93 protein-coding genes (2 of these 93 cut by a window edge) are annotated in these 115343 nt (G+C 51.7%); 68 read left to right on the plus strand and 25 right to left on the minus strand.

Annotation, left to right across the window (positions count from 1 at the left end; translation table 11 throughout):
* From DL346_RS00345 to DL346_RS00370, 6 genes are all read left to right on the plus strand, one after another.
* Nucleotides 1-210 carry the 3' end of a sensor histidine kinase gene (locus DL346_RS00345; protein WP_112879991.1) on the plus strand. 1533 nt of this gene lie to the left of the window's left edge, so only the last 210 of its 1743 coding nucleotides appear in the window; its start codon lies off the left edge, out of view; it ends in the stop codon at nucleotides 208-210.
* A gap of 1 nt (nucleotide 211) precedes the next feature.
* A complete protein-coding gene (locus DL346_RS00350) occupies nucleotides 212-1525 on the plus strand; it encodes a response regulator transcription factor (protein ID WP_112879992.1) in 1314 nt (437 codons plus the stop codon).
* A gap of 108 nt (nucleotides 1526-1633) precedes the next feature.
* Entirely contained in the window at nucleotides 1634-3403 is a 1770-nt protein-coding gene (locus tag DL346_RS00355) for an extracellular solute-binding protein (protein WP_112879993.1), read from the plus strand.
* Nucleotides 3404-3501: 98 nt separating this feature from the next.
* The gene (locus tag DL346_RS00360) at nucleotides 3502-4356 is read left to right on the plus strand and encodes an ABC transporter permease (protein ID WP_420849529.1); all 855 of its coding nucleotides are present in this window, start codon (nucleotides 3502-3504) and stop codon (nucleotides 4354-4356) included.
* A gap of 17 nt (nucleotides 4357-4373) precedes the next feature.
* Nucleotides 4374-5264, plus strand: coding sequence for a carbohydrate ABC transporter permease (locus DL346_RS00365; RefSeq protein WP_112879995.1), 891 nt, complete (start codon nucleotides 4374-4376; stop codon nucleotides 5262-5264).
* A 33-nt stretch (nucleotides 5265-5297) separates the two neighbouring features.
* Complete coding sequence (locus DL346_RS00370; protein ID WP_112881705.1) at nucleotides 5298-6563, plus strand: Gfo/Idh/MocA family protein; 1266 nt, start codon at nucleotides 5298-5300, stop codon at nucleotides 6561-6563.
* Between the two features lie 49 nt (nucleotides 6564-6612).
* On the opposite strand, the gene DL346_RS00375 is transcribed toward DL346_RS00370, so the two are convergent.
* Nucleotides 6613-7494: an AraC family transcriptional regulator gene (locus DL346_RS00375; protein ID WP_112879996.1), complete on the minus strand. Its 882-nt coding sequence runs from the start codon at nucleotides 7492-7494 to the stop codon at nucleotides 6613-6615.
* A 125-nt stretch (nucleotides 7495-7619) separates the two neighbouring features.
* On the opposite strand from DL346_RS00375, the gene DL346_RS00380 reads away from it, so the two are divergent.
* Both DL346_RS00380 and DL346_RS00385 read left to right on the plus strand, forming a co-directional pair.
* The gene (locus DL346_RS00380; RefSeq protein WP_206098455.1) at nucleotides 7620-8702 is read left to right on the plus strand and encodes a fatty acid desaturase; all 1083 of its coding nucleotides are present in this window, start codon (nucleotides 7620-7622) and stop codon (nucleotides 8700-8702) included.
* A gap of 30 nt (nucleotides 8703-8732) precedes the next feature.
* Nucleotides 8733-9056: a MocE family 2Fe-2S type ferredoxin gene (locus DL346_RS00385; RefSeq protein ID WP_112879998.1), complete on the plus strand. Its 324-nt coding sequence runs from the start codon at nucleotides 8733-8735 to the stop codon at nucleotides 9054-9056.
* 131 nt (nucleotides 9057-9187) lie between these two features.
* Here the strand turns inward: DL346_RS00385 and DL346_RS00390 are convergent, their stop codons facing one another.
* Entirely contained in the window at nucleotides 9188-10087 is a 900-nt protein-coding gene (locus DL346_RS00390) for a carbohydrate ABC transporter permease (protein WP_112879999.1), read from the minus strand.
* Between the two features lie 22 nt (nucleotides 10088-10109).
* The gene (locus DL346_RS00395; protein WP_112880000.1) at nucleotides 10110-11102 is read right to left on the minus strand and encodes an ABC transporter permease; all 993 of its coding nucleotides are present in this window, start codon (nucleotides 11100-11102) and stop codon (nucleotides 10110-10112) included.
* Between the two features lie 257 nt (nucleotides 11103-11359).
* Here DL346_RS00395 and DL346_RS00400 point away from each other — a divergent pair, with 257 nt between their 5' ends.
* From DL346_RS00400 to DL346_RS00475, 16 genes are all read left to right on the plus strand, one after another.
* Nucleotides 11360-13612 (plus strand): helix-turn-helix domain-containing protein, encoded by a 2253-nt coding sequence (locus DL346_RS00400; protein ID WP_112880001.1) that lies wholly within the window; start codon nucleotides 11360-11362, stop codon nucleotides 13610-13612.
* A 227-nt stretch (nucleotides 13613-13839) separates the two neighbouring features.
* A complete protein-coding gene (locus tag DL346_RS00405; protein ID WP_165822314.1) occupies nucleotides 13840-15483 on the plus strand; it encodes an ABC transporter substrate-binding protein in 1644 nt (547 codons plus the stop codon).
* 116 nt (nucleotides 15484-15599) lie between these two features.
* Nucleotides 15600-16898: a Gfo/Idh/MocA family protein gene (locus DL346_RS00410; protein ID WP_112880003.1), complete on the plus strand. Its 1299-nt coding sequence runs from the start codon at nucleotides 15600-15602 to the stop codon at nucleotides 16896-16898.
* Between the two features lie 63 nt (nucleotides 16899-16961).
* Nucleotides 16962-18638: a right-handed parallel beta-helix repeat-containing protein gene (locus tag DL346_RS00415; protein WP_112880004.1), complete on the plus strand. Its 1677-nt coding sequence runs from the start codon at nucleotides 16962-16964 to the stop codon at nucleotides 18636-18638.
* A 26-nt stretch (nucleotides 18639-18664) separates the two neighbouring features.
* Complete coding sequence (locus DL346_RS00420) at nucleotides 18665-20938, plus strand: glycosyl hydrolase family 95 catalytic domain-containing protein (RefSeq protein WP_112880005.1); 2274 nt, start codon at nucleotides 18665-18667, stop codon at nucleotides 20936-20938.
* 660 nt (nucleotides 20939-21598) lie between these two features.
* A complete protein-coding gene (locus DL346_RS00425) occupies nucleotides 21599-26509 on the plus strand; it encodes an immunoglobulin-like domain-containing protein (protein ID WP_165822315.1) in 4911 nt (1636 codons plus the stop codon).
* Between the two features lie 291 nt (nucleotides 26510-26800).
* Entirely contained in the window at nucleotides 26801-28576 is a 1776-nt protein-coding gene (locus DL346_RS00430) for a glycoside hydrolase family 35 protein (protein WP_112880007.1), read from the plus strand.
* A 25-nt stretch (nucleotides 28577-28601) separates the two neighbouring features.
* A complete protein-coding gene (locus DL346_RS00435) occupies nucleotides 28602-30710 on the plus strand; it encodes an alpha-galactosidase (RefSeq protein ID WP_112880008.1) in 2109 nt (702 codons plus the stop codon).
* Between the two features lie 18 nt (nucleotides 30711-30728).
* Nucleotides 30729-30851 carry an SDR family oxidoreductase gene (locus tag DL346_RS29690; RefSeq protein ID WP_276311531.1) on the plus strand — a complete coding sequence of 41 codons (123 nt, stop codon included), beginning with the start codon at nucleotides 30729-30731 and terminating at the stop codon, nucleotides 30849-30851.
* A 39-nt stretch (nucleotides 30852-30890) separates the two neighbouring features.
* Complete coding sequence (locus DL346_RS00445) at nucleotides 30891-31988, plus strand: mandelate racemase/muconate lactonizing enzyme family protein (protein ID WP_112880009.1); 1098 nt, start codon at nucleotides 30891-30893, stop codon at nucleotides 31986-31988.
* Nucleotides 31989-32170: 182 nt separating this feature from the next.
* The gene (locus DL346_RS00450) at nucleotides 32171-33268 is read left to right on the plus strand and encodes a GerAB/ArcD/ProY family transporter (protein WP_112880010.1); all 1098 of its coding nucleotides are present in this window, start codon (nucleotides 32171-32173) and stop codon (nucleotides 33266-33268) included.
* A 26-nt stretch (nucleotides 33269-33294) separates the two neighbouring features.
* Nucleotides 33295-34929 (plus strand): spore germination protein, encoded by a 1635-nt coding sequence (locus DL346_RS00455; RefSeq protein WP_112880011.1) that lies wholly within the window; start codon nucleotides 33295-33297, stop codon nucleotides 34927-34929.
* A gap of 12 nt (nucleotides 34930-34941) precedes the next feature.
* Nucleotides 34942-36168, plus strand: a complete 1227-nt coding sequence (locus DL346_RS00460; RefSeq protein WP_112880012.1) for a Ger(x)C family spore germination protein — start codon at nucleotides 34942-34944, stop codon at nucleotides 36166-36168.
* A 169-nt stretch (nucleotides 36169-36337) separates the two neighbouring features.
* Nucleotides 36338-37567: a carboxylate--amine ligase gene (locus DL346_RS00465; RefSeq protein WP_112880013.1), complete on the plus strand. Its 1230-nt coding sequence runs from the start codon at nucleotides 36338-36340 to the stop codon at nucleotides 37565-37567.
* A 164-nt stretch (nucleotides 37568-37731) separates the two neighbouring features.
* On the plus strand, nucleotides 37732-39312 hold the full coding sequence (locus tag DL346_RS00470; protein WP_240632980.1) for an AMP-binding protein: 1581 nt from the start codon (nucleotides 37732-37734) through the stop codon (nucleotides 39310-39312).
* A 353-nt stretch (nucleotides 39313-39665) separates the two neighbouring features.
* Nucleotides 39666-41534 carry a CotH kinase family protein gene (locus tag DL346_RS00475; RefSeq protein WP_112880014.1) on the plus strand — a complete coding sequence of 623 codons (1869 nt, stop codon included), beginning with the start codon at nucleotides 39666-39668 and terminating at the stop codon, nucleotides 41532-41534.
* A 178-nt stretch (nucleotides 41535-41712) separates the two neighbouring features.
* On the opposite strand, the gene DL346_RS00480 is transcribed toward DL346_RS00475, so the two are convergent.
* Complete coding sequence (locus tag DL346_RS00480) at nucleotides 41713-42324, minus strand: TetR/AcrR family transcriptional regulator (protein ID WP_165822316.1); 612 nt, start codon at nucleotides 42322-42324, stop codon at nucleotides 41713-41715.
* A gap of 129 nt (nucleotides 42325-42453) precedes the next feature.
* On the opposite strand from DL346_RS00480, the gene DL346_RS00485 reads away from it, so the two are divergent.
* Complete coding sequence (locus tag DL346_RS00485; protein WP_112880016.1) at nucleotides 42454-43791, plus strand: GH1 family beta-glucosidase; 1338 nt, start codon at nucleotides 42454-42456, stop codon at nucleotides 43789-43791.
* Nucleotides 43792-43852: 61 nt separating this feature from the next.
* On the opposite strand, the gene DL346_RS00490 is transcribed toward DL346_RS00485, so the two are convergent.
* Entirely contained in the window at nucleotides 43853-45244 is a 1392-nt protein-coding gene (locus DL346_RS00490) for an MFS transporter (protein WP_112880017.1), read from the minus strand.
* A gap of 223 nt (nucleotides 45245-45467) precedes the next feature.
* Here DL346_RS00490 and DL346_RS00495 point away from each other — a divergent pair, with 223 nt between their 5' ends.
* Complete coding sequence (locus DL346_RS00495; protein WP_112880018.1) at nucleotides 45468-46916, plus strand: hypothetical protein; 1449 nt, start codon at nucleotides 45468-45470, stop codon at nucleotides 46914-46916.
* Nucleotides 46917-46981: 65 nt separating this feature from the next.
* Here the strand turns inward: DL346_RS00495 and DL346_RS00500 are convergent, their stop codons facing one another.
* The 4 genes from DL346_RS00500 to DL346_RS00515 all read right to left on the minus strand — a co-directional run bounded on the left by DL346_RS00500 (nucleotide 46982) and on the right by DL346_RS00515 (nucleotide 51820).
* Nucleotides 46982-48088 carry a Ger(x)C family spore germination protein gene (locus DL346_RS00500; RefSeq protein WP_165822317.1) on the minus strand — a complete coding sequence of 369 codons (1107 nt, stop codon included), beginning with the start codon at nucleotides 48086-48088 and terminating at the stop codon, nucleotides 46982-46984.
* The gene (locus DL346_RS00505) at nucleotides 48085-49194 is read right to left on the minus strand and encodes a GerAB/ArcD/ProY family transporter (RefSeq protein ID WP_112880020.1); all 1110 of its coding nucleotides are present in this window, start codon (nucleotides 49192-49194) and stop codon (nucleotides 48085-48087) included. Before DL346_RS00505 ends, DL346_RS00500 begins: the two co-directional genes overlap by 4 nt.
* Entirely contained in the window at nucleotides 49191-50522 is a 1332-nt protein-coding gene (locus DL346_RS00510) for a spore germination protein (RefSeq protein ID WP_112880021.1), read from the minus strand. The genes DL346_RS00505 and DL346_RS00510 overlap by 4 nt, the downstream gene beginning before the upstream one ends.
* 146 nt (nucleotides 50523-50668) lie before the next feature.
* Nucleotides 50669-51820: a Gfo/Idh/MocA family protein gene (locus tag DL346_RS00515; protein ID WP_112880022.1), complete on the minus strand. Its 1152-nt coding sequence runs from the start codon at nucleotides 51818-51820 to the stop codon at nucleotides 50669-50671.
* A gap of 160 nt (nucleotides 51821-51980) precedes the next feature.
* On the opposite strand from DL346_RS00515, the gene DL346_RS00520 reads away from it, so the two are divergent.
* Entirely contained in the window at nucleotides 51981-52880 is a 900-nt protein-coding gene (locus DL346_RS00520) for a helix-turn-helix domain-containing protein (protein ID WP_112880023.1), read from the plus strand.
* A gap of 55 nt (nucleotides 52881-52935) precedes the next feature.
* Here DL346_RS00520 and DL346_RS00525 read toward each other — a convergent pair whose 3' ends face one another.
* Nucleotides 52936-55281 carry an MMPL family transporter gene (locus DL346_RS00525; protein ID WP_112880024.1) on the minus strand — a complete coding sequence of 782 codons (2346 nt, stop codon included), beginning with the start codon at nucleotides 55279-55281 and terminating at the stop codon, nucleotides 52936-52938.
* A gap of 28 nt (nucleotides 55282-55309) precedes the next feature.
* Nucleotides 55310-55933, minus strand: coding sequence for a TetR/AcrR family transcriptional regulator (locus tag DL346_RS00530; protein WP_112880025.1), 624 nt, complete (start codon nucleotides 55931-55933; stop codon nucleotides 55310-55312).
* A gap of 267 nt (nucleotides 55934-56200) precedes the next feature.
* Between DL346_RS00530 and DL346_RS00535 the strand changes: the two genes are divergently transcribed.
* The 5 genes from DL346_RS00535 (at nucleotide 56201) to DL346_RS00560 (ending at nucleotide 63865) form a co-directional block, all read left to right on the plus strand.
* Complete coding sequence (locus DL346_RS00535; RefSeq protein ID WP_112880026.1) at nucleotides 56201-58378, plus strand: malate synthase G; 2178 nt, start codon at nucleotides 56201-56203, stop codon at nucleotides 58376-58378.
* On the plus strand, nucleotides 58297-59586 hold the full coding sequence (locus DL346_RS00540; RefSeq protein WP_240632981.1) for an NAD(P)-binding domain-containing protein: 1290 nt from the start codon (nucleotides 58297-58299) through the stop codon (nucleotides 59584-59586). The genes DL346_RS00535 and DL346_RS00540 overlap by 82 nt, the downstream gene beginning before the upstream one ends.
* A 128-nt stretch (nucleotides 59587-59714) precedes the next feature.
* The gene (locus DL346_RS00545; protein ID WP_112880028.1) at nucleotides 59715-61325 is read left to right on the plus strand and encodes a spore germination protein; all 1611 of its coding nucleotides are present in this window, start codon (nucleotides 59715-59717) and stop codon (nucleotides 61323-61325) included.
* An 11-nt stretch (nucleotides 61326-61336) separates the two neighbouring features.
* On the plus strand, nucleotides 61337-62524 hold the full coding sequence (locus DL346_RS00550; protein WP_112881707.1) for a Ger(x)C family spore germination protein: 1188 nt from the start codon (nucleotides 61337-61339) through the stop codon (nucleotides 62522-62524).
* Between the two features lie 246 nt (nucleotides 62525-62770).
* The gene (locus DL346_RS00560; RefSeq protein WP_112880030.1) at nucleotides 62771-63865 is read left to right on the plus strand and encodes a GerAB/ArcD/ProY family transporter; all 1095 of its coding nucleotides are present in this window, start codon (nucleotides 62771-62773) and stop codon (nucleotides 63863-63865) included.
* Between the two features lie 28 nt (nucleotides 63866-63893).
* Here the strand turns inward: DL346_RS00560 and DL346_RS00565 are convergent, their stop codons facing one another.
* Complete coding sequence (locus tag DL346_RS00565) at nucleotides 63894-64751, minus strand: AraC family transcriptional regulator (RefSeq protein WP_112880031.1); 858 nt, start codon at nucleotides 64749-64751, stop codon at nucleotides 63894-63896.
* A gap of 153 nt (nucleotides 64752-64904) precedes the next feature.
* Here DL346_RS00565 and DL346_RS00570 point away from each other — a divergent pair, with 153 nt between their 5' ends.
* The 3 genes from DL346_RS00570 to DL346_RS00580 are packed head-to-tail and all read left to right on the plus strand — an operon-like array spanning nucleotide 64905 to nucleotide 68383.
* The gene (locus tag DL346_RS00570) at nucleotides 64905-66404 is read left to right on the plus strand and encodes a tagaturonate reductase (RefSeq protein ID WP_112880032.1); all 1500 of its coding nucleotides are present in this window, start codon (nucleotides 64905-64907) and stop codon (nucleotides 66402-66404) included.
* Between the two features lie 9 nt (nucleotides 66405-66413).
* Nucleotides 66414-67364 carry an aldo/keto reductase gene (locus DL346_RS00575; RefSeq protein ID WP_112880033.1) on the plus strand — a complete coding sequence of 317 codons (951 nt, stop codon included), beginning with the start codon at nucleotides 66414-66416 and terminating at the stop codon, nucleotides 67362-67364.
* Nucleotides 67364-68383, plus strand: a complete 1020-nt coding sequence (locus DL346_RS00580) for a zinc-binding alcohol dehydrogenase family protein (RefSeq protein ID WP_112880034.1) — start codon at nucleotides 67364-67366, stop codon at nucleotides 68381-68383. Before DL346_RS00575 ends, DL346_RS00580 begins: the two co-directional genes overlap by 1 nt.
* A gap of 38 nt (nucleotides 68384-68421) precedes the next feature.
* On the opposite strand, the gene DL346_RS28880 is transcribed toward DL346_RS00580, so the two are convergent.
* From DL346_RS28880 to DL346_RS00585, 3 genes are all read right to left on the minus strand, one after another.
* A complete protein-coding gene (locus tag DL346_RS28880) occupies nucleotides 68422-68586 on the minus strand; it encodes a hypothetical protein (RefSeq protein ID WP_165822318.1) in 165 nt (54 codons plus the stop codon).
* A gap of 183 nt (nucleotides 68587-68769) precedes the next feature.
* Complete coding sequence (locus DL346_RS28885; RefSeq protein ID WP_165822319.1) at nucleotides 68770-68916, minus strand: hypothetical protein; 147 nt, start codon at nucleotides 68914-68916, stop codon at nucleotides 68770-68772.
* A gap of 88 nt (nucleotides 68917-69004) precedes the next feature.
* Nucleotides 69005-69700 carry a class I SAM-dependent methyltransferase gene (locus DL346_RS00585; RefSeq protein WP_112880035.1) on the minus strand — a complete coding sequence of 232 codons (696 nt, stop codon included), beginning with the start codon at nucleotides 69698-69700 and terminating at the stop codon, nucleotides 69005-69007.
* A 257-nt stretch (nucleotides 69701-69957) separates the two neighbouring features.
* On the opposite strand from DL346_RS00585, the gene DL346_RS00590 reads away from it, so the two are divergent.
* The 10 genes from DL346_RS00590 to yunB all read left to right on the plus strand — a co-directional run bounded on the left by DL346_RS00590 (nucleotide 69958) and on the right by yunB (nucleotide 82203).
* The gene (locus DL346_RS00590; RefSeq protein WP_112880036.1) at nucleotides 69958-70266 is read left to right on the plus strand and encodes an ArsR/SmtB family transcription factor; all 309 of its coding nucleotides are present in this window, start codon (nucleotides 69958-69960) and stop codon (nucleotides 70264-70266) included.
* A gap of 11 nt (nucleotides 70267-70277) precedes the next feature.
* Complete coding sequence (locus DL346_RS00595; protein WP_112880037.1) at nucleotides 70278-71333, plus strand: cation diffusion facilitator family transporter; 1056 nt, start codon at nucleotides 70278-70280, stop codon at nucleotides 71331-71333.
* Nucleotides 71334-71359: 26 nt separating this feature from the next.
* A complete protein-coding gene (locus tag DL346_RS00600) occupies nucleotides 71360-72253 on the plus strand; it encodes a DMT family transporter (RefSeq protein WP_112880038.1) in 894 nt (297 codons plus the stop codon).
* 528 nt (nucleotides 72254-72781) lie between these two features.
* Complete coding sequence (locus DL346_RS00605) at nucleotides 72782-74554, plus strand: peptide-binding protein (protein WP_112880039.1); 1773 nt, start codon at nucleotides 72782-72784, stop codon at nucleotides 74552-74554.
* 85 nt (nucleotides 74555-74639) lie between these two features.
* The gene (locus DL346_RS00610) at nucleotides 74640-75611 is read left to right on the plus strand and encodes an ABC transporter permease (RefSeq protein ID WP_112880040.1); all 972 of its coding nucleotides are present in this window, start codon (nucleotides 74640-74642) and stop codon (nucleotides 75609-75611) included.
* Nucleotides 75608-76570 carry an ABC transporter permease gene (locus DL346_RS00615; RefSeq protein ID WP_112880041.1) on the plus strand — a complete coding sequence of 321 codons (963 nt, stop codon included), beginning with the start codon at nucleotides 75608-75610 and terminating at the stop codon, nucleotides 76568-76570. Before DL346_RS00610 ends, DL346_RS00615 begins: the two co-directional genes overlap by 4 nt.
* A complete protein-coding gene (locus DL346_RS00620) occupies nucleotides 76537-77607 on the plus strand; it encodes an ABC transporter ATP-binding protein (RefSeq protein ID WP_112880042.1) in 1071 nt (356 codons plus the stop codon). The genes DL346_RS00615 and DL346_RS00620 overlap by 34 nt, the downstream gene beginning before the upstream one ends.
* Nucleotides 77604-78596 carry an ABC transporter ATP-binding protein gene (locus DL346_RS00625; RefSeq protein ID WP_112880043.1) on the plus strand — a complete coding sequence of 331 codons (993 nt, stop codon included), beginning with the start codon at nucleotides 77604-77606 and terminating at the stop codon, nucleotides 78594-78596. The genes DL346_RS00620 and DL346_RS00625 overlap by 4 nt, the downstream gene beginning before the upstream one ends.
* Nucleotides 78597-78890: 294 nt before the next feature.
* On the plus strand, nucleotides 78891-81194 hold the full coding sequence (locus tag DL346_RS00630) for an ATP-dependent helicase (protein ID WP_112880044.1): 2304 nt from the start codon (nucleotides 78891-78893) through the stop codon (nucleotides 81192-81194).
* A gap of 130 nt (nucleotides 81195-81324) precedes the next feature.
* The gene (gene yunB, locus DL346_RS00635; protein ID WP_112880045.1) at nucleotides 81325-82203 is read left to right on the plus strand and encodes a sporulation protein YunB; all 879 of its coding nucleotides are present in this window, start codon (nucleotides 81325-81327) and stop codon (nucleotides 82201-82203) included.
* A 46-nt stretch (nucleotides 82204-82249) separates the two neighbouring features.
* On the opposite strand, the gene DL346_RS00640 is transcribed toward yunB, so the two are convergent.
* A complete protein-coding gene (locus DL346_RS00640) occupies nucleotides 82250-83239 on the minus strand; it encodes a M23 family metallopeptidase (protein ID WP_420849493.1) in 990 nt (329 codons plus the stop codon).
* Nucleotides 83240-83439: 200 nt separating this feature from the next.
* Here DL346_RS00640 and lipA point away from each other — a divergent pair, with 200 nt between their 5' ends.
* Together lipA and DL346_RS29240 are read left to right on the plus strand one after the other, a co-directional pair.
* Complete coding sequence (gene lipA, locus DL346_RS00645; RefSeq protein WP_112880047.1) at nucleotides 83440-84336, plus strand: lipoyl synthase; 897 nt, start codon at nucleotides 83440-83442, stop codon at nucleotides 84334-84336.
* Between the two features lie 19 nt (nucleotides 84337-84355).
* On the plus strand, nucleotides 84356-85222 hold the full coding sequence (locus tag DL346_RS29240) for a YutD family protein (protein ID WP_112880049.1): 867 nt from the start codon (nucleotides 84356-84358) through the stop codon (nucleotides 85220-85222).
* Nucleotides 85223-85275: 53 nt separating this feature from the next.
* Here the strand turns inward: DL346_RS29240 and DL346_RS00655 are convergent, their stop codons facing one another.
* From DL346_RS00655 to ylbJ, 3 genes are all read right to left on the minus strand, one after another.
* Nucleotides 85276-87015, minus strand: coding sequence for an ABC transporter ATP-binding protein (locus DL346_RS00655; protein ID WP_112880051.1), 1740 nt, complete (start codon nucleotides 87013-87015; stop codon nucleotides 85276-85278).
* 1 nt (nucleotide 87016) lies between these two features.
* A complete protein-coding gene (locus DL346_RS00660; protein ID WP_112880053.1) occupies nucleotides 87017-87814 on the minus strand; it encodes an NAD kinase in 798 nt (265 codons plus the stop codon).
* 65 nt (nucleotides 87815-87879) lie between these two features.
* Nucleotides 87880-88971: a sporulation integral membrane protein YlbJ gene (gene ylbJ, locus DL346_RS00665; protein ID WP_112880055.1), complete on the minus strand. Its 1092-nt coding sequence runs from the start codon at nucleotides 88969-88971 to the stop codon at nucleotides 87880-87882.
* Nucleotides 88972-89438: 467 nt separating this feature from the next.
* On the opposite strand from ylbJ, the gene DL346_RS00670 reads away from it, so the two are divergent.
* Both DL346_RS00670 and DL346_RS00675 read left to right on the plus strand, forming a co-directional pair.
* Nucleotides 89439-89816, plus strand: coding sequence for a globin domain-containing protein (locus DL346_RS00670; protein ID WP_112881709.1), 378 nt, complete (start codon nucleotides 89439-89441; stop codon nucleotides 89814-89816).
* A gap of 22 nt (nucleotides 89817-89838) precedes the next feature.
* Nucleotides 89839-90531, plus strand: coding sequence for a DUF2225 domain-containing protein (locus tag DL346_RS00675; RefSeq protein ID WP_112880056.1), 693 nt, complete (start codon nucleotides 89839-89841; stop codon nucleotides 90529-90531).
* A 52-nt stretch (nucleotides 90532-90583) separates the two neighbouring features.
* On the opposite strand, the gene DL346_RS00680 is transcribed toward DL346_RS00675, so the two are convergent.
* Together DL346_RS00680 and DL346_RS00685 are read right to left on the minus strand one after the other, a co-directional pair.
* Nucleotides 90584-90820 carry a hypothetical protein gene (locus DL346_RS00680; RefSeq protein WP_112880058.1) on the minus strand — a complete coding sequence of 79 codons (237 nt, stop codon included), beginning with the start codon at nucleotides 90818-90820 and terminating at the stop codon, nucleotides 90584-90586.
* Nucleotides 90817-90990: a YycC family protein gene (locus DL346_RS00685; protein ID WP_112880060.1), complete on the minus strand. Its 174-nt coding sequence runs from the start codon at nucleotides 90988-90990 to the stop codon at nucleotides 90817-90819. Before DL346_RS00685 ends, DL346_RS00680 begins: the two co-directional genes overlap by 4 nt.
* A gap of 105 nt (nucleotides 90991-91095) precedes the next feature.
* Here DL346_RS00685 and DL346_RS00690 point away from each other — a divergent pair, with 105 nt between their 5' ends.
* Nucleotides 91096-92895: a M3 family oligoendopeptidase gene (locus tag DL346_RS00690; RefSeq protein ID WP_112880062.1), complete on the plus strand. Its 1800-nt coding sequence runs from the start codon at nucleotides 91096-91098 to the stop codon at nucleotides 92893-92895.
* Nucleotides 92896-93018: 123 nt separating this feature from the next.
* Nucleotides 93019-93495 carry a nucleoside-diphosphate kinase gene (gene ndk / locus DL346_RS00695; RefSeq protein WP_112880064.1) on the plus strand — a complete coding sequence of 159 codons (477 nt, stop codon included), beginning with the start codon at nucleotides 93019-93021 and terminating at the stop codon, nucleotides 93493-93495.
* A gap of 81 nt (nucleotides 93496-93576) precedes the next feature.
* Here the strand turns inward: ndk and DL346_RS00700 are convergent, their stop codons facing one another.
* Entirely contained in the window at nucleotides 93577-94215 is a 639-nt protein-coding gene (locus DL346_RS00700) for a nitroreductase family protein (protein WP_112880066.1), read from the minus strand.
* 298 nt (nucleotides 94216-94513) lie between these two features.
* Here DL346_RS00700 and DL346_RS00705 point away from each other — a divergent pair, with 298 nt between their 5' ends.
* Genes DL346_RS00705 through DL346_RS00750 form a run of 10 tightly spaced genes read left to right on the plus strand, consistent with a single transcriptional unit; the run spans nucleotide 94514 to nucleotide 104915 of the window.
* Complete coding sequence (locus tag DL346_RS00705) at nucleotides 94514-95695, plus strand: AAA family ATPase (protein WP_112880068.1); 1182 nt, start codon at nucleotides 94514-94516, stop codon at nucleotides 95693-95695.
* Nucleotides 95643-96884 carry a TadA family conjugal transfer-associated ATPase gene (locus DL346_RS00710; RefSeq protein WP_112880070.1) on the plus strand — a complete coding sequence of 414 codons (1242 nt, stop codon included), beginning with the start codon at nucleotides 95643-95645 and terminating at the stop codon, nucleotides 96882-96884. The genes DL346_RS00705 and DL346_RS00710 overlap by 53 nt, the downstream gene beginning before the upstream one ends.
* Nucleotides 96881-97702 carry a type II secretion system F family protein gene (locus DL346_RS00715; RefSeq protein WP_112880072.1) on the plus strand — a complete coding sequence of 274 codons (822 nt, stop codon included), beginning with the start codon at nucleotides 96881-96883 and terminating at the stop codon, nucleotides 97700-97702. Before DL346_RS00710 ends, DL346_RS00715 begins: the two co-directional genes overlap by 4 nt.
* A gap of 22 nt (nucleotides 97703-97724) precedes the next feature.
* On the plus strand, nucleotides 97725-98582 hold the full coding sequence (locus DL346_RS00720) for a type II secretion system F family protein (protein ID WP_133257459.1): 858 nt from the start codon (nucleotides 97725-97727) through the stop codon (nucleotides 98580-98582).
* A 27-nt stretch (nucleotides 98583-98609) separates the two neighbouring features.
* Nucleotides 98610-98795, plus strand: a complete 186-nt coding sequence (locus DL346_RS00725; RefSeq protein ID WP_112880076.1) for a Flp1 family type IVb pilin — start codon at nucleotides 98610-98612, stop codon at nucleotides 98793-98795.
* On the plus strand, nucleotides 98767-99489 hold the full coding sequence (locus tag DL346_RS00730) for a pilus assembly protein (RefSeq protein WP_133257460.1): 723 nt from the start codon (nucleotides 98767-98769) through the stop codon (nucleotides 99487-99489). Before DL346_RS00725 ends, DL346_RS00730 begins: the two co-directional genes overlap by 29 nt.
* A 4-nt stretch (nucleotides 99490-99493) precedes the next feature.
* On the plus strand, nucleotides 99494-101680 hold the full coding sequence (locus DL346_RS00735; protein ID WP_112880080.1) for a hypothetical protein: 2187 nt from the start codon (nucleotides 99494-99496) through the stop codon (nucleotides 101678-101680).
* Complete coding sequence (locus DL346_RS00740) at nucleotides 101643-102635, plus strand: TadE/TadG family type IV pilus assembly protein (protein ID WP_112880082.1); 993 nt, start codon at nucleotides 101643-101645, stop codon at nucleotides 102633-102635. The genes DL346_RS00735 and DL346_RS00740 overlap by 38 nt, the downstream gene beginning before the upstream one ends.
* A gap of 23 nt (nucleotides 102636-102658) precedes the next feature.
* Entirely contained in the window at nucleotides 102659-103192 is a 534-nt protein-coding gene (locus DL346_RS00745) for an A24 family peptidase (RefSeq protein WP_165822320.1), read from the plus strand.
* A gap of 25 nt (nucleotides 103193-103217) precedes the next feature.
* A complete protein-coding gene (locus DL346_RS00750; RefSeq protein ID WP_112880086.1) occupies nucleotides 103218-104915 on the plus strand; it encodes a DUF6382 domain-containing protein in 1698 nt (565 codons plus the stop codon).
* Nucleotides 104916-104960: 45 nt separating this feature from the next.
* Here the strand turns inward: DL346_RS00750 and DL346_RS00755 are convergent, their stop codons facing one another.
* Both DL346_RS00755 and DL346_RS00760 read right to left on the minus strand, forming a co-directional pair.
* Complete coding sequence (locus tag DL346_RS00755; protein WP_112880088.1) at nucleotides 104961-105863, minus strand: TIGR01777 family oxidoreductase; 903 nt, start codon at nucleotides 105861-105863, stop codon at nucleotides 104961-104963.
* A gap of 71 nt (nucleotides 105864-105934) precedes the next feature.
* Nucleotides 105935-106366 carry a DUF2621 family protein gene (locus DL346_RS00760; protein ID WP_112880090.1) on the minus strand — a complete coding sequence of 144 codons (432 nt, stop codon included), beginning with the start codon at nucleotides 106364-106366 and terminating at the stop codon, nucleotides 105935-105937.
* Between the two features lie 240 nt (nucleotides 106367-106606).
* Between DL346_RS00760 and DL346_RS00765 the strand changes: the two genes are divergently transcribed.
* The 4 genes from DL346_RS00765 to ppnP all read left to right on the plus strand — a co-directional run bounded on the left by DL346_RS00765 (nucleotide 106607) and on the right by ppnP (nucleotide 111447).
* Entirely contained in the window at nucleotides 106607-107734 is a 1128-nt protein-coding gene (locus tag DL346_RS00765) for a deoxyribonuclease IV (protein WP_112880092.1), read from the plus strand.
* A gap of 66 nt (nucleotides 107735-107800) precedes the next feature.
* Nucleotides 107801-108700, plus strand: coding sequence for a formyltetrahydrofolate deformylase (gene purU / locus DL346_RS00770; protein ID WP_112880094.1), 900 nt, complete (start codon nucleotides 107801-107803; stop codon nucleotides 108698-108700).
* A 293-nt stretch (nucleotides 108701-108993) separates the two neighbouring features.
* Entirely contained in the window at nucleotides 108994-111009 is a 2016-nt protein-coding gene (gene tkt, locus DL346_RS00775; RefSeq protein WP_112880096.1) for a transketolase, read from the plus strand.
* Between the two features lie 120 nt (nucleotides 111010-111129).
* Nucleotides 111130-111447 carry a pyrimidine/purine nucleoside phosphorylase gene (ppnP, locus tag DL346_RS00780; RefSeq protein WP_112880098.1) on the plus strand — a complete coding sequence of 106 codons (318 nt, stop codon included), beginning with the start codon at nucleotides 111130-111132 and terminating at the stop codon, nucleotides 111445-111447.
* 100 nt (nucleotides 111448-111547) lie between these two features.
* On the opposite strand, the gene DL346_RS00785 is transcribed toward ppnP, so the two are convergent.
* Nucleotides 111548-112471: an NAD(P)-dependent oxidoreductase gene (locus tag DL346_RS00785; protein WP_112880100.1), complete on the minus strand. Its 924-nt coding sequence runs from the start codon at nucleotides 112469-112471 to the stop codon at nucleotides 111548-111550.
* Nucleotides 112472-112627: 156 nt separating this feature from the next.
* Here DL346_RS00785 and DL346_RS00790 point away from each other — a divergent pair, with 156 nt between their 5' ends.
* The 3 genes from DL346_RS00790 to cysT form a co-directional block, all read left to right on the plus strand.
* Nucleotides 112628-113977 carry a glucose-6-phosphate isomerase gene (locus DL346_RS00790; RefSeq protein ID WP_112880102.1) on the plus strand — a complete coding sequence of 450 codons (1350 nt, stop codon included), beginning with the start codon at nucleotides 112628-112630 and terminating at the stop codon, nucleotides 113975-113977.
* Between the two features lie 11 nt (nucleotides 113978-113988).
* Nucleotides 113989-114621 (plus strand): YigZ family protein, encoded by a 633-nt coding sequence (locus DL346_RS00795; protein WP_112880104.1) that lies wholly within the window; start codon nucleotides 113989-113991, stop codon nucleotides 114619-114621.
* Between the two features lie 208 nt (nucleotides 114622-114829).
* Nucleotides 114830-115343, plus strand: partial view of a sulfate ABC transporter permease subunit CysT gene (gene cysT, locus DL346_RS00800; protein ID WP_112880106.1) — the 5' portion only. The gene runs 302 nt beyond the window's last position; 514 of the gene's 816 nt are visible here — the first part of the coding sequence; its start codon is at nucleotides 114830-114832; its stop codon lies off the right edge, out of view.

Consider the following 115343-nt stretch of genomic DNA (forward strand, 5'->3'; position numbering starts at 1 on the left):
GGCAATCTATTGACGGATGAGAGGCTTGACCAATTGCGAACGAAGCTAGGGAACCAATACGTGGAACGAATGGAGCAGACCGGCATTATCAACGTAGGCAACAGGCTCCAATTGAAATATGGACCGAGCAGCGGGTTGTTTGTCTCTCGAAGCAAATATGGCGGTTTGAAGGTAGATATCAAAATCGATTATAAGCAAAAGGGGGCTTAACATGTATCGACTACTTATCGTAGATGACGAGCCTGTCATTGTAAACGGACTGGTACACCTATTTCAAGAGAATGCTGATTTCGAGCTTGATATCGTCAAGGCTTACTCCGCCAATGAAGCACTCGAGATCGCCAAAACCTCGAAGCTCGATATTATGGTTAGCGATATCCGCATGCCCCAGAAGAGCGGGCTGCAGCTAGTAGATGAGATGGTTTATTACTGGCCTTCGTGCCGTATTATCTTTTTGACCGGTTACAGCGAATTCGAGTACGTGTACGAAGCGATTCAGAAAAACGTCGAGAACTATATTCTCAAAACAGAAGGCATGGAGCCAATCTTCAGGGCCGTAAAGACGGCGTTACAGAAGCTGGATGCAGAGAAGAAGGCAAGCGTGCTGGTAGAAAAAGCACAGATCCAGCTCCAATACACGGAATCGTTGCTTAAAAAAGAGATGTTGGAGGGTTTGCTAAGGGGCGAGACGATCGCGTCACTCCGAACCAATCCGCAATATGCGGATATTGAGCTTGGTGTTTCCACTGCGCGCCCGGCTGTGCTGTTAGTCGGACAGCTTGATCCGAGAGAAGAGCTCGCTTCTTCTCAGAAGTGGAAGACGCTGCAAAGCATTCAGCAGTTTGTATGTCATCAACTGCCGGCTTCGATACACAAAGAGCAAATGGTTTACGACGCAAGCGCGCTGGTTTGGCTGCTTCAACCGGACAGCGAGCTTGCTTCCCGGTTTATGCTTGAAACAGATGAAGTGGACATGCGCAGCTTTGCATCCTATGTGAAAGGTGTCTTAGAGTCGATACAGAACGAATGCGAAGACCGTACCGGCAAATCGGTTTCGTTTGCCGTTGCGGGCAATTTGCATAATTGGGCGTGTGTACATGAACATGTCGAACAGGCCTGCGTTCTCATTCGAAGAAGCTTTTCCCTAGGTAAAGTCATGGTTATTCTCGATTTGGACAAGCCTGCTGAGATGATCTCTTCCCAGGAGAAGGTGATTGATCAAATCCATCACTATATTCAAAAGCATTTATCGGGCAACCTCTCGCTAACAGCGATTGCCGACGAGGTTCACTTTAATCCATCCTACTTATCAAGATACTACAAACAGACAACGGGTCGTAATCTGCTGGACTATATCCAATCTTCCAAGCTTAGCGCCGCGATTGCGATGATGTCCGATCCGCAATTAAAGTTGAATGAGATCGCAGTAAAACTCGGATTTGACTCTCATTCTTATTTCACGACGTTCTTTAAGAGAATGACAGGCTCATCGCCGCAAGATTACCGCAATACATTGCGTAAATAAAGTTAAAGTGTTGTAAAGGATTCAAAATTGTTGGTGTCCGTCAACCCCTATACAATTAAAGACGTAGGCAAGACAACACACATTACCTAGAGGGGGTTACCGGTTAATATGAAACAGAAGCAGCGATTAAAGCTAATTGTAACGGCAGGCTTGGCTTTCTCGATGTTGACCGCGTGTGCAGACAAAGGCGAGAACAATGCCAATTCAGAAGCGGCAAAGAATGCCGAACCATCAACTTCTAATTCTGAGACATCGTCCACGAACACAAATGCCGCTAGCAATACAACCAGTGAACCCGCAGCACAAGACCCGATGGGCAAGTATGCCGAGCCAGTAACGGTGACAGAGGTCATTGGATACAATCCGCCGGAAGATCCGCGTACACCGCAAGGACTTACGCCGGATAAGAACGCCTACCTCAAAGACCTGAAAGACATGCTGAATATTGAAGTGAAATACAAGTATATGGTTCCTGGAAATCAAGCGGAGCAAAAGTTTGCCCTTGCTATGGCTTCGGGCGATTTGCCGGATATAATGGATGTCGACCAACGAACATTCGAGAAGCTTCGCAAACAAGGCGTACTGGCTGATTTGACGGAAGCTTACAATCAATATGCGTCTCCTACGCTCAAGAAATATATGGAGTCCGATGGCGGATTCGCCATGAAAGCATTCAGCTCGGACGGTAAACAGTATGGCATTCCTTCATTTGAGGACCCATTCTTGTCAACGCAGCTGTTGTGGATTCGGAAGGATTGGCTTGATAGCTTAAACCTGCAGCCTCCAAAAACGATGGATGATTTGGAGAAAGTAGCAGAAGCTTTCGTGAAGAACGATCCGGATAAGAACGGCGCTAACGATACCTATGGTTTGGCTCTGCAGAAGAACCTTTTCTACTGGGGATTTGATACGAGAGGCTTGTTTAATGGCTTCGGTGCCTATCCTTCTGTCGGCGACGGTCAATCTGCTTGGATCAAAGGTGCTGACGGCACATTGGCGCCTGGCCTGATTCAACCGGAAGTGAAGACTGCGCTAAGCAAAATGCAAGAGTGGTACAAGAAAGGCATTATCGATAAAGAGTTTGCGCTTAAAGACGAGAACAAGGTTTCGGAAGACATCGTCGCCAGCAAAGTCGGGATCTCGTACGGCGAATGGTGGTATCCGAACTGGCCGCTTAACCTGAATGTGGACAAAGATCCGAAAGCGAATTGGATTCCGCTGCAAATTCCATCGCTTACGGGCCCGGGCAAATCGCTTGTGCCGAAATTGCGCGGTACGCGAATTACGGTCGTCAATAAATCGGCGAAAAATCCGGAAGCCGCGATTAAGATGATCAATTTCTACTTTGAGATGGGCAAGAAGCAATATATCGATAAGAACCAAGCTGCAAATGGCTACGTGTATAACTGGTTCGTTCCGAGAATTTACAACCCAAGTCAGATTGATACGATTTATACCGAAGTGAATAAAGCGTTGGATGCGAAGCAGACGGACATTTCGCTTGACGACGACAACTACAAAGTAGTTGCCGACGTGTTCAAGGCGACGAATGACTTCTTAAATAAGAACACGGCGAATGCTTCCAACGGCGTGAACTGGGGGCAATATTTCAGCCGCGCCGCAAAAGACGGAGGCTGGGGCCTCACTCGTCAGCTGAAAGAGCAGCAGCAATTCGTCAGCAACGAGTTCTATGGTGTACCAACCAAGACCCAAGTAGAAAAGGGCGGGCAATTGGATAAATTGATGGCTGAGTCATTCACGAAGATCGTCATGGGCGGTTCGATCGACGACTTCGATAAGTTCGTCGCCAGCTGGAAGTCGCTTGGCGGCGAGCAGATTACGAAGGAAGTCAATGATTGGTATCAATCGGTAAAATAATGCTCAAGGCGAGGGGAGGAAGCATACTCCTCTCGCTTTTTTAATAAGGGAGGTTGCCTGACTTGAGATCATTTCGCAAAGAGTCTCCGCTGCATCTTATGCTATTGCCCGGCGTGATTTTCACGATCATCTATGCTTACGGCCCAATGGCAGGCATCGTTATGGCTTTTCAACAGTTCGAACCCTTGTCCGGTTTCTGGAAGTCGGATTGGGTCGGGGTAGATAATTTCGATTACGTCTTTCATATGCCCGATTTCAAACAAGTGCTGTGGAATACCGTCATCATCTCGCTATTCAAAATCATTCTCTTCCTGCTTGTTCCGCTTATTCTAGCACTATTGGTGAATGAGCTGACGAAGCGATGGTTTGTACGCATCATTCAATCAAGTATCTTTCTGCCTTTCTTTCTGTCCTGGACGGTGCTCGGCGGTGTCATTATTGAGCTGTTTTCCTTGCATGGGCCGGTTAACGCCTTGTTAACTCAGATGGGGTTGGAACCCATTATGTTTATGTTAAACAACGATTGGTTCAGGGGGATCATCATCGGCTCGGATGTTTGGAAAGGAATGGGCTATAACATGATCATTCTGCTAGCTGCCATAACAGGCATTAATATGAGCCTTTATGAAGCGGCGGAAGTGGATGGGGGAGGCAAATGGAAGCAAATGCTTCATATTACGTTGCCTGGCATCGCCCCGATATTAATTCTTCTTGGCGTATTGAGCTTGGGGAATATTTTGAACGCCGGCTTTGAACAGATCTTTCTTATGTACAATCCGACCGTCTATCAAGGATCCGATATTATCGACACGTTCGTCTACAGGCTTGGAATGTTCAGTCAGCAATTCGGGCCGGCGGCAGCAGTCGGCGTGTTTAAATCGGTCATTTCGCTCGGCTTGGTTTCGATTTCTTACTATGCTGCTTACAAGTATAACAATTACAGAATATTCTAGGTGCTGGAGGATGTGCTGTGGTCTATAAACAATCGATAAGCAGAAAGTTATTTGCCTTGGCCAATGTTCTGTTTCTTTCTTGTATTACACTACTGGGCATAATTCCATTCTTGCACTTACTCTCCGTATCGCTAAGCACGAATGTTGCGGCTTCGGCAGGCGAAGTTAAACTCTGGCCTGTAGGATTCTCGCTGGATGCCTATGAGTATTTAGGAGAGAAAGTGGAGTTTTTCCGATCGCTTTGGGTATCCATAGAGCGGGTAGTGCTCGGTACGGCCGTGAATATGAGCCTTGTTTTTCTTACCGCGTATCCGCTATCCAAATCAAATGACCAATTCAAATGGCGTACCCCGTACGTTTGGTTTTTTGCGATTACGATGTTTTTTGGCGGAGGACTTATCCCTACGTATATGGTGGTTAAGGAGACGGGGTTGCTGGATTCGATTTGGGCCCTCATATTGCCAGGCGCATTGAACGTATGGAACATGATCTTAATGCTCAACTTCTTTAGAACGATTCCAAAAGAGATGGAAGAGGCTGCTACAATTGATGGCGCGGGTCACTGGAAGACGCTTTGGCAAATCTATTTGCCGGTTTCACTGCCTTCCATTGCGACTATCGGGTTATTTACCGTCGTTGGACATTGGAACTCTTGGTTCGATGGCATTCTATACATGAATTCTCCGGATAACTATCCGCTACAAACGTATCTATCGACGCTCATTATGTCTTTGAACTCTCAGATGACGTCTATTTCCGTTGAGCAACTGGAAGCATTGGAGAATTTGAGCGAGAAAACGCTTCGAACCGCTCAAATCTTCATGGGCGCACTGCCGATTATGATCGTCTATCCGTTTGTTCAGAAGTATTTTATTAAAGGCATGACGGTAGGAAGCGTGAAAGAGTGAAATCGAGACAGAGTCCGAAAAGGGGATCAAATGATGAGAATAGTGACGGTTGCATTGATTGGAGCCGGATTACGCGGAGTTAACTATTTGAACTATGCGCTGCACCATCCTCACGAGCTTGAAGTCGTCGCTGTAGCGGAGCCGAATCGCGAGCGCCGGGACCATTTTAAGGCACTGCACAATCTGCCGGATGAAATGTGCTTTCATGACTGGGATGAGCTGTTTGAAAAGCCGCAGCTTGCGGACGCGGTTCTCATATGTACGCAGGATAAACTGCATTTCGAGCCTGTCGGGAAAGCATTGAAGGCCGGCTATCATGTGCTTCTTGAGAAGCCGATGTCGCCTGATGCCAAGGAGTGCGTGGCGATGGGAGAGATGGCGAAGGAATACAATCGAATTTTCTCGATTTGCCATGTGCTTCGCTATACGAATTTCTTCTCTACAATTAAAGATTTACTCGCACGCAAGGCAATTGGCGACCTTATGTCCATTCAACTCAATGAAAATGTCGGCTATTGGCATCATGCGCATAGTTTCGTTAGAGGCAATTGGAGCAGAAAAAGTGAATCCAGCCCGATGATTCTGTCCAAATCTTCGCATGACATGGATATTCTCTATTGGCTCGCCGGTGCGTCATGCACCCGTGTAGCTTCGTTCGGATCATTGTCGCATTTTACCTCATCCCAAGCGCCGGAAGGCGCGCCGCATCGCTGCCTTGACGGTTGTCCTGTTGCCGATGAATGCTTGTATTACGCTCCTAAGCAATATTTGACTGAGGATACGGGATGGCCGACAGCGGCAATAAGCAATGATAGCAGCTATGAATCCCGGCTTAAGGCGCTCGAAGAGGGGCCTTACGGAAGATGCGTCTATCGCTGCGATAATGATGTTGTCGATCACCAGATCGTCAATCTGGAATTTGACAATGGCGTAACTGCCGGATTCTCGATGAATGCGTTCACTCGGGATATTAGCCGGACGATTAAATTGATGGGAACGACAGGCGAAATTCGTGGCACGATGGAGAAGAATGAGATCGAGATTCTTCATTTCGGCAGCGGAAAGGTAGAGCGGATTTCATTCGAGACTGCTGGGGGGCACGCTGGTCACGGCGGAGGAGACATGGGTCTTATGAAAGATTTCGTAAAGCTGGTTAGAGACGGCGGCATTAACGAAGGTCTTACGACCGCATCGCATTCGGTTGAAAGCCACTTGATGGCATTCGCTGCCGAGAAGGCGCGCGAGGAGCAAAGCGTCATTGATATGAAGGAGTTTGCTGCAAGTCTTGTAGTTAGATGAAGAAGGAAATGGAGGCCAAAGCGGCCTCCATTTTTATTTGAGCCGGAATCTACTTGCTATCCCGGACATGCTTCCGCCATTCGCTGGGAGAACTGCCTGTCAGCTTCTTAAACACGGTCGTAAAATGCTGGCTCGTTTTGAAACCAAGCTCCATGGCGATGTCTGTAATCAACCTGTCGGTCCTTAATAAGGCGCAGGCATGCTCCATTCGGATGCGCTCCATGTAAGCGACAGGGGCTTGTCCATAGAGCTCGTAGAACAATTTATAGAAATGAGAGACGCTCACTCCTACGGAGAGAGCCATTTGTTCGATCGAAAATCTCGCTTCGGGATTGCGCGCGAACTCCTCGATAACGGTTGCAATAGACTGCTTGAGATCCGGATCGACCGGTTTGGCTGCAGGCTGCTGCAGCATCCCGAGCAAGATGTCCAATACCTGGTGGCGGGCGAACAGCTCTTTATTTGGCATATCGTTCTCTAAGGTCGATTTCAGACGCGCAAATTGCTCCGAGGCGCGCGGGCCCGCGCGAAAAATTCGCGGCAGCTGCTCTAATCGGTCGGCAATGAAGGCTAACTCATCACGATCCAAACGAAGCCAATCGCTCTCGCCGGATGGATCCTTTAGGACAAACCACCAGATTCGGCAGGGCTCCAAATGATCGAATCGCGCCCGATGGAGCTCACCTGGCCTCGTGTAAAACCATTGCCCTGCGTTGACTGGGTAATACTCGCCGTCGATCTCCCAAGTAATGATTCCGTTCACCACGTAAACGAACTCATAACCTTGATCATGGCTATGAAAGGTGATCGGGTACGCTTCCGCTAGCTTCTGGCATCCAAGCTGCAGAAGCTCGGGAATACCATTTATTTCGCCATTTCGGTCATCGAGTCGATACACCCACCGCATTGAAGCTGAGCCGAATTTGCCCACTGACCGTTCCACCTTCACTTGTTTCTGTTGTTCCTATGTTTCTGATTTTATTTGATGAAATCCGGGAAGTCAAAGAGCTCCGATTCTCTTACACTTAGGTCATCACATTAATTGGAGTGATTATCGTGAGCGAGCCGCGCAAAAGAGATTACAGTATTTTAGGTCCGGAGCGGGAGAGAGCGATTCAGAGAGGACTCGTGTCCGCCGAGTGGTATCAATGTCCGATTCCGAGAAAGCGTCTGAAGGAATTGATGGTTCGAAGGGACGCTCCCGCGCTTCGGGATACGTTACTTTGGATCGTGATCCAGATCGCAGCGGGCTATGTCGCTTATTTGTCCTGGGGGACATGGTGGAGCATTCCGGCCTTTGCCCTCTATGGGGTGATTTATTGCACGGCGGCCGTATCCAAATGGCATGAATTCAGTCACGGTACCCCGTTCCGAACGGCTTGGCTGAATGAGGCGATGTACCAGATCTGTTCCTTTCTTACGTTGGAGCAGGCAACGAACTTTCGCTGGACGCATACCCGCCACCATACGGATACCATAATCGTTGGTAGCGACCCTGAAATTTTTGAGCCTCGTCCTCCGAAATGGCGCCGGCTGCTTCATTGGGTCATTCGTGACAATGTGTTGATTCCAACCGTTATGAGATTGGTTACCCATTCTTTCGGTTACCTTAGCGCCGTCGAACGAGAACTTATCCCAAAGAGCCAGCACAACAAATTGTTTTGGGAAGCGCGCATTTTCCTAATCGGCTACGGCGGGCTGATTGCCGCTTGCTTCTCTGTGCATAACATTCTGCCGCTTATGTTCGTTGGGTTTCCTACTATTTACGGCTTTTTCCTGAACGCTTTCTTGATTGCCACGCAGCATATGGGATTATACGAGGATAAGCTCGATCACAGAATTTGCGCGCGGACGTTTTATACCAATCCGATTCTGAGATTCTTCTACACGAACATGAACTATCATATGGAGCACCATATGTATCCTCTTGTACCGTATTACAATCTGCCAGCACTGCACGAAGAGATCAAGCATGATTGTCCGGCAGCGGCGTCGAGCTTTCCGAGCGCCGTTCGTGAAACGATCTCTGCCCTCAAACGGACGAAAAAAGATCCATCGTACGTCGTGCTGCGTTATCGCGAATTTGCTGAAAGAATGGAAAGAATCCGGCAAGGCGGAGAGGAACCGCGTGTCGTATAGCACAACAACTAATCGAGGAGAGTTGAATTCATGAGTCTAACTACCAATTGGATTGAAGTTTGCGATAAAGAGGACATAGACGAAGAAGATGTGATCCGATTCGATCATGGAAATCGGACGTTCGCTGTATATCGTTCGGCGGACAGCGACTATTACGCGACGGACGGATACTGTACCCACGAGAAATTTCATTTGGCAAATGGCTTGGTGATGGGCAATATTATTGAATGCCCTAAGCATAACGGCCGGTTTGATTATACAAGCGGCGCTGCGAAGCGGGCTCCGGTGTGCGTTGATCTTAAAACCTATCCCGTAAAGGTCGAGAATGATAAAATCTTTATCCAGATCGACTAGTTAAAATCTTACAACAACAACGTCCCTGGTTCGCGTAGAACCAGGGACGTTTCTGCATTTATAGACCACAAGGAATGACTCATACCGCAATAGGCATTATACATGAGCAGGCGTGAATTCCTATAATTAGATTACGCTTTCACAGCGCCAAGCGTAAGTCCCTTCACGAAATACTTCTGCAGCAGCGGATACAGCAGAATGATCGGCCCGATGGAAAGAATACAGGTCGCCATTCGCGCGCTTTCCCCTGGAAGCACACCCAGCGCGCTCTCCAATGTTTTCGATGCTGCCGCATTGCTTTGCAAGTAATCAAGGTTGGACATAAGAGCCTGAAGCAAATATTGAAGATTGTACAGCTTGCTATTCTCGATGAACAACGCGCACGTAAACCAATCGTTCCAGTAACCGACGGACGAGAATAATCCAATCGTCGCCAGCACCGGAGTAGACACCGGGAGCACGATCCGGAAGAACGTCCGGAACTCGCCCGAGCCGTCGATTCTAGCCGATTCGATAATGGAGCTAGGCACTTCTTTGAAGAAGTTGCGCATGATGAGTATGTTCACCGGCGAGACGAGCAGTGCAAGAATCAAGATCAGCAGCGTATCCTTCAAATGAAGATAGCGAGTAACCAAGATATAATAAGGAGCCAAGCCGCCATTGAACAAGATCGTAAAAAAGATGATGAACGAGATTTGGCCGCGATATTTGAGCTCGGTCCTTGATAGCGCATAGCCCATCAACGAAGTCACTAGCAAGGAAGTGAATGCACCGGCAACCGTTACGAAAATCGTGACCTTATAGGCATTCAGAATGGTCGATGTACCCGAAATGATATATTCATAGCCGTAGGTGCTGAATACTTTCGGGATGAGATGATAGCCCTCCGCCATAAGCGAGCTTTCGTCCGTTAACGAGATCGACAGGACAAGCAGAACCGGAATGATGCACAAGAGACAGTAAACGATGAAAACAAGGTTAACGACCAGCTTCGGCAATGTATGCTTAAGCGCGAATCCTCTATTTTGCACTTCAATCACTCCCAGGTATGAGCTAAAATAACGAGCTTTCGGAATCGTACTTCTTGACGAGGTAGTTCGTCGCGAGGACGATGACCAGCCCTACGACGGCTTGATAGAAACCGACCGCTGATGACATGCCGATATCGCTCACGCCTCTCAACGCCCGGAAGACATACGTATCGATAACGTCGGTCGTCGAGAATAAGATGCCCGATTCCCGCGGCAGCGTGTAAAATGCGCTCCAGTCGCCAAGTCCGCCGTTGAAGATTTTGCCGAGAGAGAGAAGAGAGAGAATGATAACGACCGGAATCAATAGCGGGATCGTAATGAATCTTGCCTTTTGCAGCTTGCTGGCGCCATCGATTTCAGCCGCTTCGTAATAGTCGGAGGAAATGCCGGTTATCGCCGCGACGTAAATCACAGACGTGTAGCCCACATTCTTCAATAGATAAGCGGCAGGCATAATAATCCGCCAATAGGAAGGCTCGCCATACCAATCGATCGCTTCATATCCGAACAGCTCTCTAATTTGGTTCAATAATCCTTGATCCGGGTTGAGCAAGGCGTAAACGATATAATCGCCGACAATCCAGGAAAGGAAGAAGGGAAGCAGCATAAGACTTTTGTAGATGCCCGACCGGTATCGGCCTCCGGTTTCCTGCAGCAGGACGGCGAACAGGATCGATACCGAAGTCACAAGGACGATGATGAGCACGTTATTGAAGATCGTATTGAAGGTAACCCGCCATAGCGCATCGGATTTGAAGAAAAACTCAAAGTTCTTGAAGCCATTCCATTCGCTGCCCCATACGCCTGCGACTGGATTGTAGTCCTTGAACGCGATGACTACTCCGAACATCGGCAAGTAATTGAAGATAATCAAGAAGACCAGCCCGGGCAAAACCATGACATAGAACGCCCAATGCTTCGTGATCTCCCTGAGGAAGGTCAGCGGGGATAGGACACTTGCTTTCTTGCGTTCACCTTTCACGGTCGTTGCGACCGTTTGCGATTGGGAACTCATTTTACCACTCCTTCATGCAATTCTATATGCGTTGCTTGATATCAATGTATCAGCAGCGGGGAGAGGAACAAACCGAAAAAAGCGTATTTTCCTACAACAATCCGTGTATGAAGCACATTAAAAAATGAACTTTTCTTTAATATCGTGTGTTTCCAAACGATTCGGTCGGAAATGGAAATTCGTGCTACAGGAAACCAAGCCCGCTTGTCGAACAAGCAAGCATAGAAAAAGGCAGCTATAAAGGGGCGGAACCGAGTATGGCATTACAAAGCAAGACGAATCTAAAAAGTCTGTATACGAAACTGCTTCTTACCTTTACGTTAACCGTCACGGTGTTAATCTTCGGATTGTCAGCTCTACTGTTCCGAAACTATACGTCGGCCTCCATTGATAGCGTTAATCGTACGAACACATCTTTACTGCATCAGATTAGCTACAGCGCCAATTATATGGATAATGTTGCGCAGAAATTTATTACCGCGGCAATGGCGGAACCAAGCGTCGCGAACCTGTTCTTTAATCCGGAGGATGATATGGCGCCGCTGGGCAATGCGTTCCGGTTTCTTAACCTGCTTGTTACGACCAATGATTACGTCTATTCGGCGTATACAGTCAGCCTGCCTTTAGATCGGATTGTCTCTACGGAGAACGGCGCATTCTATTCCGCTCATGATTTCTATGATCCTGAAGCCGTAAATCTCGTGAAGCAGTGGACGGACTCTACGGCCTCGGTTCCGATTACCCGAACAATTCCAAATGCTAGTTCAGGTGGAGTAAACGTCTATACCTACATCATGCCTTATCAGACGCGTTTGGGCGAGCATCTTCAGACAGCGCTCGTTGTGAATATCAAAGCAAGCGTGCTTCGCGCGCTGATTACGTCCTTGAATACGAAGGAGGCCAATTATTACAGCGATATATTCGTTATTGATGATAACGGTGTTGTGGTTAATCACGCTTCAGAAGGGATGTTCAAGCACAGTATCAAGCAAGAGAGTTATGCGCGTACTGCCCTCGAATCAAAACAAACATCCGGCAGCTTCAAGACGAGCATCGAGGGGAAGCCTTTCAACGTTACGTTCGTATCCTCGGACGAATTGAAGTGGAAGTTTATCAGCTTGACTGCTTATGACACCTTCATGTCGCCTGTGGAGGCTATTAAGTCGTCAACATTGCTCATCAGCGCCATCGTGCTCTTACTTGGTTTGCTCTTCTCTCTGCTGATGTCCAAATCACTGTACTCCCCAGTCAGAACGTTGATTGATTCTGTTCGAATGAAAAACGATGAGTTAGTTCGAAAGCAGCGGGATCAGCGTGATACGTTGAAAGGGGACTGGCTCAAGCAAGTCATTCTCGGGAATAAAGCGTTCGGAGAACAAGAGCTTGAGACTCAGAAATCGGAGCTGGGCGTTCGCGCGAGCCTGGCCGGAACGGTTCGGATGGTGTTGTTCCGGATTGATGGGTATAGATCGTTCGTGGAGAATTATAGCAAGAGAGACCGCAGACTGCTGAAATTCGCAATCGCCAATATAATAGAGGATCTTGCGTCTGCCCGTCATGGCGACGTGATCGATATGGATCATGATAAGCTCGTTCTACTTCTGGATTCGGACGGTTCGGATGAAGAGGAAGCGATGCTCAAGGAGCTTTCTCGGCACGTGCAAAGCTCAATAAAAGAGTATTTGCGCCTCTCGGTCTCCGCTGCGATTGGAGATCCTGTTGTTTCTGCGCATTTCCTGGGAGAGGCTTATTCGGACATGCTGGCGCTCTCGCTGTACCGGTTGCTTGCCGGGAAAGGAAGTGTGCTTACGTCTGAATATCTGTCTACGATTGAGCCGAATCAGCCAACGTTTCCGGAAAACAAGGCCAAGCTGCTGCTTGATTCGCTTAAGCTTGGACATCTCGAGAAGGCCAATGGGTATTACGCCGAGATTATGGAAGGTCTCGCCCGGGCGAGATATGAGACGGTTCTATCATCGGTTATGCATTTAATGTTTATGATTCGAAGCGCTTTCCCTAGCGTCGCAGATAGCGAACAATCGCGTGTACCCGATTTGCTTCAAACGTTCTTCGTTAACATTGAGAGCATCGAGTCGCTCGAAGAGATTCACCGGAATTTCGAAGAAATATTTCAAGGGATCGTCGCTTCTTTAGATACCAATAAACAGAACAAGCGTCACATGATCGTTACACGGGTCAAGCATATCATTGCCGAGCAATATCGTGATCCCAACTTGAACCTCAGTGTGCTTGCCGAAGATTTCCAGATGTCGCACGTCTATTTGGGGCGGATCTTCAAGGAATCAACGGGTCAATCCGTCGTGGAACACATTACGGCCGTTCGCATGGAGCATGTGAAGCGGCTGCTGGATGAGACAAGCATGACGACCAAGGAGATCGTAGAGCAGTGCGGCTGGGAAGACTCGAATTATTTTTATATTTTGTTTAAGAAGCATTTCGGAATGCCGCTGTCCCAGTACCGGCTAACGCGCAAAAGCACGGATAAATAGCACGATTTCTATTAAATCTGCTTTTTTTAAAGCGCCTCAATCGCAATAAATTGATGGATGTTATTCATTTTTCGGTGGGCAAGAGACGGGCGGACCTTTATCTTGAAATTGAGCTCGGCAATGCGAGGGGCACATCAATTCGGGGGAGAGGAAGATGGCCGATCTGCGAAAACACGAAAGAAGGATCTGCGTCAATTATCCACTACATGAAACGGGAGGCGAAGTACATGTCTAAACAGAAGCAACTTATTGCTTCATCAGTTGCGCTCATGCTTATGGGATCGCTTGTACTCTCAGGCTGCGGCAGTAACAATCAATCTTCTAATGATTCGGCAGCAAATACGTCTAATCAGGCATCATCTAATTCGACCAATAAAAATGCAAACGCATCGGCAACGAACGCATCGGCCAACAACACGGCAGCATCAAATGCAGCTGCAGAAGATCCGGTCGAACTCACGATGTATATTGCGAACTCCCCGATTAAAGACATGGATCGCATTATGGAAGCGGCTAACAAAATCATTAAAGAAAAAATCAATGCGACGCTTAAGCTTGTCGTAACGGACTGGAGCTCGTATCCGCAAAAGCTTAATCTGATGATCTCCTCCGGTGAGCCGTTCGACATTGCCTTTACCGCTAGCTGGGGCGATCTGAACTATTTCCAAAGCGCATCTAAGGGCGCATTCGCTGACATGACCGATCTGCTCGATCAATATGCGCCTACGACGAAATCGCGCGTGCCTGATTCCGTATGGAATGGCGTGAAAGTCAACGGCAAAATCTACGGCGCGGTCAACTATCAAGTATGGGGGATGGCGGGAGCCAGAGGCATTCAGCTTAGAAAAGACCTCGTTGATAAATACAACTTCGACTGGAAATCGGTTAAGAGCTGGGATGACCTGACACCTTTCTTCGCTGAAGTCAAGAAGGGCGATAAAACCGTCATTCCGATGGAAGCGGGACAATTGTTCTCGGGGCAGCCTGTGTATTACAACATGGATGCGGTAGGCGATACCACCGTTCCAGGCTGGGTCATTTACGGCGACAACGATATAAAAGTATTCAATCAGTATGAAACGCCTGAATTCAAAGCGTATCTGAAGACGATGCGCGAATGGTATAAGAACGGTTATGTCCGGAAGGACGCGGCGACGCTGAAGGATACCACTCCGGATCGTAAAGCAGGCAAGCTTGCAGCCATCTATTCCCAGCCTTATCCGGATGATATTGACTTGCCGGAAGCCGCAGGTACTGGCATGATGTCCTTGTCGGATCCTGCTGCGAAAGTTTACTCGTATAATAAACGATTCACTCCGGCGTTCATTTCTTCGAATACGCCTTCGGCAGCAGTCCTTGCCATTAGTGCGAATTCGCAGCATAAGGAAAAAGCGATGCAAATGATCGAATTGATGAATACGGATGACGAGCTGTTCCATCTGATCGCGTTCGGTCAGCCGGACGTTGATTACAAGAAGGTCGGCGACAGACAATTCGAGTTAATTCCAGACAAGTACAACTTCAACTACTCCGAGTGGGAAATTGGTCAATCTTATAACAGAATGCTTTGGGACAAGAGTACAGATTTGAACGTCAATGACAAAAGACTCAGCGCCATTTATGAAGCGGACAAAACGGCAATGGTGTCTCCGGTAATGGGCTTCGTCTTCGATACGGACCCCGTTAAAACTCAAATCGCAAATGTAAACTCGGTCACAGCCGAATTGTTGAAGGGACTAGAAGTAGGCGCGATCGATCCGGATAAATACCTGGATACGTTCCTGAAGAAGCTCAAAGACGCAGGAGCCGACGATATCATCGCCGAGAAGCAGAAGCAAATCGACGCATGGAAAGCGGCAAACGGTAAGTAAGCCTAGCACTAATGAAGGACGGATGCATGCATCCGTCCTTTCATTTTCTATTTGACATATTCGCTTGGACATCCATAATCAAATGGAAATAAACACTTAAAGGAGAGACATAAAGCATGCGTACAATTACTGCTGCGCTTATCGGCGCCGGTCAAAGAGGGGCTGGCGCATACGCGCCCTATGCGATGAATTATCCCGACGAGATTCGTTTCGTGGCTGTTGCGGAGGGCGATCCAGAGCGGAGAGAACGGTTCGCGCAAAGCTACGGCATTTCAGACTTGAACACCTTTGATGAATGGGAGGAATTTTTGGCGAGACCCAAAATGGCGGATGCCGTCCTTATATGCACGCAGGATAAAATGCACTTTGAGCCAACCATTAAGGCGCTGAAGAAAGGCTATCACGTCCTGTTGGAGAAGCCGATGTCCCCGGATCCTCTCGAATGCTTCATCATGGGCGAATACGCGGAGAAATACGAGCGGGTGCTGTCGATTTGCCATGTCCTGCGTTATACGGACTTTTTCGCTACGATCAAGCAGCTTGTCTCGGACGGCAGAATCGGCAAGCTCGTCTCGATCCAGCATACGGAGAACGTCGAGCACCGGCACCAAGCCCACAGCTTCGTCCGCGGCAATTGGAGCAAAGCCGAAGTTTCGAGCCCGATGATTCTGGCCAAAAGCTGCCACGATATGGACATTCTCCAGTGGATTGTCGATGAGGAATGCGTGAATGTGTCCTCTTTCGGTTCACTTACCCATTTTCGCAAGGAGAGCGCTCCTGAAGGTGCCCCGACTCGCTGTTTGGACGGGTGCCCTGTTCAAGATTCGTGCCCGTACTACGCGCCGCGCATGTATATCGAACGAGATGACTGGGTAGGAGCGGTGCTGCGGTCGGTCGTCAGCAACGACACGAGCGACGAAGGCGTGATGAGCGCTTTAAAGGATGGTCCTTACGGCCGATGCGTCTATCACTGCGATAACGACGTGGTCGATCATCAGGTCGTGAATTTGGAGTTCGCCAGCGGCGTGACCGTGGCGTTCACGATGAGCGCCTTCACGTTCGAAGGAGGACGTTCGGTCAAGCTCATGGGTACGCAAGGTCAGATTAGGGCGGATATGGAGAAGAATGTGATTGAAGTGACTAGCTTCGTCACCAGGGAAACGGAGGCGATCCATTTGGATACGGATGCGGCTGGGCATGGCGGAGGAGATACGAATATTATGCGGGATTTTGTCCGTCTCGTTAGAAGCGAAGGCCAAGAGAATGGACTTACCGGCGCGAAAGCTTCGGTGCAGAGCCATTTGATCGCGTTTGCCGCGGAGAAATCCAGGCTGGAGAAGCGGGTCGTGTCCATACCGGAATACGTTGAGGAATTGGAAGCAGAAGCGCATGAAGTGTCAATTAGGCAAGGTTAGAAGCTAATACGAATCCCCCTTATTGCTATGTATTACCAATAGTACTATTCGAGGTGAAAGAGGATGGAGAAGATCTTTCATATTGCGGATTTCGGGGCAAAGCCCGATCTCGGCGAAGATGCCGTGCCGGCTTTTCTACGGGTAATAGAGGCTGCAGGCACGCAAGATTGTCCGGTAAAGATATCACTTACGAAAGGCAGATACGATTTCTATCCCGAGCATGCGGCGAAAGTGCCTTATTATGTCTCCAATACGGCTAGCGAAACCGAGAACCCGGATGTGACCAAGACGGTCGGCATTTGGTTCAAAGGGATAAAGAACGTTACGCTTGACGGTAACGGTTCGCTATTTGTTTTCCACGGAAAAATGACGCCGCTTGTCATCGATAGTTGCGAACATATCGAGATTCGGAATCTATCTATCGATTTCGAGCGCGCGACCATGTCGGAGTTGGAGGTCGAGGCAGCAGGCCCGCACCACCTGGATGTTCGTGTTAAACGCGACTCGTGGTATGCGTTCGATAATAGCGAGCTGTTCTGGGTTGGGGAGGGCTGGCGTTACCAAGGAGGACCGGCAGGGCAATATGATCCGGCGAACAATACGATCAGGAGGATCCCGCATCCCGTCATGGAGGCGGTGAAAATAGAAGAGCTGGAGCCGAATCGCTTGCGCTTGCATTATGCCACGGATGTGCCGGAGACCAAGGTCGGCAACATCTTTCAGTTGCGCGATGGCATCCGCGATCAAGTCGGCGCTTTCGTAGTTCATAGCCGGGACGTGACCTGGTCAAAGGTCGGCATGCATTTCATGCACGGTCTTGGCATCGTGTGCCAGTTCAGCGAGAATGTTTCATTCGACGAAATGAGCATGAAGCCTCGCGTGGATTCCGGCCGGACATGCGCAGGGTTTGCGGATTTGATTCATGTATCGGGCTGCCGCGGGCTCATCCGAGTCGAGAACAGCGACTTCGAAGGGGCCCATGATGATGCCATCAACGTGCATGGTACCCATTTGAGAATCGTGGATAGACCTTCACCGTATCAAATCGTCGTCCGGTTTATGCATGGGCAAAGCTATGGATTTGAACCCTTTTTTGCCGGAGATGAGATCGAGTTTATTCGAGCGCGTTCACTAACGGCCTATTCGAGCAATACCGTTCAAGCTGTCCAGCGGCTCGATGCTAGAGATTGGCTGCTCACATTGGATAATCCGTCTCCTGATTCGGCCGAGGAACACGATGTTGTGGAGAATGTTACATGGACGCCGCAGGTTACCATCCGCAACAATCGTTTTGCCCGTATTCCGACGCGCGGAATATTGGTTACGACCAGGCGGAAAGTTCTCATCGAAAACAACCGGTTTGAACGTACCGGCATGAGCGCGATTCTGATTGCCGATGATGCCGAGAGCTGGTTCGAATCCGGCCTGGTCCGGGATGTCACGATTAGAAACAATCGGTTTGTCGCATGCGGCGACGCGGATCATCCCGTTATTCTTGTCGCTCCCGAGAATCGAGAGGTACGGGCCGAACAGCCCGTGCATTTAAATATCCGAATTGAAGAGAACGTATTCGAACAGACGGATGCGGATATTTTGCATGCAAAGAGCACGTCGGGCTTGTATGTGCTGAATAACGAGATTGCAGGAGCCGCTTCAAGCGGGAAGCCAATTCGTCCAGAAGACGCCGTTAGTCTGCTGGCCTGCAGTGATGTGGTGATCAGCGGCAATCGGCTGGTCTGAAATATAGATACAAAGGAGTGCTCATAATGACGGGACGTACTTGCAAAATGCCTTCGGAAAAGCACGATCTTCACTTTCAAGAGCCAGTTCGGCGCTGGGATGAAGCGCTGCCTCTGGGGAATGGATTAATCGGCTGTTTAGTATGGGGAGATGGGCTTCAGCTGCGACTGAGCTTGGATCGGGGCGATTTGTGGGACAAACGCGTAGCTCCCGAGACGCTGGACAGCGGGTTTACCTATGCGAACATGGTTAAGCTTGCCCGGAACGGAGAGCAGGATGAGCTAGCGCGCAGGTTCGATCATTTCTATTCGAAATGCCCTTATCCTACGAAATTGCCCGCAGGTCGATTGGAACTGAGAGGAAGCGCTGCGGCGAAACAAATGGAAAGCCGGTTGAGCGTAAGGCATGCGGAAGCGGAAGTCAACTGGCTTGCGGAAGGCCGTTCGTATAGGATGACAACGTTTCTTCATGCGGAAACGAAACTGGGTTACATCAGGTTGGAAGGGGAGCATGTCCACGCGCTTGAATTGACCCTTGTCCCTCCTGACTATGCGGGCATAGCAGCTGAAAGAGAAGACAAGTTATCTAATTTTAATATTTCCTTGACATCGCTGGGTTACCCTTGCGCAGACCTAGGCAGTGAAGGAGAAACGAGATGGTTTTATCAGCGAACGAATCACGGCTTGGAATATGCCGTTATAGTTGCGGCTTCCGGCAAGTCTGATCATGTTATGGAGTTCGTGTATACAGTGGCGGCGAATCTGGACGGCGTCAGTTGGTTTGAGGACGCAAGGCTTAAGGTTAGAGCGGCCGCCGAAGCCGGTTATGAAGAAGCATTGCCGTCACATCGCGCCTGGTGGGAAAGCTTCTGGAGCCAGAGCGAGCTAACGCTGCCGGAATTCCAATTCGAGAAACAGTGGTACCTGACCAACTATCTGTTTGCTTCATGCTCGCGCAAAGGCGCTCCGCCTATGCCGCTGCAAGGAGTATGGACAGCGGACGAAGGGAACCTGCCTCCTTGGAAAGGCGATTATCATAACGATCTGAACACGCAATTAAGCTATTGGCATTACATGAAGGCCAACCATCTGCAAGAAGGGGAAAGCTTTATTGATTTTCTATGGGGCTTGCTCCCGCAGGCACGTGCATTTGCGGCTAGATTCTATGAAACATCAGGCATTAATTTACCTTCCGTGATGACCATAGACGGCAACCCGTTAGGCGGCTGGCCCATGTATAGCTTAAGCCCGACGAATCAAATTTGGTTATGTCAGGCGTTCGACCATTACTGGCTATACACAGGGGATCGCGAGTTTCTCGAAACCCGCGCGTATGTGTATTTCAAAGAGACCGCGGAATGTTTGCTGGGGCTGCTGCATCCTGGAGAGGACGGGAAGCTATGCCTTCCTGTATCCAGTTCTCCGGAAATTCATGACAGCAGCTTACAATCATGGCTTACGCCGAACAGCAACTATGATTTGTCTTTAATCCGGTATTTGTTTACTCGATTAGAACAGATGGCAGAGTTGTTGGAAGAAACAGTTGATAGACAGAGATGGACTGGGGTTATCGACCAGCTTCCCGATCTGGCAGTCAACGAAACGGGCCTCATGATAAGTCCTGACGAGTCTTTGACGGTAAGCCATCGACATCATTCCCATGCGATGGCGATCTATCCGCTTCGATTGCTAGATTATCGCCGATCCGATGCGGACAAGCAAATTATTGATAGGACGGTATACCATCTGGAAACGCTCGGGAAGGGATTCTGGGTCGGCTATTCGTTTCCGTGGACCGCTTCCATCTATATTCAACAAGGAAATGGAGAAGCCGCACGCTATCACCTTCTACAGTTTTGGAACTACCTATGCTCGCCGAACGGTTTTCACTTAAACGGCGATTACAAGCACACCGGACTGACGCAAGCGCGTTACCGGCCATTTACGCTCGAAGGCAATATGGCTGCGGCAGATGCGCTGCAGGAGATGCTGCTTCAGACAAACGGCGGCGTAATCCGGACGTTTCCTGCCATTCCGGCAGATTGGCTGAAGAGCGCGGTTGAATTTAGGCGGTTCCGCGGCGAGATGGGCGTACTCGTATCTGCCAAGATAACGGGCGGACATTTGGAGTATGTGGAGCTTTATGCGGAAAGAGGGGGCAGTTTCCTTGTAGAAAACCGGTTCCAAGCAGACGAGGTTCTACTAGACATTGATGGCTCTGTAACCGCCTTACAATGTTTGAATGAATCGGAATTCCCCGTAGAGCTGAAGAAAGGCGAAACTTGCAGGATAATTAGATAAATCGAAGGCACTCCACTTCTGCGAAAAGCAGTTTTTATATAAAAAGTATAGTTTTTCATGTGCTGCGATTGCAGATTTTCTAAGAAATTAATACTTTTTTCTGTATTCGTAAATTTTGAGGGGGGTTATTGTCAATATTGCAATTTCAATGAAAAATTGACCGTCGAGGGGGAGGGTTGAGGTTATTTAAAGAAATTGAACTAGTGCTAAGAGGGCTTCTCTATTTTCAATCAAGAAAGCGTCTACTCGATGAAGAAGCTTGCTTGAAGTTGCTAGGTGATCGATTTATGCGAGCATAGCAAAAGAAAAAGGAGTTAATAACAAATGCAGATGAAATGGAGTTTCAAAAAAGGACTAATCTATTCTCTCATCCTCTCACTGACACTAGGAACCGTTAATTTAGTATCAAATGTACCGCATGCGGATGCGCAGCAAGTATCAGGAAATGCGCCGTTTATTAATAGTTGGCTGGTATCCGGGCCCTATGAAACGCCTATTGCAGATGAAATGTATGGTACTGTTGTTCCGGAGAACCCAAGCATAGCGTCGAAAGCAGCAATTACCGCTTCATCAGCATCGTTCGCAACGAATCCACCTTCGTTTATTGCTGATGGCACGACTCGAAACCAATGGGTAACTGAGAATGATCCGGCACCATGGGTGAATTTTAAATGGGAAGCTCCAGTTAAAGTCAGTGCAGTTACGATCGCGCAGTGGGGGGACGGCAGGCACGTTAATAATTACTACGATCTCACATTTAAGTTTAGCGATGGATCAACAACAGAACCGATCAGAGTGAACAGCGCCTCCAGCGACCCGGCGAAACCGACGGTTTACACGCCGGACATCCCTTTGAACAATGTGGCGGAGATGAAGATCGAAGTAGATAAGGGCCGCTCGCCCTATCCAAGCATTACGGGTATCAGTGAAGTAGGCGTATATGAGTATTCCATTACGGACCCTGTTGAACGACCGATCGACGGAAACTGGGCAAGAGCAGCGACCGCCTCTTCCAGCTCTACATGGAAAACCGGCGCCGTAGATTTTCCGACGGGAACGGATTCCTCGTCAGTCCTTCCGAAGTTTGCAATTGATGGCGATAAAAGTACGGAATGGGTCTCTCAATTGATGAATACGGGCGGCGCGCCGTCGACTTGGCCGAAATGGGATCCCGCGCCGACTTTATTTTTGAGCTGGAAACAACCAATTAAAGTAAAGCAAATTGAAGTGTTTGACCGCCACAATACGTCCTGGCCAGCGGGTACCTCCGATGTTCAGCAGGTCAATTATACGTTAAAGGATTCAACAGGGAACGTATTAAAGACAGGAACAATCACGAATATTGATCCATTCGGACAAAACCCTGGCGTCGCCGTTCTCGATCAGCCAGTTAGCGGCGTGACTAAAGTAGAACTGTTAATCGTTTACGATGGACAGAAAAACAATAAAAACGTCGGTCTAGGTTTTACCGAAGTCAATGTTTTTGACGGCGATGGCGTTCTCCCTCCTCCACTGCCGCCAGAGCCTGCAGCGCATATTACGCCAAAGGCAGGGGAAGCCTTTGCCGGCGGTAAGAGCTGGGAATACTTTGATGACCGTCTCTGGAACAGAAACTACGATGATTACCAGGATTTATACGGCTATTATGCGGTAAAGAAAGGTATTGATACGCGAAATAAGTTTGTCTACGCGCACACATACGTTTATAGCCCAACTGCACAGAGTGTTCAGTTCAGATTCGGTTCCAGCGGCAAGCATCGTTTATTCGTCAATGATATCGCGGTAACGAAGCCGTCGACGCCGTCTGAAGTGCAGAAGGATATGACAATCGCAACCGTTAATTTGAAAGCAGGCTGGAATAAGGTCCTCTTGCAAATGAAGCATACCTATACAGAGGATCTGAATACGAACGGAGTTCCGATTGCGCAAGATGCGGATGTCTATTATTTCGGATTCTATGGACGCGTAACGGATAGCAATGGCAATAAAGTCGGCAATCTGACGTATTCCGCTACAGGCGACAACCCGTCTTTGTCCATCGATACGCAAGCACTTCGAGTAAACGACGCTGTTGCGGATGGCAAAAAGGGCAGAGGATTGCCGGTAAATGAACTGCCGGTAGGTTATACAGAATGGCCATATGTCTGGAATCAATCCAATTATTCGGCAAAGCATGCTCTAGCTGCCTCTCCATTTCGCTTCCTTGCCAGCGGCGGAAATCCAGACTATGCGTGGAGCCTGGAAAGCGGTGCGCTTCCGGCCGGCTTAACGTTGAATACCGACGGTACAATCGGCGGTTTTGTAGAAGCTTCGCCGGGCACGTATTCGTTTACGGTTAAAGTCACGGATGCTTCGAATGCATCGGTAACGAAGGCTTTTGCGATTGAAGTCAAAGAGCGTCCCAACAAGTGGTTCGAAGAAGGAAGAGTATCGGCGCTCAGCCATTGTATTCCAATCTATAACTGGTTTGTCGACCCGAATTATTCCGCTGACCTATGGGCGCAGCGCGCTAAGGCGGAAGGACACTCGATGGTTTCCATAGAGTCGTTGCAGCAGAACTATTACTGGCCGTCAAAGTTCGCGGATCCTCTGCATATGCGAAATCTGTACTTGCCGAAGGATGCAAATGGAAAGGTCGTGGACGGCCTTAAGCCGTTTGAGGAAGCCGTTAAACGATACGGCATGAAATTCGGTCTTTATTACGCGACCGAAGGCGGCGGCTTGCAGCACTTTTCCACGGACGTCTTCGTGCAGAACGTCGAGGATCTCATTTTGCGGTATGATCCGGCTTACCTGTATTTTGATGGTCCTCAGGCGATGCCGAATGCCAATTATGACGTCATGTACAGTAATGTCCGCAATTACAGCGACGAGATTATTATCAATTCAAATGCTTGGACGGTCGAATATGGCGATCCTGATCTTAGAACGAACGAAGCCAGTCATATTTTCGCAGGCGGCGGCGGTTCTAATTTGACCAAGCGCACGATTGCAGAGCCATGGAAGTCCGTTCATACAAAGAATAATTTCACGCCTTATTACTCAAGACGCGACGATTACCGGCTTGTAGCCAAGGAAATGATCATGAACGCGGGCAGAGGAATGGTAGACAACAATGACCAAATGCCGTTGATGAGCCGCGGTCCGAACTGGGACAGCCCAACGGATATTGCCACCAGGTACCCGAAATCGGTGCAGGAGTTCATCGATGTCCGGGAGGGGCTCGCAGCCTGGTTTGCTCCGCCAGGGAAACCGGAAAGGCATGAATCGACAACGGGGACGATGCCTTATTTCTTAAGCGGCTACGGATATACGGATGACGGGAAAGGCAATATCTCCAAATTCGAAAGCGGCAAGGGGCCAACTTGGGGCTACGCAATGTCCAGGGACAATAATATCTATTTGCATCTAATCGTCGGACCTGACGGCAAACAAGGGTTCAGCGGAAATTCCCTTACGATCGGCCCAGTCACTGATCAGGTGACGAGCGTTTCGTGGCTCAATGAGGATCAACCGTTAAGCTTTACGCAAGACGGCACGAGCGTGACCATTGATTTAACCGATGTAGAACGCGACCAAGTCGATACAATTGTGAAGCTCGTTACGGATAATTCGCAGCGGAAATACAAGCTCACTAATTTGAATGCAACAGGCAAACAATTGACGCCAAGCTCGCTGCAGGTGAATGCCGAAGGATTTATGACTTATCCAGCGTTGAAAGTTCGATTCCCGCAAGGAGCGGTCAGCTACAGCAGCGATAACCCAAGTGTTGCTTCCATAGATTCGAATGGTGTCGCTCAAGCGGTAACCGATGGAACCGCGGCGATTACAATTAGCGGAACCTATGAAGGCGTTACAAAGTCAAATGTACTGAATGTCAAAGTTTCAGGCGGCAAAATCTATGTAAAAGATACGCTGATAGGCGCTTCGCTGTGGATTGAAGACCGGGAGACGTACGGTCAATTTTCAAGCTATGGCAAATTAAATTATAAAATCGAAGGCCGTTCGTTAAAAGGCGGAGCGATTGGTCTGGATGCGGCGGATGTTACGATGAAAGCCGGCATCGTCAATCTGAGCGCAGGCACGCAATATCAGCCTGTTGTCATTAATGAAAGCGATATCTTTACATTCGCAAACGGAAAGGCGATTCCGAAGCATGTCGCTCAACAGACGCGCGCTGCGGTTTGGGCAGAGGTCACACTGGACGGCCAGACCTTCACGACAAACAAGGTGTTTATTGATTTGAATCCATACAAAAATGTAGCCAAAACGGCCGTTTTGACCGCAAGCGGAAGTCAAGGCGCATTTACGCCGGAGAAGGTCATTGACGACAAGGTAATCAATGGTACTCAGTTTGACAACTCTAAATGGTCAGTACCTGGCAGCGGACTATCCTGGCTTGCATTTGAATTAAAGAGTCCTACGGAAATTAAGAACGTGGAAATTAACTATAACTCTTTAAACCAAAATTATTACAATACTCCGAAAACGATTCAAATTCAGACCAGCCAAGACGGGACAAGCTGGCAAACCGTCAGCACAGTTACCCCGCCGACAGCTTCGACAGGCGCGTACTTTGGATTCTCTGATAGTTATCCGGTACAAGCCGTTACGAAGTATGTGAGACTCAATTTCCCGAATGGAGGAAACTCCGCTAACCTTGATTTGCTAGAGGTGGCCATCAATGGCGTGGAGAATGATACGATACCTCCAGCGGACGCGACCTTTAGTGCGGATGTGACCGTACCGACGAACACCGACGTCAATGTCACGATTCAGTATCCGGATGATGCTGAGACGAGGGAATTTAAAGTAGGTGAAGAAGGCGTGTGGATACCGTATACCGCTCCAGTCGTTATGACGGCGAATGATACGGTCTATGCCAGAAGCACGGATGAAGCGGGCAATACATCGAACATTACGAGCTATGAAGTCAGCAACATCGATAAGATCGCCCCTGAAATCAGCGTAACTGTCACTCCATCTGGCTCTAATTCTATAACTGTTTACTTGGGCTCGACTTACACAGACGCTGGGGCGACAGCTACTGACAATCTGGATGGCGATGTAACGAGCTCGATTGTAACAACCGGAACAGTTGATACATCCAAAGAGGGTACTTATTCAATCACGTACAGTGTCCAAGATCGTGCTGGAAACACAGCAATCGCTACGAGAACGGTTCAAGTAATAAACGTCTACAAGTTTAGTGGAATTTTACAACCGATAAACTTGGATGGTTCAAGTGTTTTCAAACAAGGAAGCACAGTCCCAGTGAAATTCCAACTCACGGACGCTTTAAATCAATACGTATCCAATTTAAGCGCAACATTAAAAGTCACCTACCTGTCAGCTGAAGTAGATGGAACAGATCTTGAAGATGTGATTTCGACTGACGCTTCGACAGGGACGCTTTTCCGTTATGATAGTACAGCCAATCAATATATCTTTAATCTGAGCACCAAAAATCTGCAAGCTGGGAAATATCAAGTTGAAGTTGTATTGCCTTCAACCTATACGCTTGTTTCAACAACGCCTCTTGAAATTACATTTAGTTTGAGATCCAAATAGGATGATTGCGTAATACGGTTAAGCCATTCATCAGATGACTTCTGAATTCATCAGGAGTCATCTTTTTTATGTCCCGCGGCTCCAAAGGACGGCCCGTGAACTTGGCTAATTTCATTCCTTTGTCGTGAGTTTAGTTAGATTTTTAATGAAATGTTTAGAAATTGTAGACGGCGTTGGCCGCGTTTCGAGGAAAAGGACTTAATTTGTGGTTTGCCCAATTCGGTGAACTTGATACGATGACATCGTTGGTAGAGCCGGCTTAAAAGAGTACAAATCAAAGGAGAACAAATAATGCCTACGTTTACGGTTGAAGGGAATCAATTTGTCTATAACGGGGAAAACGTCCGGATTATATCGGGGGCTATGCATTATTTCCGCATTGTGCCGGAGTATTGGCGCGACCGATTAATGAAGCTGCGGGCTTGCGGGTTTAACACAGTGGAAACGTACGTACCGTGGAATTTGCACGAGCCGAAGGAAGGACAGTTCAACTTCAACGGCATTGCCGACATCGAACAATTCATCCGATTAGCCGGGGAGATCGGCTTATTCGTCATCGTACGGCCGAGCCCCTATATATGCGCGGAGTGGGAGTTCGGCGGCTTGCCTCCCTGGCTGCTTAAAGAAGAAAATATGCGTTTACGATGCTTTTATCAGCCGTATTTGGATAAGATCGATGCTTATTACGATGCGCTGCTGCCACGATTGCTGCCGCTTCAATGCACGAACGGCGGACCGATTATCGCGATGCAAATCGAGAATGAATATGGCAGCTACGGCAACGACAAGCGATATTTGACCTATTTGAAAGAAGCGTTGCTGAAACGCGGCGTAGACGTCCTTTTATTTACATCGGATGGTTATTCGGACAGCAATTTGCAAGGGGGCACGCTGCTTCCGGACGTATTGGCTACGGTCAATTTCGGATCTCGGCCGGAAGAGGCATTCGGCAAGCTTCAGGAATACCAGCCGGACAAACCTCTTGTCTGCATGGAATATTGGAACGGCTGGTTTGACCATTGGGGAAAGGCTCATCATACGAGATCGGCAGAAGACGCGGCGGAAGTTTTGGAACAGATGCTGAAGCTGGGCGCATCGGTCAATTTCTATATGTTCCATGGGGGTACGAATTTCGGGTTCTATAACGGTGCCAATTATTTGGGCAAATATGAGTCGACCGTAACCAGCTACGATTATGACGTCTTATTAAACGAAAGCGGCGATATTACGGACAAATATATCGCGGTACGCAATGTTTTGGCCCGGTATACCGAGATTCCCAAGCTGGAACTACCGCCATCTACGCCGAAGAAACACTACGGTGAAGTGCGGTTGACTGAGCAGACCCGATTGTTTGATTCGCTAGCCCGATTAACCGAGCCGGTGGAGTCCGTGTACACGCAAACAATGGAGGAGCTCGGGCAAGATTACGGCTTTATTTTATACTCCACCCGCGTAACCGGACCCTTGTCGCAAACGAAATTAGCGATACAAGATGTGAGAGACCGCGCGCTGATCTTCCTTGACGGCGTGTATCAAGGCGTAATTGAACGCAATACGCACGATATCAGACCGAACGTGCAGGACAATGATATCGTGCTGGGTATTCCTCCTACAGGCGCGACGCTCAATATCCTGGTGGAAAATCAAGGCCGAATCAATTACGGTTACGGCTTGAAAGACCCTAAGGGCATTACGGAAGGCGTTCGTCTTGGCCTGCAGTTTCTATACGACTGGACGATTCATCCGCTTCCGCTAAACCAGTTGAACGGGCTTGAATTCCGCACGATCCGGCAGGATGAGGCGCCGTTCACGCCTACGTTCTACAAAGGAAAGTTTCACGTTGAAGAAGTTGGCGACACGTTTCTGAAATTAACGGGCTGGACGAAAGGCGTTGCCTACATCAATGGTTTCAACTTGGGACGTTATTGGGAACAAGGCCCGCAGCAAACGTTGTATGTCCCTGCTCCTCTCCTTCGTAGAGGGGACAATGAATTGATCCTCTTTGAACTGCATGACACGAAAGAGGCGATCGTTACGCTGCAGGATTACGCGGAGTTAGGTTAGCGATCGGTTAAGGGGGAGAGAGACAATGATTCGTTTTGACGAACAGAGAAGCATTTGGGTCATGGAAACCAATACTGCCGCTTATGCGATAGGGCTATGTGAGACAGGGACGGTCAACCATGTCTATTTCGGTGAGAAGCTTCCCTTCCTTTCCGATTACCCTTGCGCAGAGATTGAAGCGAAATATCCATATACATTAGGAAGTGAATTGAGCGCCGAGGAATTTATGGGGTGGTCGAAGGCGAAATATACGGAACCATGCTTAAAAGCAACCTTTGCCGATCAGGTGCGGGATGCCGTGCTCGAATATCGTTCATGGAGTGTGACGGCAGATACGTTGACAATTGTGCTCAAGGATCAACACTATCCTTTATCGGTGCAATTATCTTATAAGCTCTATGAGGATCTCGACATCATCGAGCGGACTGCGGTGATCGTGAATGAAGCCGAATATAGCATAACGTTAGAAGCGGTTCTCTCCGGCTCGACGTTCGTACCAAAAAACCGGAATTACCGACTCGGTTACTTGACCGGGAAGTGGGTCGGCGAAACGCAATTCGATCAGATGATGCTGCCAACTACGAAAGTCGTGTTGGAAAGCAGAAGGGGAACGACGAGTCACTTTGCCAACCCCTTCTATACGCTGGATCCGGACGGACTGGCGACAGAGATGTCAGGTGAAGTGTATTTCGGCGCACTGGCGTTTAGCGGCAATTGGAAAATAACGCTGGAAAGGGATCACTTTGGACTTTTAAAAGTAAGTGCGGGCGTGAACGATTTTGACTTCTGCTGGGATTTGAAACCGCAAAGCAGCTTCGTAACACCTAGCTTCTATATTGGGTATTCCAATGCCGGATTCGGTGAAGCGAGCCGTAAATTGCATCAACTTCAGCTTGAACACTTATTGCCGGCTCCTGCAAGAAGCGAGCTGAGAAAGGTGCTTTATAATTCATGGGATGCAACGTATTTCGATTTTAACGAGGAACTGCAGTCTAAGCTTGCGAAAGAGGCCGCTTCTATCGGCGTGGAGCTGTTCGTTATCGACGATGGATGGTTCGGCAAGCGTATGAATGATAAAGCAGGATTAGGCGATTGGTATGTGAACTCCGACAAGTTTCCTCGGGGACTCAATAGCTTGATCGAAAAGGTGAATGCGCTCGGAATGGATTTCGGCTTGTGGGTCGAACCGGAGATGGTAAACCCGGACAGCGATTTGTATCGCGCGCATCCCGAGTGGGTGTATCACTTTCCAACGCGGCAGCGGACGGAAATCCGCAATCAACTCGTCTTGAATTTGGCGAGGGAAGATGTCCGCCACTATATTTATAGTTTTATGGATGAACTATTAAGCAAGCATCCGATCACGTTCATCAAGTGGGACATGAATCGGAATTTCAGCGAACCGGGATATCCTGAGGCTCCTGTCTCCGAACAGCGCGAAATCTGGGTAAGGCATGCTTTAGGCGTATACGAAATCGTGAAAAGATTAAAGGAGCGCCATCCTGATGTACTCTTCCAATCGTGTTCCGGCGGCGGAGGAAGAGTCGACCTTGGCATCATTCAGTACTTTGATCAAGTGTGGACCAGCGATAATACGGATGCCTATGACAGACTTCGCATTCAGGAAGGCTTCTCTTTCGCATATTGCGCAAAAATCATGGAGGCTTGGGTATCAGACGAAGTCCATCCATTGAATCAAAGAAAGCTTTCTTTGAAATATAGGTTCCATAGCGCAATGATGGGCAATTTGGGGATTGGCGTCAATTTAACGAAATGGTCCGATTCGGAGCGGGCCGAAGCGCGAGAATTGATTGAGCTATATAAGCGCATTCGTCCGACGGTTCAGCACGGCGATCAATACAGGCTTTTATCGCCAAGGGACAATGAGGTGTCTGCAACGATGTACGTAAATCGTTCGAAGAACGAAGCGGTCGTTTTCGCTTTTTTGCGCTCAAACTCTTATGGGAATACATTGCCTAAGCTGCGCCTAGCCGGACTTGAAGATCATGCGCTGTATTCAGTCGAAGGCGAGATGCAGGCTGTAAGCGGCAAGGCTTTAAAACAAATCGGGATTAAGCTGAACCTGGTCGGCGATTATGACAGCACCGTGATTCGTATTTGTAAGGTTGGTTAGGAGGCCTTTCCAAGCAAGATCGAGGGATCGGCCAGCCCGGAAGAGATCGCGCAGGCGGCGCTCTTCTTGGCCGGCCAACCATCCGGTTTCATCACGGGCGTCGCGCTTCCCGTTGACGGAGGAGCATCGCTAGGTTACTAATCGATTTCACTATTAACTAACGACTGGGAGAGGGAGCAATTGAAAATTACGAAAGTCGAAAGCTTTGTCCTGCACGTGCCGATTACGCCGCCTATTACAGATGCTATTAATGTCGCTACTCACTGGGGCTTGGCCGGTGTGCGCATTTATACCGATGAAGGCTTCGTAGGTTATGGCTACACGGGAACTTGCGCGCATGGCGACGATATGATCGTTGATACGATTGAGAAGTACTATGCGCCGCTCCTTATCGGCAAAGATCCGTTTATGGTGAAGGAGCTCTGGGATGAGATGCGTTTTGGCAAAATGCATTGGATCGGCCGGGCCGGAGTCACTCACATGGCACTTGCGGCGGTGGACATTGCGCTCTGGGACATCATGGCGAAGGCGGCGAGTAAGCCGCTGTGGCAGCTGCTTGGCGGAGCGAAGTCCAAGCCGATTAAGGCTTATAATACGAATGGAGGCTGGCTGAACTGGTCGAAGGAACGACTGCTGAAGGACGTAACGGAGATCGTGGAGTCCGGGTTTACTGGCGTGAAAATCAAAGTTGGTAAGCCCGACCCTCGCGAAGACTACGACCGCTGCAAGGCGGTGCGGAAGGCGATCGGCGACGACGTGATTTTCATGATCGACGTAAATCAGCAATGGAATATCAACACCGCGATGACCTGGGGCAAGAAGCTGGAGGAATTCGATCTGTTCTGGCTGGAAGAGCCGCTCAATCCGGACGATATCATGGGTCATAAAAAGCTGGCGGACGAGTTGAACGTGCCAATCGCGCTGGGAGAGCATGTTTACAACAAATACGCATTCCGTGATTACATCCACCAAGGCGCAGTGGAATATTGCCAGGTTGACGTTACGCGTGTGGCAGGCATCACGGAATGGCTTCAAGTTGCGGGACTGGCCGCCGCCTATGACGTGCCGATTTGCCCGCATGTCGGCGATATGGGCCAAATCCATCAGCATCTCGTCGCTTCCACGCAGAACGCGATCATGTTGGAGTATATCCCTTGGATCCGGCATATTTTTGTGGAGCCAGCAACTGTCAAGAACGGACATTACGTATTACCGGAGATGCCGGGGGCCTCGACGGAGATTATTCCGGATCTGTTTGCGGAATATCGGGTGAGATAGTACAGGAAAAATAGAAGTGCAAGATAATCCCTTCTTCGTAGATGCGAAGAAGGGATTTTTTATTAGTCGTAACAACAGGAAAGCAAGTCGATGACGACTAACCAACGGTTGAGATAACACATAAAGTACGTGCGAAAGAGTCATATTAAAACGGTGCTACTTATTTCCATCCGAGGTGAACAATGGAGAGAATCAGTCAATCTCAGCTTGCGGCGCTTATCATTATGTTTCAGATCGGCAGTACGCCCTTGTTCCTGCTTGGCAAGGATGCCGGAGCGGATGCGTGGATTGCGGTACTCATCGCCATGGCGGCCGGGTTATTGCTGCTCTTGCTGACATTGTGCATTCACCGTCTTGAGCCCGGCAAGGAACTCATGGAGATTATGAATACTTATTTCGGTAAGTACATCGGCTATGTGTTCGGTATAGCGTATTTCATCTATTTCTCCTACCAATCGGTCAGGAACCTGCGGGAATTCGGCGATCTGACGAATTTGTATTTGCTGCCTAGAACTCCGCTGCCGGTATTGATCGGTTGCCTGCTGCTCGTTGCAGGCTACGCGGTGTGGCATGGCATCGAAGTGTTCGGCAGGATTACGCAAATCCTCTTGCCCGGTATATGTGCGATGTATGGTGCATTCTTAATCGCTATCTATGCAACGGGATTATTCGACCTGCACCGGATCGAGCCTTTTCTCGACCACGGAGTCATGAAGGTGATCGATGCCGCATTGCCCGAGGTGTTGTTATTCCCATTCGGGGAAATGGTGTTGTTCTTGATGTTCTGGAAGTTCGCCGACCGCAAGAAGCATACCTTCCGAACTACGGCCTTAAGTTATGCAGGCACCGGATGTTTCATCATTTTGACCAATCTATTTATTGCCGCCAGCTTAGGTCCGATCGCGCAGATAAGCGTTGCTCCCTTCATTCAGCTTGTGAGCCAGATTCAGTTCGCTTCTTTCGTCGAACGACTGGATCCGTTCGTGGCCGCCTTGCTGTTCACGGGCGTCTTCATCAAATTGACGGCGTACTTTTTTGGCGCGGCATTCATCGGCAGACATCTGGTCAAAGCGGATCAGCGTTACATTGTCGTTAGTGTCGGAGTCATTCTGCTCGTTGGCTCGCTTTGGTTCCGCAGCTTCATGCAGCACATTTGGATCGGCTTCGAGTATAACTTGAAATACCATTTTCCGGTTTTTCAAATTTATTTGCCGGCTCTGATACTGATCGTCATGCTCCTCAGAAGCCAATTACGTGCGAACGGGAGTAGGCGATCTTAACGATTCGCAAGGGTGTGGATGCAAAGATGAGACAATTCTGGGTTAGAAAGAAGAAATCGAATAAAGCCAGGAATGGATCGAACAAACAGTCCGTTACCTCAGCGAGCTCGGCAGGGATGAATCAGCCGATCTCTGCACACTTGCCGACCAACGTGGAGTGGCTGTATAACGAGCTCGGCGCGAGCTCCGATATCGTAACGCGCAAGATCTTCGACGCGGCATTCGGCATGGAAGGAGTACTAATCTACATCGATCATCTGGTCGACCAACAGACGGTCAATCAGATGATCGTGCAGCCAATTATCGGAATGGCGGCTCAGAATCCGGACGTAAGATCGCCGCTGGACGGGATGGAGCTGTTGAAGAATAAGGCCCTATCCGTAGGACGAATAGAAGAAGTCCGAACACTGGGCGAAGCGCTCGATCAACTTCTGGGGGGCCACACGCTGATTTTGCTGCAAGGATGTCAGGCAGCGATATCAGCCGATTCGGCCGGAGGCGAGAAGCGTCCCGTGGAAGAGCCGTCCTCTCAGACCGTCACTCGCGGACCCAAGGATGGCTTCACGGAAAATATTCATACGAACCTGTCATTGATTCGCCGCCGAATCAAATCCCCGCAATTACGAATTAACAGTCGGCAGATCGGCACACAAACAAAGACGCAGGTCTCCGTCGTGTATATGAAAGGCATCGCGAAAGACGGCGTCGTGAAAGAAGTGATGGCTCGGCTGGATCGCATCGATACAGACAGCATTATGGATAGCGGTTATATTGAGGAATATATTCAAGACGCTGCCTTTACGCCGTTTCCGACGATTCAGAGTTCGGAGCGTCCGGATGCAGTTTCAGCGGGTGTGCTCGAAGGGCAGGTCGCGATTATCGTGGATGGATCCCCGTTCGTACTGGTCGCGCCGGTTACCTTCACCCGGTTCTTTCAGTCGAGCGAAGATTATTATCAGCATTACGATATCTCAACCTTCCTAAGATTCATCCGTTTTGGCGGGTTTCTCGTCTCGATCCTGCTTCCCTCGCTGTACATTGCCATCTCGACATTCCATCAGGAGATGCTGCCTACGCCTCTCGTGATCAGCTTGGCTTCGCAGCGCGAAGGCGTGCCGTTCCCGGCGCTTATCGAAGCTTTCATGATGGAAATTACGTTCGAGGTGCTCCGGGAAGCCGGCGTCCGGATGCCTCGGGCCATCGGTCCTGCCATCTCGATTGTCGGTGCGCTTGTACTGGGGCAGGCGGCAGTCCAAGCGGGCATCGTATCGGCTGCAATGGTCATTGTCGTATCATTCACGGCGATTTCGAACTTCGTCATCCCGTATAACAATATGGGGAATGCCTCAAGAATTATTCGATTCGTAATGATGCTCTTGGGCGGTACGCTCGGGTTATTCGGCATCATGGCGGGCGTTATGGTCATGCTCATTCATTTGGCAAGCCTGCGTTCGTTCGGAGTCGCTTATCTGGCGCCGCTTTCGCCGTTCATGCGATCGAGTTGGAAGGACGTATTTCTCCGTATGCCGAGATGGGCGATGAAGAATCGCCCAATCATGATGTCTTCGAATAATCGGACCCGGGGAGGCGAAGGACAGAAACCGAAAGCGCCGGCGATACCGGGTCACGAGCAAGATCCGTCGCCGGAACCGAAAAGCTAGGAGGAGGATGAAGTGAGCGTTCGAGCACGTCTATTATTCGTATCGCGGCTAGTCTCGTTCTTGGGCGTCGCAAGTCTTCTGCTTACGGGCTGCTGGGACAGTAGAGAACTCAATCAACTGGGCTTTACGGCCGCGACGGCGATTGATTATAAAGAAGGCCGGTGGGATTTCTCCTACCAAATAGTCGTTCCTTCGGCTATCTCTCCAATAAGCGTGAGCGGGGCATCGAAGCTGCCGGTCACCGTCTATTCGACGCAAGGAAAGACGATTCGCGAAGCCACGTGGCGAACCGCGCTCGAAAGCTCGCGGAATCCTTATTTTCCACATAACCGAGTGATCATTGTCAGTTCGGCGGCAGCGCGGCAAGGGCTTTCAACGCTCATCGACGTTTACCTTCGAAGTACGGAATCCCGAGAGACAGTAAGCGTCCTCATCACGGATGGCGACGCGCGCCAAGTCTTGAACCAGCTCATGCAGCTCCAGATTATTCCCGGCGACGGGATTGAGGAAATGATCAGCGAAGAAGCAAAAGCCTTGTCGAGTCTCCCTAATGTCAAGATGTACGATCTTGCTTTGGAATTGCTGGGGACCGCCAAAAGCGCGGTGCTGCCGGAGATTGTCGTCACCGGACCTCCCGGCGTGACGAATCCGGACGAGCTGAGCAGGACAAATCTTAGCTCTCAGATTAAATTAGGGAGATTGGCGGTACTGCATCAAGATAAACTTGTAGGTTGGGTAGCACAACAGGATGCATTAGGGGTAAGCTTCATACGCAACAAGGTGCATAGTGCAGTCTTTCCGTTCAAATGCGAAGAGAGATCGCGCGATATTGACTCCGCGTTTCGGATCACTCATACCAAAACCCGTCTCACGCCACATAAGAAGGGCGAACATTTCATCATCGAGATCGAGGTAAAAGGCAAAGGGGAACTGATGGAGACGAATTGCCCCGTTGACCTTAATGAACCAAATACCATACGCATGATGGAGGAACAGCTGGAGAAGGAGATCGTGGATAAAATTCAGAACTCCTGGGTGGCGGTCAAGAAGCTGAAGACGGATGTCGTAGGCTTCGCCGATCTCATTCATCGAAAGTATCCGAAAGAATGGAAACGGATCGGCCCCGAATGGCAGACGGAATTCCTGCAAACCGAGATTCGGCCAAAAGCCGAGATTACGATTAAGCGGGTGGGGCTAATCGGGAAGTCATTTAAGCTTCAGTCCGAGAAGGACGGTTAGATGAGACACGAGGGATTATTCTTTCGTGTCACATTTTTTTGCATTCACTGTTTTTATGCGCACCTGATGGCTATCGAATTCGGCGGCATGAAATTGATATATGCAAGTTTTTTATTATAATAGGAAGAACGGATGTTGAATCATGTAGAACAAGGAGAAAACATGAACTATGAATAGTAACGATTTTTTGCCGATCATCCTTGGAAGCGATGAGAATGCGTATGGAAACGTGAGACTCATCCACGAGGCTTACCAAATGAAACCGCTGCTGCTATGCACGCGGTTGTTAATCCCAACCATGAACAGCAAATTGTTTGATCTTGTTCAAATCGATCGGTTTGACAGTGAAGACGTATTTCCGGGCGCACTGCTTTCTATATTGGAAAAGCATTCCGCTCCGAACCGAAAGCTGGTCGTCATTCCTTGCTCGGATTACTATGCCGGCATGCTGTCGCGGCATTATGACAAATTCAAAGGGCTTATCGCGAATCATTTTATCTCCGAAGCGTTGCTGGATACGCTGGATACGAAAGATAAATTTTACAAGCTGTGCAAAAAGCATGGACTGGACTATCCGAAAACGATTGTTTCCGAGCCTCATGAACGCGAAAGCGCGCTGGACCAAATGGAATTTCAATTTCCGATCGTCGTAAAGCCGGAGAACAGCAATGCCTACGACTATTTGCATTGTCACTTCGAAGGCAAGAAGAAGGTGTTCTTCTTCAACACCAAGCAGGAATATATGACGATGGTCAAAAGCATGAACACTTCCGATTACAAAGGAAAGTTAATTATTCAGGAATTTATTCCTGGCGACGACAGCTCGATGCGCGTCATCAATTCCTTCTCGGACGACAACGGAAAAGTGAAGATGATGTGCCTTGGCCAGCCGGTGCTTGAGGAATACGCGCCGAAAACGCTTGGCAATTACGCTGCGATTATTTCTCGTTCCGATCGGGCCATTTATGAGAAGATCAAGGGATTCCTCGAGGAGATCGGTTATGTTGGTTTCTCCAATATCGACATGAAGTATGACAGCAGAACTGGAAAATATATGTTGTTCGAAATTAATCCGAGACTTGGCAGAAGCAGCTTCTTCGTTAGAGCGGCAGGGCTGAATATGATCGCCGCGCTGATCGATAACGTTGTATACGGCAAAAACACAGAGTGCGTATACAGTGACAAAACGGCCCTTTGGACGAACGTTCCGAAAATCGTTTTGCGTAAATACGTAACCGACCCGGTCTTATCCGCTGAAATCGAGCAGCTGTACAAGCAGAAAAAAGTACTCAAATCCTTGTGGTACAACAAGGACTTCAACCTGAAACGCATGCTAAGGATCTCGCGGTATCATTACGGTCACATCAACAATTACCGCAGATATTATTTTAAGAAGTGACAAAAACTATAGGTGACTAAAGCACGATACATAAACGGCTGCCGCAGGCAGCCGTTGTTCGTGTGTAAGAAATTGTTTGTATACCCAGCTTCGATTTCATGTTACATAGAATACAATAGATATAGACAGATAAAGGCTTTTCATTTTAGAGAAGGGGTTATTTCATGCCGCAAGCTTCATATTCCGATTCGGCTATCATCGAGTCCGCTTTTCTTTCCCGCATGGGAGGCAAGCGCAATGTGAATCTATACAATGAGCTCCTTGCATGCGCTGATAAGGGAAGGACTACAACCATCATTGAAGATCCGCTCGGTAAAGTGGATTACAAGAAACTGCTGATTTCGATTCAAGTTGTAAGCGCTATCCTCAAGGAGCATCTTGACGGGCAGCAACGAGTCGGCGTGCTTTTGCCTAATGTCATCGGCAACGTCGTTACCCTGTTCTCTTTATTTAAGCTTGGCGTCGCGCCTTGCATGCTTAACTTCTCCATGGGGGCCGAATCCATTTCGGACTGCTGCGCGACGGCGATGGTGAAGAAGGTGATTACCTCCAGAGCTTTTATCAAGAAGGGCGGGATGGAATCCATCGTGAAGCATTTGTCTTCCTCCGTAGAGTTCATTTACTTGGAAGACATTCAGCGCCAAGTCACGTTCATGCACAAATTAAACGGGCTGTTCCAGTATGCGCTGAAGAAGAGGGTTACCCACCAAACGAATGAAATTATTCTATTTACCTCCGGTACGGAGAGTAAACCTAAAGGCGTCGTGCTCACGCACGACAATCTGTTTGCGAATGCGAATCAACTGCTGTCCATTATTGATTTCAATAAAAAAGATCTCATCTTTAATGCATTGCCCATGTTCCACTGTTTCGGGCTCATTCTGGTTGTCCTCGGCGCAATCAATGATTTGCCGGTTTATTTGTACCCCAATCCGCTGCACTACAAAGAAATTCCCAGCGCCATACGAAGAACGAAGGCAACGATTATGGCCGGCACCTCCACCTTCTTCGAAGGCTATGGCACGATTGCCGGGGATGGCGATTTTGCATCGCTTCGCCTTGTGATTGCAGGTGCGGAGAAGCTGAAAGAAGAAGTCGCCAAGCTATGGCAGGACCGGTTCGGGATTCATATTTATGAGGGCTATGGCGTCACTGAAACGTCGCCCGTTATTTCCGTGAATACGCCGGATGTTCGCAGAACAGGCACGGTAGGGCGAATTTTGCCGGGAATGGAATACAAAATCAATCCTGTCGAAGGAATTGCGCTCGGAGGAACGCTTGCCGTGAAAGGGCCGAATGTCATGAAAGGCTATTTGATTCACGGCAAAGGGTATGTGCCATGCGATGGATGGCATGACTGCGGTGACGTCGTTACGGTAGACGATGATGGGTTTATTACGATTCTATCGAGGCTAAAGCGGTTTGCCAAGATCGCGGGAGAGATGGTCGCGTTAGGACATATCGAAAAGCTTGCAAGCGGCTGCTTTGAGCATACCGGCTTCTATGCGGTTTCCGTTCCGGACAATAAGAAGGGGGAACGCATCGTTCTATTCTCGACGAAAGAAGACGCGGACTTAATCCGGTTGAAAAAATATATTAAGCAGCACAAGATTTCATCGCTTTATATCCCGGCTCAGATTGTCTATCGCACGGAAATCCCGATTCTCGGTACCGGGAAAACGAATTATGTTCGACTTACCGAGCAAGCGAAAATGCTGGATAAGGACTTACTTTTTGATACCTGAGGCCTAGCCTGAAACGTCTGACGGACATGGATGTCCGTTAGACGTTTTTAAATCGGAAAAACCGAGTCTAACGGTCAAGAATGTCCGTTAGACTCGAAAAACATGGTTTTTTCGAACAAATACAGCTCTAACGGACATTTATGTCCGTTAAAACGGGATTTGGTCTTTTTTAGCCTCTAACGGACATCCGTGTCCGTTATAACCCATCAGACTTTCGCGACACTCAGACCGCCAATTTGGCGGTTTTTTCGTGCATTTAAGTTTCATTAAAGGTAGTGCCTCTAAGATAGTGTTGAGCCGGGGTTAGAGCCTATGAGTCTGACGACGTCATAATGAGGAGAGGTGCAGGAATAATGAAAAAAACGATACATGTGAAACTTGCCAAGCCAATAGGGATCGCGGCATTGTGCGTGGTTCTGCTGGCAGGATGCCGTTCGGGAGAAACAAATAATGCCGGCTCCGAATCCACTGGATCCGTGAAGACAGCAGCGACAGCAGCGACAGCAGCGACCGACGCGAACACAGCTAAGCTCGAGTACGTCGCGGAGATGGATAAAGAGCAAATTATGTCCTTCTCGATCGATGCGGACAAGACTGAATGGGAGAAGATGCTGAAAAACGCGGCAGCGGAGGAATACATTTCGGCTAACGTTACGATCAACGGCACTACGATCAAGAATGTAGGCATTCGTCCAAAAGGGAATTCCAGCTTGAGGCAAGTGCTGAACGACGAGAAGACAGACCGGTTCAGCTTCAAAATCAAATTCGACGAGTATGTGCAGGATCAAACCTGGAAGGGACTTGACTCCATCGTCATCAACAATATGATTTCGGACACCAGCTACATGAAGGAATATTTGAGCTATGACATCATGAGCTCGATTGGCGTCGACGCGCCGCTGTTCGCTTTTGCGGATATTAAGCTGAATGGGGAGGCATGGGGCTTTTACCTGGCTGTCGAGGATATTGACGGCGGCTATCTCGACCGAGCGAAGGAAGGGGAAGGCGAGCTATACAAGCCGAACAACGATGGCAAGAATATGGGTGGACCTATGGGCGGCGCCAAGGGCGACCTTCCGCAAGGCGGCGACATGCCTGCGCCGCCTGACAATGCGGGGCAAATGGAGATGCCGCCAGCGGACGGCGGCGCGGCAGCCGGCGGAGAGGCAGCTGGCGGGGAAGCAGCCGGCGGCAATCGCGGCGGCGGAGGTTTCGGCGGCAATCGCGGCGGGGGACGCGGCGGCATGAATGGAGCCCAGAACGGCGTTTCCTTGGTGTACACCGATGATAAGCTCAGCAGTTACTCCGCTATTTTCGACAATGCCGAAACGAAAACGACCGAAGAGGATCAGCAGCGGGTCATCACGGCTTTGAAAAATTTGAATGCCGGAACGGATTTAAGCAAATACGTGGATGTCGATGCCGTATTGAAGTATTTTGCGGCCCATACCGTAGTCGTGAACATGGATAGCTATACGTCAACTATGGGGCACAATTATTACCTTTACGAAAATAACGGCCAGATCAGCATGCTGCCTTGGGATTACAACATGGCATTTGGCGGATTCCAGGGAGGAAAGGCATCCGACATCGTGAATCTGGCGATTGACACGCCGTTGTCGGGCGTCTCGCTTGAGGATCGACCGATCCTGGGTAAGCTCCTGGAGGTTCCGGAGTATAAGGAGAAGTACCATCAATATCTGCAAGAAATCGTGGACGATTATTTTGCGGATGGGAAATTTGAACAAAAGGTGGAGAGCATCAACAAGCTCATTTCGGATTACGTGAAAAACGATCCAAGCAAGTTTAGCACCTATGAGGCGTATCAGACGGCCGTTACGGAATTGACCAAACTTGGAACGCTTAGAGCCGAAAGCATTCAAGGCCAACTCAATGGCGACATTCCTTCCACCACCGATGGACAGAAAGATACGTCAAGCAAGCTCGTTGATGCTTCATCCGTCGATTTGGCGAAGATAGGCTCGATGGGCCCTGGCGGCGGCTTTGGGAAAGGCATGCCTGGAGGTAATGGCTTCGGAGGCGAAGGCGGATTTCCGGCCGGCATGGACCGGGACACGATGGACAAAGCCTTCGACATCGTAAGCTCCGCAGAAAACGGTAAATTAACCGATGAGCAGAAAGAGCAGCTTCGCAAATTAGGACTGTCGGATGAACAAATCGATCAAATGCTCAACATGCCGCAGTTTCCGTCACAACAATAAGAACTCTTATAAGGTCAAAAACCAAAAGCCTTCCAATGTTACATTGGAAGGCTTTTTGGAATTTGATTAAATAGAGATCCCTTGACGTCTTAGATATGTGGTATTTATAATTAAATATGCCACACGTGTGGCATACTGTGCGCGTTGTACTGGCTCCTTAGCCGTTCGAGATGCCGGGTTATGGCGCTCGTATTCCATCTAAAATAATCGTGCGGAATAATTGCGCGAAATCGATGTTATCGCAATGTTCATGCTTTAAATGATTCTCTCTCAAGATCAGTCTTTGGAAGAGTGATAAGAAGCTTTGGCTTATAAAGTGGTACAACTCTTCAGCCGTCCGATCATCTCGGATTGAACCGTCCTCAATACCGTCTCGAATATACTGAAATAAGGGGTCATGATTAGGATTCAGTGCCTCAATGAAGGATTGCTCCAATTCCGGATTCGGATAATTCCCCTGAAAATATCTGTCAAACTCAGCGGTAAATTTAATTTGTTCTTTGATTTTATCTAGATTTACTTGGAAGAAGTAAGCTTTGACTTTTTCAAATCCGGTTTTCCCATTCGTGTCATCAATATCAATTGTGAGGTAGTCTTGGATTTGCTTCAAAACCATGATCTCAATTTCAAAGGCTAATTCATCTTTAGACGGGTAGTAACGATACAAGGTTCTCCTGTTTATGTTAATTGCAGATGCAACATCCTTCATTTGAACATTTGCAATCCCCTGATGAATGAACTGCTTTTCTGCCTCTTCAAGTATTCGATGTCTCGTTGTTTGCTTCCTCATAGCTCGATCACCACTCCCAAAACACGGTTCTATGATACACGGAGTATACCTTGCGTGTATAAAATTTAGCAAGTTCCCGCTATTGAAAGCTGATCGTGGGCAAACTCTCAACGAAGGGGTCATTTATTTATGTTTCCACAATTCAGCAAGAACTTCCTATTCGGAACGGCCACGGCCGCGTATCAGATTGAAGGGGGCTGGAACGAGGACGGCAAAGGGTTGTCGATATGGGATAAATTTTCCCATACGAAAGGCAAGATTCGTGACGGCAGCAACGGTGATGTAGCATGTAATACCTATCGCGATTTTCAGACGGATATTGACCTCATGAGCAGCTTGAAAATGGATGCCTACAGGTTCTCGATCAGTTGGTCTAGAGTATTGCCTGAAGGCAGAGGAAAGGTCAACCCTAAGGGGCTGGATTATTATGAGCGGTTGGTAGATGCTTTGCTTGAGAAGGGGATTCGTCCTTTTGTAACGCTTTTCCATTGGGACACGCCTTATGCCCTGTTTGAACAATACAAAGGCTTTGCCGGCAGGGAAACCGCACAGTACTTCGCGGAATTTGCCGGGCTTGCCATCCAGCGTCTCGGAGATCGGGTCAAGGACTGGATTACGCTGAACGAGCCTTGGGAGCACGCCATGATGGGACACTTCCTCGGCGAGCACGCACCTGGCATCCGAAATCCGTGGACGTATTTCAAGGTTGCGCATCACCTGCTTCTGGGACATGGCCTTGCGGTGCAGGCTATGAGAAGCGAGCGCAATGATTTGAATATCGGCGTAACGTTGAGCCAGTTTCCGATTTATCCGGCTAGCTATGAGCCGAGCGAAAAGGAGCTGGATTCGGTCGAGATGGCAGACATGTTCATCAACCGGTTTTACCTGGATGGCGTGTTTAAGGGCAAATACCCGGAGAAGCTGTTTTCGAGGCTATGGCCGATCGTGCCCAAGGTTTATCCAGGCGACATGGAAACCATCCGTCAGCCGGTCGATTTTCTGGGCGTGAATTATTACAGCCGGTTGTTCGCCTCAAGAAAATGGTATATTCCTTTCTTAAAAACATGGATCGACAGAGCTTCTGCCGATGAACGATACAATCATCCGATCCTCGGAGCGCATGGCTATCCCGATGGATTTAAAGAGCTGGCCAAGCGATATCGCGAGGAATACGGAAACCCCGCCGTTTACATCACCGAGAACGGTACAGTAGGACAAGACATCGCGGATAAAAACCGAATCGAATATCTTACCTGCTACTTGCGATCGCTGCGGGAAGCCATAGACGAAGGGTCCGATATCAGAGGTTATTTCTATTGGACGCTGATCGACAATTTCGAATGGAATTCCGGGTTGTCTTGTCCGATGGGTCTCATCCATGTCGACCACAAGACTCAGCAGCGTACCATTCGCGACAGCGGGTATTGGTTCCGGGATCTGATCGCTCATCAGGAGAGCAGAAGGTAAGACGATCGCAAAAAGGGGCTGCCCAACGAAGATATCGTTGGGCAGCCCCTTCGTTTACCTATTACTCGACTTGCCTGCTTTTCGAAAACTCCGAAAGCTCCTGCTCCTTCTTCTTGTTGATCGGGAAAAAGAGAAGCGGGATGATGCCCAGCAAGACGAATGCAAATGGCAGTGCGCCGGCTCCGATCTTGATGCCAAGAAGAGCTTGATCGGTTTGAATTTTCGTCCCCGACTGAAATCCGAAATAGCCGATGATGCCCATGAACAGCGAAGCCTGAATGCCGGATACCGGGATGGTCAGCAAGGCGTTCAAACCGTTGAACATGCCGGCCTTTCTTTGACCGGTGCGCTGTTCATCCTCGTCTATTATGGCGCCGATCATCGGGTTAAGCGCGATGCTGATGGCTTGCGCGAACACATACATGATGATATACGCAACAATAGCCTGGATGAAATTTTGGACGAAAGTCAGAAGGAGAAAACCGAAGGCGCAAGGAATCAGAGCCCAAGTCACGGAGGCTTTCATTCCGAACCGTTTAATGAACATGCCCAAGAACGGCGCGGTCGCAAACAGCGTTAGCCCCATGGACACATCCATTAGCGTAGCTTGAAAGCCCTCCAGTTTCAAAACATAATCGGACATATATAAAAAGGGCGTAAAGTAGAAGGCGCACGGTCCGACCGCGAGGATTTGCAAGAGAACGAAGGTCACGAATGCTCTTGATTTTACGGCATCCCGCACGTTAGCAAAGGCATCTCCGAAGACGCCTTTTCTTTCCTCGATTTGCAAGTTCTCTTTTACGTACATCTCTCTTGATTCTTTTAAAGGCTTTAGCGCAACGAAATACAGACCGGCATTAACCGCAAGCACCGCGCAGAATAAGAGCGTAGTCAACGACTTATCGTTGTTGCCTACCAAAAGCAAGGTGGGGATCACCGTACCCAGAAAGCCGCCGATGTTCGCGACATAGGTCGTAAACACGGATACGTCTACGCGTTCTTGATTCGTCTTGGCGGCAATGAGCTTGAAGTTGGCGTGTGCGATGGAGAAGGTGGTCATAGAGGTATCGTAAATGAACAAGAGCACAAGTAGAAATGCGAAAATAACCCATTCGTTCCAGGACGGCTGCGCAAAGATCATTGCAAAAGTAGCAAAAAGCGTTACGGGAGCGCACAATCGCATGACATACACGTATTTGCCTCTTTTTTCATTAAATTTATACCTGTCCAGCCACACGCCTATAGCCGGGTCGTTGATCGCGTTCCAAATGCCGAAGATCGCATAAATGAGGCCTACAAACTTCGGATCCAGGCCGATGATATCGGTATAATATTTCAAAAACGCATTGTGAATGAGCACGTTGCTTAGATTGCCGGGCATTGTGGGAAAAGAGAGATAAAATTTCTGCCAGCCTGTCAACTCGCGGGTTTGGGTTGTTGAGATATCGCTCATGACCTACGCTCCTATGATTATCGATTATAGGATATAGGATATCATAAAGCGCTTTCATTGATTAATGGCATTTGAGCCATATCATATAACGGAATAAATATTATACATAACCTCTCACCACTACTATAATAATCTGAAAGAGCGGATTGTAATCGCTTTCAAATGAAGCGAAGCTGCGCGGCTTTCGCAGAACATTCTGGTGAGAGGTAGGGCGAGGACAACGATGAATCACAACAGGCAACCTCAAGCTGGAAGACTTGCGAATTGGCTGCTGTCCTGGGTGCAGCCTAACGGCGCTATACTTGGATTTCATAATCGCTCGGCAGGGGGAGCCGATTCGTATCGATGGACCGATTTTACAAGCGATCACAGCACATGGGCGAGTCCGTTGCTTCCTTCCATCGCTCTGCTGCTTCTTCAAAGGCAGGATGCTAAGTTGGAACGCATGCTGCTGCAGCTTGTGCGCTTTCAGACGTCTGCCTTTCAGGAAGACGGCCAATATGCGCATATCGGATTTCAATTCGGCGAAAATGAGACATTCAGTCTCATTTACAATGCAATGGCGAATATCTCGCTTGGCTTAACCCTTGAATACGGAGATAGGTTCCTGCAGGATGAGGAAAAGGCTGCAATCCGTGAAGCGATGGAGAAGAACTTTAAAGCGATTGACCGTATTTATCCGTTTGGCACTAAAACGATCAGCAATCAGGAGTACGCGAGGGTTTGGGCGAAGCTGCTCTATGTGCGCGCCTTTGGAGGGGATGATGCCATGCTCGAGGAGCTGCGCGGGCAGCTTGACAATATGGCCTCTCATTACCTATTCAGCGGATTGCCGGATCCGGACTGTTTAGCGTCCTACCGCTGCGATCAAGACAAGTCAAGCACGGAGGCCGGCGAATCCTATGGTCTGCTGATCGGACCGCTGCTTCTAGCTTACCGGCTCTTCGGCGATGAGAACTACCTAAAGCAAGCCGGAGCGCTTTGCCGGCATGTGGCCAGAAGCAGCTGGCAGGACCGAAACGGTCGCCAGAGGATGCACCGAATATGGAATCGCTCCGGTCGCAAGTGGACCAAGATCGTCGAGCCAAGGCTGATTGCCGGGATGGGATTGACGCTTTTTTCGATACAGGAGTACATCAAGCTGAAGCCGGATTCGGAGCTTCTGGCTTACTTGGACGACTGCGACCGCACGTTTGCTTATTATCAGAATCCGCGCGGCTATTTCGGGTCCCCCATCGGCTGTTACAGCGAAGCCGGTATTGCGCCTTCTACAGCATGGCATTCGCACGTTCTCCTCTATTTCGCTGCGAAACCAACTGGGCTTCATGATAGGTTCTGGCAGGAGTTGCACGATGAATGTTTAGGTGAATCGGTATCCGTTCTGCTTGGCAACAGCTGCATATGGATGGAATGCGGACAGCACTGGACCATTACGGATTATTTTGGCTGGGATCCGTATCAGCTGGTCGGACGCAAGGACGAGGGCCGATCCAGGCGGGATATGAGCTGCGTTGGCGGGGAACGTGCGCAGCCCGGGCAATTCGGTTTCAAGAACAGGCCTATTTTTATGAAGACGAATGAGGGGATTTATTGCATGCCAGGCCATGCTGAGGAATCGGAGCTGCAATTATCCAGCATTGCCGATGTGCCTTACCGCGGCTTATGGAATTAGAATTCTTGTGAACCAGGCTTACTAAACTAAAAAACACGCCAATTATGGCGTGTTTTTGTTTTGCCTTATTCCATTATCCCGTGTGTATCGATGCTGACTTTGATGCGGGGTTCGATTTCCATTTCGGGATAGACCTCGTCCCATTTAATCGATTTCCAATAGCGGTTATGGTGCGCTTTGATGTGTAGCCCGATGCCTAATGCATCGCAATTGGCTTGCTGCAAATGCTTGATGACTTCCTTTGCTTTCTCGTTCAACATCTGCTCCAATTGCGAGCCCACCTTCTTCAGCAGCTCCTCGTCGGTGTGAACCATTTTTGAGATTTCCACTAAATCACACGTGAAGTCGGCGTTTATGACCGCCTTGACGTTACCCTTACCGGTTGTAACGGTAATGTCGCGCTTGTCTCGGGTCATAAACAGGGAAACATTCACGTTTATAGGGTCGGCAATATGCTCTGTGACGGTGAAGTATTCGGGATTGAATCTGGATAGCATGACGAAAGACATGGATGCCTTGTCGTCCAGCTCGCCGGTCATCCGCTTGTCGTGCATGAGGGCGAGTCCCGCTAGTTTAACCCGCTCGACTCCCTTTAGATGAATGATCGGAATTGTAACGTCGGTACCCGTATTCAAGAACAACGACGAAACCGAATACGGAGAGGCTTTCGGAATCAGTCCGTTCTCTTCGCCGCTCTGAAGCAAATCATAGAGGTAATCGTTGACCATCAAACTATCCGCGGGTTTTATCTTAAGCACGGTTTCTGCGGAATCATCCACGATGGCCATTTTCGCATTGATCGGACTGTGGGCCTCCCGATAGTACGATTCGATCGCGGGATAGAAGCCATTTCTTGCAAATCGTTTGTTGATCAGGATGATGCGTGCTTTGCCGAAGTCCAACTCCTGCGAGACAGCCTTTTTCATTTCCAAATAAGCCTCGTTAACCGTTCTTCCATCAGCGGCTATATCATTTACGGTGATTGAGGTTTTGCCTTGGCTTGCCGACTTTATGGTCGGGATGGTTATCGTGAATCGAATGCGGCCGTTATCGAGCAAGTCGAAGCCTTCAGCCAGCTCAATGCGTAAATCCTTCAATTCGCGTTGGTCCCAACACCCGGTCAGCCAAGGAAGGAGGAGAATCAGGAGCAAGCATTTTACTTGCGGCTTCATGTTCGAACCCCTTTCCTCCCTGACAGCCATTTGTGCAGGTTAACCATCATAAACATCATTAAAGTCATCCCGATACCTGCCGCCGGCACATAAAGAGCAATGAAGTCTTGCAGCCGAGTCAGCTGCGAGACATTCAGCTTCCATGCTCCACACGCGACTAGGACAATCGCGATCACGCTCAGCGCTGGAAGCCGGCTTTCTTTCTTGGAATTTGACAATGCTGATACCGCGGACGCGAACAGCAGCAGATAGGTGGATAATGTAGTCAACATAAACAGGATCCAGATTGTCAGTACGATGAGATCCGTTCGATCGATCAGCTTAAACGAGATCGTTTTGAACTGAAACAGCAGCGGTTCGCGGATGAAGCCGATCATTTCGGAACTGAAGATAACGGTCGTCGAGAATGCGCAGAGCATATAGACGGCGGTGACCGCAATATTGGTGATCATGGCAATGCGCAGGACGGATTTAGACGGCATTTGAAAACCGGGCGACAGTACCATAAGAATTCCGATGCCCGCAAACGACATCAAGCTACTCCAAGCCCCCATGCCGATATTGGCAAGTCCCGAAGAAAATACCGGCAGTATAAAATCTAGTTGAGCATCCTTGAGCGTATAGCAAATCAGCGCGATGAACAACGGGACGAACGCCATGGCGAACGCGGCGAAGCGGGCGAAAACGCGGATCGGTTTAGCAACGAGATAGGCGGATACGCCGACGAGCAGCAGCGCCAGCATCCAAGCGGGCGTATTCTCGTACGCCCATAAATTCGAAATGAAGACCCAGTTCACGAGGGTTTCATAGCATATGGTCAATGAATAGACGGCAATTGCCGCGTTGAATAAACCTCCCAACCACGGGCCGAATCGCCGCCGCAGCATCTGAAATACGGTAATGCTCCTGTCCTGCTCGCTAAGCTTCCAAATCATGAGCAATTGAAGGCAATTGAATAAACCGCATAATAGGCACGCAATCCAACCGTCAGGTCCGGCATTGGCATCGACCGCATGCGGAAGGGATAAGACGCCAAGGCCGAACTGCGCTTGGAACAGCAGGGAGAACAACTGAATGGGACCGATCGGCAGTTTTACGGTCTTCATCGGTTCATCTCCCTGACCGGCAGGCAGTAAGGCACGCCGAAGGGTTCTAGGGCGAGCATGTGAATCAGGATGCCGATAAACGCGAACGCAATGCCGTAGAAGCCCAGAATCGTTGCCCCAACGATAAGGATAAACTGCGCAATCGTCGTGGTTGATCGCAGTTCTATGGATGGAAGGACGAACTTCCCAATGGTTGTAAGCGCAATAATGACGATCAGGATATTGGACACGAATCCGATTTGAACGAGCGACTCGCTGATGACGATACCGCCGACAATGCCCGTCATCTGGGCGAGCGCCGAGGGCAGGCGAAGCGTGGCTTCGGCGATGAGCTGGAATATGAAAATCATCAGCATCGTTTCAAATATCGGAGGGTAGGGTACGCTCTCCAGAGAGCTCTTGATGCTGAATAGCATCTTGAATGGAAGGACTTCATAAGTGAAGCCGACAATCGCGATATAAAGACTCGGCAGTATGAGACCCAATAGCAATCCGACAACTCTAACCGACCTCATAAGAAGGGATGCCCACGTGCCTTGGATCAGGTCATCCACCGTCAGCATGAAAGTATAGATGGTAACAGGAAGAATAAGGCATATACTGCTTTGATCGCAAAGCACGCCGATTCTTCCGCGGGCCAGCAGGGCTGACGCGTAATCGACCCGTTCCGTGCCCAGGCATTGCGGAAACATGGAATATTTGTTCTCCCGCAGCAGCTTGCGAAGCAGGCCGGGATGCAATTCGTGCGTGGACGACAAAGCGGAAATACGCTTAGCGGCTTCATCCACGATGCGGCGGTCGGCGGTTCCATCGAGCCATACCAAAGCGACCGGCCGCTTCGCGTTCTTGCCCAGCTTGAAATAACGCACGCTAAGTTCGCCGGTGGACAGATGCTTGCGAATCAAATTCAAATTACTCTGCAGGTACTCAACGAACCCGTCCCGATTGCCGACTAAGGAGCGCTCATTCTCAGGCTCTGTGGGAGAGCGTCTATATTGCTTGCTGACATCGAAGCTGAAGCAGCGAGCCGCCGCTTCCTCGCAGATGAGGGCGCGTCCGCGAATCAGCGCGTCCACGGCATCCTGCACCGAGTAACAAGGATCTACTTTGGCTGCGGTGAGCAGTTCCTCAATGCTCAGCGAGACTTGACCTTCATTGTTTTCGCTCTGCAGCTGCTTAAACAGGCTGAGTTCGATTTTGGTCGCTTCGCACATCGTTTCCAAATAGATAAGCATGGCTTTGCCTTTGCCTGCATTCAGCTCGCGCGTGACTAGATCGTCGGTATGAAACAAAGCCTCTTGAATCGAAGCGATTGTAACGGTTGCCAATGCATACCACTCCTTCTCTAGGTTAGAATGACCAAATTTTAGAAAAGGATGCGTAGCTTAAATACTGCCGATAAAACATGAACAGCCCTCCTCGATTCAGAGGGGGCTGTTCGACATTCTGTATGCGCCGCGTGCTTTTTGAGCAGCTATTTGGCTGCGAAAGCGGGTTGGCTATCGAATTCAACGGCCTGGAATTGGCCGGTTAAAGCGGATTCTTTCGCCTTCAAGCACAGCAATGCGCTCCTGATACCGTCTTCGAGCGAGCAAATGGAGCTCGTGGAGCCCTTCATCAGCTCTACGAAGCTGGCAGCCAACGCTTCGTCTCCGCCGAAATGGCCATCGCCGGCTTTGAGTTCGTACGTTTCAACGCGAGGCGTGTGGTGCATATAAACCTTGACGATTCCGGTGTTGAAGTCAAATTCAACGGTTCCTTTGTAGCCCATGAATCGCGCGCCGCGAGCGCCGGCTTCGTTGCGGACGAAGAAGTTCTGCGAGTAGGATACGTGCATGCCGCTCTCGTAGCGGATTAAAGCGCTGCCGGAATCTTCATTGCCCGTGTCCTCGGCGTAGCAGCAATACTCCCAGTGAGGGACCTTCGTATTCAGCACGCTGTCGGGGCAGGTCCGCTTGATGTCGCAGTCGATGCATTTCAGGCCGGCCGGTTTGTCCCCTTTGAAAATCTGTTTCGAAATCATGGCGCAGACGCTAGTGGGCTTCATCCCGAGCACGTAATTGATGTAATCGAAATCATGCGTCGCTTTCTGGAGGAAGAGGCCGCCGGTCTCGTTCTCGTCGCGGTACCAATGCTGAAAATAAACGCCGCCGTACGGGACATTGTTCACGGCTTGCACATGCTCGACCGTACCGATTTTGCCGGAATCGATAATCTCCTTGACCAGCTGCACGATCGAGGTGACCCGCAAGGGGAACGATACGACGGTCGGACTCGGATTGGCTTCCCAGCTAGCTTTCAGTCTCATTAAGTCGGCCATGTTGGTCGATACCGGTTTCTCCAAAAATAACGGCAGACCAGTCGGAAGTACTTTGAGCGCTTGCTCCGTGTGGCTGGAACAGCGGGTGCCGATCATGACGCCGTCCAGCCGTTCCCGATCCAGCATTTCTTCAGCGCTGCCGTAGTAGCGAACGTCGTCGCGAAGTCCCAATCTCTCTCTATTCGCTTGAATCGCTTCGTTCCGGGGATCGACGATGGCGGCAATTCGGCAAGCCGGATCCTGCCTTAGCGTATCTTTTGCGATGCCTTGAATGCGCCCGCCGTATCCGATGATGCCTATTTTCATGATGAAGCCCTCCTTGAGTCGTTTATGGAAACAAGTATAAGCCGGAGCTCCGTTCGTTTTCTTTGTCAGAAAAGCCGTATTTTTTATCCAAGCAGGTGCTTGGAAGCGAACGATCTGATAAGCTATTCCTAGCAGCGTTATCGTCCCGGAGGTTGAAACTATGGAACAATCGCAAACGGTGTTGGACGCCTATCATCGTACGCGTCTGGAGCAAACGATCGTGATCGACCGGATCATCACCATGTTCTATTTCGAATTCGGCAAAGATTACGAATTTACGGGGGAGCGCCATGATTTTTGGGAGTTTCTGTATGTCGATCGAGGCGAAATCGAGGTCATGGCGGATGATACGCGCCATCTGCTGAAGCAGGGAATGATGATTTTCCATAAGCCGAACGAGTACCATCGCTTCTATGCGGTGGGCGGGAAGGCGCCGAATTTGATCGTGATGACGTTCGAATGCGGCTCTGAGGCTATTGGACGTTTTCGCGATTTGGTGCTCGCTTTGGACGATGAGGAGCGCAATTTATTGGCCGGCATCGTCAAGGAAGGGATGAACGCGTTTGAGTTTCCGTTCCAGCATCCGCTCAAGCGCCGCGAGGACGCCAAGGTCGGCAGCGAGCAGCTGATCAAATGTTATTTGGAGACCTTCTTGCTGCGGCTGCTTCGTCGGCAAACGATGAATCCCCGAGCGGTACAGCTATCTTCCGCCGCAAAGGAACGGACGAACGACGAGCTGGCCCATCACATCGCGAAGTACCTGGACGATCGTTTAGACGAGGCGGTTTCTTTGGAGGACATCAGCAGAACGTTCATGGTCGGGAAAACGAAGCTGAAAGAATTGTTCAAGCGAACGACGGGTTATTCGGTCATGGCCTACGCAGCTAACGCGAGAATGGAAAAAGCAAAGCTGATGATCCGCGAAAATACCGACAATATGACCGAAATTGCGGAAAAGCTCGGCTTCAGCAGCATCCACTATTTTTCAAAAGCGTTCAAGAAGCATGCGGGCATGACCCCGACGGAATATGCGAAAACGGTGAAAGCAAGGCTCTCCTAGGGCAGGAAAAAAGAAAGGGTACAGGCTCCATAGCGGAGCTTGTACCCTTTTTCATTTAGCCAACCTTAGCCTTCATGCTTACGTTGTCTTGCGCATTCAGCTTGGAGATCAGCTTGTCGCCTTCGACATCGAGATTCGGCAGCATGCGATCCAGCCATTTCGGCAGCCACCAAGCTCGATCCTTGAAGACCGCCATGACCGCCGGAACGAGCGTCATACGAACGATGAAGGCATCGATTAGAATGCCGGCCGCGAGCGCGAAGCCGATCTGTTTGATCATCGCATCCGGCGCGAAGATGAAGCCGGCGAAGACGGATACCATGATGACGGCTGCGGCCAAGACGACGCGGCTGGCCAGGTCGTAGCCGTGAACGACGCTCGCCGTTCCTTTATGCCCATGGACGTAAGCTTCGCGCATGGAGCTGACCAAGAAGACTTGATAGTCCATCGCCAGGCCGTACAGAATGCCGGTGACCAGAATCGGCATGAAGCTGAGCAGCGGGCCGCCGGTGTCGAAGCCAAAGAAGGCATGCAGCCAGCCCCATTGATAAACGGCCGTGGCCAGGCCGAAGGTTGCCAGTATGCTGAGAATAAAGCCGACCGTCGCTTTGATCGGGATGATCACCGAGCGGAAGACAAGCAAGAGAATGATGACCGACAGGATCACGATAATGCCGATATACAGAGGGAATGCCTCCGCGAGCTTGGACGACATATCGATGTTGATCGCGGTGAAGCCGGTAACGCCGATCGTGACGCCGGCGGCTTGAGCCAAGCTGGAATTGGGCGCGCGTAGGTCCTCAACCAGCTGTCTCGTTGCGGCATCCGTCGGTCCTGTTTTCGGAATGAGGCTGATGATGGCCATGTCGCCGGTCTGGTTGATGCCCATCGGCGTGACGAGCGAGACATTCTCGTGCTTTTGCAGTTCTTGCGCTAGCTGGTACATGATTTCCGGCGTCATTTTGCCGGAAGCGCCCTGAGGCTCGGCGACTAGAAGCAGCGGGCCGTTGAAGCCTTCGCCGAAGCCTTTGGCAATCGCGTCATAGCTTTGTCTTTGCGTCGTATCCAGGTTAGCCGAGGCGCCGGAAGGGATGGCCAATTCCATCTTCGTTACCGGAATAGCGGCCACGCCCAGAACGGCAACGACGCCGACGATTATGAGCCACCGGAATTTGACCGTACCGTTCACCCAGCGATGCGCGAGCCCATGGCGGGTTTTGTTCGCCAGGGCTCTGCTCTTATTGCGGGCTTTGGCCGTGCAGATGCGCTCGCCTACGAATCCGAGCATCGAGGGCAGCAGGGTCAGCGCCAGCAAAACGTTGACAAAGACGCTTACCGCGGCGACGATCGCCATCGTGGACAAGAACCCGATGCCGATGACGAGCATGCCGCACAAGGCGATAATGACCGTCAATCCGGCGAAAAAGACGGCGCTGCCGGCCGTGCCGACCGCCCGGCTTGCCGCTTCGCGCGCGCCTAGGTTCTGATCCAGAATCATGCGGCGTTGACGGTTGACGATGAAGAGGGAGTAGTCGATGCCGACGGCCAGTCCGACCATGATCGCCAATACCGGGGTAATGTCGTTGATATGAATGAACTTCGAGAGCGCGAATGCGCCGCCTACGCTGATGCCTACGCCGAGAAGCGCTGTCAGCAATGGAAGGCCTGCGGCGACGACGGAGCCGAGCGTGATGAACAAGACGACCGCGGCGACAACGATGCCGACGGCTTCCGTCGACCCGATCGCGGTCTTGGTCGTCAGCGACTCGCTAGGGATGACGGTAATTCCGGGATCTTGGTGCACGGCGCCGTTAACGGCCGTCATCACGGTATCCGGAACGGATTCGGGCAGCGACGTCTGCTGTACGGTAAATTGGAACTGGAACAGCGCTACGCTGCCGTCAGCGGAAATCATGACGCCGATGACCGGTACGCCATTCACGATCAACGGGCCGTAAGGAGCTTGAGCTTGGGATGCCTCCGCTCCTTGACCGGCTTCGGCGTTCGCTTCTCCTGTTTGTGCGGCCTGGTCGCCGCCAGCTGCATTCGATGCGCCGGCTTGCGCCGCCAGTTCGGCAGGATTAATGACATACTCCAATTGATACACGTCGTTCACGGCTTTCTGTATCAGCGGAATCCGCTCCTGCGTATCCAGCCGTTCTCCTTCGGGAGCCGTAAACACGATGCTGGCTTGTCCGCCGGAAGCGGCCGGGAGCTCCTTCGCCAATTGATCGAGCACCTTTTGCGATTCGGTGCCTTCGATTTTCATTTCGGAGCTGGAATGAATGCCGTTGACGCCGATCATGCCGATGACAATGCCAAGAACGATGATCCAGCTAAGAAGAAAATGCCACGGCTTGTCGTAGGCGGCTTTCCCGAGTTTGTACAAAAATGTGGACATGGAATGGTGTGCTCCTTTGTGTCTTGGTTTAGAAGCCGTTTCTTAAATAGGCGAAAATCGACTCCACATATTGCTCGAACGGAAGTGCGCTTGCGGGAGCCTCCTCCGGTTGACCCGGCAGGTAAACATTTAGGCTGCCGTCCAGTAAAGGCATGAACGCCCCATATACCGCTCCGGCGAGGAGATGGGTATACCCCACGGGATACCGCCCATGAGAAAACTCGTTCATCACTTCTTGAGCGCTCATTTGCAGCCGGTGAAAGACGCTGAGCAGGTAAGGCTCAAGCGTTGGATGCCGCTTCGATAGCAAGACGAATTTACGTAACTGCTGCATAAACTCGGCGGTAAGCTGCATTTTGAGCAGAAGGTGCATCAGTTCAAGCGGGGGCGTATCTTTCGGCAAGCCGGCAAGAAACGATTCATAGGCATCGGTATTTTTAATGGTAATCGCGCCGGCTGCCACCGCATCCTCCTTACAGGAGAAATAGTTGGCGAACGTCCGTCTGGAATAGCCGGCCCGCTGCGCGACGTCATCGACGACGAAGCCGTCCAGCCCATGTTCGAGCGCCAGCTCGAAGGCGACTTCAGCCAGAGCAGTGGCGGTGGCTTCCTTTTTCTGATCGCGCAAGGATGGTTTCGCGTCAAAGCCCAATGCGTTCTCACTCCTTTGATCGGGAAGGGTCTTGAATCTATTATTGCCCAATGTGCAAATATGCACAATGGGTAAGGTTTACGGAATTGTGACGAAAATCGTGAAGCGGTCGAAGGATGCATGACCAAAAAATTGCTTCATTTTGTAAACGATAGGCTTTCTTTGAAAATTCGGATGATTGACCTATAATGCGGCGACAATAGTACATGTTTTTTTTCCTCCAACTGCGCTACACTCTGTTATATGTCCACGAAGGAGGAGATTACCTTGAATCAATATATTAATGTACGTAATCTTCAAGTAGATCGTCATTTATTTGATTTTCTGGAATCTGAGGTTCTTCCGGGAAGCGGAGTGGCCAGCGGAGCTTTCTGGTCAGGTTTTGACCGTCTAATTCATGACTTGACGCCTAGAAACAGTGAGATCCTGCAGCGGCGGAATGAGATTCAGCGATTGTTGGATGATTGGCATCAACGCAATCGGGGCAGCTTTGACTTTGCAGAGTACAAAGCGTATCTGAGGGAAATTGGGTATCTCGAGCCCGACGTGGACGATTTTCTCGTCTGCACGAAGAACGTAGATGATGAAATCGCCTTGCAGGCAGGACCTCAGTTGGTGGTACCTGTTAATAATGCGCGATATGCGCTGAATGCGGCAAATGCGCGTTGGGGCAGCCTGTATGACGCTTTATATGGCACGGACGCGATCGATGAGAATGGCGGAGCCGAGCGGTCCTCCGCATACAACTCCGTGCGAGGCGGTAGGGTCATTGCGTTTGGGAGGCGGTTTCTGGACCAAGCGATTCCGCTAGCACAGGGTTTCCACGCCGATGCGATGAGATATGCCGTATCGGAAGGACAATTGTCGATCCATCTCCGAAATGGTGTCGCGACGGGGCTTCGAGAGTCCCGCAAACTAAAAGGATACCAAGGGACGCCAGAAAATCCGACTGCGCTGCTCTTTCGGAATCATGGACTGCATTTTGAGATCCAGTTCGACCGCAATCATCCTGTCGGCCAGTCTGATGACGCGGGAATCAAAGACATCCTGATGGAAGCGGCGCTCACGACCATTATGGATGCGGAAGATTCCGTAACCGCCGTTGACGGGGAGGATAAAGTGCTTGTCTACCGAAACTGGCTGGGATTGATGAAGGGGGACTTGAAAGCTGCCTTCTCAAAAGACGGAAGAACGGTGACCCGTTCTCTGAATCCCGACCGGGAATATGTTTCTCCTTCAGGCGAAACATTCAGCGCGCGCGGAAGATCGCTTTTGTTTATCCGCAATGTCGGACACTTGATGACCAATCCGGCGATACTCGACCGCGACGGCAGGGAAGTGTACGAGGGCATCATGGATGCGGTGATCACGGGCTTGATTGCCATGCACGATCTTCTAGGAAACGGAAAGTATGTCAATTCTGCCAAGGGCTCCGTATATATCGTCAAGCCGAAGATGCATGGCTCGAAAGAAGCCTCATTTGCTGGCGAGTTGTTCGATCGTGTGGAGGAGTTGCTTGGCTTAGAGCGGTTTACTATTAAAATCGGAGTCATGGATGAGGAGCGCCGTACGTCGCTGAATCTGAAAGCTTGCATCCATGCCGTTAAAGAGCGTGTCGTCTTTATCAACACTGGGTTTCTGGATCGGACCGGCGACGAAATCCATACGTCCATGGAAGCAGGCGCCATGGTTCGAAAACACGAGATGAGATCTTCGGTTTGGCTGCAAAGTTATGAGAAATCGAATGTAGCCGTCGGGCTTATGTGCGGATTGCAAGGTCATGCTCAGATCGGCAAGGGAATGTGGGCGATGCCGGATCAGATGAGGGAGATGCTGGAGCAGAAAATCGCCCATCCGCTAGCCGGTGCCAATACCGCTTGGGTGCCGTCTCCAACGGCAGCTGCTCTGCATGCGCTGCATTATCATGAGGTGGATGTGGCATCAGTTCAGAACCGGTTGAAGGAAACTATCGATGACCAGCGCGAGAATATACTGAATATACCAGTGGCACGCGACCATGAATGGAGCGCTGTTGAGATTGCGCAGGAATTGGACAATAACGCGCAGGGGATTCTTGGCTACGTTGTCCGTTGGGTCGAACAAGGCATCGGTTGTTCGAAAGTGCCAGACATCAATAACATTGGCCTTATGGAAGATAGGGCGACGCTCCGGATATCCAGCCAACACATCGCTAATTGGCTGCGTCACGGTATTTGTACAAAGGAACAGGTAATGGAGACGTTGAAGCGCATGGCTGCGGTTGTAGATGCGCAAAACGCCGACGATCCCGCATACCGTCCGATGGCCGCTGATTTTGACAATTCCGCCGCTTTTCAAACTGCCTGTGATCTCGTTTTCGAGGGTTGCAATCAGCCGAACGGTTATACGGAGCCTATTCTTCACCGAAGGAGATTAGAGTACAAGTATTCTATGATTCAACATTAGTCAAAGATTTTTCTGGAAAAGTCGAAGTACTCATTAACGGAGGTGCAAAGTGTTTGAAAATCGGATTTATAGGATTGGGAAATATGGGCCTGCCGATGGCAATCAATATAAAAAAGGCTGGCTTTGAAGTGTATGGGAAGAACCGGAGTGCGGGAAAAGAAGAGGAGTTCAAAGCGCAAGGCGGGAAGACGGGTCTAACGCTGTCAGAAATGGCAAGCCAGTTAGATATTATAGTCACTTGTCTGCCTATGCCGGCTGACGTGGAGGAAGTGTACACGGGAGAAGAGGGACTCTTAAACTCTGCTAAAAAGGGGCTTATCCTGATTGATTGCAGCACGGTATCGCCGGGACTGAGCCGCAACCTATATGAACAGGCGATGAAGGCCGGAGCGGAGTTTCTTGATGCCCCTGTCAGCGGTGGAACAACTGGCGCAGCTGCGGGCACGCTGAGCATTATGGTTGGCGGAAGGGAGCCAATCTTCCAAAAAGCAAAACCTGTTCTTGAGGCAATGGGCAAGCAAATCTATTTTGTCGGAGATTCCGGAAACGGAACCGTAGTCAAGCTGATCAATCAGTTGATGGTCGGCATTCATTCTCAAGCGGTTGCCGAGGCTTACGCGCTTAGCCGCAGCGCCGGATTAGACAATGAAATGCTGTTCAGTATTCTTAACAACAGCTTCGCTCAGAGCCGAATTATGGAGCGCCATTATTCTCAGTTTATTGCCAAAGATACGTTTCTCCCCGGTTTTGCGATGAAGCTGCTGGCAAAAGATATGAATCTGGCGATGGAATTGGCGGATAGCAGCTCAATAAGTCTGGATGCGGCCGCAAGCGTGCAAACATTGCTCAAACGGGCAGTGCAAAATGGATTCGGCGATCTGGATATGTCGGGCTTGTACCAATATCAACTGGATCGCGAAGGTGAAAATAAGGAGAAGCTTAAGCACTTCGCGGTCTTTCTGCCGATGCTTGACGCCGACAAGAGCGTCCAATACCGAGCAGAGCATCTTCGGTTTTTAGACGAGCGCCGTGCTGCCGGCATGCTTCACGCCAACGGCCGTTTTGCAGATGGTTCTGGCGGATTGGTCATCTACCGAACGTCATCCTATGAGGAGACTGAAAACTGGGTCAAGCAGGATCCTTACATAGTGAAGGGCGCACGGAACTATGAAATTCACGAATGGGATATCGTGCTTGCCGATAGATAAATCGGCTCTAGAAAGATCGTGCACGTGCAGTCACGATTTCTCACAAAAGCTTCTATAATCCAATTAGCCGCCATTTGGCGGCTTTTTTATTACATAAATTAGGCATAACCAGATCATTATAGAAGCAAATGGAGTTCGGAGGGAGTTTATCCCATGTCGAAAGTCGGATATTCAAATACCTGATTAAGAAGCGAAAAATAAAACAAACCGAAAATCTTAAAGAGCAGTCCTATCGTGATCATTCGGAACCACAGGAACTTTATCAGAGTTTGGAGCAAAATTCGGATAGACTTCGCGCCATTTATGCCAATTGCTCGGACGTGATTTTCCATGCTTTCACCATTGGAGAAAATAAAAAGGCCCTTCTAATGTATATTGAGGGCTTATCCGATTCCAAAGGGATTGAGGATTTCGTGCTTACCCCTATTTTAAGGGAGAGGATCGGAGAGAGCAGTGAGGATCTGCAATCCGTAAAGCATAAATTGCTCGTTCCTCAATTGAAAGATTTCAACACCTTCTTGAAATGTATCGAGTATCTATCAAATGGTTATTCCATTCTTTTGCTTGATAACGAGACGCAAGGAGTTGCAATCGGGTTAACGAGATGGGAAAAACGCACGATCGAAGAACCTTCGGCAGAATCGGGAATCAGAGGACCGCGGGAGGGCTTTACGGAGACGATTCGAACCAATACGTCCCAATTGCGTCGTATCATCAAGAGCCCGCATTTGAAGATGGAATCCATGATAATCGGCGAATACACGCAAACCAACGTCGTCATTGCCTATATTGAGGGGATTGCGGATATGGCCTTGGTGGAAAAAGTAAAGAATCGCCTTCAAAGCATTGAAATTGACGGCATTCTAGAGAGCGGGTATATCGAGGAAATGATACATGATTTCCCGTTTTCCCCTTTTCCGCAATTGCTTTCCACGGAACGGCCCGATGTAACATGCGGAAATTTGTTAGAGGGTCGATTCGCAATTTTAACGGAGGGGACTCCCTTTGTCTTAATAGCGCCTATTACCTTTGCTGCCTTGATGCAAAGTCAAGAAGATTATTATCAGGGATTTATGATCTCTTCTTTTATCCGGTGGCTGCGTTACACGTTTAGCGGGATCTCTCTTTTTCTGCCGTCTTTGTATGTTGCGATTCTTACTTTTCATCAAGAAATGCTCCCGGGTTCATTGCTCCTCAGTATGGCAAGCGCAAGAGAGGTTGTCCCTTTTCCGGCGCTGGTTGAAGCGTTGATGATGGAGATTTCCTTCGAAGCGCTTCGTGAAGCAGGCGTGCGATTGCCGAAGCAAATCGGCTCGGCCGTGAGCATTGTCGGTGCGCTTGTTATCGGACAAGCCGCAGTGCAGGCCGGTCTTATTTCAACGCCGATGGTAATCGTGGTTGCCCTGGGGGGCATCTCTTCTTTAATGATTCCTAGATATCCCGTGGGGATCTCCGTAAGGATGCTGCGCTTTCCGATGATGATACTGGCGGGAATGTTTGGACTTCTCGGTATCATGATGGGCTTCATCGGCATCGTTCTTCATCTATGCCATATACACTCCTTCGGCGTCCCGTATGTTTCCTCCTTAGCAACAACAGAAGGCCGACAATTGAGGGACGTTTTGTTTAAAGCTCCTTTATGGATGATGGATACGCGTCCAACCCTCACGGGAGGGAATAATCATATTCGTCAGGCTCCTAATCAAAAGCCCGAAGCGGGAAGGGAAGATGAGGGTTAGCATTGGAATCTATGAAGACACTGCTGAAATTTGTTCCCTTACTCCTGGCCTGTATGTTGCTTGGCGGCTGCTGGGACCGTACAGAGCTCAATGATTTGGCTTTAGTAACTGCATTAGCAATCGATAAAGCAAAAAACAATCAAGTTCGAGTAACCGCACAAATCTTCCTCCCAAAAAATCAAATGGGGAGTTCCGGTGCTGCAGGAGGAGGTGGTGGCGGAGGAGGACATCCAACCGCCACACGGTCTGAACTCGGGGAAAATACGGCTGATGCTTTGTCAAAACTTCAGCAAATCGTTCCTCGAAAATTATTTTGGGGACAATGTAAAATATTTGTAATGAGTGAAGCATTCGCAAAGAGTGGAATCCAGGAACAATTCGATTTTTTGCTTCGTCATCCCCAAACAAGAGAGCGCGCTTTTATGTTTGTGAGTAAAGGGGAGGCATCGGAATCGCTGAAGGTGTTTCCGCTTATTGAACGTTACTCGGCGGAAGCGCTGCGGGAGTTTGCCAAAAGACATGTAGGCATTCAAGTGACCATGGAACAGCTATCCATGATGTTGATCGGGGATTCTCAGGCTGCCGTCGTTCCGTTGATTAAGATCTTGCCGACGGATAAGACGCTTAAAGCCAATCAAACGATTCCTTATATTTTCGGGACCGCTGTTTTCAAGAAAGACAAGATGGTGGCGGAAATCCCGGGTAAAGTGACGCGAGGCGTTATGTGGATGAGAAATGAAATCAGAGAATACACGAGTACTTTTAAGCTAACTAACGAGAAAGGGACTGTGTCCTTAAATCCGGTTAAAGCCAGCGTAAAGCTGATTCCCTCTATAGAAGGCGATCAATGGAAGATGACCTTGAAAGTGAAGACTGAAGGCAGCATCGTTCAAAACGGTACCATGCTGAATCCGATGAAGCCGGAGGCCTTTAAGATTTTAGAAAAAGCATTTACAAATGATGTAAAGAAACGATTGCAATTGACGATTAACGTTGTGCAGAAAGAAGTCAAGGTGGACATACTGGGCTTTGCCACGGCATTCCATAGAAAATATCCCGGAAAATGGGAAGAAAAGAAAGACCAATGGGTCGAGATGTTCCCGAAAGTTGAAGTGCGTATGGATATTGATGCGCAAATATTAAGACCCGGCCTTACGAATGCTACAGGGGGAGTACCCGAAGAAGAGGTGAAGAAATAATGAAGTGGCTTTTTATAGGGATAACGCTTGTTGTAATCCTAATCTCGCGTTTGGAATGGCCGAAATTGAAACAAAAACCGAAGAAGGATAAGGCTGCGTTTGTATTTCTGCTTATGTTGGGCTGGCTATTGTTCTTATTTGATCTGCCCCATATAGCCGGTCCCTCAACTTTTTTTCGGACGATTTATAAGCCGTTCGTGGCACTGCTGAAGTAGAATAAACAAAAAAAACCAAGGGGGATTAAGGATGCTGGAAAAAGGAAAAATCTCTTCTTTTCAATTAGCGGTCGTAATGTATCCAACCGTGCTGGCGACAGGCTTTCTGGTACTGCCTTCCATTTCGGCGCAGTATGCAAAAAACGACTTCTGGATGACGGGGTTGTTTGCCCTCTTTTCCGGTTTCATATCCGTATGTTTAGCTGTTAAGCTGCACCAGCTATATCCAAAACAGAACTTAGCTGAATACAGTGAGCAAATTCTTGGTAAAACCTTAGGGAAAATTTTGGTTATATGGTTCAGTGTTCACTTTCTGAATTCAGCAGGCCTCATAACCAGGCAATATGCCGAATTTGTCAGCGGCAATTTTCTGTTCAAGACGCCCATCTTGGTCATCATATCCTCCATTGTATTGCTCGCTGCATTTGCCGTTCATGGCGGGGCGGAGATGATCGCAAGGAGCGCAATGATCTTAACCCCCATTTTTATCTTGCCAATCTGCTTTCTTGTTTTACTGATCCCCGACCTGGACATTAAAAACATTTTTCCTGTCCTAAGCCATGGCATTTCCCCTGTTATTAAAGGGTCAATCGGACCCCAGGCATGGGCAACGCAGCTATTTATCATGTCCTTTTTTTTGCCCTGTTTAAAGGATCCCCAGAAGGGGAAGAAATGGGCTTTCGTTTCGCTTGGCGCCATCGTCTTTAGTATGGTATTTATCAATTTCATCATTTTATTATTGTTAGGGCCAGATTCGGGCAACAAAACGTACCCCGTATTGACTGCATTTCGTTATATCAGCTTCGCCGACTTTTTCGAAAATCTAGAGGCCTTGCTCCTGGCGATGTGGGTTGCCGGAAATTTCATAAAAATCGCTGTCTTTTATTATGTGACTACACTATCGATCGGACTATGTTTGAACCTTACGGATTACCGGCCAATCGTATTTCCTGTTGGCTTGCTTATTATAGCGTTAAGTTTGTGGGGAATTCCGAATTTTATTACTTTAGGACAACATGCAAGAACGGTAGCGCCAATCGATATTTTGTTAAACATGCTGGTTATTCCGATCATTTTACTTGTTGTGACCGGTTTTCGCAGGGCAACCAAACAGCTTAAGCCCTGATCGCCACGTGATCAGGGCTTATTTCATTTCACTCGGCCTGCTGCCGAAACGCCGAAGGCGTCACACCGACGATCGCCTTAAACACCCGGTGAAAATGGGGCATGCTCTCGAATCCGCACGCGGCGGCGATTCCGGCGACGCTGTCGTCCGTCTCCAGCAGCAGCTCCTTCGCGCGGATAATGCGCTTGGCGGCGATAAAACCGGTGACGTTCATCCCGGTCAACTGCTTGAACACGCGGCTGAAATGCGCAGGGCTGACGGCCGCGCGGGCGCAAAGACTGCTGAGGCCGATGTATTCGGTGAAGTGGTGGTCGATGTAGAGCAGAATATCCCGCATCCATGCAGGGCCGCTGAAGGCGGACAAGCTCTTCTGCTTAAGCTCGCCGCCTTTCTCCCGGTTGACGGCAAGCAGCAGCTGCTCGGTGAGCAGTACGACGGCATGGCGATACCCGATTTTTCGCGAACGAAGCTCAGCCTCGATCTGACCCAAGCAAGACTCGATGCACGACTGCAGCTCGAATGGGCATTCCAGCTTGAAGCTGCGGCTTGCCCGGCTTTGTTCGAAGCATTGCAGGTAGGAGAACGCTTCGCCGAGCGACGGTTGTTCGACCAGGATGGGGCTAAGAAACAGCGCCGTCGAGGTGACGGGGTCGTCTTTGTCGGGGAAGGCGCGGTGAATCGTGCTTCCGGGGAGAATGAAGAGATCGCCTGCGCGCATTTCATAGATCGTCCGATCGATAAAGAACGAGCCTTTGCCGCTGTGGACATAGACAAGCTCGTACCAGTCGTGCAGGTGATCGGGCAGCTCGCGCTGAGGCGTCTTCGTATCCCGGTACGTCAGGGCGAAAGGAAATTCCGGCTGGGCATCGATGCGGACGGGTTTCATTCGGCTGCGCTCCTTGCTAGGGCTATTTTCTAAACGATATCAAAATAAAGTATAAACCCGCAAGATTTCGATCTATTATGGATCATATTTGCTGGTACAGTAAGAGTAGAAATGAATGAGCCCGTACTACATGCAAAAGGAGTTTTGCCGGCGATGACGCTACTTAACCGTGCGCTTCTGAATGAGGCGGAGCAGCAGGCATACGATACGGTCACGCAAAGTCCCGTTACGGTGCTGCAAATTGGGGAAGGCAATTTTTTGCGAGGATTTTTTGATTGGATGATTCACCGCTGCAAGGAGCAGGGCTTGTTCGAGGGAAGCATCGCGCTGACCCAGCCGAGGCCCAAGGGAAAGGCGAAAATCGAAGCGATTGCCGCGCAGGACGGGCTGTACACGCTCGTTACGCGAGGGATCGAGAACGGGGAACGCGTGTCGGTTAAGGAAACAATAGGCGTATTCTCGGCCGTATTCGATCCGTACGGCGACTGGGACCGGCTTATCGCCATCGCGGAAAGCGCTTCCTTGCGGTTCGTTGTTTCGAACACGACGGAGGCGGGGCTGGTCTACCAAGCCGAACCGTTAGTCGAAGGAGCACCGATTCTATCGTATCCGGGCAAAATCGCGTGGCTGCTCTATCGCAGATATCAGGCGCTTGGCGGCACCCCGGAGAGCGGGCTGGTCTTCCTGCCCTGCGAGCTGCTGGAGCGCAACGGGGATGAGCTGCGGCGCTGCGTGCTGCGTTATTGCGAGGACTGGTCATTGCCGGAAGCGTTTCAGCAATGGGTCATGCGGCATAACCGGTTTCTCAACTCGCTCGTGGATCGCATCGTGACGGGCTATCCGGATGAAGAGCAGGCGGAGAGCTGGTTCTCGGAATGGGGCTGCGAGGATCGGCTGTTGAACACGGCGGAGCCTTATCATCTCTGGGCGATCGAAGCCGAACCGGAGCTGGAAAAGGAATTGCCGTTCCGGCAGGCAGGCTGCAACGTGCATTTCGTACCGGATCTGCGGCCTTACCAGCAGAGGAAGGTTCGCGTGCTGAACGCCGCGCATACGCTGATGACGCCGCTCGCGCTTCTGCGCGGCTTCGATTATGTCCGCGAAGTGATGGAGCATCCGCATTTCGGCGCCTTTGTAAGGGAAGCCATCGAGCAGGAGATCATGCCGACGATTCCGTTGCCGCAGGAAGAGCTGCGGATCTACGCGAGCACGGTATTCGAACGGTTCTTGAACCCGTTCATCAATCACCGTCTGAACGATATCGCGATGAATAGCCTCAGCAAATTCAAAGTGCGGCTGCTTCCTTCCATTCTCGATTATGCGGAGCGGGGAGAGGAGGTTCCGGCACGCCTTGTCGAAGCCTTCGCAGGGCTGCTGCGCTATTACCGGGTTAACCGTACTGGCGAAGGATTCATAGGCAGCGCGTTAGGCGGCCGAAGCTACGAAGTAAGAGACGACGCGGCGTTGCTGGAGCGGATTGCCGCAGTTTGGTCCGTACCGCGTCCTATGACGGAGAGTGTATTTCAATTGCTCGGCTTGACAGAGATTTGGGGCCGCAATTTGACGGAGGCTCGCGGGCTGGCGAGCCAACTGACTGCAGCGATTCAGGCGCTGGAGGCGGAAAAGGATGTTCAATCTTCAAGGATGGGGTGATGATGCAGAATGAAATACCGGAAGCTTGGATCAACGGGACTCGATGTGTCTGTGCTTAGCTTCGGGGCTTCCGCTCTTGGCTCCGTATTCCGCGAAGTGGATGAGGCCGAATGTATTCGTACCGTTCACGAGGCGATCGATGCTGGCATCAATTACATCGACGTAGCTCCTTTTTATGGTCTGACCAAGGCTGAGACGGTGCTTGGCGAAGCGCTGCGGAAGGTATCGAGAGACCGGTTTCTGCTGTCTTCGAAAGCCGGACGCTATGGCCTCGATCAGTTTGATTTCTCCCGGGAACGCATTCTTAGCAGCGTGGACGAGAGCTTGAGCAGGCTGCATACGGACTACCTTGATATCCTGTTTCTGCACGACATCGAGTTTGTTCCCGCGTCGATTATCGTGGAAGAAGCTTTTCCTGCGCTGCTGGAGTTGAAGAAGGCGGGCAAAATCCGGTTTACGGGCATAAGCGGCCTTCCTTTGCAGATGTTCGAATCCATGCTTCCGCGGATCGAGGCGGACGCCATCATCTCATACTGCCATTATTCTTTGAACGATACGACGCTTGAACGGCTGCTGCCGTTTCTGGAGGAAAAGGGCACCGGATTGGTGAATGCCTCTCCGATCTCCATGGGCCTGCTCGGCACGCGCGGAGCGCCTTATTGGCATCCCGCCTCCAAGCAGGTGAAAGAGGTCTGCCTGGAAGCCGCAGAATTCTGCGCGAAGCAGGGGACGGATATCGCCAAGCTCGCCGTTCAGTTCTCAACGATGAACGAGCGGATTCCGACAACGCTGGTCAGTACGGCGAATCCGGCCAATATCCGCAGAAATGCCGCATGGACGGATGAAGTGATGGACAGCGAACTGCTCGTCAACGTACAAGAAATTCTGAGACCGATCCAAAACGTCACGTGGCGCAGCGGTCGACCCGAATATAACGAAGAAATTGGAGTGAGCGAGTAATGAGGGGAATCGTTTGCGCGGAAATCGGCCGATTCGAATGGACGGAGACGCTGCCTGAGCCGCAGCCGCAAGCTGGACATGCCATTGTGAGGATCGAACGCATCGGCATCTGCGGTACCGACCTCCATGCGTTTAAAGGCAACCAGCCTTTCTTCTCCTACCCCCGTATTCTCGGCCATGAGCTTGCGGGCGTAATCGAGGAAATCGGCGACAATCCGCACGGGCTGCGCGAAGGCGACCAAGTGAGCGTCATTCCTTATATGCACTGCGGTACCTGTGTCGCTTGCCGAGTAGGCAAAACCAATTGCTGCACCTCGATGAAGGTGCTCGGGGTTCATATCGACGGCGGGATGCGGGAGAGGCTTGCGGTGCCGGTCGACAAGCTGATCGGAACGAACGGCCTTACGCTCGATCAGACGGCGGTATTGGAGCCGCTGGCTATCGGAGCTCACGCGGTGCGCAGGTCGGGGCTGAAGGCTGGCGACACGGCGCTTGTCATTGGAGGCGGTCCGATCGGAGCCGGCGTCATGGCGATAGCCAAGCATGCGGGCGCGAAAGTCATCGCGATGGATGTGAACGAAGAACGGCTCGCCTTCTGCGCGAGCTGGGCGAAGGCGGACGCGGTCGTTCACGCGCTGCAAGAGCAGGTGGAATGCCGTATTGCGGAGGCGAACCGCGGAGAGCTTCCGACGGTCGTATTCGATGCCACGGGCAATGCGAAGTCGATGCACGCTTCCTTCCAATACGCGGCTCACGGCGGAACGCTCGTATTCGTCGGGTTGGTGAAAGCGGACATCGCCTTCCATGATCCGGAGTTTCATAAACGGGAATTGACGCTGATGGCCAGCCGCAACGCGACCATGGAGGATTTCGATACGGTCAGGGGAGCGTTGGCGGCAGGGGCTATCGATGTAAGCCGCTATATTACGCATCGGTCTCCTTTTGCGGAAATGATCGGCCACTTCGAAAGCTGGCTGAAGCCGGAAACGAACGTGATGAAAGCGATGGTGGAGCTATAAACGTCATGCAGCCTTTGGCCAATCGGCCGGAGGCTTTTTTACGTCGCGACATCCAGAACTTGACTCTCCAAATAATGATCGACCGCATTTAGAAGCTGGCTCAGCTGCCAGTGGCTATACTTCAAAAGAGGGGCAACGGCGTAGTAAAGGTTCTCATGCTTGTAAATTTGAAAGCCTCTGTAATTCTCATAAATCATTCTCACGTCGATCTCCCCTTGTTCGTTAGCGAATCGCATTGGATTAGCAAAATGTATGTATAAAAGTACCACGAAAATCCAAGTTGGAGTAGAGGTGTAAAATGTAAGTTTTTGTCTAGTTTTGATAAGTTTTTGTAAGTAATTGCAGCGCAAAAAAATCACAGCACGGATGCTGTGATTTTGACAATGCTATTGTGCCGTGCCGAGGCTTTGCGCGGTTCTTTCCACACGTTGTTTTTTCAGCTCGTCCAGCTCAAGCTGAACGCGGTCCTGCAGTAACGGGTTGATCCAGGTGGAGAGCGAGCCGGGGCGGGGGAGCACGTTTATGGTCAGCATTCCGATGCCGGCCGGGGGCTAACGATTTTTCGACTTGAAAAGGCCAGCTCGCCAGGATGCGGGCTGGCCGAAGTCTATTTAAAAATGCTCATTTTAAGGTAGCGAACCAGCCCCCGAAGTGATAGGTTTTGAAGAAATGCGTAATTTGATGGAAGCCAGCCTCGATTAATAATTGTTTCGTCCTTTCTTCAGATACAAAAGGCATGTTTAAATAAACCTCAAGAGCTTGATTGATCTCCTCGATATTGCCGCCTTGACTTAGAAGGCGCTGGATCATGGCTTCTGTTATCAATTGAAATTCAGGTGCTTCTCTGTCGCCGTACCGAGTTACGAGCACCAAAGGGGATCCTGGCTTAAGCCGATCAGCAATGCTTGTAAGCAATTCCAATTTCGAGCCGTCATCCTGAACATGATGCAGGACTAAGATACAGGTAGCTCCATCATAAACGGGCTCTGCAGGAAGCTGATTCGTAAATCCATGAAACAAATGCACCTTCTCCGCTATTCCGGCTTGATCCACTTTATATTTTGCCAGATTTATCATCGGATCGGACGGGTCCACTCCCGTGAATTGCCAATTCGGGTTTGCTTGGCTGAGAGAAAGCAGCTCCGCCCCTCCGCCGGCACCAACAATCAAAAGGTTTGCGTTATCCGCTACTCTTGTCCTCAGAAAGGAGCTTGCTAACGGAAAAATCTGATCATAAGTAGGGAGCGTTATTCGAATACCGGCTTCATATTTTTCCGCAAATTCAGAGTTGAAATGATCGTCAACGTGATTGCCCATTGCTTGATCCCTCCAGATAAAATGGTATGAGATGCCTCTCCAAACCGGAAAAAACAGCTATGTAGTATGCCGGTATGATGAAGCATATGCTTCTTGCTAATAAATAAGCCTTTGGCCCATCGCCAAAGGCTTTTTATATTTTATTCGACAATAATGGGCAAATTAGCTTTACATTCCGCTTAGTCATCGGCATAATCTGTATATGAACATATGCTCATATATGAAACTCATCATGCAATGCCAAAGGGGATGAATGGATGAAGACACAGGACCATGCCTTTTTAAGCGAAGAAACGATTGAAGATATTTCGCTCATGTTCAAAGCGCTTGCCGACCCGACAAGAATTCGCATTCTATACATGCTGGCTCAGGAAGAATGCTCGGTCAACCATATCGCGGAGGTGCTCGACCTGTCGCAATCGGCCGTTTCGCACCAGCTGAGCTATTTGCGGACGCTGCGGCTCGTCAAGCACCGCCGCAGCGGAACGGCAATGATTTACAGCTGCGACGACAATCACGTTATTTCACTGCTTAAGCAGGCCATCACCCATTCCGAGCACACTTAGGAGGTGACAAAATGAGCAATAAGCGCTACGATCATAACCATGACCTTCATAAGTGCGGTCACAGCCATGATCACGATCACGGCCATGGTCACGATGATGATCACGACCACAATCATAACCATGATCACGCTCACGTCCACGACCATGGGCATCACCACGGACATGGCCATGGGCATCACCACCATCATCATTTCGATCCCGAGGGCAATAAGAAAGGCTTGACGATTGCGCTGGTGATCACGTTCGGCATCATGATTCTTGAGTTTTTCGGCGGCTTGTTTACGGGCAGCCTCGCTCTTTTGTCCGATAGCGGACACATGCTCAGCGACACCAGCTCGCTCCTTCTCAGCCTGATTGCCGTATGGTTCGCAGCGAAACCGGCCTCTCCCAAGAAAACATACGGCTTCTACCGGGGCGAAATGCTGGCCGCCCTATTTAACGGAATGACCTTGTTTATTATAGCGGGCTTTATCATATGGGAAGCTTACGAACGGTTTCTCGATCCACCGCAAGTGGCAAGCGGCACTATGATGCTTATTGCCCTCATCGGGCTTTCCGCCAATCTGCTAAGCGCGTATTCCCTGATGAAGAAGGGCGACGTCAAAAACAACATCAATCTGCGCAGCGCCTACCTTCACATTCTCGGCGATGCGTTAGGCTCGGTCGGAGCGATCCTGGCCGGCTTGGTCATGCTCCTATTCGGGTGGTATATCGCCGACCCGATCATTAGCGTCGTCGTGGCGCTCCTCATTCTCCGAGGGGCATGGTCCGTCATTTCCCACGCGGTTCATGTGCTGATGGAAGGGACGCCGATTGCGGTCAATCAAGCGGAAGTGAAGAAAGCGCTGGAGGGGATTGCCGGCGTAATCGATGTGCACGACCTGCACATTTGGACCATTACGTCCGGAATGGATTCGCTCAGCTGCCATTTGAGGATAGAGGACAGCGCGGACAATCAGAAGATTTTGCAGGAAGCGATTGAACTGATCAATAGGAACTATCGGATTGAACACGCAACGATTCAAATCGAAACGTCGGCGATTCGCCATGAAGTTTTGAAGGTCTGAACTATGAATTAAAGAAGGTGCATCAGTTGGGTTATTTGCTGCTCCTGCTGGCTACGCTGGCCTGGAGCTTTGTTGGAGTGTTAGTCAAAACCGCCTCAACGATGGTCGACAGCTCGATCATCTCGTTCGCTAGATTTTTCTTCGGCGTCATCTTTCTCGGCATTTACCTGCTAATCAAGGATCGCAAGATCCGCCTAAGGACGGCGTTTCTATGGATTTGGATTGGGGCGGCCGGCAAGGCGGTCAATTATATTTTCGAGAATATCGCGCTTTCGATCGGTTTCTCCTATGGCAATATTCTCGTACAGCCGGTTCAGACCGTGGTGCTGCTGTTTACCGCAAGACTGTTGCTGAAGGAAGAAATTTCGGCGCGCGGCTGGGTGGCTTCCGCGCTTTGCGTTCTCGGCGTGCTCATCATCGGATGGAATGGCTTGCCCCTCGGCGAGCTGCTTGACGGTAACGGGTTGACGACCTTGCTGTATATGCTGGCTGGAATCGGCGCTGCGGTGCATGTGTGGAGCCAGCGCGTATTGGTGACGTCCATGGATGCAGGCAGCATGAATTTCTCGGTATTTCTCTGGAGCTCCCTGATCACCGCACTGCCGATCCCCGTCCAGTCTGAAGGCTTTACCGGCCCGATCACATTCGGTGCATGGGGCGCGCTGATCGTCCTCGGCATTATTACGGGGCTCAGCTTCCTGTCGCTCGCGGAGGCGATCAAGCGGGTACCGTTCGCGATTGTGGCGATCGTAGGCAACTGCTCGGTGTTCTTTACGATTCTGTGGTCGTACTTGTTCTTTCACGAGCCGATTACGGAGTATATCATAAGCGGAACGTTGGTCTTCGTCGCAGGCTTTCTCATCTTGAACCTCAAGCTCCCGAGCCGCGCGGCGAAGAAGGAATCGTCATTGGCAACATGAAATGCCCATAAAAAAATCCTGATCTTCATTGGAAAAGATCAGGATTTTTTATTGCTTATGTAATAATATTCCACTAACTGGATATTTATTCATCAAACTTAGTCATGAACATTGTGCCTTCTGAACCCCGAAATTCCCCCAATTTTGAATAAAGCGCTTTCATTATGAATAAGCGCTTTCATTGATAAATTCTTATTTTCCGACCAATTTAGTTTAAATAACGCCCCCGAATCGGACGATTTTCACCTGAAATTCCCCCAATATACTTGAAAAGTGAAATCGTTTACAATCATGTTGGAGTCACCTTAAGCGATTAATAGAATTCGAAATCCAGTCATCGAAAGGGGCCAAACCATAGCGAAAAAAGTCGAAACAAGTCAATTTTGTTTAAGAAATTCTAAAATTTCAGAAAAGGTTAGCAATTTAGAAAAAAATGCTTTGAGAAATAATTAATAGTTTGTTATATTTCGGACGAAGTGATTTATTTATTTACACATTAGGCTTAGATCATGGGGAGGAATGAGCAAGATGAGGAAAGTTCCGAAATGGTTTTCCAGCATTTCTGTCATCGCGCTTGTAGGGGTCATGCTTGCTGGCTGCGGCGGCAACAACGCCAATAACGCCGAAACGACGAACAACAAACCTGCCAACACGGCGACGAACGAAACAACGAACACGAACACCACGAACGACACCACGAATGATGCTGCTACCACTCCTGATCCAAACGCTCCTGTAGACGGAGGAACGCTTACGATCGGTACGTTTTCCGATATCGTCTCCGTCAACCCGATCTATATCAATGACACCTCTTCCGGTGACATCGAGAACTTGATCAATGCCAAACTTTACGATCTGGACCGCCAAGGAAATCTAATCGTCGAGCCTTGGTCGATCGCGGCCGAGCTTCCGCAAATCAGCGCGGACGGCAAAACCTACACGGTGAAAATCAAGAGCACGGCAAAATGGAACGACGGCCAGCCGCTTACGGCCGATGACGTCATCTTTACATACAACACCGTCCGAAATCCGGATGCCGGCGCACCGGGCATCAGTACCGTCGATAAGGTCGAAGCGATCAACAAAATCGACGAAACAACGATCGAATTCAAGCTGAAGCAGGTTTACGCGCCGTTCCAATACTCGCTGTACAGCTCGGTGGTTCCTTCCCACATCCTGAAGGATGTGCCGGTCAAGGATCTGAAAACGAATGCTTACGGCGTAGATCCGGCCAAAACCGTTACGAGCGGTCCTTGGAAATTCTCGGAATGGAAGCAAGGCCAGTACATTACGCTTGAGCAGAACCCGAACTACTGGGGCGAGAAGAAGCCGCATATCGGCAAAATCATCTACAAAATTTACGCCGACCAAAATACCGAAGTCCAAGCGCTGATCAAAGGCGACATTCAAATGTCCGAAGCGATTCCGGTCACGCAAATCGAAGGCGTGAAAGCTAACGATAAGCTGCAAGTCATTCTTGAACCGGGCCCGCTATACGAGTATGTGCAGTTCAACTTCAAGGACGAGAACTTCCCTGATAAATATTCACCGTTCAAAGGCCAGAAAACGCGTCAAGCGATCGCTTACGCGTTGAACCGTCAAGGCATGGTAGACAATGTACTTAAAGGCACTGGCAAATTGATGAACTCGCCATTCCTGCCAGGCTCCTGGGCAGATCCGGGCGATCAAGCCGTCAACTACCAGTATGATGCCGAGAAAGCAAAAGCGCTTCTTGCCGAAGACGGCTGGAAACCAGGCAAAGACGGCATTCTTGAGAAAGACGGACACCGCTTCTCCTTCGAGCTTCAATACAATGCGGGTAACAGCCGCCGTGAGCAAGTGGCAGCGGTCATCCAGCAGAACCTGAAAGACGTTGGCATCGAAGTAACGCCAAAAGGCATCGACTTTGCAACTTGGATCGACCAAAACATTACGCCAGGCAAGTTCCCGGCCATCCTGCTTTCCTGGTCCCTGAGTAACCCGGATCCGGATGCGGAGAGCATTTTCTCTTCCAAATACTTCCCGCCGACAGGCCAAAACGGCGGCTGGTATAAGAACGAAGCGATCGACGCGCTGTGGACAAAAGGCCAGCTGACGATCGATCAAGCAGAGCGCGCGAAAGTGTATCAAGAAATCGGCAAAGAAATTTCGATCGACCTGCCGTATGTATTCCTTTACCAATATGGCTTGCCGCAAGTCGTGGATGCCTCGAAGGTTAAATGGGCGGAAGAAGACGCGCCGGAATCTTCCCTCGGGTATGGTTACTTGTACCACGCGATCAACTGGTGGGTAACGGAGTAGCAATCGTTTGACATAATGCATGAACGATCAGGGGAAGGGCCAATAGGCCCTTCTCCTGTGTTCAGTAAAAGGGGGAGCGCTGGAATTGACCGAATATTTGATCCGACGTATACTGCAATCCGTCCTTGTGCTTTTCTTGATCTCGATCCTGACGTTTCTCATGATTCACGCCGCGCCTGGCGGACCTACGCAAATCTTTCTGGCACCCGGCCTATCGCCGGAAGCGGCCCAAATCCAAGCGCATAACCTGGGGCTCGACCGCCCTGTTCCGGTTCAATACGCCGTCTGGCTGGGCAACTTGATGCAAGGCGATCTCGGGCATACGTTCAAGAACCATATCCCGGTCGGCGACATTCTGTGGCCAACGGTGAAGAACACCATGGTATTGATGGGAGCGGCGTGGCTATTTTCGCTGTTGATCGCGGTACCGTGGGGCATTTATAACAGTACGTCTGAATACGGACTTTCCGATCAAACCGCTTCGTTCGTGTCCTATATCGGGTTTGCGATGCCGACGTTCTGGTTTGGCATTATTTTGCAGGAGTATTTCTCTTTGAAGCTGGATTGGCTGCCGTTGTCGGATATGTATACGATGGGCAAAGAAGGCAATCTCGGCGATTTGTTCATGCATCTCATTTTGCCTGTATCCGTGCTTACGCTCGGATTTCTCGCGGCCTATTCGAAGTATTCCAGGGCCAGCATGCTGGAGGTGCTGAGCCAGGATTACATCCGTACGGCGCGCGCCAAAGGCCTTAAGGAACGGCGGGTTATTTTCCGCCATGCGCTGCGCAACGCACTAATTCCGATTATTACGATACTAGGGCTGGACTTGCCGATTCTGGTTTCGGGGGCCGCGCTCACGGAGCGCGTCTTCAACTGGCCGGGCATGGGGCGGCTATTCGTCGACATGGCGGTCGCTCGTGAATACTCGGTGCTCATGTCCATCACGCTGGTCGTTTCCGTTATTGTCGTCTTAGGCAATCTGATTGCTGACATCCTGTACGCGATTGTTGACCCTAGAGTGCAGCTTGGTTCCAAAGGAGGTTCGTCAACATGAGCAGCGCCGCACTTGAGAAAACTTCCGGCACAGCGCCGAATTTGGGCATGGAGAAGCGTCCCGACGGGCCTTGGAAAACGGCCTGGAAGAAATTCCGCATCAATCCGTTTGCGGTAGCTGGACTTGTCATTCTTGCAATCTTCGTCGTTGCTGCGATTTGCGCCAAATGGATCTCGCCTCATGATCCTACGCGCATCGATATGATGTTTCCGAATTTGCCTGCGGGGTCGAAGGGCCATCCGCTCGGAACGGACGAGCTCGGCAGAGACATCTTGTCCAGACTGCTGTACAGCAGCCGGATCTCGCTGACGGTTGGCTTCGCGGTCGCAATTGTATCCGTTTTCATCGGCACGCTGGTAGGTGCTTTTGCGGGTTATTTCGGCGGCTGGGTCGATACGATCTCCATGCGGTTCGTTGACGTGATGAACTCCATTCCGACGCTGTTCCTGAACATTTTGATTCTTGCGATCTTCGGATCGAAGATGTCGTATATGATTCTCGTTCTTGCCTTTACGAGCTGGATGGGGGTAGCGCGGCTCGTGCGCGGCACCTACTTGCAGCTGCGTGAAATGCAGTATGTAGAGGCCGCGAAGGCGACCGGCGTATCCAATCTCGGCATTATTTTCCGCCATCTGCTCCGGAACGCTTCGGCACCGATCATCGTAACCGCGACACTTATGGTGGGCGGCGCTATTTTAAGTGAATCGGCGCTTTCCTATCTCGGGCTCGGCGTTCAAACGCCGGATACGAGCTGGGGGCTGATGCTCAGCAACGCGCAGGAGTTTATGCTGACCGACCCGATGCAGGCGGTTTATCCGGGTCTGTGCATCCTGATCGTCGTGCTGGCCGTCAACTTTATCGGCGATGGCATCCGCGACGGCTTGGATCCTAGGAAGACTACGATTCCGCAAAGGAGGCTGGCGGCATGGCGGAAAAAATTCTCCAAATCCGGAATCTGACGACAGGCTTCATGTCGGAGAAAGGCCTGGCCAAAGCGACGGACCGCGTTTCGATCGAGCTGGAGAAAGGGCAAACGCTTTGTATCGTCGGCGAATCCGGCAGCGGCAAGAGCGTCACCGCGATGTCCGTCATGCGGCTCATCGATTATGCGGGCGGCATCATTGCGGACGGCGAGGTGCTGTTTAACGGGCAGGATCTGGTCAAGAAGAAGCAAAGCGAGATGCTGAAGATTCGCGGCAATTTGATTACGATGATCTTCCAGGATCCGATGTCGGCGCTCAATCCGGTCTTTACGGTAGGCGACCAGATTTCCGAGGCGCTGCGCATCCATAAAGGCTTGAAGAAGCAGGAAGCATGGATGCAAAGCATCGATATGCTGCGCCGCGTCGGCATTCCGGCGCCGGAAATCCGGGTTAAGCAGTATCCGTATGAGCTGTCCGGAGGGATGTGTCAGCGTGTCGTCATTGCCATGGCGCTAGCGTGCAACCCGGAGCTATTGATCGCGGATGAGCCGACGACGGCGCTCGACGTGACGGTGCAGGCGCAAATTCTTGACCTGCTGCTTCAATTGAAGAATGAATTCCGCATGTCGATGCTTCTTATTACCCATGACATGGGCGTAGCGGCGGAGGTGGCGGACCGCATCGCGGTCATGTACGCAGGCACGGTGGTGGAAGAGGGCACGGTGCGGGAGATCTTCGAGCAGCCGCGCCATCCGTACACGATCGGGCTGCTGAAGTCCATCCCGGGCCTTGAAGGCGAACGCGGCGGCGAGCTGTACACGATCAAAGGCTCGATTCCGCCGCTTAGCCAGCTGCCAAAGGGCTGCCGCTTCCATCCGCGTTGCCCGTACGCGATGGACATTTGCCGGCATAAGGAGCCTGAGATGCATGAGTCGCCAACCGGTCATAAGGCGGCATGCTTCCTGGATGAGGCGGACGGCTCCGATCCAAGACCGGGCGCTGCGAAGAGCCAGGAAACGAAATCGGCGGCGAAAGTGACAATCAGAAGCATGTCGGAGGTGGCACAATCATGAGCAGCCAAAGCCAAGTTCAGAGCCCGTATTTGATTGAAGCCTCTAATGTGAAAAAATACTTCCCGATTAAGAGCGGGCTGCTTAGCCGGGTCGTAGGGCAAGTCAAGGCGATCGACGATGTGTCGTTCGGCATTCGGGCCGGGGAAACGTTCGGACTTGTCGGCGAGTCCGGCTGCGGCAAATCGACGCTGGCGCGCGTGCTGCTTAATTTGAAGCGGGCGACCGCAGGAGAAATCAAGTTCGAGGGCCGGAATATTGGGGAGCTGAGCGGCGGCGAGCTGCGCCGGCTTCGCGAAGAGATGCAAATTATTTTCCAGGATCCGTTCGGCTCCTTGAATCCGCGATTCCTCGTCCGCGATTTGATCGGCGAGCCGCTTAAGGTCCACCGCAAGCTGTCGGCCAAAGAAATCGACGAGCGCGTCGTTGAGCTGATGGAGTTGGTTGGACTAGACGCATCGCGCCGTAACCGCTATCCGCATGAGTTTTCCGGCGGGCAGCGGCAGCGGATCGGCATTGCCCGGGCAATAGCGCTGAATCCGAAGTTCATCGTAGCCGATGAAGCGGTGTCTGCCCTCGACGTTTCCGTACAGTCGCAGGTGCTTAACCTGATGATGAAGCTGCAGAAGGAGCTGGGCCTCACCTACTTGTTCATCGCGCACGGCCTCAACGTCGTCCGGCACATTTCCGACCGCGTCGGCGTCATGTATCTGGGCCAAATGGTCGAGGTCGGGCCGACGGAGGAGCTGTTCGCCAAGCCGCTGCATCCGTATACTTCGGTGCTGCTGTCCGCTATTCCGAAGCCGACGGCCGACCGCAAAGAGGAACGGATCATTTTGCAGGGAGACGTGCCTTCGCCGGCCAATCCGCCGTCGGGCTGCCGGTTCCATCCGCGCTGCCCGTACGCGCAGGACCGCTGCAAGACCGAGCAGCCGCTGCTTCGCGCGGCCGTGAATCAACGGCAGGTTGCCTGCCATTACCCGCTAGGTTAATCAAAGAGTCTGGACAGGCCCGTGCCTGTTCAGACTCTTTTTTTGATAAAGCCGCAGGCAAAATTAACTATTGCGGCGATAGGCGCAAACAAGCGATACTTGTTTATATAAAACGAGCGTTGAACTAAAGGACAGCCGGGAACAAAGCGCAGTGGGCGAAGTCGTTAACAACGATCCGTACGCGCAGAGGTCGCGTTCTTGAAGCTATTCTTTAGTTCAACTTAGGCAGAATTCCCTCCCGCTGACGGCGAGAGGGATTTTAATGTTTGATCGAATGGAAGGAAATGGGCGGATATGTCGGCTACATCGGATTTTTTTGCACGTAAAAAAGAAGAGCTCGGCGTTGTGCTGAACGAGGTGCAGAAGCAGGCGGTGCTTCATACGGAGGGAGCGCTGCTGCTGCTTGCCTCGCCGGGGTCGGGGAAGACGACGACGATCATCATGCGCATCGGCTACTTGATCGAGGTGAAACGGGTGCATCCTTCGCGGATTAAGGCCGTTACGTTCAGCAAAGCCTCCGCGCTGGATATGAAAGACCGGTTCAGCCGGTTTTTCCCGGAGCAGCCTACGGGCAGCGTCGATTTCTCGACGATCCACAGTCTGGCGTTCGAAGTGATGAGGGAATATTTGCGGCACAACCGCATGTCCTTTCAAATCATCGAAGGCGCCGTAGAGACAGAAGAGGGCGAGGGTGAAAGCGAAGGGGTATTCGACGTGAACAATCCCCCTCTTCATAAGAAGCTGATATTGCGGGATATCTATCGGAAGGTTCGAGGCGACAACATCACGGAAGAGCAAATGGAGGAGCTGACGACCTACATCAGCTTCATCAAGAATAAGCTTGTGCCCGAGGCGGAATGGGGCGGCGTCAAGTGCGAGATTCAAGACGCGCCTCTTATCCTGAAAGAATATGAAGCGTTCAAGCGATCGCGCGGCGACAAGCTGCTGGTTGATTATGACGATATGCTCGTCATCGCCAACCGGGCGCTGGAGCAGAGCAACGAGCTGCTATGGAAGTACCAGAACAAGTTCGATTACGTGCTCACGGACGAAAGTCAGGATACCTCGCTGGTGCAGCACGCGATTATCGAGAAGCTTGTAAGACGGCACGGCTGCCTGTGCGTCGTAGCCGACGACGATCAAAGCATCTATACTTGGCGCGCGGCCGAACCGCAATATTTGCTCGATTTCAAACAGGTGTATCCGGATGCGGCGATTTTGAAAATGGAACAGAATTACCGCTCCTCCCGGAACATCGTCAGCATCGCGAACCGGTTCATCAAGCGCAACCGCAACCGTTACGACAAAAATATGTTTACTCGCAATCCGGGCAGCAGACCGATCCAAATCAAGAACCTGGCCGATTATAAAGTTCAAGCCAAATACGTCGCGGATAAGGTAGCCTTGATCGAGAATTTGCGGGAAGCCGCCGTGCTTTACCGCAACAACTCGTCGTCGATTGCGCTGATGAATGAGTTTGACCGCAGAGGCATTCCATTCTATATGAAGGACGGCGACAACCGCTTCTTTTCCCACTGGATTTTGGAGGATATCCTCAATTTCATGCGGATGGCGTATACGGACAAGCGGCCGGATTTGCTGGAGAAGATTCATACCAAGCTGAACGGGTATATTACCAAAACGCAAATGGCTGCTCTGGCCCGCATTCAGAACAATGAGTCGGTGTTCGACAATTTGATCCGCTACGTGCCGCTGCAAGACTATCAACCGAAGCAGCTGACCGAGTGCAAGGAGACATTCGCGACGATGCGGGAGACGGCTCCCCGTTCGGCGATCCGGACGATCAGGTACAAGCTGGGCTACGAGAGAGCGCTGGAAAAAATGTGCGAGCGGCTCGGTTTCCGCAAAGAGAACCTGATCGGCATTCTGAACACGCTCGAAGATATTGCGGACGGACTCGAAACGCTTGAGGATTTCGCGAGCCGGCTGAAGTATCTCGAGGCGGTGATGAAGGCGTCCAAGCGCAACAAGAAGACGAACGCCGTCACGTTCTCCACGCTTCATAGCGCGAAAGGATTGGAGTTTGAGCGCGTCTATATGATTGATCTGATCGACGGCATCATTCCGTCCAATGACGATATGAAGAAGGTAGACGGAGAGGCATCGCCGGAGATGGAGGAAGCGGTCCGGCTATTCTATGTCGGCATGACGCGGGCGAAGGAGCTGCTAGTTCTATTGACATATGGGAATCGTGACGGAGAAGAGGTCAAGGAATCCCAGTTCTTGACGGCCGTTCGCCATCTTCAGGCTCCGATTGGAAGCGAGCGGGCACCGGTTGCAGCAGCGGCCGAAGGGGGCTCCGCCCGCACGCCGGAAGCTGCCGCGCGGCGGCATAAGAAGGCGGAGGGGACCGTTACGATTACCGAAGGAACCGCAAAGTCGTTCGTACCGCCCAACCCGAATGCGCTTAAAAGCTTTGCTGACCTGCAGCCCGGCGAGCGGCTGAAACACCGGGTTTTCGGCGGAGGGGAACTGGTTGCCTTGGACCGGGACTTCATCGAGATCCGCTTCACGACGGGCATCCGCAAGCTGTCCGCAGCCGCATGTCTTGAGATGGGGCTGCTGGAGCTGGAATAGTAACATACCAGCGGGCTATGGCAAACGGCAACGGGTACGAGAGTTGTCTTCTTTTTTGGACGGTTGGCGCATAAGCTAGCTTGGAGAGTAGGGATGCGAAAGACCGTGCCAACGAAAGGAGGCCGCCCGCATGCGCAAATGGGGACGACGGGGCTGGCGAAGCAGCGGCAGGCGGCGCCGCGCGCCCGGCAAGCGAATGAGCAGGCGGAAGCTGCTGCTCCTGCTAATGCTGCTGTTTATTTTGTTCTTCTCTCAGACCTTCATCTTTGTCGAGCGCAATCTGCAAGGCCCGCTCATGGCTGTTGCGAAGGTGCGCGTCAAGCAGGTGGCTACTCAGGCGATCAATAAAGCGATAACCGAGCAGGTCGCGGGGCAGTCCAACGCGGATAAGCTGATTGATTGGAAAACCAATGCCAGCGGCAAGGTTTCGGGGTTCATGCTAAACTATGCCGAGCATATGCGGATTACGTCGGAGACGATCGGTACCGTGCAAACGACGCTAAACAAGATGGGGGATATTCCGGAGCGGATTCCGCTCGGCCAAGCGCTTGGCAGCGCCATTATCGCCTCGTTCGGTCCCCGAATTCCGGTGAAATTCGAGCCGATCGGCGCGGTGAAGGTCGATCTCAATACGAGGCAGAAGGATGCCGGCATCAATATGATTCTCGTCGAGGTCTATATGCACATCGTGGCGGAGGTCTCGATCATTATTCCGTTCGATACCCAGCCGGAGCTTGTCGAAACGGAAATTCCGATCTCGTATCTGCTCGTTGTCGGCGACGTGCCGATGTACTATTACGATAATAAAGGCAATCCTGTCGGCGAATCGGCGCCTACCGCACCGAATATTTCGCTGCCGATGGAGCAGGGACAAAGCGGCGTTACGACGCCGACGGAGGACCAAAGCGCTGATGAGAATTCCGGCGGCGAGGATGCCGGAAGCGATGCCGGAAGCGAGGATGCGGGCAGCGAAGACGGCGAAGCCGCGCCGGAGAGTAGCGGGGAATAGAAAAAAAAGAGCGCTTATCGCGGGGATAAGCGCTCTTTGGCCTTGATTACTTCTTGCGCATCCGGCGGCGTTCGTCCCGTTCCCACTGCTTCAGCATAGGATACGGATCGAAGGACCATTCCACCAGCCCGCGGTCACGATAGATCCCGTAATGCAGATGCGGCGGGAATTTACCCGATGTTCCGGGCTTGCCATAGCCTGAGCTGCCCACCCAGCCGACAACTTGGCCGGGTTTAACGATGCTGCCGACGGCTAATGTCTTGTCATAGCCGGACAGATGCGCATAATAATGATAGTAATTATTGAGGTCGCGGATACCAAGGCGCCAGCCCCCATACGGGTTCCAGCCCTTCACCTCGATAATGCCGTAGCAGGTGCTGCGCACAGGCACGCCATGATTGGCGAAAATATCGGTCCCCTCGTGGATCCTATAGCCTCCCCAGCTGCGGCGAGTACCCCATGTTCCTCTGTAGGAATAGTTGGTCCCGATCGGGACCGGAAACGCATGCTCGAACAAATCCAGCTTTCCGAATGTTTCATAGATGCGGGCAAACTGGCGGATTCGCTGTACCGCCCTTGTGTTATGGTAATACTGCCATAGCCCGATCGAAAAATCATCCTCTTCCGTGCCGTATTGCATGAAACGATTGGCAACAGAATACAGTAAATCTGTGTCATTCGTGCGAATCGCACGCCCGTCGCCGTCACCGTCAACGCCAAGTCCTTTGAACCACCTAATCGAAGCGGGCGTCTCGTCCCCGCTGTCGGGGTTAAGTACGCCGGCCCAATCGCTATCCGTCATAAACACGCTGATATATTGCCCCAGCTGTTCACGGGTTTTGGGCCTTGCTTTTGTAATTGTCCTCTCATACTGGTCGACGGCTGCAAGACGGTACCAAGGAATGCGGGTAACGATGCTTATTTCATCGTATAGAACTCTTCTTTTGGCATAGGCATCTTGCTCCGGCGCAGTGCCTTTCGCATCCGCGTAAACCGGGGTGCACTGCAGAAGCCCTGCCACCGCCAACACTGCCACTAGGCGTTTTCCAATTGATCTCAGCTGTATCAGCCTCCACACGCAACAACTCGCAGTCCAACATGTTGATTCCGGCACAATGTCCGAAATGGGTGCAATTGGTGTGAACTGCCCTGCTGTTATGGTTTGCAAATCATTGGTTTTTATCCGAAACATGCTATAATAAGACGCAGAGATTACAGAAAGCAGGTACACCTCTCATGAAGACAAAGAATACCGAGCGGGCACCAAAGCCCGATTGGCTTCGAATAAAATTAGCGACTGGCGGCAACTATGCCGAAATTAAAGACATGATGCGCACCAAAACCTTGCATACCGTATGCGAGGAAGCGCGTTGTCCGAATATTTACGAATGCTGGGCGAACCGGACGGCAACGTTCATGATTCTCGGCGATATTTGCACGCGGGCTTGCCGCTTTTGCGCGGTGAAGACCGGCATGCCGACCGAGCTGGACTTGCAGGAGCCGGAACGCGTCGCGGAGGCCGCGGAGCAAATGGGTCTCAGGCATTGCGTCGTAACCTCGGTTGCGCGCGATGATTTGGCCGATGGAGGGGCGATGATCTTCGTTGAGACGATCAAAGCGATCCGCAAGAAGCTGCCGCTGTGCAGCGTCGAAGTGCTGATACCGGACTTTATGGGCAACTGGGACGCGCTGCAGGCGGTTATGGATGCCGAGCCGGATATTTTGAATCACAATATTGAAACCGTTGCACGGCTTTCGAATCGCGTACGCGCCAAGGCAAAATACGCGCGTTCAATGGAGCTGCTTAAGCGCGCCAAGGAAATGAAACCGAACATTCCGACGAAATCGAGCATTATGCTCGGCGTTGGCGAAGAATGGGACGAAATTTTGCAGGCGATGGACGATTTGCGCGCGGTGGATTGCAATATTTTGACGCTGGGTCAATATTTGCAGCCATCGCCGAGCCATCTTCCGATCCATCGGTACGTGCATCCGGATGAATTCAAGCAGTTGAAAGAAGAAGGCTTGAAACGCGGCTTCAGCCATGTGGAATCGGCACCGCTTGTACGCAGCTCGTATCATGCGCATGAGCAGGTAAAATCCGCAGCGGCGGCGGAGACCGCATCCCTGTGAGAAGGAGTGAGAAGCAGACTTGATCCATATCAGCGGCAAAACCTACGAGTTAATTCATGAAAATAGAAACGGCTGGAATTTCGAAGCGTTTCGCGAGCGGTTCAGCGAAGTATTGGAACGTTACGATTACGTGTTCGGTGATTGGGGATATAATCAGCTTCGGCTCAAGGGATTCTTTCGCGACAACCACCCCAAGGTGACGCGCGACACCGCATTCTCTTCGATGACGGACTATATTAACGAGTACTGTAATTTCGGCTGTGCCTACTTTGTGCTGGAACGGCAGCCTGGCGGCTCCCGGTCGGGCGAAGACGGCGAGCTTTCCGACGATCATGACGGCGAGAGCTACGAAACGGCTGACGGCGTGGAAGCTTATGTAACCGCATCCCGTGCCGTGGCTGCCGGCCAGGCTAGCGATGCGCCGGCTTCGGAGTATCAGCAGGTGAAGTTTATGCCTCGCCACGAGCGGGATCAGCGCAGAGAGCAGCAGCGCAACAACAACCGCAAAGAAGCGGCGGCGAAGGGAGCCGAGCGGGAAATAGCGCGCGAGGGCCGCAAGCCGCAAGGCAAGGACAAGGAGCACGGCAAGCCTGCGCGGCAACAGCAGCATGAGCGTCCGGAGCGCGGGGAGCGTCACGACCGCGGCGAGCGTTCGGAGCGTGGGGAGCGACAAGACCGCGGCGATCGGCATGAGCGTCCGGAGCGCGCGGAGCGTCATGATCGCGGCGAGCATCGTGGGGATCGTCCTGAACGATCCGAGCGTAACCGCAATAAACGGAATCACTTTAACCAGAAGGCTCCTGTTGCGGCAACCTCGGAGCATCCTGCACACCCGCCTCAAGGGCGCGGCGGCAAGGACCAAGGACCGAAGCACGAACCCAAATAACGAAAGCCTCCGTTACCTGCAGTGGATGCAGGTAACGGAGGCTTTTTTGTATGTTATAAATATTGAACGTTATAAAGCCGGGCATATGCACCGTCCAAGCGCATCAGCTCCTCATGCTTGCCTTGCTCGACGATTTCGCCATGCTCGATGACAACGATGAGATCGGCATGCGTTATCGTCGACAGCCGGTGGGCGACGACAAGCGTCGTCCGGTTCTGCGAAAGCTCTGCCAACGATTCTTGAATGGCATGCTCGGACTCCAAATCGAGCGCCGAGGTCGCTTCATCGAGAACGAGTATGCCGGGATCCTTCAGAAAGACGCGGGCGATGGCGATCCTCTGCTTCTGGCCTCCCGAGAGCTTGACGCCCCGCTCGCCGATTTCGGTATCGTAGCCCTTCGGCAGCGCTTGAATGAACTCGTGAGCGTTGGCACGTTTGGCGGCGGCGATCATGTGCTCTTCCGTGCTGTCCGGATTGCCGAGCATGATGTTCTCGCGGACGGAGCCGCTGAACAGGATGTTGTCCTGCAGCACCATGCCGATCTGGGATCGCAGGCTGTGCTGCGTCACGCTGCGGATCGACTGGCCGTTAATCGTGATGTCGCCCTCCTGCGTATCGTAGAAGCGCGCAAGCAGGCTGACGAGCGAGGATTTGCCGCCGCCGCTCATGCCGACAAGCGCCACGGTTTTACCTTGCGGAATCCTCAAATCGATATGCCGCAGCACCCACTCCGATTCATTCTGGTAGCGGAATGAAACATTGTGGAATCCGATATCGCCCTGTACCGAGCGCAGCTCTTTGGCATCCGGCGCATCGACGATTTCTGGCTGCTCGCCGATCAACTCCATGACGCGCTCCAGCGAGGCGGATGCTTGCGTCAGCTCGGTAGACGAGTTCACAAGCCGCCGCAGAGGGGCATAGAGACGGTCCAGATAGCCGTAGAAGGCGACGAATTCGCCCAGCGTAAGCGATTCTTGCACCACTAAATAACCGCCGCAGGCGAGGACCAGCAGCGGCGCGATTTCAGTAAGAGTATTAATAATGGATTGGGTCAGCGCATTCCATCTCGTTAAGGCTAAGGCGCGTTCCAGAAAGGTTTGATTTTTGCGTCCGAACTGCTCCTGCTCATACCGCTCCAGCGTAAAGCTCTTCACGACAGGAATGCCGTTGACATGCTCGTTCAGATAGCCTTGCATTTCGGCGATGGCCTGTGACCTGGAGCGCGAGTAGGCGCGCAGCCGCTTATACAGCTTCTTCACGGCATACCCGTAGAACGGCAGCACGGCGATGGCCACGAAGGTCAGCAGCACGTTCATATTGAACATGATGACGAGCGCAATGACAAGGGTGAACATATCCAGCCAGATGTTCATAAGCCCGGTTTCGACAAGCGACTTGGTCTGCTCCGCGTCGTTCATCATCCGGGAAATGATTTCACCTGATTTGCGGTTCTGGTAGAACCGGATGGAAAGCCGCTGCAAATGGGCGTACAGCTTGTTGCGCAAGTCAAATAACACGCTGCTCGTCGTCAGCTGCGCGAAATATTGCCGGTAATATTCGATCGGATAACGGATGATTACGAAGAGAATGAAGGCCAGCCCCACGGCTTTGAACAGCTTGTCGGTTTTGTCGGCCGAAGAGAGCGGCGCAAGCAGCACGTCATCGACGACATATTTGATAAATAACGGCAGCGTGAGCGGGATTCCGAACTTAATAAGGCCGATCGCCAGCGTAATTGCGATCAGCCATCGGTAGGGCTTGACGATTTGCAGATAGGCGCGAAAATGGTTCATCTTATTTCACGTCATAACCGAGGAACGCTTCACGCACCCGGTTCCAGAATGTAAACGGCCGATAGCGGGCGAAGCTTACCTTGCGCGAAGCTACGCTGCACCGGATGGAGCGGATATCGTTCCGAACGATCGCGATGTGATCGAACGTCAGCTGCAACCGCTGACCCTGGCGCGGAATCATGTCGCAGTGATGATGCTGCGGCAGCACGACGGAGGAACCAAGCGTGCGGTAGACGCGGTTATTGATCGAGGCAATCTCGGCGATTTGCAGCGATTCGATCGACGGATGAATCACGGCGCCGCCCAAGCTTTTGTTGTACGCGGTGCTTCCCGATGGCGTCGAAACGACGATGCCGTCGCCGCGGAACATTTCGAACATTTCATCGTTGATATTAATTTGCGCGACAAGCATGTTGTCCAAGCCTTTTAGCGTAAACTCATTCAGCGCGGTGTGCGTCATTACGCCTTCGTCCGTATCCAGCTCGACTTGGGCAAGCGGATAGCGCACGATGCGCGGTTCGCATTCCCCCATCATCCGTATGAGCTCTTCCAGCTCATCGGCTTTCCAGTCGGCAAAGAAGCCAAGGTGGCCGGTATGTATGCCAATGAATGCGAGATCGTCAATTCGGTTCACATACGTGTGAAAGGCCTTCAGCAGCGTTCCGTCGCCGCCGATCGAAATGACCATCTCAGGATTATCGTCGTTGCGGGTGAGTCCTCGTTCTGCTGCAAGCTCATGGAAGCGGGTGACAAGCTCCTTCGAGAGCTTATCCCCTCTGTCAATTACGACATAGTTCAAATCTAGGCGCCCCTTCCGCGCAGTTAATACTTGAATCATAGCGGAAAAAAGATTTGAATTCAATGTCAGGACACAGGGCCGAGCGAGCTCCAGAGCAGATAAATTAAGGCTGTAGAGATGCAGCCGTGCACGAGACGCGCAAGGATAAACGGCCTGTAACGCAGGTTCGTATGGCTGAGGAGGCTCGCTATCTGAGCATGCACGGAGAGGCCGCCCCAGGAGAGAATGAATGCGGCGATCGCCGCTTGGTGGATTAGGCCGCTGCCGCTCGCCGTACCGGCGGAGCGCGCGCCTAGCGTGACCTCGAAGATGCCGTTCACGACAGCGTCGGAGAGCGCGGACGGTACGTGAATCAAACTAAGGATGGCTCGAATGCCCTGAGCCAGCACCTCAATGCCCCCGGCCTGCCGCAGCAGCTCCATGATGACGGAGAACACGACGACGAGGCCGCCTACGACGATCATCAGCCGCAGGGCGGCTTGTATGGCATCTTGAAGGAGCACGCCGATGGTGCGTCCGTCCATGATACGAGCGGTATGCATCGCATGGATCGCCTCTGTCAGCCGGCTCCTCCGCTTGCTTTTGCCGGCGTTCTTGCCGCTGTCGCTGCCTGATGACTTCGACGGTTTCTCGTTCCGGTCATGAAACCGCATCAAGAGGCCGATAATCAGGCCGCCGCCGTAATGAGCCGCAGCCAGTACCGGCGCAAGTGCGACGTTATGGAAGAAGCCGACGGAAACGGCGCCGATGAGAAAGATCGGGTCCGATGTCGTCGTAAACGCGACGAGCCTCTCACCTTCAGACCGGGTGATCAGTTTCTGCTCCCACAGCTGGGCCGTTAACCTCGCCCCGACCGGATAGCCGGAGGCGTAGCCCATCGTGACGACGAAACCCCCGATGCCGGGGATTCGAAATAGCGGCCGCATGAAAGGGTCTAATATTTTTCCGAAAAAATGAACGATGCCAAGGCCAAGCAGCAGCTCGGAGATGACGAAGAACGGGAAGAGCGCCGGGAACAGCACCTCCCACCAGATCGATAGTCCTCGTATGGAAGCGGCAAGTGCCTCGGCAGGAAAGCTTATCATCAGCAGCACGAGCAGCACGGTTGACCAAGCCGGTATAAGTGACGGGCGAAGCAGAAAGCGGACGACGTGCATGCGAGGCCCCTCCTTGAACGAAAAATACTGCTATTACTGCTATATGTGAGGAGGAGGACAATCATCACTTGTCCGGAAGAATGCTTTTTCCAGAAAGGGCGGCAGCTTGAGGGAATTTAGCAATTTATGGTTGAGAAAACGCTTGCAAAACGATGTATGATTTTGTGTCCGCGTGTGATACAATTGAATTATGTTAATCGAACGCAAGAGGTGATGACTAATGAGTATAATTGCCGGCATCCTCGTATGCGCATTCGTCTATGTCATCCGCGAGTCCTTGTTGGCTCCCGGGGAAGAGGATTATGAAAGCTGACTAAGTCGGACTCTTATTCGCACCACTATTTACTGCCACAGATGCCCTCTTGCCGGAGGGCATTTTTTTATATGCCTACAGGAGCTTATTTCGTGTTAAAATAAGAGTAATATATTTGCTTCAAAAGGCCTAAAAAACGGAGTTGAAAATGACGATGAGTAACTATAGCACTATTTATGAGGCTGTCGGAGGGGTCGCGGGCATCAAGACGATCGTACAGGCCTTTTATCCTAAAGTTCTGAAACATCCATTGCTTGGGCCGCTCTTCCCGGCGGATATCACTCCTGTCATGGAGAAGCAGACGATGTTCCTTACGCAATTTTTCGGCGGACCGTCCCTGTATTCCGATGAGTACGGGCATCCCATGATGCGGGCAAGGCACATGCCGTTTCCGATCACGCGTGAACGTGCGGAAGCATGGCTTGGCTGCATGCGTGAAGCGCTGGCCGAATCGAACCTGCCGCAGGAGCTGCAGCAACTGATGATCGAGCGCCTCTCTGGACCCGCGTATCATTTCGTGAATCAACCATAACGATTGGGAGACGTGACGACGAATGGATCCACTTTATCAGACTTCGATTACTTGCATCTGCTGTGAGAGCACATACAAGACGTCACGTGTACGCCCAAGCTTTAAGAAACCTGCCGGAAGGGATACTGATTTCTGTTCCCAATATAAGACGGAATGCAACCCGGATTTCTACGTGGTGCGCGTGTGCCCGACTTGCGGCTTCGCTTCCACGGAGAACGGCAAAGCGGTCCTGACCGAGGCGGAGAAGCGGAAATACAAGGATGCGCTCGGCGACCGCTGGAGCTCCCGCGAATACGGCGGCGCGCGGACGAAGGAGCAGGCGCTGGAATGCTACAAGCTTGCCTTGCTCTGCGGCGGCGTTATCGCGGAGAAGGAGCGCGTCATCGCCGGCATTCTCCATCACATTGCCTGGCTGTACCGGTACGAAGGCAATAAGGAGCAGGAGCAGCGATTTCTGCGCTATGCGCTGGATGCGTATATTGCCGTATTCGAAACGGAAAGCGGCTCGCTCAACAATGCGAAGCTGATGTATCTGATCGGGGAGCTGTACCGCCGTATCGGCGAGCCGCGCACGGCCGTGCGCTGGTTCGCGCGGGTCGTCAACGACAAGCGGATCGAGGACGCTTCGATGATCCGGGCCTGCCGCGATCAGTGGCAGCTGCTTCGCGAGCAGCAGCAGGAAGACAATTTCGATGAAGAGCCTGCCGCGATGTAATGTGAAAAAAGCCGTCCGAGCCATATATTGGCTTGGACGGCTTTTTGTCGTGTTAGGCGCGGCGCAGCTTCGTATCGGTCAGCAAGTAGTCTTGGTCGGCATCCACGACCGTCACGCGGTTATGGCAGCACGGAAAGACGAGCAGGCGCTTCTTGCCTGTCCGAATATCGCTTAGCTCGCGGGGCCGAAGAGGGAGAAGGACGTTGTCTTTGCTGCAGAACGGACAGCTGGGCACGTAAACGTCTTTCATGACGATGTCATAAGGCCATGCGCGTTCGAAAGGGATCACGTGCTGGATGCTCCTTTATCTTCAGCCTCGGCAGCCGATTTCTTGGCGAGCTCCGCGATCTTCTGCAGCAAGATATGTTTGGGCATATGCATCAAATGCTCCAGCGGGACATTCAGCTCTTTGGCCAGCTTGATTGCGGTTTCGGGTGAGAGCTGCAATGGTTGGGTCATGATAATCACTCCTTCAAAGTTGGAAAATTCAGCGACTATGGCGTTATAATTCAGTTATACACCGCTGAAGGTGAATTCGCAACGCGGTGAAAGAGGAGGCTGCGAATGGAATCATCATTACCGATGTCTTGGGATTTAGAAACGATTTACGCGGGAGGCTCCGGCTCAGCCGCATTTGCCGAGGAGCTTAAAGGGCTGGAGCGGGATATTGACGAGCTTGACCGCAGTCTGGAGCAGGCTTCGGAGAGCGGCTCCGCCGCTTCCGCAAAGCAGTTGTCAGCTTGGACGGAGTCCGTTCAATCGATCCTGATGCGGCTGCGCCAATCCGATTCCTTTGTCGGCTGCTTGCAAGCGCAGCAAATGAAGGATTCCGCGGCAAACGGACTCAATGACCGGGTTAAAACATTGATGGCGAAGTTCAGCGCCGCCCTTACCAGCTTTGACGAGCAGCTGCTGCGCACAGATGACGAAAGCTGGACGAGCTGGCTGCAGTCGTCCGAGGTATCGCCGGTCGCCTTCGTGCTGAATGAGCGCCGCGAAGCGGTCAAGGAGAAGCTCCCGCCCAAGGAGGAGGCGCTTGCTGCTGAGCTGGCCATCGACGGTTACCATGGCTGGGGCGATTTCTATAACACGATCGTATCGCGCATCCGGTTCGAAATTACGGAGAGCGACGGAACGCAGAAGCAGCTTTCCGCCGGCCAAATGCATAACCGGTTAAGCAATCGGGACCGCTCCGTGCGCGAAGCCGCATTTGCGGAATGGGAACGCGAATGGTCGGAGCAGGGAGATTTGTGCGCAGATACGCTGAACCGCATTTCCGGCTTCCGGCTGAAGCTGTACGAGAAGCGCGGCTGGAAATCGGCGCTGAAGGAGCCGTTGGCCATAAACCGGATGAGCGAAGCTACATTGAACGCGATGTGGGCGGCAGTCGGCGAAGGGAAGCCAAAGCTTGTCCGCTATCTGGAGCGCAAGGCGAAGCTCCTTGGCATCGAGAAACTGGATTGGCACGATGTCAACGCTCCGCTCGGCTCCGCTGGCAAATCGGTGCCATATAGCGAGGCGGCCGCCATCATTACGGAGCAGTTCCGTGCGTTTAGCCCGGATTTGGCGGATTTTACGGAAATGGCTTTCCGCGATGCCTGGATTGAAGCGGAAGATCGTTCAGGGAAGCGTCCGGGCGGATTCTGCACCGCTTTTCCGAAAAGCGAACAGACCCGGATCTTCATGACTTACTCCGGCACCCCTTCGAATGTGTCGACCCTAGCGCATGAGCTGGGACATGCCGATCATCAGCACGTCATGAACGATTTGCCGCCATTTGCCCAGGAGTATGCGAGCAACGTGGCGGAGACGGCTTCGACCTTTGCGGAGATGATTGTATCGGATTCTACTCTGAGGGCTGCGTCTGGTCGCGAGGAGAAGCTGGCGCTGCTCGATGATAAGCTGAGCAATGCGGTCTCGTTCTTCATGGATATCCGCGCAAGGTTCTTGTTTGAACAGCGTTTCTACGAACGCCGCACGCAGGGCATGCTGACGAAGGAAGAGCTTTGCGAGCTGATGGAGGGCGCGCAGCGCGAAGCGTTTGGCGGCGCGCTCGGCGGCGTGCATCCGCATTTCTGGGCGTCGAAGCTGCATTTTTACTTAACGGATGTACCGTTCTACAATTTCCCGTACACGTTCGGCTATCTGTTCAGCTGCGGAATTTACGCGCAGGCGAACAAGGAAGGCGAGGCTTTTGCAGACCGCTATGTGGCTCTGCTGCGTGACACCGGGCTGATGACCGTTGAGGATTTGGCGCAAAAGCATCTCGGCGTACGTCTCGACGGGCCTGACTTCTGGCGCGAAGCGGTGCAGCTCGCGTTGGCGGACGTAGACGAGTTTCTGGCACTGACGGAAGAAGGCTGATGGTAGAGGGTTAAAACCTTCCATATCGTGGAATACTGCAAGTATAGAGAACGGTGCGGCCTTAGAGGTGACTGCGCCGTTTTTCTGTCAGCAGAACTGCGTTTAGGAAGGAGCGGTTGAAACATGCAAGTAGAGCAGACATTTGTAATGGTAAAACCCGACGGCGTACGGCGGGGGCTGATCGGCCCGATCATTTCGCGGTTTGAGCAAAAAGGCTTCGAGCTTGCCGCGATCTCGCTGCGCACGATCGACCGGCAGTTGGCCGAACAGCACTACGGCGAGCTTCGGGAGAAGCCATTCTTCGGCGAATTGGTCGATTATTTGACCTCAGGTCCGGTATGCGCGATGATCTGGCGAGGCCGACATGCGGTCGAGAACGCCCGTGCCATAATCGGCCGAACGAATCCCGTTGAGGCGGGGCCGGGAACAATCCGCGGCGATTACGGCATGGACATTTCAGGAAACATCGTGCACGGATCGGACTCGGACGCAAGCGCTGCCCGAGAAATCGCCTTGTTCTTTAACAGGGAAGCAGCGTCGCCGCCTGTCCACTTGTTTGGCGGAACGGTCGTGGGGCAGGATGAACGGGCGGTCCACTAGACTGTCGTTTACAAAAGAAAGCCCTCGCGCATCTCAAGCTGAGAACGGAGGGCTTTCGCTTTATTTTTTACTTGTTCCGAATTAGAACGTTTCGTTGATGACCAGCTTGCTTAGCGGCAGGCGGGATGTCGGACGGCCCGGTGCAGCAGCTTCGCCGATCGGAATCATCATAACCGGGATGTAGCGGTCAGGGATGTTTAGCGCTTCAACGAGTTTCGCTTTGTCAAAACCGCCCATCGGTACGGTGTCATAGCCTTTTGCTTTCGCTGCTAGCATCAGCTGCATCGCTGCAAGACCTGCGTTCTTGTTTGCTTCATCACGTGCAACCTGCTCGTAGGAATAAGCGCCTTCGATTTGATTGACCATGTTGTCGCGGATTTCTTGCGGAATGTGACCTGCTGCCAGCATTTCGTCATAGATTTCGCGGCCAGTGATTTGCGCTTGAAGGTCACCTAGAACGACGACGACTACGGAAGCGTCGGATACTTGTTGTTGACCGTATGCGATCGGACGGATCGCATCTTTCTGATCTTGGTTTTTAATGACGAGGAAACGCCATTGCTGCAGATTCCAAGAGGATGGCGCTATTGCCGCCAGCTCAAGAATTTCGTTCAACGTCTCATCCGGAATGACGACATCTCTCTTGAATTGGCGAACGGAATGACGCTCGCGCATCGCTTGCTCGGCGGTAAGTGCGGTAACGGTATGATTTTGGTTCATAATAGGTATCTTCCTCTCCATTTGGAATGAATGTAAATATAAGTAACTTAACTTTCATCATGTGACTAACGTAAGTATAGTATACTTACAAAAGATAAGCAACTACATTTTTTATGGATGTTGGAAAATTTCTTAGCTAAGCTGTTGACTGCCGCTTCGAAAATGTGGTAAATTATGGTCAATATCGCTAAACGCTACGGAAGCACCGTAACGCGCAGGTCAGCTGCGTTGTTATGGTGCTTTTTTTGCGTTCATTTCATCCTTTGCGGAGAAAGAAAGGAGTGTGGAATTGACTGCCATGAGCAAACGAAGCCTTATTGTCGCCGTGCAGGAGTCCGGTTATCTCGAACGGCTTGGCGAGTATATTCGCCATAGTCCGTTCGGCGAAAGCTGGCAGCTAACGGGCTTTACGAACCCGGCCGCACTACGCGGCTATATCCGCGGCGGTTACGCCGTCGATTTGCTCGTTGCACAGCCCGGCATGATGGATGAACTCGGCGAGCTGGCAGATGGCATCTTATCGGCTGTGCTGATGCAGTCAGCTGGAGTTGCGCCCTATAAGCATCAGCTGCAGCAATATCAACCGCTTCCTCAGCTGCTGCAGGAGTTCGCCGCTGTTTATTCAGAGTCGGTGCAGCCCTCCAAACAAGGGACAGAGGCTGATGATACCGCCATTGTTGCCGTATATTCGCCCTCCGGCGGCATCGGGAAGACGACGCTTGCGCTGCAGCTTGTCAGGCAAGCAGCGGCTTGCGGCTTACGCGTATTCTATTTGAACTTGGAGCAGTGGAACTCTTCGCCTCTCTGGGATAGTGACACTGACGGGAGCGAAGATTTCTCGCGGCTGCTCTATACGCTGCAGACGTCACCTGACAAGGTTCACGCTCAGCTGGTTGCCGTTCGCAAACGGCATACGTCGCTCGGCTTCGATTATATCGTGCCGAGCAGCAATGTGGAGGAGCGGCTGTCGCTTTCGGCCGATCATGCGGAGAAGCTGCTGGCTGCCATTAAGACGAGCGGTGAATACGACTTGATCGTAGCGGACTTGGACAGCCGGCTGGACCTGGTTCATATCGGCGTTTTCGGAACCAGCCGCTATGTGCTGTGGCTGCTGTCGCCTGATTCCGCCAGCTTGCGCAAGACGGAACTGGCAGCCCAATATGGCAGCCATAAGTATGGAAGCGCCTTTGAAGGGATGCTGCCGAAACTTCTTTACGTACTCGTGAAGGGGCCAGGCATGGGGATGGAAGGCGGCGGTGGTGCGGATTTTGCAGCGTCCTTCCCGATAGCTGCTTCTCTGCCTTTCGTCAAGGAGTGGGCGTTCTGCGGACAGGCTGCGGGCAGCGGCTACAGCTCCCCGAATTATCGGGGAGCCGTAGACTTGCTGCTCAGACAGCTAGCCTTATTACCGCCGGGAGGTGACGCCATTGAACGAAGCAACGGTCCAGCTGCTCAAGGAGCGAATCCGCAATCAGCTTGAACTGGGCAGCGCCTTGTCAGACGAGGAGTTCGGCAGCCGCATCGAGAGAGAGGTTTTTCGCTGGAGCAGGGATCATCCCCTTACGACTGGCGAGAAGATCCAGCTTGTCCGAAGGCTGTTTCACTCCTTTCGCGGGCTAGATCTCCTGCAGCCGCTGATGGACGACCCATCCGTTACGGAAATTATGATCAACTCGCATGAGGAGCTGTTTGTGGAAAGGGCCGGTCAGCTGACCAGACTCCCTATGGCTTTCGAAAGCAGGGAACGACTGGAGGATTTGATTCAAACGGTCGTCGCCGGGGTTAACCGCGTCGTAAACGAATCGACCCCGATTGCGGATGCCCGGCTTTTCGACGGCTCCAGGGTTCATATCGTACTGCCCCCGATCGCGCTGAAGGGTCCAACGATGACAATCCGTAAATTTCCCGAGAAGCCGATGCTTATGGAAGATCTGATCGCTTGCGGCGCGCTGACTAGTGAAGCGGCCGCGCTGCTGGGAAAGCTCGTAAAAGCCAAGTACAACATCTTTATCAGCGGCGGCACCGGATCGGGGAAGACGACCTTTCTCAATGCGCTGTCCCAGTTCATTCCCGAGGACGAGCGGATCGTCACCATTGAAGACGCGGCGGAGCTGCAGATTCGATCGGTGCCGAATTTGGTTTCGCTGGAGACGCGTAACGCCAATACCGAAGGGAAAGGCGCAATTGCAATGCGGGAGCTGATTCGGGCGTCTCTGCGGATGCGTCCGAATCGGATCGTTGTCGGTGAGGTGAGGGGCGGCGAGGCTATTGACATGCTGCAGGCGATGAACACCGGACATGATGGAAGCTTGAGCACCGGCCATAGCAACAGCGCACGGGATATGATCGCCAGGTTGGAAACAATGGCGCTTAGTGGAGCCGACTTGCCGATCGCCGTCATCAGGCAGCAAATCGGATCGGCAATCGATATTATTGTGCATTTGTCACGACTGCGCGACCGTTCCCGTCGGGTCATTGAGATCTGCGAGGTCGTCGGCGCGAATGACGGCGAGGTGCAGCTTCAACCCCTCTATCGGTTTCAAGAAGCGGGAGAGCGGGAAGGCCGTGTGCTTGGTGAGCTAAAACGGTGCGAGAACAGCAGGCTGCAGCAGATATGGAAGCTGCAGATGGCGGGCATGGCTGAAGCCACTGAAGGTGATCGCGCATGAAGAGAATCAATCTTAATCGATCCGATTGGCTGCTGTGGCTCGGATGGTCAGGTTCGGCGGCGGCTGCCGGCAGAGAGCTGCCTTGCTATTGGGAGTATCGGCTTAGCAAGCGGCAATTCGGCGCGGCTGCGGCAGTTGGATGCGTGCTTGTCTTTGCCTCGGCATTTTTATTCTACCGGTCTGTTGTTGCGGCGCTCGTGCTGTCTGCTGCAGGGGTACTCGCACCCAGGATCCAGCGGCGAACGCTGTTGGAGCAGCGGAGGCTTCGACTGGCGCTCCAATTTAAAGAAGCGCTCTATTCCATTGCCTCTTCGCTTGCCGCAGGTCGTTCGGTGGAAAATGCTTTTCTTACCGCTCACGAGGACCTTCGACTGCTCTATCCCGATCCATCGGCTGAGATTTTGGTTGAATTCGAGATCATCGCGGCGCGAATGGGCTACGGCGAATCGCTTGAGCAGGCTTTGACTGATTTCAGCAGCCGTGCTCAGATCGACGATATTTCGCAGTTTGCCGACGTCTTTACGACCTGCAAACGATCCGGCGGCGATCTTGTGGAGGTCATTAGACGGACATCTCAAACGATCGGCGAGAAGCTGGATGTGCAGCAGGAAATTGCCGTGATGGTCGCGCAGAAGCGGCTGGAATCCCGGATTATGATGGCGGTACCGTTTGTCTTCCTCGCCTTTCTCAACCTGACGGCACCGGATTACATGGCTCCTCTATACAACGGAATCGGCTATGTCCTGCTAACAGCGGCACTTATTCTGCTCGCGCTATGCTTCGCACTGATGGTAAAGATCATGAAAATTCGCATGTGAATGCTCAAGGAAGGTGCTGGGGTTGATTTTATCGGTTTGTGCGGGGACTTTGTTGACGGCCCTCTGGAGCGCTGCACTCGTACAATGCGAGATTCGAAGGAGACGAGTTCCGCAGAGCCCATCCGAGCGGTTCATCATCGTACCTTTTCGATACCTGCTTGACCGGTCGGGTCTGATGCAGCGCATGCAGCCTTATCTCGCCAGTTTGCACGGCAGGCTCTTTCTTCTGAACGGAAGGAGCTGGACCGTAGAGGATACGGCTAGATTCGTCGCTTTAACTGTAGGTACGGGATATTTAGCTGCATGTGCGGGGGCCTGGCTCAGCGTGCTAAGCGACGAGCAAGCGCTGCTGTACATTGGCCTGCTGCTGGGGTTCATCCTGCCTGCGGCCAAATGGAGGGATACCGCCGCGAAGGTCGAGCGCCGCAAGCAGGATATTTTGCTGCTGCTGCCCGAGGTGATCAGCAAGCTGATGCTGCTGCTTGGAGCTGGAGAAACGGTGCAGCGCGCATTAGTCCGCGCAAGCGAGCGGAAGGATGAAAAGGCTGCGAGTCCGCTAATGGTCGAGCTCCGCAAAGCCAATGAGGCCGTACGCAACGGCGAGTCCTTTGCGGCCGCGCTGGAAACGGTGAGCAGGCGCTGCGCAGTACAAGAGGTCTCGCTTTTCACAACGACGCTGCTGCTTAATTACCGGCGCGGCGGCGATCAGCTCGTGTTGTCGCTGAAGGAGCTTTCGTACTCCTTGTGGGAGAAACGCAAATCCGTAGCCAGAGCAAGAGGCGAAGAAGCCTCGTCAAAGCTCGTCTTTCCGCTTGTCGGCTTATTTATCGTATTAATGGCGCTTGTCGCCTCGCCCGCAATCTTAATGATGGGCGGCTAACTACAACACTTAATAGGAGCGATTGACATGAAAAATGTAAAGAAAGCTTGGCTTGCGTTTTGGAAAAATGAAGAAGGTCTTGGAACGCTGGAGGTTGTCCTTATTATCGCCGTTGTAATCATTTTGGCGCTGCTGTTCAAGGATTGGATCATTGCGCTAATGCAGAAATTGATGGGCGATGCGGATGACAAGGCGAACGAAATTTTCAACTAGTTTTCGCAGGTGGCAAGCTTGGGCGCGAAGGGAGGAAGGGGGTTTCACGCTGGAAGCCAGCACGGTCTTTCCGCTGATCTTCGTTTCTCTCCTGGGGCTATTGATGCTCGGCATGTACACCTATCAGAAAGTCGTGCTCTATACGGTTGCTTCTTTAACGGCGGAGCGAGCTGCCTTTCGCTGGGATAACAGCTATAGGGATGCTGTCAGCGGAATGGGGAAGACAGGCGAATATGACGGATTATACTGGCGTCTCGCCGATAATGGCGTATTGCAGTCATTGTTCGAGATGGGAAGCGGCAGTCAGGGCGGCATAAGTCTTACGATTAGGGAGGCTGTGGACGAGGATAACGGTCGAACGGCTCAGTCGCTGCCGCAAAAGAAATTGGGCAACCAAGCAGACAGAGTGATGCAGCCTCTCGAAGGGACGATTGAATACGATGGCGGCTTGCAGCAGCGCATCAAGATAAAGCTGCGTAAGCCGCTGTCCGTTCCCGTGCTGGATTCACTGCTCGGGCATTCGGAACCAAGGGCGCTATCAGCCGCGGTCATCGTAGATCCTGTTGAGCTGATTCGCAATGTCGATTTGGTCAGGTATTACGCAGGAAAGTTTGCCGGCCAATCCGGACGAGGCAAGGCACAAGCAAGGGAAGTCCTCCGGAAACGGCAATCACTTCATGACGGGGAGCAATAGAAGAATGAGTCGATGGCATTTCTGGAGGAGCGGCGATGGCGCTGTTTCGATCTACTTGGTCGTATCTACCGCTGCCATGCTGCTTGTTACATCGCTGCTTATCGATATTGCCAGAATTGCGGCGTTCCAGAAGCAAAGCGAGCTGGCTGCGCAATCCGGCATTCGATCCGCTTTGTCCGCATACGACGGGGAACTGTATGAGCAGTACGGTTTATTCGGGGCGGGGGGCACGGACCGCGGAGAACTGTTTGCACAAGCCGTAGAGCTGAATTGGAACCCGGACGACAAAGGATTCAGGCTGCTTCGCGGACGGACGGAGTCATCGCACGTGAACAGCTATGAAGTACTAGGCAATCATGCGGTCTTCACGAGACAGGTGCTGGAGGAAACCAAATATAAGGCGCCAATCGATTTCACGATAGAAATAGCTTCCAAATTCGTGCCGATGGCCTCGTCAATGAAGGAAGCTTCGATGTCGGTCGAGATGCTTGAACAGGTGCGTCGGCTCTATGATGAGCGGGAGAAGCGGCTGCAAGAGGTGCTGTCTCTTCAGAAGCAAATGGCTGCAGATATGAGGAATTCGATTGGGGCGCTTGTGCAATCAGCCGTCGGGATTGCCAGCGGCTATAGCATGTATGTGCAGTGGCGCATGGCGGACGCCATGCGAGGCGCCAATGAGGAGCCGCAGCATACGGCTTCCATCCAGACGTACCGAAACCATGCGTATAGTACGGCTTCCTTGCTCGCTGCGAATTGTGCAGCGGTTCTTCAAAGCCATCGTGAGAAACAGCAGAAAGCGGAAGCGCTGCTGCAAGAAGCGGAACGGCTAAATGAAGAGATGCACGCTATCATTCAGCGGTTGCGTGAAGAGGGAGCGGGAGACGGATTCGATCGGATGAACCGTCAGAGCTTGCAGGACGGAAGCTCCGGCTCGCATGGAGCCCAAGGAGACCTGTCCGCTTTCGGTGAAGCGAGAGAAGCCGCGGATAAATTAGTGCTGAAGCAAGCTTGGTTCGCTGCTTATCGGATGGAGCTTCAAGAGCAAACGGCGGATATGCAGAAGGTGAATGCAGCGGCTGCTGCTTTCGGACAAGCCGTAACGGCTTCCTTGGGAGGTTATGATTCATCAGGCGTGCTGTCCGAAACGAGCCGGCAGCTTGAACTAGCATACCATGCGTATGCAGCCAAATATGATCAGCAGGGAACTGTCATTCAAGCTAGGCAGAACGAGCTGGATGCCAGGCGATCCAACGATCGGGAGCGGAAGTCGAACGAGGCGGCTGCCAATTCCAAGCTGGGTCAAGTGCGGCAGCTTATACAGGCTATGGCGGCGGCTCCGAACCAGGGAGCGAACCGGGAAACGTTCCGTGAGGTTCAGAAGCGGATGGAAGCGAGCTTGAAGTTCAATGAAGCCGCTGAAGCTCAGCTTGGCGAAGGGGGCACGTCAACCGATTCCAGTGAGAAAGCCGGCGAGGAAACAAGGAAATCGATGGCATCCATAAGTACGATTTTCAGCGGTATGGCGGATCTCCTTGAGGGTATTCGGGATCCGCTCTACATCAATGAATATATCATCCATCGGTTTACTTCGTTTGATCCTCGCCTGTTTGGTCGGATCTCCGAAGGGGGAGGCAGCCAGGCGGCGTTCACTTCCGCGCTCGCTTTGGAGAATCAAGAAGTGGAGTATATTTTATACGGCTTTCATGAACCTGCCGCCAACGTGGCTGCCGCCTACGGGGAATTATTCAGCATCCGGCTTGCGATACGGACGATGGAAGGGTTCATCGCTTCGCGTGCGCTTGGACATCCGCTGCTCGTGCTGTCCGCTGCGGTTTTATATGGTATAGAGAACTCAATCGCCGATATGGCGACGATTTCGCAGAAGGGCACGGTAGAGCTTTCAAAGTACGCTCCCGCAGAGCTTAGCTATTTGGATTATTTGAGACTTTTTCTGATATTACATGGCGGCGGCTCGAAGAGGACCGCGCGAATGATTGCCGTTATTGAGCACAACACAGATCTTACGTTGACAAGCGTCTCGACCGGATTAACCGGGGAACTGACGTCCTCGGTAAATTTGTGGTTCTTGCCAGGACTGATGAGAAGCTTTGCGTTAACTGGCTTACTGGGCGGAAAGGTGAAGAATAACCGTTATGAAGCGACGCATACCATTGGCTGGTCGTACGGGTAGACGCGGCGGAGAAGCCGGAAGCATCGTTGTGGAGGCTGCGCTTATTCTGCCGATCGTACTTATGGTTATTTTGTTCTTTATTTGTTTGATTCGGCTGAATGCCGTACAAATGGCGCTTCACAGCGCGGTATCGCAATCTGTTCGGCAAGCTGCGGCTAATATTCATCCGATCGATCTCGCCTTGAAGCATGCAGCGTCTAGGAATTCAACAGCAAATCCGACACTTGATCAGGCGCCTCTATCCACTGTGACTGCTCTGAAACAGCTGCCCGGAATTGACTTGGTTGCCCGGCAGCTCGAAGAATGGCTTCCTTCCCCGGCAGGTCCGCTGCTGTCCGCAGCGCTGCAGGGGAATTGGATGCCGGTAGTGGATGCCGCAGCTACAGAGGCAGGGCGGCATATCGTTGAACCGCTGCTGCGGCACGAGGCGGATGAAGCTGTGCTTAATCCGGGGCAGCTTCGGCTTAGCAAGCTGTCGCTGCCCGATTTGAAAGGCCGGTCGGAGGTAATGCTGCGAATCGAGGCGGAATACGAGTTTAAGCTTGCTTTTCCGTTTACGAGGAAAACGATTCTGCTCAAGGAGAGTGCGGCCGAGCGTGTATGGATAAGCGATTCGGTGCCTGCGCGCAAGGACGATCAATCGGAACAGGACGATAAGGCTCCTATTCAAATTGTGCAGCTTGAGCCATCGCCGATAAACCCGGGCCATAGGGCGCGCGTCGTTGTACGTACAAATCCGGGCAGGAAGCTTTCCATTAAAGTCATGTACAAAAGCGGCCAAAGCGTTGCTAAACATCTCGGCGAAACCGTAACGGACAGCGAAGGATACGCGGAATGGACCTGGCTTGTTTCCGGCAATACGACGCCTGGCATATGGGAGCTAATCGTCACTTCGAGCGACGGCGCTTCCCGTTCCGCCCGACATTTTGTCGTGGAGAAGAGAACGCGCGACTAATCGATCTGGAAAGGAGGCGGTTGATGCTGATGGCTCAGATTGACAGCGTACTGGCGGCTATTCTAATTGGCATTGCGTTTATTTGTGATATCCGCGAGCTGCGCATCCCCAATTGGCTGACGGTATCCTTTTTTGCAGCCGGACTCGTTTATCATTTGGGAGTTGACGGATGGCATGGCGGGTTTTTCTCCTTACTAGGAGCATTAGCGGGATTTCTTCCGCTTCTCGTTTTGTATGCGTTTAAGGGAATAGGGGCGGGGGACGTCAAGCTGTTCGGAGCTCTGGGCGCCGTGGTTGGCGCAGGGCATTCGCTCCAGGTGCTTATGTATTCCATTTTGTACGGCGGTTTATTAGGAGCTGCGCTAATTGTCATGAATCAGTCGTTTGCGAGGCGAATGCTGCTGCTCGGATTATCTCTGCTTTCCGTAAATTGGAGTCTGAGAGCAGAGGGGTTCGCGAGTCTGAAGAAGGATAGCTTGCGCTTTCCGTTTATGATTGCGGTGCTCCCGGGAGCTGTTACGGCTTGGTTCTTCATGCGCGAATGGCCATTCAATTAACTAATGTAGAGAGGAGGAGAAGCTAGTGCTTGAAGAGTTGAAAGTTGATTTCACGATGAAACGCGGCCTGGAAATGATCGTCGATCTGGCATCAGGCATTTCGAGAGAAAGGCTCGATCCGATCGAAACTCAAATGCTGCAAAACCAGCGGATTCCAAGGCTGCTTCCGGTGGAATGGACCGACATCGACGGCAGCATTACATTTCGATATCCGATTAATGGCAAACGCATGCTGATGCATCGTCTCCAAACCCAGCAGCTGAAAATGGTCGAGTTTTATGCACTGCTGCTAGCTATCGTCGAAACCTTGGATGATTGCAGGCATTACATGCTCCGCGAGGATTGTTTTCTGCTGCATGAGCAGTACATATTCGTCGGAGAGAACTGGGAAGACACGGGACTTGCATATGTGCCGCTTCAAGATACAAAGCTCGTTGCTTCTGCAGGAGAAGCGGTGCTTGCAATGGCTGTACGATGGGTCGGGGCAATTGCGGAGCCAGACGGGAGCGGCATGCAGCAAGTATTTCAGGACCTCCGCGGTGAGTACGTCGCATGGGGGAAACTAAGGCGGACATTGCTCGGATTGCTCGGAGCTGAATATCGGGAGTCCAACCCTGAGTCAACCGAAGCAGGTAAAAATCAGCCTGTATCTGCCGTACGACCGGCTTGGCCTGAAATTCCAGCCGTGCCGGCTTCCTTGAGGACAGCGACTCCGTCATCTGCATCGTCTGCTGCAGTCGCTCCATTATCGCCAGCGCCTGTAAGAGCGGCAGCTGCCAGTCATGTTTCGCCTATAGCGTTCACAAGCTCAGCCGCTTTCGAAGGGAGCGCTGCCGCCGGCAGCGGTGCACGCGATGAGCTTGAACTTCCATTGACCGAGCTGCCAGATCAATCTGAGGGGGCTTCGAAGCGAAGCTGGATGATTGCATCAGGGAGTCTATTAAGTATCGCAGCCATCTGGCGCTTTCTCTACCTGCCTGTACCGTCACGAAACAATCTTTTCTTATGCTCTGGACTGACTTTGATGGCCGCTGCGGCAGCGCTGATCGTAAACAGGCGGCTCCAAGGCAGCCGCGATCAAGAAGGGAACACGGAATGGAGCGAACGGCGGTCAAGCTCAAACGATGGTGACGGCTTCATACCGGACTCCATTCCGCTCCGGTCTGGGAACCGGAGATTCGCGGATGCGATGAGACAACATGAGGAGGCAGCCGAGTCCTATGCACATCGTGAGATAGGGCCGATTAACGGAAGTTCAATTCACGCTATCGGCGGATTGCAGAGGAATACGTTCGAGCATGCTGCAAGTGACGATGCGACTGTACTGCTTGGACAAGATGCTACACAGCTTCCAGACAGCGATCCAAGCAAGCAGATGCTGCCGTGGCTTGAGCGTCTGGCAGAAGGTCGTGAGGCAGAGAAAGTGAGGCTGGAACAGAGCCGGTGTCTAATCGGGCGAGCGAGTGAAGGGGTTGATTTTGTGGATATGTCTTCCGGCATTTCGAGAGCTCATCTGGAGCTGTCGGCCAGCAGCGACTGTTGGTTTGCTAAGGACATGGGCTCGCGAAACGGCACCACGCTTAACGGAACGGAGATGGTTCCCTACAAGGCCTATTCGTTAACGGACAGTGACATCCTGCAGCTGGCAGGCGAGCAAGGACCGAAGTATGTATTTCGGGCCGGAAATGCAAAGCCCTCCAAGCCTGCTCTGCGAACAGGTTGAAGGGCAGTTTCATTCAGTGCAGCTCGGCGCTCTTAACGGCTCGGCTTATTTTTTCCGGCCCAGCAGTTGACTCATCGTTTCCTGTACCGTCGGATAGCGGAACTCGAAGCCAAGCTCTAAAGATTTGCGGGGCACGGCTCTGCTGCCTTCCAGGAGCAGGAAGGATAACTCTCCCAGCAGCGTTTTCAGGAGGAAGCCAGGCACCGGGAACCAGTGCGGCCTTCCCATCGCTTTGCCGATAGCCCGTCCAAATTGATCGTTCGTTACCGGCTCAGGCGCACAGGCGTTTACGGCACCTTTCACCTCCGGATTATCGAGGCAGAACAAGATGAGGCGAATCATATCGTCTTCATGGATCCAAGGGATCCATTGCTTTCCGTTGCCGATGCGCCCGCCGGCCATCAGCTTATAGGGCAGCAGCATTTTCGGGAAGGCGCCGCCCTGCATGCCAAGCACCAGACCGATCCGCAACTTCACGAGCCGGTTTACCTCAATGCGGTTAGCAGCGGCTTCCCATTTCTCCACGACGGAGGAGAGGAAATCGGTTGTCACCGCAGGGCTCCACTCATCGCTTACGACAGAGCCGTCCGTTCCGTAAATCGAGATGCCCGATGCATTTACGACGACGGAAGGCTTGCGACTCAAGGCTTGGACCACCTTCGCGATCGAGCGGGCGGCATTTAGTCGTGATTGCAGAATGGCGGATTTGCCTTCCTTCGTCCAGCGGCGGTTGATGGATTCGCCCGCCAGGTTGACGATCGCGTTGACCCCTTCCAGTAAGGAAGGCGACTCGGCAAGCTGGGACCACGTGACGAAATGCAGCTTCGTCTTCTTGTTCTGCTTATTCTCGAATCGGGATACGACCCATACCTCGTTTCCGCGGTTCAGCAGCGCCTGCACAAGCAATTTCCCGACATATCCTGTTCCTCCGGTTACCGCCACTTTCATGTCACGACCTCCTCTAGCTCCAAGCACCCGTTTTCCTCCATCATACAGCAAAAGCCGCCCAAGCGGGCGGCTTATTTGTTCAGCAAGTGCGTATACGCGGAGTAATCGATCTGTTCTTTCTCGAGAAACGTAACCAAACTGCGGTAATCCCGCTTTGGCGTCGCGCGGATATAACCCTCAATGCAATGGCTGCGCGATACTTCCGTTGCCCCGCCTTCAACCGCAACCTGCGCGATCTTAGCGGCAATTGAGTGCCGTGCGATGTCGCGGAATGCGTTCGGCACCGGCGATACCAGCTTGTCGAGAAACTGCTTGGAATCCTCGGGCCACATGCCGCGGCTGCGATCCACCCAGTAATTTTGCCAATCCAGCTTTGATTTGCCGTCCCGCATCGGGAGTACTTTAAGAAATTTACGAAACATAAAATAACCGCCAACCGCCATAAAGCCAATCATGACAAATGCCCAGAACATGATAAAATACATGAACCAATCCGGAGCCATCGTACCTCACCTCAACCAACTCAGTTATGCCTTAGTCCATATCGTGCACAACAAATTGCTTCTATTATAAGCCATGCCATCGTTCGCCCGCAACCGAGCAGGCAGTTTTTGGCCGCGGCCGATTGCTCGCGAACCTAGATTTATTTCGTCATTCCTTGTAAAATAGGAAGGACAAGCGTTTGCGAGGATCCTGGTCGTAGAATCGGCCTTAGACCCGCAACGAAAGGAGCGAATGAATCCATGTTAAAAATCGGATCCCATGTTTCTTTTTCCGATAAAGGTCTGTTGACTGCAACGAATGAGGCCGTATCTTACGGTTCAAGCACATTCATGATCTACACCGGCGCACCGCAGAATACACGGCGTAAACCGATTGAAGATTTATATATTCCAGACGGCAAAGTAGCGATGGGCGATGCGGGGATTGACGAAATCGTCGTCCATGCTCCATATATCGTTAACCTCGGCTCATACAAAGACGATACGTTCGAGCTGGCTGTCCGCTTCCTGCAGGAAGAAATCCGCCGTACGGATGCGATCGGCGTACGCAATATCGTTCTGCACCCGGGCGCCTATACGGATAAGGATGCCGAATACGGCATTGCCCGCATCGCTGAAGGCCTGAACGAAGTGCTGAACGGCACGAAAGAAACGAACGTCAACATCGCGCTGGAAACGATGGCGGGCAAAGGCACCGAAATCGGCCGAAGCTTTGACGAAATTGCATCCATCATCGATAAAGTCAGTGCGAACGACCGCCTGACGGTTTGCATGGATACCTGCCACATGCACGATGCCGGCTACGATATCGTCGATGACATCGACGGCGTTTTGACTGAATTCGACCGCATCGTCGGCCTGAACCGCGTTGCCGTCGTTCATATCAATGACAGCAAGAACCCGCGCGGCGCGGGCAAAGACCGTCACGCTCCGATCGGCGCAGGTTGGATCGGCCATGATGCAATCCGCAATATCGTGCATCACGAAGCGCTCAAAGGGCGTCCGTTTATTTTGGAAACGCCATGGATCGGACAAGAGGACAAGACGCAGCGTCCGATGTACGAGGCGGAAATCGCCTTGCTGCGCGGCGACGCGCATGCGCGCTTCGGCGGCGAATTTTTGGAGGATGTGGAGCGTCTGCATCATTTCTTCAATAAACAGGATATCAGCCACCGCGACTACGTGCTGGCGGTATGGGATGTACTGAAGAACGACGCGAAAGCGAAGAAAGCCGATCCGCGCGAGCCGATGGATCGTTTGTACGACCTCGTAGCCGAGCACCGCATTTTGCCGGAGCTTTCGGAAGAGGACATCAATAAGCGGATTACGGCTTGGTTCGCCGGCAAAACGCTGCTTGTTAATGCTTAAGCTGTCCTATAGCAAGCTCGCATAGACCGCTATTCTACTTGTTGACGGAAGGAAGACTTCATTATTATGCAAAACATCTATCAGCCCGGACAATCCACTCAGCGGCCGGATAAGCGCAATCGTGCGCGTATGCTAATTTCCTGTCCGGACCGCCCGGGTATCGTTGCGGCCGTATCGCATTTCTTGTATGAGCATGGCGCGAATATCGTGCAGTCCGATCAATATTCCATGGATCCGGGCGGCGGCATGTTCTTTATCCGTTTCGAATTCGATCTCAAAGACCTGGACACCGAGCTGCCGGTGCTCCAGGAAGATTTTGCACGCGTGGCGGACCGCTTCGAAATGAAGTGGCACACGTTCCGCGCGAGCCGCAAGAAGCGTCTGGCCATCTTCGTTTCCAAAGAAGACCACTGTCTGCTGGAGCTGCTGTGGCAGTGGCAGGCGGGCGACCTGGAAGCGGATATCGCCATGGTCATCAGCAATCATCCGGACATGAGAACGCTCGTGGAATCGTTCGGCATCCCGTATCACCACATTCCGGTAACATCGGATACGAAGGCGGAGGCCGAGAAGAAGCAGCTTGAAATCGTGGCGGACAAAGCGGATATCATCGTTCTTGCGCGTTATATGCAAATCATTTCGCCGAGGTTCATCGAGCAATTCCCGAACCGGATTATTAATATCCATCATTCCTTCTTGCCGGCCTTCGTGGGCGGGAAGCCGTATGCTCAAGCGTACACCCGCGGGGTCAAAATTATCGGCGCTACCGCGCACTATGTCACCGAGGAGCTTGACGGCGGACCGATAATCGAGCAAGACGTGCAGCGCGTCAGCCACCGCGACGATGTCGATAACCTCAAGCGCATCGGACGTACCATTGAGCGTGTCGTGCTTGCGCGCGCCGTGAAATGGCATGTCGAGGACCGGATTCTCGTGCATAAAAATAAAACCGTCGTATTTAATTAATTTGCTGAAATACGCACTCGAACATTGGCGCGCCCGCCTGGAAATTTCCGGTAGGCGCGCCTTTTATATTTCACTGGAAAGCATTATGCTGCACCGCCAAAAGGACTGCGACAATAGTATCGCTTTATGTCGATTTTTTTAGTGCGCTAACGCATTAAGGATGGAAAAGGAGGAGTGGTAGTGGTACAATGTTTCAAAGCCAGTGCGGGCATACCGCCATTTTCATCATAAAGAGAGAGTTTTACCCGTTTTTCACGATGTTAGCCTATTCGGATTTAGGAGGAGTTTACGTAATGACAGTCACACAAAAGTCCATCGATCAGCTTTCCATCGATACGATTCGCACGCTTGCGATCGATTCGATTGAGAAAGCGAATTCCGGTCACCCAGGCATGCCTATGGGGGCTGCGCCGATGGGATATCAATTGTTCGCGAAAACAATGAAGCACAACCCGACCAACCCAACTTGGATCAACCGCGACCGTTTCGTGCTTTCCGCGGGTCACGGCTCCATGCTGCTTTATAGCCTGCTGCACTTGTCCGGCTATGATCTGCCGATCGAAGAGCTGCAGAACTTCCGCCAATGGGGCTCCAAAACACCGGGTCATCCGGAGTTCGGCCACACTGCCGGCGTAGATGCGACAACCGGTCCGCTTGGCCAAGGGATTGCAATGGCTGTAGGTATGGCTATGGCTGAAGCTCACCTCGGCGCGACTTACAATAAACAAGATCTGAACGTGATCGACCACTATACATTCGCGGTTTGCGGCGACGGCGACCTGATGGAAGGCGTTGCAAGCGAAGCGGCTTCGCTCGCTGCTCACCTGAAGCTCGGCAAGCTTGTCGTGCTGTATGATTCCAATGATATCTCGCTTGACGGCGAGCTGAACCTTTCGTTCTCCGAGAACGTGCAAGGCCGCTTCGAAGCATATGGCTGGCAAGTGCTGCGCGTAGAAGACGGCAACGACCTGAACGCGCTTGCGAAAGCGGTAGCGGCTGGACAAGCCGAGACAAGCAAGCCGACGCTCATCGAAGTGAAAACGACGATCGGCTACGGAAGCCCGAACAAAGGCGGCAAAGGCGGCCATCTTGGTACGCACGGCAGCCCGCTCGGCGCTGAAGAGACGATTCTGACGAAGCAATTCTACGAGTGGCAGCACGAGTCCTTCCACGTTCCTGCAGAAGTGCGTTCTCACTTCGCGGAAGTGAAGGCAAACGGCGAGAAAGCAAACGCGGCATGGGATGAAATGTTCGCTGCCTATAAAGCGGCTCACCCTGAGCTGGCTGCGCAATTCGAAACAGCGATCAGCGGCGAACTGCCTGAAGGCTGGGATAAAGATCTTCCTGCGTACTCGCCTGCGGACAAAGCGCTTTCGACGCGCGTCGCTTCCGGTAACGCACTGAACGGTCTTGCGAAGAACGTTCCGAACCTGATCGGCGGCTCCGCTGATCTGGAGAGCTCCACGATGACTCACCTGAAAGGCTTGCCAGTCTTCAAGCCGGGCAGCTACGAAGGCCGCAACGTTTACTTCGGCGTACGCGAATTCGCAATGGCTGCCGCAATCAACGGCATGAGCCTGCACGGCGGCGTGAAAGCATTCGGCGCAACCTTCTTCGTATTCACCGATTACCTGCGTCCGGCAGTCCGTTTGTCCGCGCTGATGAAACAGCCGGTTGTGTACGTGCTGACGCATGACAGTATCGCCGTAGGCGAAGACGGCCCGACTCACGAGCCGATCGAGCAATTGGCTTCCCTGCGCATCATACCGCAGCTGACGGTACTGCGTCCTGCAGACGCGAATGAAACGTCGGCGGCATGGGCTTATGCGATTTCCAAAGCCGATCAGCCGATTGCGCTTGTTCTGACACGCCAAAATCTGCCGGTCCTCGAAGGCACGAACGAGCAAGCTCGCGCAGGCATCGAGAAGGGCGCTTACGTCGTCTCGGATGCGGCGAACGGCCAGCCTCAAGCACAGCTGATCGCAACTGGTTCCGAAGTGCAGTTGGCGGTAGCGGCCCAGAAGGCTCTTGCTGCTGAAGGCATTCATGTCCGCGTGATCAGCATGCCAAGCTTCGACCTGTTCGAGCGTCAACCGAAGGCTTACAAAGATTCCGTCATCCTGCCGGAAGTTAAAGCCCGCCTTGCCATCGAAATGGCTTCCCCGTTCGGCTGGGAGCGTTATGTGGGTGATAACGGCGCAGTACTCGGCATCGACACGTTCGGCGCTTCGGCTAAAGGCGACCGCGTAATCGCGGAATACGGCTTTACCGTCGAGAACGTGGTAAGCAAAGTTAAAGGCCTGCTGTAATTTAAACGAGCATACCGTTTGCAGGGCTGAATCGCCGTGAAGGGCAACCGACCATTCGCGGCTTGCGGCCCTGCTTTCTATTATGAATCCAAGCCTATATCGCAAAGGAGCAATCGGACTATGTCGCAATTCGAAAATGTTTCAGTCGTCACCAAAGCTAATGTGTACTTCGATGGTAAAGTTACAAGCCGTACCGTGCTATTCGCGGACGGAACGAAGAAAACACTCGGCATCATGATGCCGGGCGAGTATGAATTCGGCACGGATGCGAAAGAGATCATGGAAATCCAAGCAGGCGATCTGAAAGTGCTGCTCCCAGGAGATTCCGAATGGATCAGCATCTCAGGCGAAGGCGAATTTACCGTTCCGGCCAATGCGAAGTTCAAGCTGCAGGTTGCAACGGTAACCGATTATATCTGTTCTTATATTCAAGAATAATCCGATTAAAGATAAAAAAGCTGCCCCGTTCCCGCATTGGCTTCCTGCCAATCGAATCGGAGCAGCTTTTTTGATGATTCGGCGGTTATTTGGGCAGCCGTTAGTCTACGGCCGCAACGCTATCTTCAACGCTGCTGTGGTTCGTGATGCGCTTATTGATCCACTGCTCGTAGCCTTGCGCAAGCGCGGAGAGATCAAGCTCGCCAAGTCCCATCGCATCGCCGACTTGATACAAGCTCTTCACCGCCTCGAGAATCGGCGTAGGCGTCTTGAGCTCATCGGATAGCGATGAGGCCAGGCGCAGGTCCTTAAGCATAAGCGCTAGCGAGAATTGGACGCTGAAATCGCGGTCGAGCAGCTTAGGCGCTTTGAGCTCGGCCATTTTGCTGGCGGCGCCGCCAGCTTGGACAAGCTCGAGAAACGACTTGGCGTCGATTCCGCCGCTTGCGGCAATGGCCATCCCTTCGATCAGGGCGGCAACGTTGATGCCGACGATCGTGTTATGAGCCAGCTTCGCGGTGGAGCCGCTGCCGCCAGGGCCCATCGGAATGACCTTGCGGCCCATGGTATGCAAGACGTCTTGTACTTTACGAATAACCTCGAGATCGCCGCCTACCATGAATACGAGGGAGCCGCTTTCGGCAGCCGGCTTGCTTCCGGTAACGGGAGCATCGAGGAAGGCCCCGGATTTCGCCGATATGTCCGCGTGGAGCTGGCGAGCCAATGCCGGAGAAATCGTGCTGCTGTCGATTACAATCGTACCAGGCGCGATCGCGCCAATCAGGCCGTTGTCGCCGTAATAGACTTCGCGGATCGAGTCGTCGTTGCTGATCATCGTAATGATTAACTCCGAAGCACGGGCGACAGCCGCCGGCGAAGCGGCTGCATTTGCGCCTAGCTCAAGAAGCTTGTCCGCTTTGCCCGGTGTGCGGTTGAATACGGTAACAGAATATCCTTTGCGCAGCAAGTTCGCTGCCATTGGCTCGCCCATTACGCCAAGCCCGATAAATCCGATTTTGAACATGGTTCGTCATCTCCTTGTAGCCGAATAAGGTATGTTTTTATCTTATCATAAAATTTACCTCAGCAGTATTGGCCGTCCGAATCCCTTGTTTTTACATGGCAAATCCATTATCCTTATCCTAATGTGAACAGGATAATATGTGGGAGGTTCGTAATAATGAGCAAAGCAGTACAGTTTGACTATAGCAAAGCACTGGCTTTCATCGGCCAGCACGAAATCGACAATTTGGCGTCGCAGGTTCGCGCCGCGCATGATCAGCTGCGCGAAGGTACGGGCGCAGGTTCTGATTACCTTGGTTGGATCGAACTGCCGACGAATTATGATAAAGAAGAGTTCTCCCGCATTCAGAAAGCAGCTGCGAAAATTCAGTCGGATTCCGAGGTGCTGGTAGTTATCGGCATCGGCGGCTCCTACCTAGGTGCACGCGCTGCAATCGAAATGCTATCGCATTCGTTCTACAACCTGCTGCCGAAGGAACAGCGCAATACGCCGCAGGTACTGTTCGCCGGCAACAATATCAGTTCCACATACGTAACGCATTTGCTTCAATTGCTTGAAGGCCGCGACTGGTCCATCAACGTCATCTCGAAATCCGGCACGACGACCGAGCCTGCGATTGCGTTCCGCGTCTTCCGCGAAGCGTTGGAGGCGAAATACGGCAAAGCTGAAGCGCGCAAACGCATCTACGCGACAACGGACCGCGCGAAGGGCGCTCTGAAGAAGCTGGCGACGGAAGAAGGCTACGAGTCCTTCATTATTCCGGACGACGTAGGCGGACGCTATTCGGTGCTGACAGCGGTAGGCTTGCTGCCGATTGCCGCCGCAGGCATTAGCATCGAAGAGATGATGAAGGGCGCCGCGGACGCGCAGCAAGCGTACAGCAGCCCGGAATTGGCGGAGAACGAGGCCTATCAATACGCAGCGGCCCGTAATGCGCTTTACCGCAAGGGCAAAGTAACGGAAATTCTCGTCAACTACGAGCCGGCGCTTCATTTCGTATCGGAGTGGTGGAAGCAGCTGTACGGCGAGAGCGAAGGCAAAGACTTTAAAGGGATTTTCCCGGCTGCGGTGGATTTCTCCACGGATCTTCACTCGATGGGCCAATTTATTCAAGAAGGCAACCGCAACATTTTCGAAACGGTTATCCAAGTAAAGAACGTTGCCGAGCAAATCAAGATCGGCCATGATGCGGGCGATCTGGACGGGCTGAACTTCCTCACAGGCAAAACGATGGATTTCGTCAATAAAAAAGCGTTTGAAGGCACCCTGCTTGCGCATACGGACGGCCAGGTGCCGAACTTCGTTGTCAATATCGCGGACATGACGCCGTACACCTTCGGTTACTTGGTGTACTTCTTCGAAATCGCGTGCGGCATCAGCGGCTACATGCTGGGCGTTAATCCGTTCGACCAACCAGGCGTAGAGGCGTACAAGAAGAATATGTTCGCGCTGCTTGGCAAACCGGGCTACGAGAAAGAGAAGGCTGAGCTGGAAGCTCGCCTGTAAGCCCCGGCGACATGCTGCCAAGGTACAAGACGCTGCGCCAGCAGGCCAGCAAGGAGATCGTCATCAAGAAGTCGCGCTTCATCGGCTACGGCAAGCCGGTATCGACGGAAGCGGAAGCGATCGCGTTCATCGAGGAGCTGAAGAAGCTGCATTGGAACGCGTCCCACAATTGCTCCGCCTACGTCATCGGCGAGCGGGACGAGTGCCAGAAGCAGTCGGATGACGGAGAGCCGAGCGGCACGGCCGGGAAGCCGATTCTTGAAGTCATCAAGCATCAGGGGCTCAAGAACGTCGTTATCGTCGTTACCCGTTATTTTGGCGGCATTATGCTCGGCGCCGGCGGGCTGATCCGCGCGTATACCGATGGCGCGGTTGCGGCCATTGAAGCGGCGGAGCCGATCGCGAACGTCCTGCATCGCGAAGTGATCGTCGATGTCGACTACACATGGTACGGCAAGCTTGAAAATGAGTTCCATGCCCGGAACGTCAGAATCGGCGGGACCGAATTTACGGACCGCGTCGTCATCACCTGCCTGCCGGAAGCGGCGGAGGCGGAGCGCTTCAGCGCTTGGATCACCGATGTGACGCAAGGCCAGGCCAAGCTAACGCTAGGCGAAGAGAAGTATTATATCGAGGGCGAATAATACCTTTATAGAAGCTCCCCGCAATTTCAGTTGCAGGGGAGCTTTTTTTGTATCGAAGCCCGTCATAAATGAGAGAAAAGCGCAAATATTAGGATTGACGTGACATGCTGCTGTCTGCTACATTTAATACCAAGTAGTTTGATGGGAATTAACAAATTCCGCTCCAACGAAACGATTCCTCAAGGAAAGTGTCAGGAGGTAAGACAGCTTGAATATCATCTTGCGCAACCGGTTGTGGAGCTTTGGCTTCCGCAGCACCATAATGCTCTATTTCATCTTGCTTATAGTCTTGCCTATTATCGGAATCTATTCGCAGTCTTTCACGCTCGGCTGGACGCCTTTCTGGGAGAGCGTTACGGATCCGCTGGCCTGGAAGGCCGTACTGTTAACCGTCAAACTGTCTGTAATCGCGGCGCTCGTTAACGTGGTGCTGGGGACCATGATCGGATGGGTCTTAATCCGCTACCGGTTTCCGGGGCGAAGACTTTTAAATAGCTTGGTAGACTTGCCTTTCGCGCTGCCGACCGCTGTCGGCGGCTTGATGATCCTGCTGCTGCTCGGCCCGAACAGCTTTGCCGGCGGTCTCGCCGAGAAGCTGGGCTTTGAAATCGTTTTTCATGAACCCGCCATTATCGTGGCGATGGTGTTCGTAACGTTCCCGTTCGTCATTCGCGGCGTACAGCCGCTGCTGGAAGAGCTGGACAAATCGGAAGAAGAAGCTT

The organism is Paenibacillus montanisoli (genome assembly GCF_003268025.1).
Classification (GTDB): Bacteria; Bacillota; Bacilli; order Paenibacillales; family Paenibacillaceae; genus Paenibacillus_Z; species Paenibacillus_Z montanisoli.

What these genes read in the sequence shown, in the direction of transcription:
- DL346_RS00455 (WP_112880011.1), top strand. Translation starts at nt 33,295, where the DNA reads ATGAGACAATTCTGGGTTAGAAAGAAGAAATCGAATAAAGCCAGGAAT.
- DL346_RS00350 (WP_112879992.1), top strand. Translation starts at nt 212, where the DNA reads ATGTATCGACTACTTATCGTAGATGACGAGCCTGTCATTGTAAACGGA.
- DL346_RS00620 (WP_112880042.1), top strand. Translation starts at nt 76,537, where the DNA reads ATGGCGGAAAAAATTCTCCAAATCCGGAATCTGACGACAGGCTTCATG.
- DL346_RS00395 (WP_112880000.1), bottom strand. Translation starts at nt 11,102, where the DNA reads ATGAGTTCCCAATCGCAAACGGTCGCAACGACCGTGAAAGGTGAACGC.
- DL346_RS00705 (WP_112880068.1), top strand. Translation starts at nt 94,514, where the DNA reads ATGAGCAAACGAAGCCTTATTGTCGCCGTGCAGGAGTCCGGTTATCTC.
- DL346_RS00790 (WP_112880102.1), top strand. Translation starts at nt 112,628, where the DNA reads ATGAGCAAAGCAGTACAGTTTGACTATAGCAAAGCACTGGCTTTCATC.
- DL346_RS00785 (WP_112880100.1), bottom strand. Translation starts at nt 112,471, where the DNA reads ATGTTCAAAATCGGATTTATCGGGCTTGGCGTAATGGGCGAGCCAATG.
- purU (WP_112880094.1), top strand. Translation starts at nt 107,801, where the DNA reads ATGCAAAACATCTATCAGCCCGGACAATCCACTCAGCGGCCGGATAAG.
- DL346_RS00605 (WP_112880039.1), top strand. Translation starts at nt 72,782, where the DNA reads ATGAGGAAAGTTCCGAAATGGTTTTCCAGCATTTCTGTCATCGCGCTT.
- DL346_RS00405 (WP_165822314.1), top strand. Translation starts at nt 13,840, where the DNA reads ATGTCTAAACAGAAGCAACTTATTGCTTCATCAGTTGCGCTCATGCTT.
- lipA (WP_112880047.1), top strand. Translation starts at nt 83,440, where the DNA reads ATGAAGACAAAGAATACCGAGCGGGCACCAAAGCCCGATTGGCTTCGA.
- DL346_RS00730 (WP_133257460.1), top strand. Translation starts at nt 98,767, where the DNA reads ATGACAAGGCGAACGAAATTTTCAACTAGTTTTCGCAGGTGGCAAGCT.
- DL346_RS00400 (WP_112880001.1), top strand. Translation starts at nt 11,360, where the DNA reads ATGGCATTACAAAGCAAGACGAATCTAAAAAGTCTGTATACGAAACTG.
- DL346_RS00725 (WP_112880076.1), top strand. Translation starts at nt 98,610, where the DNA reads ATGAAAAATGTAAAGAAAGCTTGGCTTGCGTTTTGGAAAAATGAAGAA.
- DL346_RS00580 (WP_112880034.1), top strand. Translation starts at nt 67,364, where the DNA reads ATGAGGGGAATCGTTTGCGCGGAAATCGGCCGATTCGAATGGACGGAG.
- DL346_RS00625 (WP_112880043.1), top strand. Translation starts at nt 77,604, where the DNA reads ATGAGCAGCCAAAGCCAAGTTCAGAGCCCGTATTTGATTGAAGCCTCT.
- ylbJ (WP_112880055.1), bottom strand. Translation starts at nt 88,971, where the DNA reads ATGCACGTCGTCCGCTTTCTGCTTCGCCCGTCACTTATACCGGCTTGG.
- DL346_RS00495 (WP_112880018.1), top strand. Translation starts at nt 45,468, where the DNA reads ATGAATCACAACAGGCAACCTCAAGCTGGAAGACTTGCGAATTGGCTG.
- DL346_RS00520 (WP_112880023.1), top strand. Translation starts at nt 51,981, where the DNA reads ATGGAACAATCGCAAACGGTGTTGGACGCCTATCATCGTACGCGTCTG.
- DL346_RS00760 (WP_112880090.1), bottom strand. Translation starts at nt 106,366, where the DNA reads ATGGCTCCGGATTGGTTCATGTATTTTATCATGTTCTGGGCATTTGTC.
- tkt (WP_112880096.1), top strand. Translation starts at nt 108,994, where the DNA reads ATGACAGTCACACAAAAGTCCATCGATCAGCTTTCCATCGATACGATT.
- DL346_RS00370 (WP_112881705.1), top strand. Translation starts at nt 5,298, where the DNA reads ATGAGAATAGTGACGGTTGCATTGATTGGAGCCGGATTACGCGGAGTT.
- DL346_RS00740 (WP_112880082.1), top strand. Translation starts at nt 101,643, where the DNA reads ATGAAGCGACGCATACCATTGGCTGGTCGTACGGGTAGACGCGGCGGA.
- DL346_RS00735 (WP_112880080.1), top strand. Translation starts at nt 99,494, where the DNA reads ATGAGTCGATGGCATTTCTGGAGGAGCGGCGATGGCGCTGTTTCGATC.
- ppnP (WP_112880098.1), top strand. Translation starts at nt 111,130, where the DNA reads ATGTCGCAATTCGAAAATGTTTCAGTCGTCACCAAAGCTAATGTGTAC.
- DL346_RS00515 (WP_112880022.1), bottom strand. Translation starts at nt 51,820, where the DNA reads ATGAAAATAGGCATCATCGGATACGGCGGGCGCATTCAAGGCATCGCA.
- DL346_RS00615 (WP_112880041.1), top strand. Translation starts at nt 75,608, where the DNA reads ATGAGCAGCGCCGCACTTGAGAAAACTTCCGGCACAGCGCCGAATTTG.
- DL346_RS00500 (WP_165822317.1), bottom strand. Translation starts at nt 48,088, where the DNA reads ATGAAGCCGCAAGTAAAATGCTTGCTCCTGATTCTCCTCCTTCCTTGG.
- DL346_RS00595 (WP_112880037.1), top strand. Translation starts at nt 70,278, where the DNA reads ATGAGCAATAAGCGCTACGATCATAACCATGACCTTCATAAGTGCGGT.
- DL346_RS00550 (WP_112881707.1), top strand. Translation starts at nt 61,337, where the DNA reads ATGAAGACACTGCTGAAATTTGTTCCCTTACTCCTGGCCTGTATGTTG.
- DL346_RS00430 (WP_112880007.1), top strand. Translation starts at nt 26,801, where the DNA reads ATGCCTACGTTTACGGTTGAAGGGAATCAATTTGTCTATAACGGGGAA.
- DL346_RS00685 (WP_112880060.1), bottom strand. Translation starts at nt 90,990, where the DNA reads ATGACCCAACCATTGCAGCTCTCACCCGAAACCGCAATCAAGCTGGCC.
- DL346_RS00420 (WP_112880005.1), top strand. Translation starts at nt 18,665, where the DNA reads ATGACGGGACGTACTTGCAAAATGCCTTCGGAAAAGCACGATCTTCAC.
- DL346_RS00590 (WP_112880036.1), top strand. Translation starts at nt 69,958, where the DNA reads ATGAAGACACAGGACCATGCCTTTTTAAGCGAAGAAACGATTGAAGAT.
- DL346_RS00690 (WP_112880062.1), top strand. Translation starts at nt 91,096, where the DNA reads ATGGAATCATCATTACCGATGTCTTGGGATTTAGAAACGATTTACGCG.
- DL346_RS00795 (WP_112880104.1), top strand. Translation starts at nt 113,989, where the DNA reads ATGCTGCCAAGGTACAAGACGCTGCGCCAGCAGGCCAGCAAGGAGATC.
- DL346_RS00410 (WP_112880003.1), top strand. Translation starts at nt 15,600, where the DNA reads ATGCGTACAATTACTGCTGCGCTTATCGGCGCCGGTCAAAGAGGGGCT.
- DL346_RS00765 (WP_112880092.1), top strand. Translation starts at nt 106,607, where the DNA reads ATGTTAAAAATCGGATCCCATGTTTCTTTTTCCGATAAAGGTCTGTTG.
- DL346_RS00385 (WP_112879998.1), top strand. Translation starts at nt 8,733, where the DNA reads ATGAGTCTAACTACCAATTGGATTGAAGTTTGCGATAAAGAGGACATA.
- DL346_RS00755 (WP_112880088.1), bottom strand. Translation starts at nt 105,863, where the DNA reads ATGAAAGTGGCGGTAACCGGAGGAACAGGATATGTCGGGAAATTGCTT.
- DL346_RS00415 (WP_112880004.1), top strand. Translation starts at nt 16,962, where the DNA reads ATGGAGAAGATCTTTCATATTGCGGATTTCGGGGCAAAGCCCGATCTC.
- DL346_RS00745 (WP_165822320.1), top strand. Translation starts at nt 102,659, where the DNA reads ATGCTGATGGCTCAGATTGACAGCGTACTGGCGGCTATTCTAATTGGC.
- DL346_RS00670 (WP_112881709.1), top strand. Translation starts at nt 89,439, where the DNA reads ATGAGTAACTATAGCACTATTTATGAGGCTGTCGGAGGGGTCGCGGGC.
- DL346_RS00565 (WP_112880031.1), bottom strand. Translation starts at nt 64,751, where the DNA reads ATGAAACCCGTCCGCATCGATGCCCAGCCGGAATTTCCTTTCGCCCTG.
- DL346_RS00490 (WP_112880017.1), bottom strand. Translation starts at nt 45,244, where the DNA reads ATGAGCGATATCTCAACAACCCAAACCCGCGAGTTGACAGGCTGGCAG.
- DL346_RS00355 (WP_112879993.1), top strand. Translation starts at nt 1,634, where the DNA reads ATGAAACAGAAGCAGCGATTAAAGCTAATTGTAACGGCAGGCTTGGCT.
- yunB (WP_112880045.1), top strand. Translation starts at nt 81,325, where the DNA reads ATGCGCAAATGGGGACGACGGGGCTGGCGAAGCAGCGGCAGGCGGCGC.
- DL346_RS00575 (WP_112880033.1), top strand. Translation starts at nt 66,414, where the DNA reads ATGAAATACCGGAAGCTTGGATCAACGGGACTCGATGTGTCTGTGCTT.
- DL346_RS00715 (WP_112880072.1), top strand. Translation starts at nt 96,881, where the DNA reads ATGAAGAGAATCAATCTTAATCGATCCGATTGGCTGCTGTGGCTCGGA.
- DL346_RS00630 (WP_112880044.1), top strand. Translation starts at nt 78,891, where the DNA reads ATGTCGGCTACATCGGATTTTTTTGCACGTAAAAAAGAAGAGCTCGGC.
- DL346_RS00360 (WP_420849529.1), top strand. Translation starts at nt 3,502, where the DNA reads ATGCTATTGCCCGGCGTGATTTTCACGATCATCTATGCTTACGGCCCA.
- DL346_RS00570 (WP_112880032.1), top strand. Translation starts at nt 64,905, where the DNA reads ATGACGCTACTTAACCGTGCGCTTCTGAATGAGGCGGAGCAGCAGGCA.
- DL346_RS00505 (WP_112880020.1), bottom strand. Translation starts at nt 49,194, where the DNA reads ATGAAGACCGTAAAACTGCCGATCGGTCCCATTCAGTTGTTCTCCCTG.
- DL346_RS00485 (WP_112880016.1), top strand. Translation starts at nt 42,454, where the DNA reads ATGTTTCCACAATTCAGCAAGAACTTCCTATTCGGAACGGCCACGGCC.
- DL346_RS00585 (WP_112880035.1), bottom strand. Translation starts at nt 69,700, where the DNA reads ATGGGCAATCACGTTGACGATCATTTCAACTCTGAATTTGCGGAAAAA.
- DL346_RS00545 (WP_112880028.1), top strand. Translation starts at nt 59,715, where the DNA reads ATGGAGTTCGGAGGGAGTTTATCCCATGTCGAAAGTCGGATATTCAAA.
- DL346_RS00655 (WP_112880051.1), bottom strand. Translation starts at nt 87,015, where the DNA reads ATGAACCATTTTCGCGCCTATCTGCAAATCGTCAAGCCCTACCGATGG.
- DL346_RS00560 (WP_112880030.1), top strand. Translation starts at nt 62,771, where the DNA reads ATGCTGGAAAAAGGAAAAATCTCTTCTTTTCAATTAGCGGTCGTAATG.
- DL346_RS28885 (WP_165822319.1), bottom strand. Translation starts at nt 68,916, where the DNA reads ATGCTGACCATAAACGTGCTCCCCCGCCCCGGCTCGCTCTCCACCTGG.
- ndk (WP_112880064.1), top strand. Translation starts at nt 93,019, where the DNA reads ATGCAAGTAGAGCAGACATTTGTAATGGTAAAACCCGACGGCGTACGG.
- DL346_RS00525 (WP_112880024.1), bottom strand. Translation starts at nt 55,281, where the DNA reads ATGTCCACATTTTTGTACAAACTCGGGAAAGCCGCCTACGACAAGCCG.
- DL346_RS00475 (WP_112880014.1), top strand. Translation starts at nt 39,666, where the DNA reads ATGAAAAAAACGATACATGTGAAACTTGCCAAGCCAATAGGGATCGCG.
- DL346_RS00435 (WP_112880008.1), top strand. Translation starts at nt 28,602, where the DNA reads ATGATTCGTTTTGACGAACAGAGAAGCATTTGGGTCATGGAAACCAAT.
- DL346_RS00450 (WP_112880010.1), top strand. Translation starts at nt 32,171, where the DNA reads ATGGAGAGAATCAGTCAATCTCAGCTTGCGGCGCTTATCATTATGTTT.
- DL346_RS00675 (WP_112880056.1), top strand. Translation starts at nt 89,839, where the DNA reads ATGGATCCACTTTATCAGACTTCGATTACTTGCATCTGCTGTGAGAGC.
- DL346_RS00700 (WP_112880066.1), bottom strand. Translation starts at nt 94,215, where the DNA reads ATGAACCAAAATCATACCGTTACCGCACTTACCGCCGAGCAAGCGATG.
- DL346_RS00480 (WP_165822316.1), bottom strand. Translation starts at nt 42,324, where the DNA reads ATGAGGAAGCAAACAACGAGACATCGAATACTTGAAGAGGCAGAAAAG.
- DL346_RS00465 (WP_112880013.1), top strand. Translation starts at nt 36,338, where the DNA reads ATGAATAGTAACGATTTTTTGCCGATCATCCTTGGAAGCGATGAGAAT.
- DL346_RS00470 (WP_240632980.1), top strand. Translation starts at nt 37,732, where the DNA reads ATGCCGCAAGCTTCATATTCCGATTCGGCTATCATCGAGTCCGCTTTT.